Origin of the sequence: Bacillus sp. bc15 (assembly GCF_900142585.1) — a bacterium.
Classification (GTDB): Bacteria; Bacillota; Bacilli; order Bacillales; family Bacillaceae_G; genus Bacillus_A; species Bacillus_A cereus.
In genome coordinates, this window is sequence record NZ_FRBJ01000005.1 from 91,650 (window position 1) to 189,251 (window position 97,602).

The window sequence follows — 97,602 nt, forward strand, 5'->3', positions numbered from 1 at the left end:
GAACAAATCAAAAACGCTTTGGAGAAGGCGAAGGGGTTAGTTGGAGAGTTTGTTAGAAGTTGATTGATTTTATAGGGAAGAAGGTACGCTAATCTTGATGGAGAGAAGCTTACCTTCTTTTTTTTATAGCCCAAAATTAATCATACTTATGTCGATCTTCTGTAATTCGAATATACTCAATATCCATCAAATCACGAAGCAATGCACCATTACTTAGTTCAACGCCATGTTTCTCTTTAAAATGAGTGCGAATTGTATCTAGCATTTCAATTTCTTTTCCGTTCACGTCTAAAATAATGCGTTCAGAATCATCCATATAGCATCCTCCTTTTTTACACATATATATTTTGTCCGTCTATTTCTAAAAAATGTATGTTAACGTAATGTTAGGAAATAAGAAAGGGATGAAAAATGAGACGTATTTATTTTATAGGGCTAATCTTGTACACGCTAATTGTATTGCATGTTGCATTCCCAAATATCTTTTCATTTGAGGATTTAGAAACAGTACACGTTGCGATATTTATTTTTGCTCTATTTGTAGTAGATTGCTTTATTTCTATATGGCTTTCGAAAAGAAAAGATATACAAGGCAAAAAAGAAATGGAACGGAAAAAGAGAAAACGTTCATTTTGGATGATGACATACTGTTTGTCTGTAGTGCTTACTGCTGCTTTTTTTAGTGAACATATTCCATTAGAAAGAGTAAATATTGGATTTGGAGCATTCGTATTCGCATACTATTTTTTTATGCACTTTCTTCCTTATATGAAAGAAAAGCGAGGCGAAGGGGAAAATCCGCTTGTAGAAGAAGCGAAAGAACAAGAGCATAAGAGAATAGAAGAAGATATAAAGAAACTTGGAGAACAAAAGTGGTATTTAAAATCAAAAATCATATACGTTCTTTGCTTTATTACGCCACCAATTGGTTATTTGTACGTTTTCTTATTTCGTAAAAAAATGACAGAAGGTGCAAGACGAACGTACTTAACGGTTGCGACGATTATGATGGCATTATGGTCTTTGAAGTTTCTTCCGCCCTATGTGTTGGCAATTACCGTTGTTGTCGTAGCATGTCTTGTGTTTATAGTGAAGTTGATAAAATGAAAAACACCAAGCCTATGTGGACTTGGTGTTTTATCTATAAATTAAAGATCACCTTGCTCCTCATCACCACGAACAACAAGGACATCGCATTTCGCATAGCGAATAATATGTTCAGAGACGCTACCAATTAGGAAACGCTCAACAGCATTTAAACCAGTCGCGCCACACATAATTAAATCTACTTTATGGTTTGGAGCGATTTCTTTTGAAATTTTAGATTTAGGATTACCAAATTCTAATACAGTTTCAATTTTTTCAAGACCAGCTTCAAGAGCAGTTTTTTTGTAGTCTTCTAATAAGTCTTCTGCAAATAGATTTGCACGTTCAGCAATTGCACGGCTATAAGCCTCTACAGCTGAGTACGCTTTTACATCAACGATATGAGCAATTGTTAATGTTGCATTGTTGCGCTTTGCGACTTGGATTGCTTTTTTAAAGGCTTTTTCTGCTTCTTTAGAACCATCCACCGCGATTAAAATATTTGTATATGTATTATTCATAGTAAATTCCTCCCAATCTGTTTTATAACTGTTTACAACTTAATTATAAAACAAATTTTGGTAACGTGCTTGCCAGAAACGTTACAGAATTTTGAAAACTCTGTTTCAATTCATTTTAGTTGTAATTGGAGCGAGAACTTGTTACATATGAAGTATAGCAATTTAAAAGGGGGCAGTTTTGTGAGACATGCGCTCATTACAGCCGGTACGAAAGGTTTAGGAAAGCAAGTAACAGAAAAGTTATTGGCTAAAGGCTATTCAGTAACAGTAACGTATCATAGCGATATCACGGCTATGGAAACGATGAAAGAAACATATAAAGATGTGGAAGAGCGTCTACAATTCGTGCAAGCAGATGTCACGAAAAAGGAAGATTTACATAAAATAGTAGAAGAAGCGATGAGCCGTTTTGGCAAAATTGACTTTTTAATTAATAATGCTGGTCCATATGTATTTGAACGAAAAAAGTTAGTTGATTATGAAGAAAATGAATGGAATGAAATGATTCAGGGAAATTTAACAGCGGTATTTCATTTATTAAAACTTGTTGTTCCGGTCATGAGAAAACAGAACTTTGGCCGTATTATTAATTACGGATTTCAAGGGGCGGATAGTGCACCGGGATGGATTTATCGTTCAGCTTTTGCCGCAGCGAAAGTAGGACTTGTTTCATTAACGAAAACAGTTGCTTATGAAGAAGCGGAGTATGGTATCACTGCGAACATGGTATGTCCTGGTGATATTATTGGCGATATGAAAGAGGCAACTATTCAAGAAGCACGTCAGCTGAAAGAGCATAACACACCGATTGGTAGATCTGGAACAGGTGAAGATATTGCAAGAACCATTTCGTTTTTATGTGAGGACGATTCCGATATGATTACTGGTACAATTATTGAAGTGACTGGTGCAGTGGATGTTATTCATAGACATCGATAGAATAAAATAAGATGAAGTTTCGAATAATTGGACAGTTTATCCATTGTGCTGAGAGGTGCGGATAATACTGTCCTTTAATATAAAATTAAATCTATCGGAAAACTTGTATTATTTTTTGTCAAATATTGAGATATTATGTTAAAATATAAGAGCGTAGAAAGCGCTTTAAAAAATGATTCAGGGGTCATTTCATAACTCAAGGGGGAACTAATCATGCGTATCGGTATTCCAACAGAAATTAAGAACAATGAAAACCGTGTGGCAATGACGCCAGCGGGAGCAGTACATTTAGTACAAAATGGTCACGAAGTTTTTGTTCAAAAAGGAGCAGGTTTAGGATCTGGCTTTACAGATGAAGAATACGTACAAGCTGGTGCGAAACTTGTAGAAACTGCTGAAGAAGCATGGAATCAAGATATGGTTATGAAGGTAAAAGAGCCAGTAGCAAGTGAATACGGCTATTTCCGTGAAGGTTTAATTTTATTCACATACTTACACTTAGCTCCAGAACCAGAATTAACGAAAGCATTAATCGATAACAAAGTTGCATCAATCGCATACGAAACAGTACAATTAGACAATCGTTCTTTACCATTACTTGCACCTATGAGTGAAGTAGCTGGTCGTATGTCTGCACAAATCGGTGCACAATTCCTTGAGAAAAACAAAGGCGGTAAAGGTATTTTACTTGCAGGCGTTCCAGGGGTAAAACGCGGCAAAGTAACAATCATCGGCGGTGGTCAAGCTGGTACAAACGCAGCTAAGATTGCAGTAGGTTTAGGTGCAGATGTAACAATCATTGACTTAAGTGCAGAACGTCTTCGTCAATTAGATGATATTTTCGGTAACCAAGTAAAAACATTAATGTCTAATCCATACAACATTGCAGAAGCTGTTAAAGAATCTGACCTTGTTATTGGAGCAGTATTAATTCCAGGTGCAAAAGCGCCAAAACTTGTAACTGAAGAAATGATTCAATCAATGGAACCAGGTTCTGTCGTTGTAGATATTGCGATTGACCAAGGTGGTATTTTCGAAACAACTGATCGTATTACAACTCATGACAACCCAACTTACGAAAAACATGGCGTTGTTCATTATGCAGTTGCTAATATGCCAGGTGCGGTTCCACGTACGTCAACTCTTGCATTAACAAACGTAACAGTACCATATGCAGTACAAATTGCGAACAAAGGCTATAAAGATGCTTGCCTAGGCAACTCTGCATTATTAAAAGGTATTAACACATTAGATGGATATGTAACATTCGAAGCAGTTGCAGAAGCTCACGGCTTACAATACGCTGATGCGAAAGAGCTACTTGAAAAAGCTCCTGCTTTATCATAATAGAAATACATTTGAGACCTTCCTTTTCATAAGGAGGGTCTTTTTTATATGGGGAAATAACATGTGAATAATTGTTATTTATTGGTGTAAATCGATTTTTATTATGATAATTTAGAATTATATAATAAAAGAGGGGATTCAATGGGGAGTAAAAAAAGGAAGCAAAAGCAAGCTAAAAGACAAAAGTACATAAAGAAAAAACAGGAACAGAACATACCTTTTTCACAAAAAAGTAGTCATTATGATAGAAAAAACATTCCGGTATATTTGTATGGCTCTGTATGTAATTTTGTGTATGTATTCATTTGGAGTGTTTTACAGTTTTGGGATAACTCCCAATATTATTGAGAGCATTCTAGAATTTATACTTGTTGTAATAGAATTAGCCTTATTCGTTATACTCTTTGCTACAGTATGGCCTAGTCATGAAAGTAAAAAAGATAGAAAAAGAAGCAAAAGATCTTCATACACTTCAAGCTCATCAAGTGGATTCGGTCACTACAGTAGTAGTGATTGTAGTAGCTCAAGTGATGGTGGAGGTTAAGTTAATTTTTCAGAAGAACGACTAACGAAAGGATGGGATGAAATATGGAAACTGTGAACTTAATAGAATTAACAAAGGACATTCAAGATCAACATAAAAACTTCGTCGTTTCAAATATAAACAGTCATTGTTTACGAATCGCTGTATTTACTGGTGAATATGATTGGCACTATCATTCTAATTCGGATGAATTATTTATTGTGCTAGAGGGAGAATTACTTATTGATTTTGAAGATGGAGAAACAGCGGTTTTAAAGCCAAATGATTCTATTTTAATTCCAGCATGTACGATTCATAGAACGAGAGCATTAAAGAGAACCGTAAATCTTTGTTTTGAACATATAGAGGCTGATACGATTAAAGTGGAGCAATTATGAAAAAATTATCTATAGCCGATTATAGAAAAGTTCTTCCGGTTTTAGAAGGTAATACAAGAACGACGACGTTTGCTTATGCGGTATGTGATCAAATGATAGATGGTGAGGTTTTTATAAACGGGCAATTAACAGCAGGATTAATTATTACAGCTAACGGTATCTATTATTTATTTGGTGATACGGATGATCAAAATTATAACGAAGAGTTATTTTCATATTTAAAAACGGCTATTGAAAAAACAGAGAAGAGATTTACACTGTTCACTTCGAGTGAAGAGTGGGAAATGATGATAGAAGAGCGTTTTAGTAATGTACTTCGGAACATCCCGCGAATGAAATTTCAAAGCGTAACCTTTGAAGAGAGTCAACGAGATTTTAACAAAAATACATATGAAGTGAAGCGTATTGATAGAAGAGATATAGAGCGCAGCAGTGAATTTAAAGAGGAGTACTACAAAGAATATTGGGGATCAAAAGAAACGTTTTTGAACAGTGGTTTTGGATTTTGTATAGAACAAGATGGGATAATTGTAGCTGAATGTGTCTCAATATTTAGCGGGAATGGTTTTGCTGAAATAGATATTGCAACACATGAAGCGCATCAAGGGAAAGGATTAGCTCAAGCTGTTGCAACAAGGTTCATTGAACATTGCATGCAAAATGACATTATACCGAGCTGGGATTGTTATGTAGACAATATTCCTTCGCGAAAATTAGCTAGTAAATTAAGTTTTTATCATCCAATAGAATATAGTTTGTTTGTACGTAAGAAAACGGGGGAATAAAAATGAATGTAGAATTAACAAGATTTAAAGTTAAGCCTGGTAAGAGTCATCGAGTAGATGAATGGATGCAGCTTCTTAATGACAATTTGAAAGAAGTGCTTTTGACATTAAACGACGAAAAAATGTACGTTGAGACAATTTTCCGGGAAATAAGAGATGGAGAAGAGTACTTATATTGGTATTCTGTGCAAGGAGAAGGTGGTATTTTTGTCGAAAATTCGCATCATGAAATTGATAAAAAGCACTTAGCATTTTGGTATGAATGTATCGATGAAGAAGCACCGTCTATTGATATGAAAACAGAAGTTGTTATGATTCAAGATGTTGTGAAGGAAGCGATGAAATAATAGATTGTTATTTTATAACCGTAAAATGATCTTTTTTTTTTGTTGGAATATATATTATTGGAGATGCTGTAGGATGAAAATTAGTAATAAATATATCACTCTCGGTGAAATAGAAATAATAAGAGAACCTTTAAATAAATTACATGAATATCATAATAATAAATCAAAACATTTTTCTGGTGATTATCCAAGAATGACATTTGAGGAACGTATTGAAAATTATAAACAGAATTCAAATTACGGAGAATATAGAATTGAATTATTAGTTGAGGCGGAAACAGATGATATATTAGGGTTTTGTATAGCGTATAGTAAAAGTGTAAGTGGAAAGATTGAAGTTTTATTCGTTGATGAAAAATACCGAAGAAACGGATTTGGCTTAAAATTAATGAATAGTGCAGTGGAATGGTTTAAAGCGAAGAAGATAGATGAAATTGAATTAACAGTAGTGTATGGAAATGAAGCTGTATCGTTTTATGAAAAGTTGGAGTTCTATCCTCGTTCAATTATTATGGCAACTAAGTCATAACGATAGTATGGGGAGAGAGGAGTGGGAGTTTTTGCTTCAAAAAAATGATTCATATTTTACTAAAATATATGTGAAAAGCGCATCAAAATGGATGTGCTTTTTATTATGAAAAAATTTATAAAAGCTGCATTTGAATATCTTTAAGTGAAAATAAAGAGGGATATCGAGAATATTTTAGGATAAACTATAAAGTGAAACTTTAATCAGTGGAGTGGTTCATCCCCCACTGATTATCAGCCCTCACCAATCGGGCTTTTACGGGCAGTCCGCCCCCCACCTAATTTCTTTGCTTCCGCTGAATTTTGATGTGGGGTCTTACTGCCCGTTAATGCGGGATAAAGAAATAAAAAACACAAAACCAAAAGATTTACCAATATACGGTGTAGTCGTAACAGGGAAAACAGAGGATTTACAAAGTTTACAAGGGTCACCGTATATTAAGGCTGCTGTAAGAGGTGTAACAGTTGAGAAATATTGATTACAAGTAATTAATGTGAATAATCAGAAAATTTATGTTATAATATGGGAAAAGGAGGTTTATATGAGGAAAATACATGGAGCAATTTATATTTACATAACAATGTTTTTCGTGGCGATATCCTATGGGTTGGGGCACGTGTATTCGCATCCTATACTAACTTTTTTAAGTGGAGCATGTATGGCGTTTGCGCTTCTTGTCCACCTTTTCTCAGTTTGGATCGTGAAATTTCAATTAAATATTAGTGAAATAGAAGAAGGCACTTTTTGAGTGGCCTTCTTTTTTAATAATATTTAAAGGAAGAAATAGACAATAAATAAGTGCATTTGAATGGAGGGGGCATTATGAAGAGAGCATTATTCTTTTTTATTAGTATTTTCTTTTTAGGAAGCTGTTCCATTTCGTATGTTAATTTTTCTAGCGAGAGCAAAAGTTGGACTGGACAATATAAAGGGCATATTAAGGATGACAGTGAAGATGGAATGTTTACGTTTCAATATAAGGGTGGGGATGGAAAGACAGAATTTAAAAACTTAGAGATTGCTATTAATGGAGCCTTTAGTACAATGACACAAACGTCAGAAGTTCATAAAGGAGCAAGGGTTGAAATAAAATCTTCTTGTGTAAGTTGTGCACCTCTATCTAAAGATGAACCGATAGAAGTTGTAATTAAATGGGATGATAAGTATGAGGAGAAGATGGTGTTAAATTTGAAATAGCCTAAAGTAAGGAGCTAAAAATGAATAGGCATGTGAAAATTGTTATGTTTTTAAGTGTATTTCTAGTCATATTATCAGCTTGTACTACAAAACAAGTAGAGCAGGTAACGGTAAAAGAAGTCCCTAAAGAAGGGTATATCATATTAAGAAATGACACGGTATTTTTTGTCGATGATAAAACGTTTAACACAAAAGTAGAGTTGCAAAATTATATAGAACAACAAATGAATAAAGAGCATCCATCACATATAGTCTTGAGCTTTAAGGACAAAGACGCATATAAACAGTTAAAAACAGGGGATAAAATAAAAGTATGGTTTTCTCAAATACTTGAAAGCTATCCAGCAAGAATGATTGTAGAGAAATTTGAAATAGTAGAGGAATAAAAAAAGGCAGCATTCACGCTGCCTTTTTATTATTTTACAAATTGTAATTCTTTCGGGAATTTCGTTAAAATTTCTGATCCGTCTTTTGTAATGTAAATATCATCTTCAATACGAACGCCACCTACGTTTGGTACGTAAATACCAGGTTCGATTGTGAAGACCATACCTTCTTTTAATGGAGACTCGTTACCAGCTTTTACATCTGGATATTCGTGTACGCTAATTCCAAGTCCATGACCAAGTCGGTGCGGGAAGAAGTCTCCGTAACCTGCATCTGCGATAACAGAACGAGCAGCGTTATCGATTGCGCCAAGTGTAACACCTGGTTTACATGCTTCAACTGCTTGTAGTTGTCCAGCAAGTACAGTGTTGTAAATGCGAGTTTGCTCTTCAGAAATCTCACCGAATGCTACTGTACGTGTAATATCAGAGCAATAACCTTCAATGATTACACCTAAATCAAATAGTACGAAATCACCGCGCTTCATTTTGTTTGCGCCAGGAATACCGTGTGGAAGAGCAGAGTTTGCACCCGCTAATACCATCGTATCAAATGACATCTTATGTATGCCTTTTGTTTTTAATTCGTGTTCAATAATTGCTAATACTTCTAGCTCGCTACGGTTTTCTTTAATTGCATTTACACCAACTTCAACAGCGTAGTCCGCCATTTTAGCTGCTTCGCGTAAAATAGAAAGTTCTTTTTCATCTTTAATTAAACGAAGTTCGCGAACTTTCTCCTCAGCTGATTTGAAAGCTGCATTTGGGAATAATTTCGTTAATTCTTCGTAGCGCTCTACGTTTAAATGTTCTTTTTCAATTGCAACTGCATTTGCATTGATGCCGCGGTCTTTAATTGCTTTTGCAATCATATCCCATGGTCTGTCAGTATCAGTAAATCCGATAATTTCATGTGCCCAGCCAGCGTTACGTGCTTGACCTTCTTCCATTTTAGGACAAATTAAAATAGGTTCTTTTTCTTGGAATACAAACATACCAAGTAATCTTTCATGCGGTTCACAGTGGAAGTTCGTCATGTAGAAGACGTTCGGTGTAGAAGTTAAGAACGCAGCTTCTACGTTTTTTTCTTTTAGCCATTGCATTAAATTTTCTAATCTAGCATTCATCGATTGGCACCCCCGAGATATTTAATTACAAATATAACTTTAACTCGGAAGAAAGCGTTATGACAAGTAAATAGATGTTAGAAAAGACAGGGAATTGAAAAATCATGTAGAATAAAAAGTGAGAATGTGAATAGGGGAGGAATGTAATAATGAAAGTATCTTATCATGGGCATTCAGTTGTGAAAATTGAGGCGAATGGAAAAGTTATTTTAATTGACCCGTTTTTAACAGGTAATCCGAAAACAGATTTAAAAGCTGAAGATGTAAAAGTAGATGCAATCCTTTTATCGCATGGACACGGTGATCATGTTGGAGATACAGTAGAACTTGCGAAGAAAAATAATGCAGTTGTTGTAGCGCCATTTGAACTAGCAACATTTTTAAGTTGGCAAGGTGTAAATACACATCCGATGCATATTGGTGGTTCACATGAATTTGACTTCGGAAAAGTGAAGTTTACACAAGCATTCCACGGCTCTAGTTATATTGATGAAGCAAATAAGACGATTACATATACAGGTATGCCAGCAGGTATTTTATTTACAGCAGAAGAGAAAACAGTGTACCACGCAGGAGATACTGCACTATTCTCTGATATGAAGTTAATTGGGGAATTAAATAAAGTTGATCTAGCATTTTTACCAATTGGTGATAATTTCACAATGGGACCAGAAGATGCTGTACTAGCGGCAAAATGGATTAATGCGAAAACTGTTGTACCGATGCATTACAATACGTTCCCAGTTATTGAACAAGATCCATATCAATTTGTAGAAAAGCTACAAAATTGTACAGGGAAAGTATTAGAAGCTGGAGAAAGTATTACACTATAGAAAAGAAACCCTTCATTTGAAAAGAAAAGTGAAGGGTTTTTTACGTGTGTAGGACAGCTTTTAATGCTTGTATTTGTTTTGGTGATTCTTTTCTTTTGGTACGTGGTTGTTCAGGTGTTTCATTCAATTCCATTGCAACTTTTTTCCCATCTACGAAAGCTAAAAATACAGCACCTACAACCTCTAAAAAATTTTTCATCATGTGTACGCTCCTTTGTTTTATTTCTTGTCTTCATTGTATAGGGAATCAAGTGGGCGAACTATCGAATGAGATGACAATAGCATTACATTGTTGTAATAGAATGACTGGTGAAATGTAAGAGTCATTTTGTTATAAAAAAAATAGTACAGGTATGCAAAGAGAGAGTGTAACAGTTTTGAAAATATAGTATACTGAAAGTACAACACATGAAGAATTTAGGGAAAAGAAAGTATGGTGAAACCATTTGGCTACCAAGCATAACCAAATTTTAGAACATATTAATAGCCTGCCAGTAGGCCATAAAATTTCTGTAAGACAAATTGCGAAAGATTTGAGTGTAAGTGAAGGGACAGCTTACCGTGCAATTAAAGATGCAGAAAATAAAGGGTATGTTAGTACAATTGAACGTGTCGGAACAATTCGAATTGAACAAAAGAAGAAAGAAAATATCGAAAAACTGACATATGCAGAAGTCGTTAACATTGTCGACGGTCAAGTACTTGGGGGCAGAGAAGGACTACATAAAACATTAAATAAATTCGTAATCGGAGCTATGAAATTAGAAGCGATGATGCGCTATACAGAAGCTGGGAATTTACTCATTATTGGTAACCGTACGAATGCACATCAATTAGCGCTAGAAACTGGAGCTGCTGTATTAATTACGGGTGGATTTGATACGGAAGATCATGTGAAGAAATTAGCAGACGAATTAAAGCTGCCGATTATTTCAAGTAGCTACGATACATTTACGGTCGCAACGTTAATTAACCGTGCAATTTATGATCAACTGATTAAGAAAGAAATTGTACTTGTTGAGGATATTTTAACACCAATTGAAGAAACGTTATATTTAAAGCCACATGATACAGTACAGCAATGGCATGCATATAATGAAGAGACAATGCACGGAAGATATCCAATTGTCGATGAAAGTAAAAAAGTGCTAGGAATCGTAACTTCAAAAGACATGATCGGTGTAGCGAAAGAAACGCCAATTGATAAAGTAATGACAAAACACCCAATTACAGTGAATGGTAAAATGTCTGTCGCAGCTGCGGCACGTATGATGGTGTGGGAAGGAATTGAATTACTTCCTGTCGTTGAGGAAGGAAATAAACTGCAAGGTATCATTAGCCGTCAAGATGTACTTCAGGCACTGCAAATGATTCAACGTCAGCCACAAGTTGGAGAAACAATTGATGATATTGTAACGAATCAATTTATGACGCCAAAAGAAGCGAAAAATGAGCATCTATATCAATTTTCAGTGACGCCGCAAATGACAAATTCAATCGGAACGTTATCGTACGGTGTATTTGCAACAATTGTGACAGAAGCGACAAATCGCGTCATTCGTGCGCAAAAGAAAAGCGATTTAATTGTTGAAAACTTAACAATTTATTTCGTAAAGCCGGTTCAAATTGATAATGTTGTATCCGTTCATCCGAAAGTATTAGAAATTGGGCGTAAATTTGGTAAGGTTGATGTAGAGGTGCATCATGAGGGCAATGTCGTTGGAAAAGCATTACTTATGGTTCAGTTAATTGATAAATAAAAAGATGGAACAAATCGTTTTGATTTGTTCCATCTTTTTTGTTGTTTTAAATTTGAAAGGCATGATTTTAGATGAGAGTTTTAGTGAAATATGTATGGGGTGGAGTGGAAAAGTAACGCAATAAAAGACAGAATAGTAATTTAATTTGGTGGTATATTGTGTTATGATTATATTGTAAGAAAATGGATTTGTGAAAGGTGGTATACATTATGTCGTCAGCCGTACTCTTTTTTGGTAGTATCGCACTATTTTACTTTCTTGTAATGATACCGATCCAATATTTATATTTACAAGGTTTACATGAAAAAAAGGAAAAGACAGGATTATCTCAGCGAGAGCTATATGAAAAAATGTCTTTTGGAGAAGAACAATTACATTTTCACGTACAAGGTAACCCATTTAATATACCATCTGCGTTTGTCGCATATATGATTTTAAAAGTTAGAGGACGTAAAAAAGCATCACAATTTTGATGCTTTTTTACGTTGTTTCATAGACTTCTGCTTCTTTAACTGCTAATGGTAAGAAATGTTTGTATTGGCGAAATCCATTAAATACACTTGCACTACCAAATAGAACGAATAAGATACCAACGATAATACGAGCGGTTGAAAGTTCTAAAAAGAATTGGTTTATCCCGAAGAATAAGACGAATGAACCGAGTGCCATTGCGGATTTTCCAGAGAGCCAACCTTTCTCCATTGGGCGGTTTGTACGAAAGTATTTTGTTTTGTAGAAGAGATACAACATAAATGAGACGATAATACAGAAGACTAATACTGGCATAATGAACACTCCCATCGTTTTATGAAAAAAATAGTGGAGAAAAAAGAAATATCTAAACTTTCTAACTTTTATTATAAAGCAATTGTTCGCATGTATGAAATACTTTCCGTTATAATGAGAGATAAAGTGAAGAAGTTGATTAAAAAGGAGATTATACATATGCATGAGCAAATTTTAGGAGCAATTAAAGAGTTTGATACAATTATTATTCATCGCCACGTGCGTCCGGATCCAGATGCATTAGGTTCACAGGGTGGCTTTGGTACAATTCTAAAAGAATCGTTTCCAGAGAAAAATATTTATACGGTTGGGTACAATGAACCGTCGTTAGCATACTTACGAGTAATGGATGATATTGAAGATAGTATATACGAAAATGCGCTTGTTATTGTTTGTGATACTGCGAATCAAGAACGTGTTGACGATCAACGCTATACAAAAGGGAAGATGTTAATTAAAATTGATCATCACCCAAATGAAGATCCATATGGAGATATTACGTGGGTAGATACGACAGCGAGTTCGACAAGTGAAATGATTTATGAGTTTTATAACTATGGAAAAGATAAAGGATTAAAAATAACAAAAGAAGCAGCCCGCCTTATTTTAGCAGGAATTGTTGGAGATACAGGTCGTTTCTTATTCCCAAATACGACAGCAAAAACACTTCGTTACGTAAGTGAGCTTGTTGACATGGGTGTGAAATTCACAGATTTATACAATGAAATGTATAAGACAAAAGAAAAAATTGCTCGTTTAAACGGTTATATTTTACAAAACTTTACGATGGTAGAAGAAGGAGCAGCTTACATTAAATTAACGAAAGAAGTATTAGAAGAATTTGATGTACTTCCTTCTGAAGCATCTGGTGTTGTTGGAGCGCTTGGCAATATTGATGGATTAAAGGCGTGGGTTCTATTTTTAGAGGAAGACGCCGTAATTCGTGTTCGTCTTCGTTCAAAAGGACCAGTTATAAACAAATTGGCAATGCAATATAACGGCGGAGGACATCCGATGGCTTCTGGTGCCAAGGCATCTTCTTGGGAAGAAGTGGATCGTCTTTTTGCTGATTTACGTGAGATTTGTAAATAAGGGACTATATGTTAGAACGAAAAGAAGGAGCGGCGCTAAAGCCCTCCTTCTTTATTTTTCCTTTTCTATAGTAATGCTAATTTCAAGCACTGTATCAAAAGATATTGTATCGACTTTAAAACGGTATAGTCGATCGTAATGTTTGTACGTTTTGTTTTCGATTACCTTTTTGAGTAGGTCTTTATTTTTTGCGATACTTTGAATGTTTTTCGTTAAAAGATGCTGGAGATCATTATGGATAGATGTAGTCATATTTTCGAGTGTAAGATTGTCTAAATCGTATTTTTCTCGATTGATAAGTTTTATTTTAATCTCTTGAATGGTTAAGAGCCGTTTATTTTCAGTGTTCAATTTTTCTTGATCTTCGAGAAGGACGTGGAGTTTTGCTTCTTGTTTTTCTATAATTTCTCTTTGTTCTGCTATTTTACTAGCTTGTTCTTCTTGAAAAACACCGTATATGTACAAAAAAATAAACCAGCTCAACACGCCTCCAACAGCAGCACCAGCTAATACTAAGTACCATCTTTTTGCTGTATTGGCACTTGGTACTCTCATACATGTTCCTGCGTTAGCCATTTAATAATAATGAGACCTGTTTGCATACCACCAGTTGCGAAAAAAATAAGGAGAATTTGTTTTACGATATCTTTCATATCTCCGCCAAAGAAACTTCTTTCAAAGCTATAAAAGGTATCGAATGTTCCACCAATTGCTGCAACGAGTGCCCAAATTCTTAAATTTTGGGCGAATTGATTAATGTAAGTTAGAGCTGGTTTTCCGATAAGAAACGCACCAAATCCACCAATTAATGAACCGCCAAGTATAACCCCAAAGGCAATAAAATAACTAATAATAAGCAGAGAGAAAAAAGTATGTTCTCTTACATCCATCGTCATTCCCCTTTCTTCTTCATATATATGGACAAAGTATAAGAAGTATGTTTTGATTTCCGCTTTCCTCATCACCTATAATAAAAGTAGTCAAATAGGTAAAGAGAGGGTACAACAGTGAAGTTTGTGCATTTACAATGTCAAACCGTTTTTAGTTTATTAAAAAGTGCTTGTAAAATTGATGAGCTTGTAGTCAGGGCGAAAGAACTTGGTTTTTCATCGCTGGCTATTACGGATGAAAATGTTATGTATGGCGTTATTCCGTTTTATAAAGCATGTAAGAAACATGGTATACAGCCTGTTATTGGATTAACCGCTTCTATTTTTAGTGAAGAAGAAGAAAGGTCTTATCCACTTGTATTACTTGCTGAGAATGAAATAGGCTACCAAAATTTATTAAAGATTTCTAGCAGTATTATGACAAAATCCAAAGAAGGTATTCCTAAGAAGTGGCTTGCGCATTATGCGAAAGGATTAATTGCTATTTCACCAGGTAAAGATGGCGAAATTGAGCAATTATTACTAGAAGACAATGAGAGTCAGGCTGAAGAAGTAGCTCGCACATATCAAAATATGTTCGGCCATTTTTATATGAGTTTGCAGCATCATGCGATTCAAGATGAGTTGCTTTTACAAGAGAAAATACCTGAATTTATTAGTAGGGTTAATATTCCAGTCGTTGCAACAAACGATGTGCGCTATATCAATCAAAGTGACGCACTTGTTCACGAATGTTTACTATCTGTTGAAAGTGGAACGAAAATGACTGATCCAGATAGGCCGAGGCTGAAAACAGATCAATATTATTTAAAGTCATCGGTTGAAATGGAAGCACTATTTTCCCATGCGCCGGAAGCAATCCAAAATACAATGAAAATTGCAGAGCGTTGCCAAGTAGAAATACCGTTCCATGTAAATCAACTTCCGAAGTTTCCTGTTTCGTCTAATGAAACGAGTGATATATACTTGCGTCGTGTTTGTGAAGAAGGTTTACGGAAACGATATGGTGCGCCGAAAGAAGTGCATATAAAGCGTTTAAATCATGAATTAAATGTTATTTCTCGTATGGGATTTAGTGATTATTTCCTCATCGTATGGGATTTTATGAAGTATGCACATGAAAATCATATTTTAACAGGACCAGGTCGTGGATCGGCAGCTGGTTCACTCGTCTCATACGTATTAGAAATTACAGATATTGATCCGATTGAATACGATCTATTATTTGAAAGGTTTTTAAATCCTGAACGTGTGACGCTTCCCGATATTGATATTGATTTTCCAGACGTAAGACGTGATGAGATGATTCGCTATGTGAAAGATAAATACGGTCAGCTCCGTGTTGCGCAAATTGTAACGTTTGGTACGCTTGCAGCAAAAGCGGCAATTAGAGACATTGCCCGCGTAATGGGGCTTCCGCCGCGAGATATTGATATATTTTCAAAACTTATCCCATCAAAGCTTGGTATAACGTTAAAAGATGCATATGAAGAATCACAATCACTTCGTGAGTTTATACAAGGGAATCTTCTGCATGAGCGTGTGTTTGAAATCGCAAAACGTGTAGAAGGTTTACCACGTCATACGTCTATTCATGCGGCTGGCGTTATTATGAGTCAAGAACCGCTAACAGGCAGTGTAGCAATTCAAGAAGGACATAACGATGTTTATGTTACGCAATATCCAGCCGATGCGCTAGAAGAACTTGGGTTGCTTAAGATGGACTTTTTAGGATTACGTAATTTAACGTTACTTGAAAATATTATAAAATTTATCGCGAACAAAACAGGGAAAGAAATCGATATAAGAAACTTACCTCTTCAAGATGAAAAGACGTTCCAATTATTAGGGAGAGGGGATACAACAGGTGTATTCCAGCTTGAGTCAGGTGGTATGCGAAATGTACTTCGCGGGTTAAAACCGAATGAGTTTGAAGATATCGTAGCTGTTAACTCATTATACAGACCGGGACCGATGGAACAGATACCGACCTTTATTGAATCGAAACATGGAAAAAGAAAAATTGAATATTTACATCCGGATTTAAAGCCAATTTTAGAAAGAACATACGGCGTCATTGTATACCAAGAACAAATTATGCAAATTGCATCGAAGTTAGCAGGGTTTTCGCTTGGTGAAGCAGATTTACTGCGCCGTGCAGTGAGTAAAAAGAATCGTGATATTTTAGATCAGGAACGTAAGCATTTTGTCCAAGGTTGTTTGCAAAATGGTTACGATGAGACGTCTGCTGAGAAAATTTATGATTTAATTGTAAGATTTGCGAATTACGGTTTTAACCGAAGTCACGCTGTAGCTTACAGTATGATCGGATATCAACTTGCCTACTTAAAAGCGAACTATACGCTGGAATTTATGACGGCACTATTATCAAGTGCAATTGGAAATGAAGATAAAATTGTACAGTATATACGAGAAACGAAGCGAAAAGGTTTTCATGTTTTGCCGCCGTCTCTTCAAAAAAGTGGTTACAACTTCCAAATAGAGGAGAATGCGATACGTTACAGTTTACTTTCGATTCGAAATATTGGAATGGCTACAGTGACGGCATTATTAGAAGAACGAGAGAAAAAAATGTTCGAAGATTTGTTTGAATTTTGTCTCCGTTTGCCGTCAAAGTTTGTAACGGAGCGCAATTTAGAAGCTTTCGTCTGGTCGGGATGTTTTGATGATTTTGGTGTTTCGAGAACGAATTTATGGAAAAGTATTAAAGGGGCATTAGAGTACGCGAATCTCGCACGTGATTTAGGAGATGCTGTTCCAAAATCAAAATACGTACAAGGAGAAGAGCTATCTTTTATTGAACAACTAAATAAAGAGAAAGAAGCACTTGGCTTTTATTTATCAAGTTATCCGACAGCGCAGTATGTAAAGTTAGCAAAAGAATTAGAAATTCCATCTCTCGCTCAGGCGATGCGACACAAGAAAAAAGTACAAAGAGCTATTGTGTATATAACAAGTGTGAGAGTGATTCGTACGAAAAAGTTTCAAAAGATGGCATTTATTACATTCTGTGATCAAAATGATGAAATGGAAGCAGTCCTCTTCCCGGAAACGTATATACATTTCTCGGACAAGTTACAAGAAGGAGCAATTGTTTTAGTTGACGGCATGATTGAGCTAAGAAATCATAAGCTGCAATGGATTGTAAATGGGCTATATCCGCTAGAGGAAATGGATGTTTATGAAGAAAAGAAAGACGCATCTGTTTACGTGAAATTGCCGTCTCAGTATGAGAAAAAGCTTTTAAATCAGGTTACGAAAATATTGTTCGACTATTCAGGTTTTGCGAAAGTACTAATTTATTATGAAAAGGAACATAAAATGGTACAATTATCTCGGAGTTTATCGATTCATCCAAGTGAAGAATGTTTAGGAGCACTTCGTGAAATTGTCGGGGAAGAAAATGTAGTTGTGAAAATATAATGGACAATTTCCCTACACTTCGATTATTATAGTAGTAGTGTTCGTGGTCAGACCACTTGGAGAAATTGATATCAGCAAGAATAATTTGAGGAGAGTGGATAGTTTGTCAACACTTCGTGAAGAAGCACTTCACATGCATAAAGTGCATCAAGGAAAATTAGAAACTGTATCAAAAGTAAAAGTAGAAAATGCAAAAGATTTAAGTCTTGCATATTCTCCAGGGGTTGCAGAACCTTGTAAAGAAATTTATGACGATAAAAGTAAGGTATATGAATATACGATGAAGGGAAATATGGTAGCAGTTGTGACAGACGGAACGGCTGTACTTGGTCTTGGTAACATTGGACCTGAAGCATCTCTTCCAGTAATGGAAGGTAAAGCTGTATTATTCAAGAGCTTTGCTGGTGTAGATGCATTCCCGATTGCCTTAAATACAAACGATGTAGATAAAATTGTTGAAACTGTAAAATTAATGGAGCCAACTTTTGGCGGCGTTAACTTAGAAGATATCGCAGCACCAAACTGCTTCATTATTGAAGAGCGTTTGAAAAAAGAAACAAATATTCCTATCTTCCATGATGATCAACACGGAACAGCTATCGTAACAGTAGCAGGTCTTGTAAATGCACTGAAATTAGTTGGAAAGAAAATGTCTGACATTAAAGTTGTCGCAAATGGCGCAGGTGCAGCAGGTATTGCAATTATTAAACTTTTATATCGCTATGGTGTACGCGACATTATTATGTGTGACCGTAAAGGGGCAATCTATGATGGTCGTCCTACAGGTATGAATCCGGTGAAGGATGAAGTTGCAAAATATACAAATAAGAATCGTATAGAAGGTTCTTTAGCTGATGTTGTACAAGGTGCGGACGTATTTATTGGTGTATCTGCAGAAGGTGCATTAACAGAAGAGATGGTTCGTACAATGAATGACAATGCGATTATTTTTGCAATGGCAAATCCAGTTCCAGAAATTATGCCAGAATTGGCAAAAGCAGCGGGCGCAGCTGTGGTTGGAACAGGTCGTTCTGACTTCCCGAACCAAGTAAATAATGTACTGGCGTTCCCTGGTATTTTCCGCGGTGCACTTGACGTACATGCGACACAAATTAACGAAGAAATGAAGATGGCAGCTGTACAGGCTATTGCTGAGCTTGTAGCAGAAGATGAGTTAAATGCAGACTATATCATTCCAGCACCATTTGACGCGCGTGTAGCGCCTCAAGTAGCGGCTTACGTTGCAAAAGCAGCAATGGAGACAGGAGTAGCTCGCCGTCAAGTAGATCCAAATGAGATCGCTGAAAAAACAAAACAATTAGCGCTGATTGGTAAAGAATAAGCGAGGAATTTCCATTGACATCATCAAATACAAAAGTATATCTCGAAATTGTAAAAAAAATCCGTTCCATTATGGAAGAGGATGGATTGGTAGCGGGGGATCGTTTGCCGTCTGAGCGTGAGTTAAGTTCACGCTTAAACGTAGGACGTTCCTCTGTAAGAGAAGCATTGCGTGCTTTAGAACTGGTAGGATTGATTGAAACGAGACGTGGTGAAGGGACGTTTATTCGAAACTTTTATGATAACGGTCTTGTACAATTAATTGCTCCGTTCTTACTGCAAGATGAGAAAACGATTCGTGATTTATTACAAACAAAACGATTGCTTGAGAAAGATATGATTCGAATTGTATGTAATTTACCGAAAGAAACGTTTTCTAAAGTACTAAGTAGATTACACCAAGTACTTGAAGAAAATGAAAGCTCAATCCCAACGCTTCATCAAACGTTCTTTAAAACACTTATTGAACAAGTTGATAATTATTTACTATATCGCATTTGGATGATCGTAAATGATTACGTAGCAACTCTTTCTTGTAAAGTTTCAAGAGATTCTATCGATATGTATAGAAAGCTTTATGCTACTTTGGAAGAAAAACAAGAAAATGATGCACTAAAAATTTACGATGAATTAGTAGAGAATATACAGTTTCACTCGTAATGTATAAAATTTGTCGAAATGACCATGACACGTTATGACAAACATTCTACCGCGTAGCGGTTAAAGTTAAACGTAAAGAGTGAGGTTATTAGACAGATTGAGAAGATAAGGCTAACATCAAACTTTGGTGTTAGCCCCATTTTCTTCTTACGCTAACCTTAGCTCTCAACGAAGGGGGTCAAATTGTGCTAAGAGATTTATTCGTGAAAAAGAAAAAGTACGCTGCAATACCTTCAGAACAAGTACGAAAAGATGTGCCAGATGGCGTTATGACAAAATGTCCGGAATGTAAAAAAATCATGTATACGAAAGAACTTCTAAAAAATTTAAAAGTATGTGTGAATTGTGGATATCATCATCCTATGAATGCATGGGAACGTCTTGATAGTATATTGGACGAAGGGTCATTCCGTGAGTATGACAAAGAAATGGTTTCATTAAATCCACTCGAGTTTCCAGGTTATGAAGAGAAACTAGAGAGCGATCGTAAGAAGACTGAATTGAACGAAGCGGTTGTAACTGGTGAAGGAACAATTGATGACATGCTTGTTGTTGTTGCAGTAATGGATTCTCGTTTTCGAATGGGGAGCATGGGCTCTGTAGTAGGAGAAAAAATCGCCCGTGCGGTTGAAAAGGCGTACGACTTACAAGTTCCATTTATTATCTTTACTGCTTCGGGTGGTGCCCGTATGCAAGAAGGGATATTAAGTTTAATGCAAATGGCAAAAACAAGCGTAGCTTTGAAAAAGCATAGTAATGCAGGAGGGTTATTTATTTCTGTTATGACTCACCCAACGACGGGCGGGGTTTCAGCGAGTTTCGCTTCACTTGGTGATTATAATCTTGCAGAACCAGGTGCACTTATCGGATTTGCTGGTAGACGTGTAATTGAACAAACGGTGCGTGAGAAACTACCGGAAGATTTCCAAACGGCAGAATTCTTACTAGATCATGGTCAATTAGATGCGGTGGTGCATCGTGATGATATGAGAGAATCGCTTCGCAAGATTTTAGAAGTTCATCAAGGAGGGGAAATGGCTGTATGGCAGAGCTAGAATTTGAAAAACCAGTTGTTGAGCTAAGAAATAAGATTCGTGAACTGAAAGACTATACGAAAAACAGCCAGATGGACTTCAGTGAGGAGATTCGTATTTTGGAAGAAAAGCTAGAAAATTTAGAGGAAGATATATACGGCAATCTAAAAGTATGGGACCGTGTTCAAATTGCTCGTCATGCAGAACGACCGACAACGCTCGATTATATTGAGCACTTATTTACTGATTTTTTCGAATGTCATGGAGATCGTCTATTTGGCGATGATGCAGCGATTGTCGGCGGCATTGCGAAATATAAAGGGATGCCTGTAACTGTAATTGGGCATCAGCGCGGAAAAGATACGAAAGAAAATATTCGACGTAACTTTGGAATGCCTCATCCAGAAGGATATCGAAAAGCACTGCGTCTCATGAAACAAGCGGAAAAGTTTAATCGTCCTATTATTTGTTTCATCGATACGAAGGGAGCTTATCCTGGTAAAGCAGCTGAAGAACGTGGACAAAGTGAAGCTATTGCCCGCAACCTATTTGAGATGGCAGGTTTAACGGTACCAGTTATTTGTATCGTTATCGGTGAAGGCGGTAGTGGTGGTGCGCTAGGTCTTGGAGTAGGAGATTACATTCATATGCTAGAAAATTCCACTTATTCTGTTATTACACCAGAGGGTGCAGCGGCAATTCTTTGGAAAGATGCAGGAAAAGCAAAGGAAGCTGCAGAGGCAATGAAAATTACAGCAGCAGATTTGAAAGAATTAGGTGTAATTGATGAAATTATTCCAGAGACAAAAGGTGGAGCTCACCGTAATATTTTGAAACAGTCAGAAAATATAGACTTAATGATTAGAAAAACTTTTGAACAATTAAACGGAATTTCGAAAGATGAATTAATCGAAAAACGTTATGAAAAATATATGAAAATTGGGCAAGTTTCGTTTTCAAACGCTTCCATTGGGATAAAATAAGAAAAGCGTGCGTTCCTCTTCGCGAATGCACGTTTTTATTATGAAAAGACACATCTTCTCCATTGTGTTTTTATATTTTTTCGTGTTATTTTATTATAAGGCAAATAATCTTTATGAGGTGAGTACAAATGAAACGTATTGGTGTATTAACAAGTGGTGGAGATTCACCTGGTATGAATGCTGCCATTCGTGCAGTTGTTCGTAAAGCGATTTTCCATGATATTGAAGTATATGGTATTTACCATGGATACGCTGGATTAATTTCTGGTCACATTGAAAAATTAGAACTTGGTTCTGTTGGCGATATTATCCACCGCGGTGGTACGAAATTATATACAGCAAGATGTCCTGAGTTTAAAGACCCAGAAGTACGACTAAAAGGTATCGAGCAATTAAAGAAACATGGTATCGAAGGACTTGTTGTTATTGGTGGAGATGGTTCTTACCAAGGCGCTAAAAAATTAACTGAACAAGGATTCCCATGTGTTGGTGTACCAGGTACAATCGACAATGATATTCCTGGAACAGACTTCACAATTGGTTTCGATACAGCTTTAAACACTGTTATTGATGCAATTGATAAAATCCGTGACACAGCTACATCTCATGAACGTACATATGTTATCGAAGTAATGGGACGTCACGCTGGTGATATCGCATTATGGGCTGGTTTAGCTGATGGTGCAGAAACAATCTTAATTCCAGAAGAAGAGTATGACATGGATGATGTTATCGCTCGTCTGAAGCGTGGTAGTGAACGTGGTAAAAAACACAGTATTATCGTTGTAGCTGAAGGTGTTGGAAGTGCAATTGACATCGGTAAGCACATTGAAGAAGCAACAAACTTTGATACTCGTGTAACTGTATTAGGTCACGTACAACGTGGTGGATCACCAAGTGCACAAGACCGTGTATTAGCAAGTCGTCTTGGCGCAAGAGCAGTTGAATTATTAATTGCTGGTAGAGGTGGACGTTGTGTAGGTATTCAAGATAACAAACTTGTTGATCATGATATTATCGAAGCGTTAGCTCAAAAGCATACAATCGATAAAGATATGTATCAATTATCTAAAGAATTATCCATCTAATCGGCGTAATGTCAGATATTTGGGAACGGTTTCATAATTTTCGGAGGTGCAATATGCGTAAAACTAAAATTGTATGTACTATAGGTCCTGCTAGTGAAAGTATTGAAAAATTAGAGCAATTAATCGAAGCAGGTATGAACGTTGCTCGTTTAAACTTCTCTCATGGTAGCCATGAAGAGCACGGAGCTCGTATTAAAAACATTCGTGAAGCTTCAAAGAAAACTGGTAAAACAGTTGGTATCTTACTTGATACAAAAGGTCCAGAAATCCGTACTCACGACTTCGTAGACGGACAAGCTGAGCTTGTAACAGGTGCAGAAGTAGTTCTTTCTACTGAGCAAGTATTAGGTACTGCAGAGAAGTTCTCTGTATCTTATGCTGGTCTTTATGACGATGTAGACCCAGGTTCTCGCATTCTAATCGATGACGGTCTTATCGAACTAGAAGTAATCGAAAAAGCTGATGGAAACATCCGTACAAAAGTTCTTAACAGCGGAACTGTAAAAAATAAAAAAGGTGTTAACGTACCAAACGTAAGCATTAAGCTTCCTGGTATCACTGAAAAAGACGTAAAAGATATCATCTTCGGTATCGAGCAAAAAGTTGATTTCATCGCAGCTTCATTCGTACGTAAAGCGTCTGACGTATTAGAAATCCGTGAATTATTAGAAGAGCATGGCGCTCAATACATCCAAATCGTACCGAAAATCGAAAACCAAGAAGGTATCGACAACATCGATTCAATCTTAGAAGTTTCTGACGGTTTAATGGTAGCTCGTGGTGATATGGGTGTAGAAATTCCACCAGAAGAAGTACCATTAGTACAAAAACGTCTAATCAAAAAATGTAACGTGTTAGGTAAACCAGTTATTACTGCGACACAAATGTTAGACTCTATGCAACGTAACCCACGTCCAACTCGTGCGGAAGCAAGTGACGTAGCTAACGCAATCTTCGATGGTACAGATGCAATCATGCTTTCAGGTGAAACAGCTGCTGGTCAATATCCGGTAGAAGCAGTAACAATGATGGCTAACATTGCAGTACGTGTTGAAAAATCATTACAATACGAAGATATGTTCAAAAAACGTATTAAAGAGTTCACTCCAACAATTACAGATGCAATTAGCCAATCTGTTGCGCATACAGCACTTGCTCTTGATGTAGCTGCAATCGTAGCTCCAACAGAAAGTGGACATACTGCGAAAATGATCTCTAAATACCGTCCAAAATCTCCAATCGTAGCTGTAACATCTGACGAGCAAGTAGGACGTCGTCTTGCACTAGTTTGGGGTGTACAAGCATTTATGGCTGAGAAGCGCGCAGCTTCAACTGACGAAATGTTAGATACAGCAATTCAAACAGGTATGGATGCAGGTCTAATCGGCCTTGGAGATACTGTAGTAATTACTGCTGGTGTTCCAGTTGCTGAAACTGGTACAACAAACTTAATGAAAATCCACGTTGTTGGTGAAGAAGTTGCTAAAGGACAAGGGATCGGTCGTAAAGCTGCAAAAGGTAAAGTAGTTGTAGCAAAAACAGCTGCTGAAGCTGTAGCGAACGTAAACGAAGGTGATATCCTTGTTACAACAAGCACTGATAAAGATATGATTCCTGCAATCGAAAAAGCTGCTGCTTTAGTTGTAGAAGAAGGTGGCTTAACAAGCCATGCAGCTGTTGTAGGCGTATCAATCGGTATTCCTGTTATCGTTGGTGTAAACGGCGTAACAGCAACTTTAAAAAATGGCCAAGAAGTAACAGTTGATGCAGCACGCGGAATTGTTTATAATGGACATGCGGAAGTGCTATAAGTAATACGGAGAGAAGGATCGGAGTCCTTCTCTTTTTTTTACACAAAAACGAGATAGAATTAGCTTAAAACGCCTAGAATTGCTTTTAAAAGCTGTTTGTTATGGGTTTTAATATGAAAGGGTATTATATTTCATATGATGTATATAGGCTTTGTGAGGGCGTTAAAAGTGAGTTGTGAGAGAGGTGTAGAACTATGAAGTGGTTACTATTCTTGTTTATTTTAATACCGGCGATTGAGATTACGGTCTTAATCGGATCAAGTCATGTAATAGGTTTATGGTCTACGTTCGCTATGATAGTATTTACAGGTGTAGTAGGTGTGTATTTGGCGAAAAGACAAGGATTTAAAGTGCTTGGAGAGATTCAATCTAAGTTGAATAGAGGGGAAATGCCAGGTGAGGCAGTACTAGATGGTATTTTTGTATTTGTAGGAGGTATTCTCTTAGTGCTTCCTGGTTATGTGACAGATGTGCTAGGGTTTATCTGCGTGATCCCTATTACGAGAGCTTTATTGAAGCCGCTTGTTATGAAGTGGATGGAATGGAAGTTTAGAAAGAACTCTACTATTATCATTCAGAAGTAGCGCTTAGATTATAACGATCTAAGTGCTATTTTTTTGTCTTGTAAGAGGGGAGGAACTTTCTGATTGAAGCTTTGTTTTACCGCGTTATTTGTGGGGTGTGGAATTTCTATCTCAAAGCTGGGATGCTCGTAAGTGTTTGATGTGGGGGGATGAACGAAACGTCCGCTTATTATATTTGCTATATAATTTTCGTTTGAACTCTTGTTGTGCTTCGATTAAACGTGTGATTTTTAGTGCTATTAATTTGGATGAATAAGATGGTGTGAAATGCAGCCAAATTAAAGTTTTGCTTTCGTATATAAAGGAGCGATTGGTGTAAAGAATTAATATAAAAGGTGGGGATTGTTAGTTGAAGCCCTATTTTATGCTATTTTGTATATTTATTCATTTACATAAAAAGTAATAAATGTAAGTAATAATTATAGGTAAAATAGAATAAAAATGTATTTTTAGCTAGAATATGTGTTTTTTTATGCAAAAAAACAAGAGGATTATCCTGTTTCTGGGTAATTCTCTTGTTGCGTGTGAGTAGTGTGGGAAATAGGTAAAAGGAATAATCAGTGGGAATTTCCCACTGATTATAGCTTGATTTTTTGTATGAATTAGAAACTGTTATTTTGAAGGTGAACCTTTAATATATTTCCACAAGTCATGGAAGACATTAGCTTTGTGTAATGTATTAAGTAGTACCAAGGTGACTGGACCGATGATTAATCCTAAAAAGCCAAAAAGCTTAAAGCCGACAAATAGAGCGACGAGTGTTGCTAATGGATCGAGACCGATGTTAGATGAAAGTACTTTCGGCTCCATAATTTGTCTTTGGACAATCACGACGATGTATAAAATGAGAAGGCCAATGGCGAATCCGGTATCGCCAGTGAAAAATACGTATATAACCCACGGAACGAAGACCGCGCCTGTTCCTAAATAGGGTAGTAAATCTACAACTCCTGTAATAATCGCAATAGTAATGGCGTATGGTACGCGTAATATTAAAAGTCCGATCAGTACAATGACGGTTGTCATAGATACGAGTGTAAGTTGTGCTTTCACAAAACCAAACAAAGCTTTTCTTAAATCGACAAAAATAGTTTTTCCGTATCCATGTACACGATTCGGTAGCAAATTTCTTGCTTTCTGAGCAAGACGGTGCCAATCGTAACTAATGAAGAAAGTGGCTAATAAAATGAATACAAGGACAGTTAACGTTGTTGGCAGTGCACTAATGAAATTCGTTAACCCGCTTATAATGGCGGTTAAAAGTTCTTTCATTTGTGTTGTTGCTTCTGTTCCTAAGTTTTGGATGTTTTGTGTAATTGTATAGCGCTGTGGTTCTCCAAGATGATTAAATTTAGAGATTAAATCATCGTAGAGAGGCATAATATGATTAAGTGCAAATTGCTGAGCGAATGTAACGATATCTGGAAACTTTACTGTAACAAGTTGTAGTAAGTATGTTGTGGCAGATATTGCTTCAGTCACAAGATATGTAACAAGTCCGACGATAGCTCCAAATACGAGAATTAAGCTAACGAGTACTGCTAGTGCGCGAGGAAATTGTAGTTTTTGATTAAGGAAATTGACGACAGGATTAATCAAATAAGCAAATGCAAAAGCGATAATAAAAGGATAGATAAGCCCTGACATGTATAGTAATACATAGAACCCAGCTACCGTTGCTACAATGACAAATATGAGTCGCAATATCATATATAGTAAGTTTCGGTTCAAAGATGTATACCTCCCATTCCAATTTGGATTATCCTAATTCGTTCAACTTATAACGAGTGTGCCCCACTGATTAAAGTTTCACTTTATGTTATAGTGGAATGATGGATTTTTCCTGCTTTTTCAGTATGTGAGTGACTGTGAAAGCTTGGTGTTGATGCTTCTACTATATGGTAAAAACTTCATTTTCTCTTCTTTTTATTTTACCTGTTTCTAATTAGAAAAGAAAGAAGAGACGCCCGTTTTTAAAATGTATACATGCTTAAATTTTGATGGTGAAAGTCTCAGATTCATGTTGAATAGGCATCGATATAGCATGTATAACGATAGGTTTAAAGGTATTTTTGTTTGGAAATGAGTTCATTATTTTCAGAAAGGAAGTGCAAACATGATTAGTCAGTCAACGTTATTTTTATTCATACTACTTATTATAGGACTTATTGCTAAAAACCAATCGCTTACTGTAGCTATTGGTGTGTTATTTCTATTGAAGTTTACGTTTTTAGGAGATAAGGTCTTTCCTTATTTACAAACGAAAGGAATTAACCTAGGTGTAACGGTCATTACAATAGCGGTGCTCGTACCGATTGCGACGGGGGAAATAGGTTTTAAACAACTTGGAGAAGCGGCGAAATCGTATTATGCGTGGATTGCTTTAGCTTCAGGTGTAGCGGTCGCTTTGTTAGCGAAAGGCGGCGTACAATTGTTGACAACGGATCCTCATATTACAACTGCGCTTGTTTTTGGGACAATTATAGCGGTTGCGTTATTTAATGGGGTTGCTGTTGGTCCGTTAATTGGGGCTGGAATTGCCTATGCGGTTATGAGTATTATACAAATGTTTAAATAAGGAATTTTATAGTAATATAAAATTTTTGAATTCTTTCTGTTCACAAAAGTCAGATAATTGTTTATAATAGGATTAGAAACTTTGAAAAGTTACATAACAGCAGAGACTTTACACCAGATAAAATAAAAACAACATAAAACAATTTTATAATGATATTGTTTTATGTTGTTTTTATCATAAAACTCTTCGGAATGTATTTTCCTCACTAACTTGTTGTTTTGAGCGTGAGGATTCGGGGAGACATTCACGCTCATGCTTTCCATGTAAACAATGGACAATAAGAGGGGAACATCGCAACAAATTTGCATGATCGTGCATTTTGCTTGCCTAAAGAGTGAACGGGCGTTCATAATTCATAAGGGGAGCAAATAGATATAAGGAGCAAGGTTGGGAGAATTTTCAGGAAAAGGAGAGAATGTCATGACTGTTATTCGAGGTTTAGAAGGGGTAGTAGCAACAACATCATCTGTGAGCTCTATTATTGATGATACATTAACTTATGTTGGGTATAATATTGATGATTTAGCTGAGAATGCTACGTTTGAAGAAGTAGTGTACTTATTATGGCACCGCAAGCTTCCTAATGAAAAAGAACTAGCGGAATTTAATGAAATTGTATCTGAATACTATAAAGTTCCAGGTGAGATTTTAACATATTTGAAACAAGTAGATTTAAAAATTGCACATCCGATGTCTGTTTTACGAACTGCAATTTCCATGCTATCATTATACGATGAGAGCGCTGAAATTATGGATGAAAAGTCTAATTATTTGAAAGCGGTTAAATTACAGGCTCAAGTGGGAACTTTAGTTGCTGCTTACGCGAGAATCCGTAAAGGTTTAGATATTGTTGAGCCAAGAAAAGATTTATCATTAGCTGCAAACTTCTTGTACATGTTAAATGATCGCGAGCCAAATGAAGTTGAAATTGAAGCTTTTGATAAGGCACTTGTACTTCATGCAGATCATGAGTTAAACGCTTCTACATTTACTGCACGTGTTTGCGTAGCTACACTGTCAGATGTATATTCTGGTATTACAGCAGCAATCGGTGCATTAAAAGGTCCTCTTCACGGTGGGGCAAATGAAAATGTAATGAAGATGTTAACTGAAATTGGCGAAGAAGAAAATGTAGAGTCATATATTCATAATGCTCTTCAAAATAAAGTGAAAATCATGGGCTTTGGCCACCGTGTGTATGAGCAAGGTGATCCACGTGCAAAACACTTACGTGAAATGTCTAAGAGATTATGCGTGCTTTTAGGAGAAGACAAATGGTATAATATGTCTATCAAAATTGAAGACATTGTAACAAAAGAAAAAGGTCTTCCACCAAATGTCGATTTCTATTCAGCTTCTGTATACCATTGTTTAGGAATTGACCATGACTTATTTACACCTATTTTTGCAATTAGCCGTATGTCAGGCTGGTTAGCTCATATTCTAGAACAATATGAAAACAACCGTTTAATCCGTCCGCGTGCTGATTATAATGGACCAACGCATCAAGTGTATGTTCCAATCGCACAAAGATAAGCGAAAAACACTATTTCGATAGTGAAAATACGCTTTCAAAAGTCTGATTTTTTCGGAAAGATGTAATGATTAGAATATTTTAATTTGACTAACGGTTTGAACTGAGGGGTTATTCCCTCAGTTTCATACATATGAAATTTCAAACATGGGGGTTATCACATTGACGACAGGTGAAAAAATTACTGTAACTAATGGTGTTATGAATGTACCAAACAATCCGATTATTCCATTTATTGAAGGAGATGGAATTGGTCCTGATATTTGGGCAGCTGCATCTCGCGTAATAGAAGCAGCAGTTGAAAAAGCTTATGATGGTGAGAAGAAAATCGTTTGGAAAGAAGTGCTTGCAGGGGAAAAAGCATTCAACCAAACAGGCGAGTGGTTACCAGAAGAAACTTTAAATTTAATTCGCGAATATTTAATCGCAATTAAAGGTCCACTTACAACTCCAGTTGGCGGTGGTATTCGTTCTCTAAACGTAGCACTTCGTCAAGAATTAGATCTATATGTATGTCTACGTCCAGTTCGTTATTTTGAAGGTGTTCCTTCACCTGTAAAACGTCCGGAAGATACTGATATGGTTATTTTCCGTGAAAATACAGAAGACATTTATGCTGGAATTGAATATGCACAAGGATCTCCAGAAGCAGAAAAAGTTCTTGCTTTCTTAAAAGAAGCAATGGGTGTTAATAAAATCCGCTTCCCAGAAACATCTGGTATTGGTATTAAACCAATCTCAGAAGAAGGGACAAAGCGTCTTGTTCGTGCTGCAATTCAATATGCAATTAATGAAAAACGCTCTTCTGTTACATTAGTTCATAAAGGAAACATTATGAAATTTACAGAAGGTGCTTTCAAAAACTGGGGTTACGAAGTAGCGGAACAAGAATTCGGCGACAAAGTATTTACTTGGGCTGAATATGATCGCATTGTTGAAAAAGATGGTAAAGATGCAGCAAATAAAGCGATGGCAGACGCTGAAGTGGCTGGAAAAATCATCGTAAAAGATTCTATTGCAGACATCTTCTTACAACAAATTTTAACTCGTCCACGTGAGTTCGATGTTGTTGCAACAATGAACTTAAATGGTGACTATATCTCTGATGCACTTGCTGCACAAGTAGGTGGAATTGGTATTGCACCTGGTGCAAACATTAACTATGTGACTGGACATGCTATCTTTGAAGCTACACACGGTACAGCTCCAAAATATGCAGGTTTAGATAAAGTAAACCCATCTTCAGTTCTTCTTTCAGGTGTATTATTATTAGAACACTTAGGATGGAATGAAGCAGCGAAATTAGTAACAGATTCAGTTGAGAAAACAATTGCATCAAAAGTAGTAACATATGACTTCGCTCGCCTAATGGAAGGCGCAACAGAAGTGAAGTGTTCTGAGTTTGCTAATGAGCTTATTAAAAACATGGATGTAGCGATAATCAAAAACGCATAATTAAAACGGGGGGTAAATTATGACAATCAAACGCAAGAAAGTTTCAGTCATCGGTGCAGGATTTACAGGAGCAACAACGGCATTCTTATTAGCACAAAAAGAACTTGCAGATGTTGTATTAGTGGACATTCCACAACTGGAAAATCCAACAAAAGGGAAAGCGTTAGATATGTTAGAAGCGAGCCCAGTACAAGGTTTTGATGCTAACATTATTGGAACATCTGATTACGCAGATACTGCTGATTCTGACGTTGTCGTTATTACAGCAGGTATTGCACGTAAGCCTGGTATGAGCCGTGATGACTTAGTAGCAACGAACTCTAAAATTATGAAAAGTATTACGCGCGACATTGCAAAACATTCACCAAATGCAATTATTGTTGTGTTAACAAATCCAGTTGATGCAATGACATATTCTGTATTTAAAGAAGCAGGATTCCCGAAAGAGCGTGTAATTGGCCAATCGGGCGTATTAGATACAGCTCGTTTCCGTACATTCATCGCACAAGAATTAAATCTTTCTGTGAAAGACATTACAGGATTTGTTCTTGGTGGACACGGTGACGACATGGTACCTCTTGTGCGTTATTCTTATGCAGGCGGTATTCCGTTAGAAACGTTAATTCCGAAAGAGCGTTTAGAAGCAATCGTAGAACGTACACGTAAAGGTGGCGGTGAGATTGTAGGCTTATTAGGAAACGGTAGTGCATATTACGCACCAGCAGCTTCTTTAGTTGAAATGACAGAAGCAATCTTAAAAGATCAACGCCGTGTATTACCAGCTATTGCGTACCTTGAAGGTGAGTATGGTTATAGTGACCTTTACTTAGGGGTACCAGTAATTCTAGGTGGTAACGGAATTGAAAAAATTATTGAATTAGAACTTCTTGCAGATGAAAAAGAAGCGTTAGATCGCTCTGTAGAATCTGTACGTAACGTAATGAAAGTTCTTGTTTAATAATTGAATAGTAGTGAAAAAGATTCGGGATTCCGAATCTTTTTCTACTATTTACCGAATTGTTTTTTTGAAATAATATGAAAACGCTATCATTTGTAATATCCTATAATGAAACTATAGATTTATACTATATATTGCCCTCATCATAGTAAAGTTCGGATAAGGTATCGCTTTTAGTAGGATAATAAGGTGAAAAAATCGGAGGGGGTTGTAACATGTTAAAGAAAAAAGTTCAAATTGGTCGTAAAATGGATGAAATTACAGTAGGAGAGAAATTATCTATCACTGAAAAAATTGAGGATAAAGATTTGTTATTGTACTTAGGGTTAACGAATGATGCCAATCCATTATATATTCAGCATGATTACGCATCCCAAACTCCGTATGAAAAGCCGATTGTACCAAGCATTATGCTAACGGGAATGATTACAACGGCGGTTACGAAATATTTACCGGGTCCAGGAAGTCATATTACGAGAAAGGACCTTACGTTCGTGAAGCATGTTCACCATTATGAAACGTTACAAATCCACTTTGAAGTTGTGGCTGTTTCTGAGGAGGAACATACAATTGATATGCTTGTATCTGCTCATGATGAAAAAGGAGAAACTGTTGTAAAAGGTTCATTAACAGTCACGCCGCCTTTTAAATCTGTTTCCATTATGGAAAAAGCATTAGATAATTTTTAAAAGATGAAAATATGAATAGCGCTAGCATACCTTGAATAAGGATGCTAGCGCTATTTTTAGTTGAAAAATCCTTCTTTGAACCCTTCAGCAAATTCTGAGCACCCCGTTTTAATCGTATCCCAGCTCGGTACGTTAAAAGTAAGGAAGCATGTTACTACTAAAGTTAAAATAGGTAGTAATAGTCGCATAATAGACCTCGGCATCTAATTTATTTGTATATTTAAATTAATAATATAATCATCGGTAATTGAAGTCAATGAAAGGAGTGGTTTTTTTAGGTGAGGTGGAAAAAAGAAGATGTTATCTTTGAAACAATAAGAGAAGCTGAAGTGTGGGCAGACGGGGTCGCAAATGAAATGTACGGAAGAGTATTGGATGGATATGCAACGCGAGATTATAAAGTCGCGTATGCTCTTTCGTTTTTCCTAGCACAAAATCAAGATTTTATAGTTCATACGGAAGTGAGCTTTAAAGAAGAGAGAGTAATCTATAAAGTTTGGCAAAATCCTGTGTAGTTGCAGGTGAATCGTAATTACTTCTATTTTCTCAATTCTACACAAACGATCTCCATGAATAGACAATTATATTGAGAGGGACCTTGTTTTCTAGTATGATGAGAATAACGGGGAAAATACTAGGATGAAGAAGGTTTCAAGTCTATAACTTGGAGGAAAAGAATGAACAATCGTATTTTAGTAGTTGATGATGAGGAATTTATCTTAACTTTAATCGAATTTAATTTACAACAAGCTGGGTTTGAAGTTATAACAGCGATGGATGGAGAAATGGCGCTTCAAAAAGCGACAACAGAACGCCCAGATTTAATTATATTAGATTTAATGCTTCCGAAAATGGATGGTATGGAAGTGTGTAAAGAATTACGATTGCAGCGCGTTATGACGCCGATTTTAATGTTAACGGCAAAAGATGATGAGTTTGATAAGGTGCTAGGCCTTGAACTTGGGGCAGATGATTATATGACGAAGCCATTTAGTCCAAGGGAAGTTGTTGCTCGTGTGAAGGCGATTTTGCGCCGCACGAAATTACAACAAGAAGAACAAGTTGCAGAAGCGCCAGATGAAGATAGCATCACAATTGCAGAACTTAAAATTTTACCGGAGTTTTATGAGGCTTATTTCCAAGGAAGAAAGCTTGAATTAACACCAAAAGAATTTGAACTACTTGTGTATCTTGCGAAAAATAAAAGTCGCGTGTTGACTCGTGATCAATTATTAAGTGCTGTATGGAATTATGATTTTGCTGGTGATACGCGAATTGTTGATGTTCATATTAGCCATTTGCGCGATAAAATTGAACAAAATACGAAAAAACCGACGTACATTAAAACGATACGTGGTTTAGGATATAAATTAGAGGAGCCAAAAGGGAATGAATAAATTTCGTTCCAGGCTTCTTTTTACATTTGTTTCTCTTATTGTATTTATTTTAGTTGGACTAGGTTTATTGCTAGAAACTGTGTTTGAAAACTACTATATAGATCATGCTAAAGAGAGAATGGTAAAAGAGACAGAGTATGTTGCGGCGTTAGCAGAAGAGCAAGGTTTTGATAATGTCTTAAAAAATCCATACGTATTTGAAAAGTTAGAAGAAAAAATACCAGCTTCTATCGTATTTGTGGATGAAAAAAAGAAAGTTCAATATAGAAAAGGACAAGAATTGGCATTTAGTCCAGAAACGATTAAAGAACTTTCTTCGGAAGTGGCAAAACAACGAAGTAAAGTGATTACGAAAGAGACAGATCGAAAGAATGAATTTTATCATGCGGTGTTCGTTCAAGATGTAGAAGGAAAACAAGGATACGTTTTGGTGAAAAGTACAATCGATCCTTTAAGAGACGTACATCAAAAAACGTGGGGATTATTAATTATCGGATTTGTTATTGCTTGTCTCGTAGTTGTATTTTTAGGTATGAAAATTACAGGGCAATATATTAGGCCGATTGAATCGGTTACAAAAGTTGCAATTGAATTGGCAAAGGGTAATTATAAAGCACGTGCATACGAAAGTCATTCGGATGAAACAGGAATGCTGAGTAAAGCAATTAATATTTTAGCTCGTAACTTACAAGAGATGACACTTGAACAAGAAATGCAGCAAGATCGTCTGCATACGTTAATTGAAAATATGGGAAGCGGAATGATTTTAATTGATAGCCGCGGGTATATAAACCTTGTAAACCGCTCTTATAAGGAAACTTTCCACGTAACAGATGAAGAATATTTAGATCGCTTATATTATGAATCGTTTCATCATACAGAAATTACTGAGCTTGTAGAAGAAATCTTTATGACAGAAGTGAAAGTGCGTAAACAAATGTTATTGCCACTTGGAATTGAGCGGAAGCATTTCGAAGTATATGGAGCGCCGATTATCGGGACAAACCATGAATGGAAAGGGATTGTTCTCGTATTCCATGACATAACAGAGTTAAAGAAATTAGAACAAATGAGAAAAGACTTTTTAGCGAATGTTTCTCATGAATTAAAGACACCGATTACTTCTATTAAAGGTTTTTCAGAAACACTCTTAGACGGAGCGATGGATAATAAAAAATTCTGCGAACATTTCTTGCGCATTATTTTAAAAGAAAGTGAGCGCATGCAAGGATTAATTGAAGATTTATTAGATTTGTCGAAGATCGAACAACAAGGATTTAAATTAAATATGGGAACCGTTGACATGAAGGGGCTGCTTGAAGATATTCATATGGTGCTTGATAATAAAGCAGGAGAAAAAGAAATCTCTTTACAAGTGAATGTATTAAAACGTGCTTCTGTTATTGGAGATCCAAGTCGTTTGAAACAAATCTTTATTAATTTAATAAATAACGCGATCGTATATACACCGGCTGGAGGCGTTGTTTCAGTAGAGTTAGCGGAAGATAAGTATAATGCTTATATAAAAGTATCGGATACTGGAATTGGTATTAGTAAAGAGGAAATTCCGCGTATTTTTGAACGCTTTTACCGAGTGGATAAAGCGAGAAGTAGAAATACTGGTGGTACAGGCCTCGGATTATCAATTGTAAAGCATTTAGTAGAGGCGCATCACGGTACAATTACAGTGGATAGTGAAGTTGGGGAAGGGACAACATTTACAGTTGTTTTACCAAAATCAGCAACTGAAAAATAGGATGAAGGATGTTTACAATATATTAACAATGGCTTAATTAAATATTAATAAAGCTCTGTTAATATAATACATGAAAACCCCTTCATCCAAGGAGTAATTTTGGACGAGAATAGTTAAGCTGTTCTCGTCACTTCCCTTTATGCCAATATAAGTCTGTTTTATATATGAAAGAAAATAACCGTTATTTTTCTTCTCTCTATTAGTCATGTTAATATAGAGAGAGGAAAGGAACGGTTTTTTTCTGTGAAAAAAATCATTTCAAATTTGTATGGGGAGGTTTCAATTTTGGAAAAAAAGGTCGTATTAGTAGATGGTAATAATATCGCGTATCGTGCTTTCTTTGCACTACCGCTTTTAAATAACGACAAAGGTATACATACGAACGCAATTTACGGTTTTACAATGATGTTAATGAGAATATTAGAGGAAGAAAAGCCAACTCATATGTTAGTGGCGTTTGATGCAGGCAAAACAACCTTCCGTCATAAAACGTATAGTGAGTATAAAGGAGGACGTCAAAAGACTCCACCTGAATTATCAGAGCAGTTCCCGTTTATTCGTGAGATGCTGGATGCGTTCAATGTACCGCGTTATGAATTAGAAAATTATGAAGCGGATGATATTATGGGAACGCTAGCAAAAGAAGCGAGTGAACAAGGAGCAAGTGTAAAAGTTATTTCAGGAGATAAAGATTTACTTCAACTTGTTTCTGATAACACGCTTGTATGTATTCCGCGAAAAGGGATTACGGAAGTAGATGAATATACGAAAGAATCTTTATTTGAAAAATATAGCTTATCACCAAAGCAAATTATCGATATGAAAGGTTTAATGGGAGACCAATCAGATAATATTCCGGGTGTACCAGGAGTTGGTGAAAAAACGGCGATTAAATTGTTAACACAGTTTGGAACGGTTGAAGAAGTGTATGAAAATCTAGATCAAGTAAGCGGGAAGAAATTAAAAGAAAAACTGGAAGAAAATAAAGAACAAGCTCTTATGAGTAAAGATCTAGCGACTATTATTACAGATGCGCCGATTACAGTTCATGTGGATGATATGGCGTATAAAGGATATGAAGCAAGTGATGTGATTCCAATGTTCGAGAGTTTAGGATTTACATCTCTTTTAAATAAATTAGGCGTTACGCCAGAAGAAACAGCTCCAGCTGAATTAGATGATATTACATTTGATATTGTGGAAGAAGTTACAGAAGAAATGCTTCAGCAAGATAGTGCACTTATTGTTGAAGTGCAAGAAGATAATTATCATAAGGCGGACATTCAAGGCTTTGGTATTCAAAATGAAAATGGTTGCTACTTTATTCAGAAGGATATTGCTCTTGCATCGGATGCATTTAAAGCATGGCTTGCAAATGGAGAAATGAGAAAGCATACATTTGATGCGAAGCGAGCAATCGTTGCACTGAAATGGAATGGGATAGATATGCAAGGGATTGACTTTGATCTATTAATCGCTGCTTATTTACTTGACCCGGCTGATACAGATAAAGATTTCCGTACTGTAGCGAAAATGAAAGAAACGCATGCTGTGAAATCAGATGAAGAAGTTTACGGAAAAGGTGCGAAGCGTGCTGTTCCAGAGTTAGAAGTAGTAGCGGAGCATGTGGCTCGTAAAGTGCATGTATTATATGATGTAAAGCAAACATTCGTTGAAGAGTTAAAGAAGAATGAGCAATATGAACTGTTTACAGAGTTAGAATTGCCACTTGCGCGTGTATTAGCTGATATGGAAGTAAAAGGTGTAAAAGTTGATACGGAGCGTCTTCGTAATATGGGAGAAGAACTCGCAGGTAGATTAAAGGAAATGGAACAGGAAATTTATAAGCTTGCGGGAACAGAATTTAATATTAATTCACCGAAGCAGCTTGGTGTAATTCTGTTTGAGAACTTAAACTTACCGGTTATTAAAAAGACGAAAACAGGTTATTCTACGTCAGCTGATGTATTAGACAAGCTTATGGATCGCCATGAAATTATTCCAAACATTTTACATTATCGTCAATTAGGGAAGCTAAATTCAACTTATATTGAAGGTTTACTGAAAGTTGTACATGAAGATTCATCTAAAATTCATACTCGCTTTAATCAAGTGTTAACGCAAACAGGTCGATTAAGTTCAACGGATCCGAACTTGCAAAATATCCCGATTCGATTAGAAGAAGGAAGAAAGATTCGTCAGGCATTTGTTCCATCAGAAGAAGGTTGGATTATGTATGCGGCTGATTATTCACAAATCGAATTGCGTGTATTAGCTCATATTGCAAATGATAAAGGGCTAGTTGAAGCATTCCAGCATGACATGGATATTCATACGAAAACAGCTATGGATGTATTTGGCGTTGAAAAAGATGAAGTAACTTCAAATATGAGAAGACAAGCGAAAGCTGTTAACTTCGGAATTGTGTATGGTATTAGTGATTATGGTCTTTCACAAAACTTAGGAATTACAAGAAAAGCAGCAGCGGAATTTATTGAAAAGTATTTAGAAAGTTTCCCTGGTGTACAAGAATACATGGAGGACATCGTAAAAGATGCGAAACAAAAAGGATATGTGGCTACATTATTAAATCGTCGTCGTTATATTCCAGAAATTACGAGTCGTAATTTCAATTTACGTAGCTTTGCTGAGCGTACAGCGATGAATACACCAATTCAAGGTACTGCAGCAGATATTATTAAAAAAGCTATGATTATTATGGCGGATCGTTTAGAAGAAGAAGGATTACAAGCACGTCTTCTTCTGCAAGTACACGATGAATTGATATTTGAAGCGCCAAAAGAAGAAATTGAAAAATTAGAGAAGCTTGTACCTGAAGTAATGGAGCATGCAATTGAACTCGCAGTTCCGCTGAAAGTTGATTATTCTTACGGTCCAACTTGGTACGACGCAAAATAAGGAAGTGATGAAATGCCTGAATTACCAGAGGTTGAAAACGTCAGACGGACACTTGAAAATCTTGTAACAGGAAAAACGATTGAAGATGTTATTGTTACTTATCCAAAAATAGTGAAACGACCAGATGATGCAGAAATCTTTAAAGAAATGCTAAAAGGCGAGAAGATTGAAAATATAAAGCGAAGAGGAAAGTTTTTGCTTCTATATGTAACAAATTATGTTATTGTTTCACATTTGCGTATGGAAGGTAAGTTTTTACTACATCAAGAGGATGAGCCGATTGATAAACATACGCACGTCCGTTTCTTATTTACAGATGGAACTGAATTACATTATAAAGATGTGAGAAAGTTTGGTACGATGCATCTCTTTAAGAAAGGTGAAGAGATGAACCAAATGCCTCTTGCTGACTTAGGTCCGGAGCCGTTTGATGCTGAATTGACACCACGGTATTTACAAGAAAGATTGCAAAAGACAAATCGTAAAATAAAAGTTGTGCTATTGGACCAGCGTCTTTTAGTAGGGCTTGGAAATATATATGTAGATGAAGTTTTATTCCGTTCTCAAATTCATCCGGAACGAGAAGCTTCGTCTTTGACAATAGAAGAAATTGAGCGAATTTATGAGGCTACCGTTACAACGCTAGGCGAAGCAGTGAAGCGTGGCGGAAGTACAATTCGAACGTATATCAACTCACAAGGGCAAATTGGTTCGTTCCAAGAACTCCTAAATGTATACGGAAAAAAAGGAGAACCGTGTGTAACTTGCGGTACGATATTAGAAAAAACAGTTGTTGGCGGAAGAGGAACGCATTACTGCCCAATTTGTCAGCCAAGAATATAGAAAAGAGATAACATCGGATAGGCATTTGTCATATACATACAGCAGAGCTATGTATAAGGGAGGAGCTTACCGATGTACCTTTATTTATCTCTTATTTTATTAGCTTTTACATTAAGCTTAGATAGCTGTAGTGTAGGGCTAACATATGGTTTAAGAAGCGTAAGAATTCCACTAAGATCAATTATAATTATCGGAATGTGTTCAGCGGCTGTTATGCTTGTTTCAATGGGAATTGGACATATGATCGCGAAAGTATTTTCACCTGTTATCGCAACGCGTATCGGTGGGCTTGTTCTTATTGGAATAGGGATTTGGGTATTGTATCAATTTTTTCGAAGTGAGAAAAAAGAAGAACCGAAGCAAGAGGAGAAGGTCTGGAAATTAGAGATTGCCTCGCTAGGGCTAGTGATTCAAATTTTACGGAAACCGACTGTAGCAGATTTTGATAAATCAGGCACCATTTCTGCAGGAGAGGCATTGCTTCTTGGTATCGCTCTTTCTGTAGACTCATTTGGTGCCGGAATTGGTGCATCTTTATTAGGGTATGCACCTGCTATGATGGCGATATTAGTTGCAATTATGAGTTCTTTGTTTTTATTTATTGGAATGAAACTTGGAACGGTTTTATCGAATATGAAGTGGTTACAAAAATTTACATTCCTGCCTGGGGTATTACTCATTATAATTGGAATTTGGAAAATGTAAGTATGGGCGTGGAACATTGGTTTCGCGCCTTTTATTATGAGGAGGATTATTATGACAGTAGTAATTGGATTAACGGGAGGCATTGCAAGCGGAAAAAGTACGGTATCAGAAATGTTTCGTGAGCTAAGTATACCAGTTATTGATGCAGATGTTATTGCAAGAGAAGTTGTAGAACAAGGAAAACCAGCATATAACAAAATAGTAGAAGTGTTTGGAGCGGAAGTGTTACAACAAGATGGGGAACTAGATCGTCCAAGATTGGGAAGCATCGTTTTCTATAATGAAGAAAAACGATTGCAGTTAAATAAAATTGTGCATCCTGCAGTGCGTGAGGAAATGAATAGGCAAAAGGAAATGTACATAAAAGAAGGTGTGCAAGCGGTTGTGTTAGATATTCCTCTCTTATTTGAAAGCAAATTAACAAGTCTCGTTGACCGCATTTTAGTTGTAGCGGTTAAGCCGCATACGCAATTAGAACGTTTAATGAAACGAAATAACTTTTCAGAAGAAGAAGCAACAGCTCGTATTCAATCTCAAATGCCGTTAGAAGAAAAAGTGAAAAATGCAGATGAAGTGATAAATAATGATGGCACAATTATGGGAACGAAAACACAATTGCAGGTAATTTTAAAGAAGTGGAACATTATTGACTAAAAAATTGTGAAATTAATGAAAATGCTTAGTGACATATCTCCTTTTTGTGTTATACTATTATTGGGATTGGAGATAAATAGTATAACGCATTCAAGGGGGATAACATATTATGACTCGTGTGGCAATTAATGGATTTGGACGTATTGGGAGAATGGTATTTCGTCAAGCAATAAAAGAAAGCGCATTCGAAATTGTAGCAATCAATGCAAGCTATCCATCTGAAACGTTAGCACACTTAATTAAATATGATACAGTTCATGGCAAGTTTGACGGAACAGTAGAAGCATTTGAAGATCACTTATTAGTTGATGGAAAAATGATTCGCCTTTTAAACAACCGCGATCCAAAGGAATTGCCTTGGACAGATTTAGGTGTTGAAGTTGTAATTGAAGCAACTGGTAAATTTAATTCAAAAGAAAAAGCAATTCTTCACGTTGAAGCTGGAGCGAAAAAAGTTATTTTAACAGCGCCTGGTAAAAATGAAGATGTAACAATTGTAGTTGGTGTGAACGAAGACCAATTAGATATTACAAAACATACTGTTATTTCAAATGCATCTTGTACAACAAACTGTTTAGCGCCTGTTGTGAAGGTGTTAGATGAGCAGTTTGGAATTGAAAACGGTTTAATGACGACAGTTCACGCTTATACAAATGACCAAAAAAATATTGATAACCCACATAAAGATTTAAGAAGAGCACGTGCTTGCGGACAATCAATCATTCCGACAACGACAGGTGCTGCGAAAGCGCTAGCAAAAGTTCTTCCGCACTTAAACGGAAAACTTCATGGTATGGCACTTCGTGTACCAACACCAAACGTGTCTCTTGTTGACTTAGTAGTAGATGTAAAACGCGATGTGACAGTTGAAGCTATTAATGATGCATTCAAAACTGTTGCAAACGGTGCGTTAAAAGGTATTGTAGAATTCAGCGAAGAGCCTTTAGTATCTATCGACTTTAATACAAATACACATTCAGCTATTATCGATGGTTTATCTACAATGGTAATGGGTGATCGTAAAGTGAAAGTACTTGCTTGGTATGATAACGAGTGGGGCTACTCTCGTCGTGTTGTAGATCTTGTAACGTTAGTTGTTGAAGAGTTAGCGAAACAAGAAAATGTGCAACACATTTAAGTGAATAAGGGAGGAGAGGGCAAGGCAATATTTGCCCTCTTTTTTTATTTTTTTCTGAAAAGGAAAAAAATTATATAAGTATATTTTAAAAAGTGGACATACCACGAAACGTTGTGATTACTGCATTTGTGAATCGTTTATTTTTTTTAGGGAAAAGTAAAGAGGAAAATATGACAGAAAATCGAAAAAACTGTTGTTGCAAAATGAAAATAAACAAAGTATACTAACACTCGTAAACTTAAGAGCTGAGGTACGTAGTCACTACTTAAAGGGTTAGGACCTCTCTGGACTAACTTTCCCCCGTGGTAGTGGAGCAAGCCAAATTGCAAATTAGTTTTCAATTCGAACAGTTAGAATAAATTTACAAGGGGGAACTGTAGAATGGATACTATGGATACGATGGGTCGTCACGTGATCGCTGAACTTTGGGATTGCGATTTCGACAAGCTTAATGACATGCCGTATATTGAACAATTATTTGTGGATGCAGCACTAAGAGCTGGTGCTGAAGTGCGTGAGGTTGCTTTCCATAAATTTGCACCACAAGGTGTAAGTGGAGTAGTAATTATCTCAGAATCACATTTAACAATTCATAGCTTTCCGGAGCACGGTTACGCAAGTATTGATGTTTATACTTGTGGGGATCGTATTGATCCAAATGTTGCTGCAGAATATATTGCAGAAGGTTTAAACGCGAAAACGCGTGAGAGCATCGAGCTTCCTCGAGGCACTGGTAGCTTCGAAATTAAGCAGAGAGAAACAAAAGCTCTTTAAAAAAGAACATAATTGATTTAAAATGTAAAGAGGTGTATAATGCACCTCTTTTTTAGTTTATAAAAAAGGAAAAATATAACGTACTCGTTAGTTGAATACATTGGACTCTTGCAAATGAGGTAGTGCCCTATATACCATCTTATTTTTAAGTATGAGATGATAAAGTGATGCGCTGAAACTTAAAGTGGTAAGAGAGTTAGAATGAGTTATATAATATTGTATATATATTTTAGGTGAATTGAGTAGAGAAAAATAAAGAGTATAGTGTAAAGGAGTGAATGAATTGCGTTGTCCATCCTGTTCTCATAATGGTACAAGAGTGTTAGATTCGCGTCCGGTAGACGAGGGGCGCTCTATTCGAAGAAGAAGAGAGTGTGAAAGTTGTTTAAGTCGCTTTACGACCTTTGAAAGGGTAGAAGAGTCACCTCTTATCGTTGTTAAAAAAGAAGGCACACGAGAAGAGTTTAATAAAGAAAAGATTTTACGTGGTTTAATTAAAGCGTGTGAAAAAAGACCAGTATCTTTAAGACAATTAGAAGAAGTAACACAAAGCGTGGAACGTGAACTGCGTAATTTAGGTATATCAGAAGTGAAAAGTGATATGATTGGTGAAATTGTTATGGAAGAACTTCGCGATATTGATGATGTTGCTTATGTACGTTTTGCTTCTGTATATCGTCAATTTAAAGATTTAAATGTATTTATTGAAGAATTAAAAGATATACTGCAAAAAGAAAGAGAGTAGAAGTTGTATTTTATTCTCTTTACATACCGTAAGTAATAGGATAAGAGAGCTAGAAGCGAAAGCTAATAGCTCTTTTTCACTAAGAATTTATATAATGAAGATAGAAGGAATGAAGTAGAGGATAGATTGGATGAGAGAAAGGAAAAGCAAGAATGGAAAAACAGTCATGGATGGAGCTATTGCCGATTGATCGTTATAAAGTAAGTGCGAAAGGGCTACTGCATAATTACGACCGAAAAGTATTAACGATGTTGTATCAGCCGTTAATAGGTAGTAGAGCTTTTAGCTTATACATGACACTATGGGGGGAGCTAGAGCAAGATCGTGTATTTGGAAAAGAAAATACACATCATTCCCTTATGGTGACTATGCAAATGCAACTTCCTGAAATATATGAGGAACGAGTAAAGTTAGAGGCAATTGGGCTTTTGAAGGTATATATTAAGAAAGAAAAAGATATTCGAATGTTCATATATGAGTTGCAACCACCTTTATCTCCGAAGCAGTTTTTTGATGATATTGTTTTAAGTATCTTTTTATACAATCGATTGAGTCGGACAAAATATAATCAAGTAAAGCAATATTTCTTAGAAGAAGAATTTGATTTTGCTTCTTATGAAAATGTTACGCGCTCTTTCAATGATGTGTTTGGTTCGTTTAATCCAGGACAGCTTGAGCATGCGCAAGAAGACCTTCGTATTCCAAAAACGACAACTATGCCAAGTAACGAGAAGGGAGACGCTCCGAAAGTTTGGAATGATTTCTTTGATTTCTCTTTATTTGTAGATGGATTGTCCGCTCTTGTTCCTAAAAAGGCGATTACAGATCAAGTAAGAGACTGCGTTATAACACTTGCTTACGTGTATGGTGTAGATGTGTTATCGATGCAAAATATCGTTCTTGGTGCGGTGACAGAGATGCAAACAATTGATATGGAAAGGCTTAGAAAAGGAGCGCGCGATTGGTATCAATTTGAAAATGGTCAAGCATTACCGGTACTAAGTGAAAGAGTACAGCCTCATGCTGCACGTACGATGAAAGAGAAAGAGCCTTCATCACAAGAGGAGATGTTAATAAAGCAGCTAGAGGAAATCTCGCCAAAACAACTATTGAAAGAGATTTCTGGTGGTGCAGAGGCAACGAAAGCGGACTTGCAAATCGTTGAAGATGTCATGATTAATCAAAAATTGACACCAGGAGTTGTGAATGTACTTATTTATTACGTTATGCTACGCTCAGATATGAAACTTGCGAAAACGTATGTCGAGAAGATTGCTGGGCATTGGGCACGTAAAAAGGTCGGTACAGTAGCGGACGCGATGGCGTTAGCGAAAGAAGAGAACCGTCAATATCAAGAGTGGGCTGAGACGAAGAAAAAAGGCCGTACGGCGAAGAAAACGGTACGAAAAGAAATGGTGCCAGATTGGCTTAAGGAAGAAGAGCCGAAAGAACAAGAGAAAGAAACGGCGAAGAAAGATGTAAGTGTAGAAAAAGATGCAAGTACGCTAGAAGATGAACGAAAACGATTAGAAGAAGTGTTAAAAAAATATAAGCGTGATTAATAGAAGAGAATGAACGCTCTTTGAGGTGAGAAAATGGAGCATATTCAAAATTCATTTACAAAATTAATGGAAAATGAAAACTTTAAAAATAGATATGAAGTATTAAAGGCAGAAGTAATGGCGCACCCGCGTGTAAAAGAATTTATTGACGAACATAAAGGTGAAGTAACGACTTCTATGATTGAGCGCAGTCTTGTGAAGTTATATGAATATATTGGACAAAGTGTAGGTTGCGTGGATTGTCCGGATTTAGGTGCATGTAAAAATATGCTACAAGGATACGAGCCAAAGCTTGTTATTCAAGGGAAGATGATTGATATTCAATACGATCGTTGCGTTAGAAAAGTAGCATATGACGAGAGAAAGAAATATGAAAAACTCGTTCAAAGTGTATATATGCCAACGGATATTTTACAGGCAACTATGGAAAACTTAGACCCTTCTGACTTAAATGCACGTATCGATGCAATTGGCGCAGCGAATGAATTTTTAAGTACATATGAACCAGGTAAAAAAGCACAAGGTTTATATTTGTACGGTAAATTTGGTGTAGGAAAAACGTACCTTTTAGGAGCAATTGCGAACGAGCTTGCTCGAAAGAAAATAAGTTCGATGCTCGTATACTTCCCGGAATTTTTACGTGAAATTAAAAGTTCGATTCAAGATAATTCGATTGGCGAAAAGATTGATGCGGTTAAACGCGTACAAGTTTTAATGTTAGATGATATCGGGGCAGAAGCGATGTCGAGCTTTGTGCGTGACGATGTACTTGGTGCAATCTTGCAATTCCGTATGTTAGAAAACTTACCGACGTTCTTTACGTCTAATTTTGATTTTAAACAATTGGAACATCATTTAACGTATACACAACGTGGTGAGGCTGAAGAAATGAAGGCAGCACGTATTATGGAACGAATTAAATATTTAGCGAAACCAATTCCAATTGGTGGGAAAAACCGTCGTCATAAGTAAAAGAGCAAGCTGAGAAGCTTGCTCTTTTGTATTATAGTGATATTTTCTTTTCAAATATGAGGTCGAAATATTCAGGTTGTCCAGAACTGCCAATCGTAGGGGCAACAATCTGTACGAACCTACAGTCATCTCTAGCGTGTTCTTGAATAATTTCTTGGTAGTCTTCAGCTAGTTTTGAGCGAGTGAGCCCCCAATGCAATTCGACTTTTACGAATTTATATTCAAACATTCAGATGCCCCCCTTTACTAATAAGTAAAGTATACAATAAAAAAATTCATAGTAGCTTGTATCATTTTTTTCTCCCTCCCTTAATATATATAAAATTAGCAAGCCATATTGAGTGGATTTTCTAACGATAGGAAATGTAATTCTACTAAGAGTGAAATTCACGCGGGACGGACTCTTATAGGATTTGTAACGTATAGATACAGTCCTTTAGAGCTGGGATAAAAGGGGGGACAAAAGTGATTGAAATTTGCTTCGAAGAAAAAAATGATGCTATGCACGTATATAGACAATTGCTGAAAAGAGCGGAAGTATTATATAAGGAAACGAGTGTGTATTTACAGGAACAAAAAGTGGTAATTCACATACCAGTACGTGAATCGAATTATATTGAAAAGATCTTATTGCCAGTAATGGTGTATTTCATTGTGAATGTGAAACAAAATGAGTGGATTTATACGATTTTAAAAGAAAAGTTTTTTTATGAAGAACAAGAAGAGTGTCATCAAATATTGCACATGGCACATGAGATTTTAAAGGGAAGAAGAAAAGGTGTAGCTCAGGATTTAACGCGTAACGCATTTGAGTCATATATTAAGTCTTCTTTAAATAATTGGCTTTGTGATCCGCTCTCATTCTCGTTTTCATCATATATCCGTTTTCGTCTTCGTACATATAGGGAAATGGTGGCTAAACTTGCGGAAGTGGCAATTGATGAATATAAGATGGAGCAAGAATACCAAATGTTCATTGAGACGCTTCGGCAACAAGTAAGTAGCCGTAAATCACGCTTGTCCTGCGTGCATCTTATTTTTGATGAAAGCTTTATCTTTTATGATGATAAAGGTAGACGTTTAAAACAGGAGAAGTTGGTCCAATATATAGATGAGGAATTATTAAAGCAAAATGATGTATATATTGATACGAAAGTAATTGCGCCGCTTCTTTCTATTTCGCCCAAAAAGATTTATTTATATACGAAAGAACAAGACCATAATATGATTATTACTTTGCGAAATGTGTTTCAAGAACGGGTCCAATTACATGGATTACATGATTTTGAGCGCAATGTGAAAAATTTAAAAAATAAAGGTAACGCCCTTGATTTTCTAAGTTTTTGAGCATATAATTACCTACATAAATGAAATATATCGAAATGTCATGATGAGGACATGAGTAGTTTTCTACGATTTTCAGAGAGGGAAGCCTTAGGGTGTGAGCTTCCTAGTACGGGATTATTACTTACCACCTCTAAACTTTAGCAGTGAACGGTTTTTCTAGTAATTGCTAACGGACAACACCGTTATGTTGAACTTGAGCAATTAACAATTATGTTAATTGGAACAAGGGTGGAACCACGAATTCAACACTCGTCCCTTTTTACGGGATGAGTGTTTTTTATTTTGAGAAAAAGAGGAGTGACCAGTGATGGCAGATGTAGTTAAAATTACTTTCCCTGATGGAGCTGTGAAGGAGTTTCCAAAAGGCGTAACAACTGAAGAAATCGCAGCTTCTATTAGCCCAGGCTTAAAGAAAAAAGCTGTAGCTGGAAAATTAAACGATGAGATGATCGATCTTGTTACACCAATCGAAGAAGATGGTGCAGTTTCTATTATTACATTAGATTCTGAAGATGGCTTATATATTTTACGCCATTCAACAGCCCACCTTTTAGCACAAGCGTTAAAACGTTTATATAAAGATGTTAAGCTTGAGCTTGGCATTGGTCCAGTAATTGAAAATGGCTTCTATTACGATATCGATATGGAAGAAGCAATTACAGTTGAAGACTTCAAGAAAATCGAAAAAGAAATGCAAAAAATCGTGAACGAAAACTTAGAAATCGTTCGTCATGAAGTACCACGTGCAGAAGCACTTCGTCGCTTTGAAGAAATTGGTGATGAGTTAAAATTAGATTTAATTAACGATCTTCCAGAGGATGCAGTTATTTCAATCTATGAGCAAGGCGAATTCTTCGACCTTTGCCGTGGTGTTCACCTTCCATCTACAGGGAAAATTAAAGTGTTTAAATTATTAAGCGTTGCAGGTGCTTACTGGCGCGGCGATAGCAATAATAAAATGTTACAACGTATTTACGGTACTGCATTCGTTAAGAAAGCAGAATTAGATGAGCACTTACGTATGCTTGAAGAAGCGAAAGAGCGCGATCACCGTAAATTAGGTAAAGAATTAAAACTATTTACTAATAGCCAAAAAGTAGGACAAGGTTTACCACTTTGGTTACCAAAGGGTGCAACAATTCGTCGTATTATCGAGCGTTACATCGTTGATAAAGAAGCAAGCTTAGGCTATGATCACGTATACACTCCAGTATTAGGAAGTAGAGAGTTATATGAAACTTCTGGTCACTGGAATCACTACCGTGATGGCATGTTCCCATCAATGGAAATGGATAATGAAGAATTAGTTCTTCGTCCAATGAACTGTCCTCACCATATGATGGTTTATAAAAATGATATTCACAGCTACCGTGAATTACCAATCCGTATTGCGGAACTTGGAACAATGCACCGTTATGAAATGTCAGGTGCGTTATCTGGATTACAACGTGTACGCGGAATGACTTTAAACGATGCGCACATTTTCGTTCGTCCAGATCAAATTAAAGAAGAGTTAAAACGTGTTGTAAACTTAACTCTAGAAGTGTACAAAGATTTCGGTTTAGAGAACTACTCATTCCGTCTATCTTATCGTGATCCAGCAGATACTAAAAAGTATTATGCGGATGATGAGATGTGGGAAAAAGCACAAGGTATGTTAAAAGAAGCTATGGATGAAATGGGTCTTGATTACTATGAAGCTGAAGGTGAAGCAGCATTCTACGGTCCAAAACTTGATGTTCAAGTTCGTACTGCTCTTGGAAAAGACGAAACACTTTCAACTGTACAATTAGACTTCTTACTTCCAGAACGCTTTGAATTAACTTATGTTGGCGAAGACGGTAAGCAACATCGTCCAGTTGTAATTCACCGTGGTGTTGTATCAACTATGGAACGCTTCGTAGCCTTCTTAATTGAAGAATACAAAGGTGCATTCCCAACTTGGTTAGCTCCAGTTCAAGTACAAGTAATTCCAGTTTCTCCGCAAGTACATTTAGACTATGCGAAGAAAGTACAAGACGAATTGCGTCGTGCTGGTATCCGTGTTGAATTAGACACTCGTGAAGAGAAGATCGGTTACAAAATCCGTGAAGCACAAATGCAAAAAATTCCGTACATGCTTGTAGTAGGTGACAATGAAGTAACTGAAAACGGCGTAAACGTACGTAAATATGGTGAACAAAAATCAGAAACAATCGCATTAGATGCTTTTGTTGATATGATTAAAGTAGAAGGAAAACGATAAGAAAAAGCCGCGGTATACCGCGGCTTTTCTTTGTAATATAAAAGAGAAAAACTAGAAAAAATAACCATGTAACACTTATCATAAAAAAGTATTGCAAGTATGTTAGTTGTTTGTTACAATATTTCTTGTTGTTAGTAAAACACATCGCGTCTTCTTGACAGACGTCATGTCCTATGATAAACTCATCAAGGATAATAGAATATTGTTTTGTGGAACAAGTAGAAGCACCCGCTTCTCACCTGATGGACGCATTCGCAGTTAGCAGGTAAATGTATTTCTTACTTAAGATTTTACAAGTGTGGGTGTCGTATGCCCGCACTTTTTTTGTCGGGTTCTATGACTACAAAATATGTTCTGAGAAAACCTTGGAGGTGGCTTACTATTAGCAAGGATATGATGATTAACGAGCAAATTCGTGCACGTGAAGTACGTTTAGTTGGCGCAAATGGCGATCAACTTGGAATCAAGTCTCGTAATGACGCTTTAGACTTAGCTGCAAATCTTAATCTTGATTTAGTATTAGTTGCTCCAAATGCGAAACCGCCAGTATGCCGCATTATGGACTACGGTAAATTCCGCTTTGAGCAACAGAAGAAAGAAAAAGAGCAGCGCAAAAATCAAAAAGTAATTAGCATGAAAGAAGTTCGTTTAAGTCCAACAATTGATGAACACGACTTTAACACAAAACTTCGTAATGCTATCAAGTTTTTAGAGAAAGGCGACAAGGTTAAAGCGTCAATTCGCTTTAAAGGACGTGCCATTACTCATAAAGAAATCGGTCAACGTGTTTTAGATCGCTTCTCAGAAGCTTGTGCTGAAGTTAGTACAGTTGAATCTAAGCCTAAAATGGAAGGACGCAGTATGTTCTTAGTTTTAGCACCGAAAAACGATAAGTAATAGATAGAGGAGGAAATACCTATGCCTAAACAAAAAACTCATCGCGGCGCTGCAAAGCGTTTCAAAAAGACTGGATCAGGTAAACTGAAACGTTCTCACGCTTACACAAGCCATTTATTCGCTAACAAATCTACAAAAGCTAAACGTAAACTACGTAAAGCTGGTGTAGTAAGCGCTGGTGACTTCAAACGCATTCGTCAAATGCTTGACAACTTAAAATAAGTTCGGCTGATATATAGAACAATTAGGAGGTAATATTATGCCAAGAGTAAAAGGTGGTACAGTTACTCGTCAACGTCGTAAAAAAGTAATTAAATTAGCAAAAGGTTACTACGGTTCAAAAAATACATTATTCAAGGTTGCTAACCAACAGGTTATGAAATCTCTAATGTATGCATTCCGTGACCGCCGTCAAAAGAAACGTGACTTCCGTAAATTATGGATTACACGTATCAACGCAGCAGCTCGTATGAATGGTCTTTCTTACAGCCGCTTAATGCACGGTCTTAAAAATGCTGGCATCGAAGTTAACCGTAAGATGCTTGCTGACTTAGCTGTTCATGACGAAAAAGCTTTCGCTGAATTAGCAACAGTTGCAAAAAACAACATTAACTAATTAATTAGTTGAAACCTTAGAAGAATTTTCTTCTAAGGTTTTTTGTTTGTGTTCAGAGAGAAGTTTGAAGTTCTAAAGATTAACGGATGTGTTGTTATCGATATGACAAAATCAACGTAAAAACTATAGCGATATAGAAGAATATACATATGAAGTCAGGAGAATCCTCCTGGCTTTTTTTAATTATGCACGTTTGGAAAGAAGAGTATCTTTCCTAGCCGAAACGACACTGCTATAATGGAAAGGTGATATGGAACTTTCATCAGATGAACAATTTAAGAGTGATGACTGAAACGTATTTGCAAATTAAGGACAAGCTATTTTATAAAGAGGTAGATAGCTGACTTATTCATAAGAACTGAAACATAATAATGAACTTTGAGATGAAACAACATTGTTGCGTAAAATGCGATGTTGGAGGAGGACAATAGAATGGACTTACTACAACTATTTAAATTACAAAAAGAATTAGATGACCGTATTGCAAAAGAACATGACTTACAACCGAAAAAATTGTTAAAAGAAAAAATGTTAGCTCTTCTTGTAGAAATTGGTGAACTTGCAAATGAAACACGTTGTTTTAAATATTGGAGCAACAAACCAGCTTCGGAACGTGAAGTAATATTAGAAGAATACGTAGATGGTTTGCATTTTATTTTATCAATCGGAATTGATTTAGGTATTGATAAAAACTTCTTATTCTATAAATGTGCACAAACGAATAAAACACAAGTGGAAATTTTCTTAGACACATATGCGAAAGTAATTCGTTTTACAGATCAACCATCTATTACAAACTATATTGAATTATTTACGAGCTATCTTCGACTTGGACAAGCACTTGAATTTGAGCAAGAAGAGATTGAAAAAGCATATTTAGATAAAAATGAGGTAAATCATCAGCGTCAAACACAAGGATACTAATTTAATTTTTGAATATTTCAATTTAATTATTGTATAATGAATTGACTGAAGAAAAAGGAGGGTGTTGGCAATGACAAAATTAGACGCGACATTGACAATGCTAAAAGAATTAACGGATGCACGTGGTATTGCTGGTAACGAACGTGAACCACGTGAAGTAATGAAGAAATATATCGAGCCGTTTGCGGACGAACTTTCTACTGATAATTTAGGGAGTTTAGTTGCGAAAAAAGTAGGGGAAGAAAACGGCCCGAAAATTATGGTTGCAGGTCATTTAGATGAAGTTGGATTTATGATTACACAAATCGATGACAAAGGTTTCCTTCGCTTCCAAACGGTTGGTGGCTGGTGGTCACAAGTTATGCTTGCACAGCGCGTGACGATTGTAACGCGTAAAGGAGATGTAACAGGTGTAATTGGTTCAAAACCACCGCACATTTTACCTCCAGAAGCTCGTAAAAAGCCAGTTGAAATTAAAGACATGTTCATCGATATCGGTGCTTCTAGCCAAGAAGAAGCGATGGAGTGGGGCGTACGACCAGGAGATCAAGTTGTACCGTACTTTGAATTCCAAGTGATGAAGAACGAAAAAATGTTACTTGCAAAAGCGTGGGATAACCGAATCGGTTGTGCAATTGCAATTGACGTATTAAAACAACTAAAAGATGAAAAGCATCCAAACGTTGTATACGGCGTTGGAACTGTACAAGAAGAAGTTGGTCTTCGTGGCGCAAAAACATCTGCGAATTATATTAAACCAGATATCGCGTTCGCAGTAGATGTTGGTATCGCTGGAGATACACCGGGTGTAACGTCAAAAGAAGCGCAAAGTAAAATGGGCGATGGACCACAAATCATTTTATATGATGCTTCTGTTATTGGACATACAGGTTTACGTGATTTCGTAGTTGATGTTGCTGATGAATTACAAATCCCGTATCAATATGATTCAGTAGCGGGCGGAGGAACGGATGCGGGTGCGATTCACATTGCTGTAAATGGTATTCCTTCTATGGCAATTACAATTGCAACGCGCTATATCCATTCTCATGCGGCAATGTTACATCGTGATGATTATGAAAATGCAGTGAAGTTAATTGTAGAAGTTATTAAACGTCTTGATAAAGAGGCTGTACATAACATTACATTTAATTAATAGAAAAAGCGAAGGAGATTCTCCTTCGCTTTTTTATGTTTTAAAAAGGCCGTTCTAATCCCGCTGCAGTATGAGCGCCTAAAATAATTAAACGAGTTAATTGCATCGCCATAAAATGCGGGGTATATATCATTCCTCTTTTAAGCCATGACATAATCATCCCTAGATGGGCACCAGTAACATAACTAATGAGAATATCGCGTGGAACCATTAGTTTTTCATCGTTAGGTTGTGAAATAGAGAGGCTTAATGTTAAATGCGTTTGAATTGCTTTCATCATCTTATACGTATAGTTTCCGGCAGCTTTATCACCAAGCATGACGTTATAGAAGTTAGTGTTTTCTGCAATATGTTCGAACAAGGCCAAAAAACTTGGATGTGGCGAATCAAATGTTAATTGGAAATCTTCTTTATTTCTATTTCTCGGTTTAATTACTTCAGTTAGCTTTTCTAACATTTCTTCAATGCTTTTGTCTAGTAAGTCATATTTATCGTGGTAATGGCTATAAAATGTAGCGCGGTTTACAGGAGCGCGTTCTGCAATATGTTGAACAGTAACATTTTCAAAACCTTTTTCGCCTACTAAAGCGACAAAAGCATCCTGTATGAGTTGTCTCGTCCGTTTTACACGTGGATCATTTGTATTTTTAATAGACATTTTTATTTCCCCTCGTTTAATTTTCTGTACTTAAACAACATATTGGTATTATATTGTTGTTTAAACGACATTTCATACGTAAATTGTCGGTTGTAGATTCAAAATAATTATTTATAATTATAAACGATAGTCCTTCAGAAATCAGCACCGCTCGCAGGTAGATAAATTTCGATTTACGCTGCAGATGGTGTGATTTTTTTGTTAAAAGGTTAATATAATTAACAATTAAACAATCTAAACAATAAGGACATAAATAGTTTAGAAAAAAATTATATGCGATATAAGGAGAGGAATGCAATGAATCAGTTTCGAAGAATGGTAATTATCAACATTATCACATTAATTGTACTAGTTGGCGGCGGTATTGGCGGTTATTACTATTACAATCAAACGGAAAATTACTTAAAAACAGACAATGCAAAGATTGATGGAAAGGTAATTCCGGTTGCTTCACCAGTAGCAGGTAAACTAACTGACTGGAAAGCTGAAGTAGGAAAAAATTATAATGAGAACGATAAATTAGGTACTGTTACTGTAGCGGCAGCTAATGGAGAACAAACAGTAGATGTAACAATTCCACAAAATGCAACAGTTGTACAATCAAACGCAACAACAAATGCTTTCGTTGGAGCAGGTAGCCCGATTGCTTATGCATTTGATATGAACAATTTATGGGTAACAGCAAACATTGAAGAAACAGATGTTGATGATGTTCAAAAAGGTCAAGATGTAGATGTGTATGTAGATGCATACCCAGATACAACGTTAACAGGAAAAGTAGAACAAGTTGGCTTAACAACAGCGAATACATTCTCTATGTTGCCATCAAGCAACGCAACAGCGAACTATACGAAAGTAACACAAGTAGTACCAGTTAAAGTTTCTTTAGATCATAGCAAATCAGTAAATATTGTTCCTGGCATGAATGTGACAGTTCGTATTCATAAGTAAGGGGGAGATGAGATGTCCTCAATTGTAATTGCAGGATATGCACTATTTTGTATAATCGTCTTCTTCCTTGTAAATCGTCTTTTACGAAAGAAAAAAACGAAAATGGGAGAAGAACAAGTCCCAGCCGTAAGTAAAATAGAAGTAAGTAAAGTTGAAACAGAAGAGAAAGAAATTGAACGAAAGCAAGAATCGGAAATTTCTAATGTAGTTGAGTTAGAAACAGGAAAGCAAGAAGAAGTAAAACAAGAAAAAGAAGTGCCGAAAAAACAAATGTCTATGCCTGTAGAGAATGTGAACGTAAAAGCAGTTGTAGCTGTATTAATTCTCGGCATGTTCGTTTCTATTTTAAACCAAACAATCATTAACGTTGCATTACCTCCGTTAATGAATGAATTTAATGTATCAACTTCAACAGCACAATGGTTAATTACAGGCTTCATGCTTGTAAATGGTATTTTAGTACCGATTAGTGCCTTTTTAGTTTCACGATTTACGTATCGTAAATTATTCGTAGCAGCAATGTTATTCTTCACGGTAGGATCTATCATTTGTGCTACTTCAGGAAACTTTACAATGATGATGACAGGTCGCGTAATTCAAGCAGTTGGTGCGGGTATTTTAATGCCGGTTGGTATGAATATCTTTATGACGTTATTCCCGCCTCATAAACGCGGAGCGGCGATGGGATTACTAGGTGTAGCGATGATTTTAGCGCCAGCTATCGGACCAACTGTAACAGGTTGGGTGATTGAAAACTATAGCTGGAACTTAATGTTCTATGCGATGTTTATTATTGGTTTAATTATTACGTTCCTATCTTTAAAATTCTTTACACTAGCTCAGCCAGTGTCTAAAACGAAATTAGATATATTCGGTGTGGTTAGTTCAAGTATTGGACTAGGAAGCTTATTGTACGGATTTAGTGAAGCTGGAAATAATAGTTGGACTAGTGCAGAAGTCATTATTTCACTTGTTATCGGTGTAATTGGTTTAGCGTTATTTATTTGGAGAGAGTTAACAACGGACAATAAAATGCTTGATTTACAAGTATTTAAATATCCAGTATTTACTTTTACTTTAGTAATTAACGCAATCGTTACGATGGCATTATTCGGAGGTATGTTATTGCTTCCAGTATATCTGCAAAACATTCGTGGCTTTACGCCAATTGAATCTGGTTTACTACTTCTTCCAGGATCATTAATTATGGGGATCATGGGACCAGTGGCGGGTAAATTATTCGATAAATATGGCATTCGTCCATTAGCGATAATTGGATTGGCAATTACGACGTATGCGACATATGAATTTACAAAATTATCGATGGATACACCGTATAGCGTTATTATGACGGATTATATTATACGTTCAATTGGTATGTCATTCATTATGATGCCAATTATGACAGCTGGTATGAACGCGCTGCCGATGAAATTAATTTCTCACGGTACAGCAACGCAAAATACGTCAAGACAAGTAGCGGGTTCAATCGGAACAGCGATTTTAATTACACTTATGACGCAACAAACGACTGCTCACGTAGCAGATTACGGCAACATGTTAACAACATCAAACCCAATTTTAGTTGATAAAGTACACGGCATGGGTCAAAGCTTAGCGGCCTTAGCTGGATCAGCTCAAGCAGGAGACGCGATGAGCACACAACTATTATATGGACAAATTTCAAAGCTATCTGCAATTAACGGTATTAACGATGCCTTCTTAATTGCAACGATACTTGCAGGGATTGCTTGGGTGTTATCGTTCTTCTTACCATCAGGCAATAAACAAAATAGAAAAGCAGGGAATTAATTTCCCTGCTTTTTTGTCTTTTTATAGAGTGAGATATAAAAAATGATAACCAGTTACGGAGCACAGCCCTGCTAGAAACAAAATTATCCCCATAGAACGAATACTTGACATGTGTCTGCCGCTTATAATAGCTAATAGTCCAGCTAAAGAGAAGAAGCACCAATATAAATTTCCATAAATTGGAATCATCCCCTCTAAATCTATTCCAGAACCTATACAAACGATAAGAACAACGATAAATAATATGCTAATTAAACCAGCTATAATAGTGAGTGATTTATGATATTTAATACCATAAATAATTAAAAAAATACCAACGATAAATACGCATAACATTAAAGTAAGAGCTAAAATCATCCAAGTTAATATTCCAAACACTTCTGTATTACCTCCGATTTGTAGGTTGCTAAAAAATATTATATATAGAATGAATCACCTACAGACATGAGCTCCCAGAAGATAACACCTAATATTCCAATGGTAAAAATAATGAATCCCATATTACGTATACTTTTAATTTTGGCTTGTACTCCACTTACCCCTGCTAATAATCCAGTTAAAGAAAATAGGGTCCAGTAAAGAGCAGTTGGAATCGGGAAAATTGTATCGATATGAATCCCTACACTTAAAAGAACAAAAGGTAGTGTGACAAAGGATAGGCTAAGTAGCCCCATTAAACCAACGAGTAATTTCCGATATTTAATCCCTGTTACTATTAAAAAAATACCACCAGCAATCCCGCATAGTAAGAGAAGTGGCGTGAAAAGCATCCAAATAATACTGAACATATGTAAACTCCTTTATGTGAATTAAGTTATATTTTACTACATGAGGTTTATTTTGGATATTATTAATGAGTATATATAAATTGAAGGAAATGGGTAATAACGATACGGATTATCAAAAACGTAACCGTAGAAGGGTTTGAAGTTATGATAAAAGAGTAAAGAGAGGTATCGCGATGATACCCCTTTTTAACTCAAGAATGCCAACATGTTATTTATAATATGAAATAACATAGCTGGAATAATGGACTTTGTTTTTTTACATAAAATGGCCATTAATAATCCCATAAAGAAAGTAATTACCATTACCCCAAGTGAGTATGTATGAGCGATACCGAAGAAGAAACTTGTTACGATGGCTGCAATCCAAAATGGAAAGCGTTCTGAGAAGAAGCGAAGTATAAAACCACGGAAAATAAGTTCTTCAAAAATGGGTGTGAGTATTGCAAAGCTGAGAAGTAATAATATTTGATATTGCTTAAAGACGTCTAAGCTTAGTGCGGAAGATTGCTGCTTTGTTGCGTCTTGGAACACATAATTTAACAAGATGTAATTGAGTATGATGTTGATAACGAAGAAAAGAAGTAAGTATACGTATGTGCGCCATTCTTTCAGTGTTTTAAAGTTAAAAGATTTTAGTAGTAATTTTTTTGCGGGTTCGAATTTAAAAATGAAGAATAACAATACAGCTAGTTGTAATACGGTACTTGCAGTATTTGCAATAGATTCATACAGGGCAACTTGTTTTTTATCTGTAAGACCTGCTGTATAAATTGTTAATGGCATTGCGAGGAACACAGTAATAAGTCCAGTTCCAAAAAAGGCGAATAAAACAGAGCTAATAAATTGTCCCCATGACATCGAGTGTTTTTGTTCATTAGGAAGCTGTGTAGCGGGTTGCATTTGTAAAATCACCTCTTTTATATTTGTATATTTAATTATAAAGTAAAATATTTTTGAATGTAACATTTAAATATTACATATAAAGTGAAACTTTAATCATTGGGGAGGTTCATCCCCCACTGATTATCAGCCCTCACCAATCGGGCTTTTACGGGCAGTTGATTCCCCACCTAACTTCCTCGTCTTTGCTGAATTTCGAGGTGGGGGTCTTACTGCCCGTTAATGCGGGATAAAGGTTTATTTTCCATAAAATAATAAAAGAGGTATCACCCTGTAGTGATGCCTCTTTCTCATTGATAACTATGTTCTGTCTTGTTATTCAATTTGGCTTGCTCTATTTGCAATTCACGCTCTACCAATCGATCTAATTGCTGAATAGCTTTAAGTGCTTTTTCATAAGAAATCGTTCTATAATGATGAGCTCCGCCTGGTTCTTCATCTGCTTCGTCTGCCCATTTAATAATGTTTTGAAGAGATGTTCTTTCAATTTCTTGTTCCACTAAGAAAGAATCTGTATGCAGAAGAATTGCGATAGAAATTTCTTTTGCTAGTTTTGGATGTTCTCCTAATCTAATAAGCAATTTATGTGCTCTTTCAGCACCTTTAATTGCATGGATATCATTCTTTTTATATAAGTCATAGTCCCATTCGCCGCCTGTGTACCACGTATGATGTCCGATATCATGAAGGAAACCGGCTTTTGTTGCAGCATCGACTGAGGCGTGATGCTTTTTGGCTAGGTGAAACGCATGGTAAGCGACAGCGATCGCGTGGACCATTCCAGAACGGTTTACGTATTTTTGTGTAATGTGATGTTTAAAAACTTGTTCAAGCGTAATACGGTGCATAAAACATTCACTCCTTTTATCTAATGATGTATACGTAGAAAAATCGATCGGTTTAAATGTATTTTGAACATTGTACTCCATCATAGTTCGTTAGTAAAGTAGAAATGTTTAGGAGAAGAAAAATTTTTTTCGTAAAAAAATCACCTTAGCTTATGCGAAGGTGATTTTCAAATTGCTTATTTTTTTAATCCTTGCTCTAGTGTTTCTAACATTTCGTGCTTTTCATTTTCATCAGCGTTTTTCCAAATGACTTCAAATAAAACGCCAAGACCTGGAAGCATTTTTTCTTCACCGCTTTGAATTGCATCGACAATTGTTTCTTGTAATTGATCTTGTGAATTACCAGATACATTCGCTAATACGGCACCGCGTAAATTAAAACTCATTGCTTTCACCTCTTCTTCAGAATTGAAACTGACGTTAGTTTTTGTTCTTTTTTATGTAAATATGTATGAAAAATAGGCTATAATGATAAGACAAGAAGAGAGGGAAATACATATTATGAAAAACATTGATTCAGTACAAAATCCGCGTGTAAAGCAGTGGAAAAAGCTGCAAACGAAAAAAGAACGCGATAAAAAAGGTTTATTTTTTGTAGAAGGATTTCACTTAGTCGAGGAAGCTCTGAAGGCAGGAATTGTAACAGAACTTATCGTTTCAGATCAGACAGACCTTCCGAAGGATTGGACAGTTAATGATGTGGAAATGTATATCGTGCCTGAGGCGATTGTAAAAATACTTCGTGAAACAGAAACGACGCAAGGTGTATTTGCTGTTTGTGAGAAGCATGAGAAAGAAGTAGCTCTTACTGATGGTAAATTCCTTTTATTAGATGGCCTGCAAGACCCAGGTAATTTAGGAACAATTATTCGTACAGCTGATGCAGCTGGTATTCACGCCGTTGTGCTTGGAGAAGGTTGTGTTGATGTTTACAATAGTAAAGTACTCCGCTCTACACAAGGTTCTATTTTCCACTTGCCAATTGTAAAAGGGAACTTAGAAGAATGGGTAGACAAGTTAAAAGAAAATAACGTTCCTGTATATGGAACAGCTCTTGAAAATGGAGTTCCGTATGGTGAAGTAACTCCGGCTGGAAGTTTTGCATTAATTGTTGGAAATGAAGGAAATGGCGTACGCCAAGAAATTCTTGCAAAAACGGATCAAAACTTGTATATTCCGATTTACGGTGGGGCAGAATCATTAAATGTTGCGGTTGCAGCAGGGATTTTAACGTATTATTTGCAAAGCCCGGTTGCGAACAAATAAAAAACTTCTTATAATAAGTTGAAGTACATTATATTAAAAGTTAAATAACGAAAAACGTTGATAGAGAAGAGTAGCTTACAAAATCGCCATATAGGGAGAGAATGCCGTAGACTGAAAGCATTCTTATGGTAGACGGAAGTGAATTCACCTCTGGAGTTGACGCCAGGACCATATATATGTAAAGGCGTTCCGGTCAGAATTGATCGTTATAACTAATGAGTGGGCAGACTTGTTCTGTCAATTTAGGGTGGTACCGCGAATTTACCTCGTCCCTTTTTGGGAGCGAGGTTTTTTTATTTTTAAAATTAGGAGGGTTCCAAAATGGAAGCACGTTTAAAAGAGCTAAAGCAAAAAGCGTTAGAGCTTATTGAAGAAGCGAAAGAGCTAAAGGGCTTAAACGACGTACGCGTAGCGTATTTAGGAAAAAAAGGTCCAATTACAGAAGTGTTACGCGGCATGGGAAAATTATCAGCAGAAGAGCGTCCACGTATGGGAGCATTAGTGAATGAAGTACGTGAAGCGATTCAAACGCGTCTAGAAGACAAAATTAGCAACTTAGAAAAAGCAGTAATTGAAGCGAAATTAGCTACGGAAACAATTGATGTTACATTACCAGGTCGTCCTGTTGAAACAGGTTGTCACCATCCGTTAACAGCTGTTGTTGAACAAATTGAAGATGTATTCATCGGTATGGGTTATGAAGTAGCTGAAGGAACAGAAGTAGAAAAAGACTACTACAACTTCGAAGCACTAAACTTACCGAAAGATCACCCAGCACGTGACATGCAAGATACATTCTACATTACAGAAGAAACGTTACTACGTACACATACATCTTCTGTGCAAGCACGTACGATGGAAAATAATAAAGAAAAAGGCCCAATCAAAATTATCTGTCCTGGTAAAGTGTATCGCCGCGATGATGATGATGCGACGCATTCACATCAGTTCATGCAAATTGAAGGTCTTGTAATTGATAAAAACATTCGTATGAGTGACTTAAAAGGTACACTGCAAGTATTCGTGAAAAAGATGTTCGGTGAAGATCGTGAAATCCGTCTTCGTCCAAGTTTCTTCCCATTCACAGAGCCATCTGTAGAGATGGATATTTCTTGTATGATGTGTCATGGCAAAGGTTGCGGCACTTGTAAAGGAACTGGCTGGATTGAAATTTTAGGCGCAGGTATGGTTCACCCGAACGTACTTGAAATGGCTGGTTATGATTCAAAAGAATATCAAGGTTTCGCATTCGGTATGGGCGCAGAGCGTATCGCAATGTTGAAATACGGCGTAGATGACATTCGTCATTTCTATACAAATGATGTACGTTTCCTACAACAATTCAAACGAGCGTAAGGGAAGGAGAGGATAAATATGTTCGTATCATATCGTTGGTTACAAGAGTATGTAGATATTAAAGATGTAACAGCACAAGAACTAGCAGACAAAATCACGAAAAGTGGTATTGAAGTAGAAGGCGTTGAAGTATTAAATAAAGGTGTAAAAGGTGTTGTAGTTGGTCACGTATTAGAATGTGAAAAACACCCAGAAGCTGATAAATTAAGCAAATGCTTAATCGATATCGGTGAAGAAGAGCCAGTTCAAATTATTTGTGGAGCTGCTAACATTGCAAAAGGTTTAAAAGTACCAGTTGCAAAAGTTGGTGCTGTACTTCCTGGTAACTTCAAAATTAAAAAAGCAAAACTACGTGGTGAAGCTTCTCACGGTATGGTTTGTGCTCTTCAAGAGCTTGGCATTGATGGAAAGTTAGTTTCAAAAGAATATGCAGATGGTATCTTCATCTTCCCAAGTGACGCTGAAGTTGGTGCAGATGCACTTGAAATTTTAAACTTACACGATGAAGTACTTGAGCTTGGTTTAACACCAAACCGTGCAGATTGCTTAAACATGTTAGGTGTTGCATATGAAGTGGCTGCTATTTACGGCCGCGAAGTAAAACTTCCAGCTATCGAATTACAAGAAACAGCAGAAAAAACTTCTGATTATATTTCTGTAAGTGTAGAAGCGAAAGAAGAAAACCCATTATACATTGCAAAAATGGTTAAAAACGTAAAGATTGGTCCATCACCAATGTGGATGCAAACTCGTCTTATGGCAGCTGGCATTCGTCCAATTAGCAACGTAGTTGATATTACAAACTACATTTTGATGGAATACGGTCAACCGTTACATGCATTCGATTACGATAAATTAGGTTCAAAGGAAATCGTTGTTCGTCTTGCAAAAGAAGGCGAAAAAATTGAAACGTTAGATGATCAAGAGCGTACATTACAAAGCCACCACCTTGTAATTACAAACGGAACAAAAGCCTTAGCTGTTGCTGGTGTAATGGGCGGAGCGGATTCTGAAGTTACAAATGAGACAGTAAACGTTCTAATTGAGTCTGCATACTTTGCAGGTCAAACAGTGCGTCGTACATCAAAAGACTTAGGTCTTCGTAGTGAATCAAGTGCACGTTTCGAAAAAGGAATCGACCCAACACGTACATTTGAAGCAATTCAACACGCAGCTGCTTTAATGGCGAAATATGCTGGCGGTGAAGCGCTTGAAGGTGTAGTAGAAGCTGACAACTTACAAGTACAAGAGCGTACAGTATCTGTTACTGCTGAAAAAGTAAACCGTGTATTAGGTACAAATATTTCTGCGAGTGAAATGGGTACAATGTTTACAAACTTGAAATTCCCATTCACAGAAGTAGAAGGAACATTCCATGTAAATGTACCAGCACGTCGTCCTGATATTACAATTTCAGAAGACTTAGTAGAAGAAGTGGGCCGTCTATACGGTTATGACCACATTCCAGTTACATTACCTTTTGGAACAATGACTCGTGGTAAATTAACATCAGCACAAACGAAACGTCGTAAAGTACGTCGCTTCTTAGAGGGTGCTGGTTTATATGAAGCAATCACGTATTCATTAACAAGCGCTGACAAAGCGAAACAATATATGGTTGAGCCAAACGAAAAAGCACCTGTAAACCTTGCGCTTCCAATGAGCGAAGAGCGCAGCCAACTTCGTTTAAGCTTAGTGCCACAATTGCTAGAAGCAGTTTCATACAATGTTGCTCGTAAAAACGACAGCGTTGCTTTGTACGAAGTAGGTTCTATCTTCTTACCAACAGAAGCAGGAGAACTTCCGAAAGAAGAACAACACCTTGCAGGTGTTATGACAGGTCTTGCTCTTCACCATGCATGGCAAGGTGAGAAGAAAGTAGTAGACTTCTTCGTTGTGAAAGGTGTACTAGAAGGACTATTCGACGTACTTGGCGTTTCAAACCAAATCACATATGCACCAGCAAAACGTGAAGGTATGCACCCAGGCCGTACAGCTGACATCGTATTAGATGGCGAAGTAATTGGCTTCATCGGTCAATTGCACCCAGAAGCAGAAAAACAATTAGATGTGAAAAATACATTCGTATTTGAATTATCTCTTGTAAAAGTATTCGGTGCAGACGCTGAAGAAACTTACTACTCAGCAATTCCACGTTTCCCATCTATGACACGCGACATGGCTGTTGTAGTAACAAAAGAAACAAAAGCTGGTGAAATGAAGCAAGTTATTGCTGAAGCTGGCGGAGAACTTCTGAAAGATGTAACATTATTCGACTTATACGAAGGTGAAAAAATGGAAGAAGGCAAGAAATCACTTGCATTCTCTATGACTTACTTCGATGCAGAACGTACGTTAACAGATGAAGAAGTAACAGAAGCGCATAACCGTGTATTAACAACGGTAGAAGAGAAATTTGGTGCGGAGTTACGTAAGTAATTAGAAAATTGCCGGATTCATTCCGGCAATTTTTTTTATTGCACAATCGTCGACAGATGTCGGTAAGTCGATATATTACAAAAATCGCTTATATATTTTCTGGCATCTTGCATCTTTCTCTCGAATGTAGTACATTAATTTTAGTTTAACAAAATGAAAGACGATGATAAGGAAAAGTAGTATATACTATAATCCAAAGCGAGTCAGGGGCGGTGAGAGCCTGATGAGGCGGTATATGTGAAGAACACCTTGGAGTTGCTAACCGAAATTGAATCTTGTATTCAAGAGTAGACTTAGACGGGAATCCGGCCTGTTACAAACCGGGAAGTATGTATTACATACGAGTTAAAGTTGGTCTTTATGACAAATTGGGTGGTACCGCGAAGTTTAACCTTTCGTCCCTTTATGGATGAAAGGTTTTTTTGTATTTAAATATATCAGCAAAGGAGAATTTCACTATGGAAAACACATTAGTAAAAAGTCTGTATAGAGATACAGAAAAGTATGCAGGTCAAACAGTACAAGTATCAGGGTGGATTCGTAACTTACGTGATTCAAAAGCATTTGGTTTCATCGAATTAAACGACGGTAGCTTCTTCAAAAGCGTTCAAATCGTTTTCGATACAGAATTAGAGAACTTTAAAGAAATTGCAAAGCTTCCACTTAGCTCTTCGGTGAAAGTAGAAGGTAAAGTAATTGCAACGCCTGGAGCGAAGCAACCATTTGAAATTAAAGCAGAAAAAATTGATATCGAGGGCTTATCAGATTCTGATTACCCACTTCAAAAGAAGCGTCATACGTTTGAATACTTACGTACAATCGCTCACTTACGTCCAAGAACAAATGCATTCTCTGCAACGTTCCGCGTACGTTCTATCGCAGCATTTGCGATTCACCAGTTCTTCCAAGAGCGTGGATTTGTACATGTTCACACACCAATCATCACTGGTAGTGATACAGAAGGTGCTGGCGAAATGTTCCGCGTAACAACGCAAGATTTAAATAACCTACCAAAAGGTGAAGACGGAAAAGTTGATGAATCAAAAGACTTCTTCGGTAAAGAAACAAACTTAACAGTAAGTGGACAGCTGAACGCTGAAGCTTATGCATTAGCATTCCGTGATGTATATACATTCGGACCTACATTCCGTGCGGAAAACTCAAACACAACTCGCCACGCTGCTGAGTTCTGGATGGTTGAGCCTGAGATTGCATTCGCTGAGTTAGGCGATGTAATGGATCTTACAGAAGATATGCTGAAATATGCAATGAAATATGTATTAGAGCATGCACCAGAAGAGATGGACTTCTTCAACAGCTTCGTTGATAAAACAGTTCTAGAGCGTATGAACAACGTGATTAACTCTGACTTCGGTCGCATCACATATACAGAAGCAATTAAAGTACTTCAAGAATCAGGTGCTGACTTCAAATACCCAGTAGAATGGGGTATTGACTTACAAACAGAGCATGAAAGATACTTATCAGAAGAGATCTTCAAACGCCCTGTATTCGTAACTGACTACCCGAAAGACATTAAAGCGTTCTACATGCGTATGAATGAAGATGGAAAAACAGTAGCTGCTACTGACCTTCTAGTTCCTGGCATCGGCGAATTAATCGGCGGAAGTCAACGTGAAGAAAGAATGGACGTTTTAGTAGACAGAATTAAAGAATTAGGTATGAACGAAGAGGACTACTGGTGGTACTTAGAACTTAGAAAATACGGCGGTACAAAACACGCTGGATTCGGTCTAGGTTTCGAGCGCTTCCTAATGTACATCACTGGTATGGCTAACATCCGTGACGTAATTCCATTCCCAAGAACTCCAGGTTCTTCTGAGTTCTAAAATATGAAAAAAGCGAGAGGATTTCCTCTCGCTTTTTTGTTTGCATAGTTTATGACCCCGTAGCAAAAAGTAACGCGAAGGGGTGAATATAAATGAGTAAAAAAGTGAAAAAAGATCATTCAAGGTCAAGCCTTGGTTCTCCAGAAGTAGAAGGACAAGGAACGACGACACATGAAACAGGTTCACATAAAGTACCTTCATCAAATAAGAAGCAGAAACGAAGCTAACATAAAAAAGGAGAGTCTTGGCGACTCTCCTTTTTTCATGTATTACATCTTCTTATCGTTAATTTCTTTTGTAATGTTATCGACATCTTTGTCTAATCGATCGAAATAGAAAAACCACAGTAAACTCATGAACACGTAATAGATGGCCATCACGCCAAGATTATCAGATATATTTTCGAATGTGGATTTAGTAGTGAAAAAAGCTCCCCAAATGGTAGAAATAGTGAAGTAAGAAAGTGGGCCTACGAGGTGTACGAAAACATATAATATCTTTTTAACTTTTACAGCGTTCGTATGAAAAACCTCCTCTTTCTAATCATACATTCAAGTTCCTCACAGAAGTGTTGTAGTTTTGCTGGATTATGTATTAACGAGCGAGCATCGTGTTTCCCGATAAATTTTCGAATCCGAAAGTTTAATAAGAAAGATCGGCCATAGCGCTCTATTAAATCGTTGAACGCTCGTTGTTCACTTAATAGCTGAATGTTTTCCCTAATTTCAAACTGTCTTTCGTGTGGATCGCCTAGTAAAATATTTAGAATCATTTGTATAAGTAGCAATGGGGATCTCCTCCTTTGTTAGAATAATCTGTATATTATAATTATAACAAAACTATAAGGACAATAGTAGGGTGAAACAAAAAACAGGAGTTTGTAGGCTCCTGTTTTTGTCGATACTATTTTAATAAGCGAAGCGCCTTCTCCGTATTAGCGAAATGCAGTTTCACAAACTCAGGTAATCGTTCTTTACCAAGCTTTTGAATTAATTTAGCAGCAGCGATATCAACTTGTTTACCAGCACCTTTTGGAAGTGGCATACCAGCTTTTTTACTTAGTTCGTCAAACTGTTTTACGAATGAGTAGCGAGCTAAAATAGAAGCAGCGGCTACTGCTAAATGGACGCTTTCACCTTTCGTAGCGAAATAAACATTTTCACGCTGTACCTGTTTTTGTTTTGCTAAATATTTATAGTATGTATCAGGTTGTGTGAATTGATCGATTAAGACGCCTTCAGGTTTTGTAGGTGCCATTTTAGCTAATAAGTTTGTAATAGCTTTATTGTGTAGTAAAGCTTTTAACTTACCTTGGTTGTTTCCTTTATCAAATAGCTCGTTATATTTTTCATTATGAAGGACAAGGGAGCTGTAAGGAACAACGTGTAGAAGTTGTTTCGCAATGGCAGTAATTTGATCGTCATTTAAGTTTTTAGAGTCTTTTACACCAAGTTCTTTTAGTAGTGGAATTTGCTTTGCATCCACATATACAGCAACGACTGTCATCGGTCCAAAGAAATCTCCCGTACCAACTTCATCAGACCCTACAATAGACATTGTACCGATGGAAGCGGGCGGCGCATAACGATGGGAATCGACAGATTTTTTTACAGCTGTTTTCGGTGTTTGAGAGACAGTTTGCCAACGAGAAGCTTCTGCTTCAGCGCGGCCTCCTTGGAACATTACTTTTCCAGATTTATACGCTGTAATTGTGCAAGATGGTACCTTGGCCATGAAGATTCCGCCTTGTGGAATTTTTGGGCTAAGCGAATGTTTATATTGTTGTTTCATGTCTTCAATTACTGTAGAATTTGTTTGAATTACGATAGAATTTGACATAATGGTCGCCCCTTTTTTTATATTGTTATTTTTATCATATCGGATTGTTCTTTCTGTTTCCATATTATGAAGGTTCATGGTATGATAAACTTTAGGATTCTGTACGTGATTGGAGGCCGGTGAGTTGTCACAACAAAAGGGAAAGAAAAGTCGAATTAATGTAGAAATCTATGGTCAGCAATATTCAGTTGTTGGCGATGAAAGTACAAGTCATATCCGCATGGTAGCAGCGATTGTGGATGATAAAATGCGCGAACTCAATGCCAAGAATCCTTCGCTTGACACGAGTAGACTAGCGGTATTGACGGCGGTAAACGTCATACACGATTACATAAAATTAAAAGAAGAACATGAGAAATTGAAAGAAAGTATGACAAAAAAAGGAATGGAATAACATGATTGATATTATTATCATTTTACTGCTTGTTATGGGATTTTTCCTCGGTTTACGCAGAGGGTTTATTCTGCAACTTGTAAAGTTAACAAGCTTTATTATCGCATACCTTGTTGCATACTGGTACTGTAAAGATTTAGCGCCAGCACTTGCGAAATTTATTCCGTATCCATTTGATAAAAACGTATCTGTTCCAGAATGGATTGATGCAAATAATATTGAGACAGTATTTTATCAAGCGCTTGCGTTTATCATATTGTTTATTATCACTAAAATTGCACTTTCATTACTTGGTAATTTGTTAAATATGTTTGCAGAAATACCGGTTTTAAAGCAAGTAAATGCGTTTGCGGGGGCAATCCTCGGATTTTTAGAAGTATATATTATTTTGTTTGTCTTAATTATCATTGGAAATATTCTTCCGATTGAACAAGTACAAACACCATTACAAAAATCATCAATTAGCAAAATAATTGTAGACGATACACCGATTCTATCTGAAAAGGTGAAGGAACTATGGCAGACAGGTAGCAGAGTATAACTTCTCTTTTTTCGGAAAGAGAAGTTTTTTTCTATGAAAGAAAGGCGGGGCAATGATGAAAGTAAATAAAAAACAAGTTATCAAATTATTAGAGACAATCGGGCTTTTTATGGAACTAAAGGGTGCGAATCCATTTAAAATATCTGCATTTCGTAAAGCGGCAGCAGCATTAGAAAGTGACGATCGTAGTCTTTCTGAAATTGAAGATTTCACAAAGATTCCAGGAATCGGAAAAGGAACAGCAGCCGTTATTCAAGAATATATAGAATCGGGAACATCTGAAGTATTACAAGAACTTGAGAAAGAAGTACCAAGTAGCTTATTGCCGTTATTAAAACTACCAGGACTTGGTGGTAAAAAGGTGGCTAAGTTATATAAAGAACTTGGTGTTGTTGACATGGAATCGCTAAAAGCTGTTTGTGAGGAAAATAAAGTACAGGCTTTAGCAGGTTTCGGTAAGAAGACAGAAGAGAAAATATTAGAAGCAATCGATCAAGTAGGCTCTCGTCCAGAGCGTTTACCAATTGCGATGGTATTACCTATTGCCGGGGAAATAGAGGAGAAATTGTCGAATATTGCTGAAGTCATTCGTTTCTCTCGCGCTGGTAGCTTACGCCGTGTTCGTGAGACAGTGAAAGATTTAGATTTTATCATTGCAACGACAGAACCAGCAGCGGTACGTGAGCATTTACTACAATTCGATAATATGATTGAAGTAATCGCAAGTGGAGATACAAAAGTTTCTGTCCGTCTTCAATATGAATATGATATTTCAATCGATTTTCGTTTAGTAAAACCAGAAGAGTTTATTACAACTCTTCACCATTTCACAGGATCAAAGGACCATAACGTAAAAATGCGTCAAATCGCAAAAGATAAAGGCGAGAAAATTAGTGAGTACGGTGTAGAGAACTTGGAAACAGGTGAAGTGAAAACATTTGAGACTGAAGAAGACTTCTTCGCTCATTTCGGTCTGCCATTTATTCCGCCAGAAGTGCGTGAAGATGGAAAAGAAATTGAATTAATTAAAGAGTATCCGAACTTAATTCAGTTTTCCGATATACAAGGTGATTTACATATGCATACAACTTGGAGTGACGGTGCTTTTTCTATTGAAGAAATGGTACAAGCGTGCCGTGCTCGTGGATACAAGTTTATGGCGATTACTGATCACTCGCAATATTTGAAAGTAGCGAATGGTTTAACGAAAGAGCGTCTTCGTGAGCAAGCGAAAGAAATTGAACGTATGAATGAAAAGTATCCAGACATTACAATTTTACGCGGAATTGAAATGGACATTTTACCAGATGCCTCTCTTGATTTTGATGATGAAGTATTAGAAGAATTAGACTATGTCATTGGAGCGATTCACTCTAGCTTCTCACAAGACCGTGAAACGATTATGAAGCGTCTGCGTACTGCACTTGAGAATAAACATGTCACAATGATTGCCCATCCGACAGGACGTCTTCTCGGGCGCCGTGAGGGTTATGATGTAGATACAGATTTATTAATTGAACTCGCAAAAGAGACAAATACAGTTTTAGAATTAAATGCGAATCCGAACCGTCTAGATTTAAGCGCGAAATTATTAAAACAAGCACAAGATGCTGGTGTAAAAGTAGCGATTAATACGGATGCTCATACACTTGAAATGTTAGAAGATATGGAAACAGGTGTAGCTGCAGCACGTAAAGGTTGGATTCAAAAAGATAACGTGATTAACACATGGGATATTGAACGTTTATTAGACTATATTAAACGTAATAAGTAACACAAGGGGGACCTGCAACATGTTAGAAAGAACGTTGCGTGTATTAGAATACAATAAAGTAAAAGAACAATTACTTGAACATACAGCCTCTTCACTTGGCCGTGATAAAGTGAAGAATTTAGTGCCGAGCACTGATTTTGAAGAAATTGTAGAAATGCAAGATACAACGGATGAAGCAGCGAAAGTCATTCGTTTAAAAGGTAGTGCACCATTAGGTGGCATTACGGATATTCGCTCGAATGTGAAGCGTGCAAAGATTGGAAGTATGTTAAGCCCAAATGAACTACTTGATATTGCGAATACGATGTATGGTAGCCGTAATATGAAACGTTTCATTGAAGATATGGCTGATAACGGTGTCGAGCTTCCGATTTTAGAAACTCATGTCGCTCAAATTGTATCTTTATATGAGTTAGAAAAGAAAATTACAAATTGCATCGGTGATGGCGGTGAAGTAGTCGATAGTGCGAGTGATAAACTGCGTGGTATTCGTACTCAAATTCGTACTGCGGAAAGCCGTATTCGTGAAAAGTTAGAAAATATGACGCGTTCTTCAAACGCGCAAAAGATGCTGTCTGACTCGATTGTAACAATTCGTAATGAACGTTACGTAATCCCAGTAAAACAAGAATACCGCGGCGTATATGGCGGTATTGTTCACGACCAATCTGCTTCTGGACAAACATTATTTATTGAACCACAAGTAATTGTAGAATTAAATAATGCACTACAAGAAGCACGAGTGAAAGAAAAACAAGAAATTGAACGCATCTTATTAATGTTAACAGAAGAAGTGGCAGTAGAAGCCGATATCGTTTTATCAAACGTAGAAGTAGTTGCAAATCTTGATTTCATCTTTGCGAAAGCTTTTTATGCGAAACGAATTAAAGCAACGAAACCAATTGTAAATAACGAGCGTTATATGGATTTAAGACAAGCTCGTCATCCGCTAATCGATCCAGAAATTATTGTGCCAAATAACATTATGCTAGGTAAAGATTTCACAACAATTGTTATTACAGGACCGAATACAGGTGGTAAAACAGTTACGCTGAAAACAGTTGGTATTTGTGTATTAATGGCGCAATCTGGTCTTCACATTCCAGTAATGGATGAGTCAGAGATTTGTGTATTTAAAAATATCTTTGCTGATATCGGTGATGAGCAGTCGATTGAACAAAGCTTAAGTACGTTCTCCTCACATATGGTGAACATTGTAGATATTTTAGAAAAAGCTGATTTTGAAAGCTTAGTTTTATTTGATGAATTAGGTGCTGGAACAGACCCGCAAGAAGGTGCTGCACTAGCAATTTCGATTTTAGATGAAGTATGTAACCGCGGTGCTCGCGTTGTTGCTACGACGCATTACCCAGAATTAAAAGCGTACGGATATAACCGTGAGCAAGTTATTAATGCGAGTGTTGAGTTCGATGTGAACACATTAAGCCCAACGTATAAATTATTAATCGGTGTACCAGGTCGTAGTAACGCCTTTGAAATTTCGAAGCGCCTTGGATTATCTGATCGCGTTATTGACCAAGCACGTAACCACATTAGTACAGATACAAACAAAATTGAGAATATGATTGCGAAGTTAGAAGAAAGTCAAAAGAATGCAGAGCGTGACTGGAACGAAGCAGAGGCACTTCGCAAACAATCTGAGAAACTTCATCGTGAGTTGCAACGTCAAATTATTGAGTTTAACGATGAGCGTGATGAAAAACTATTAAAAGCGCAAAAAGAAGGGGAAGAAAAAGTCGAAGCTGCGAAGAAAGAAGCAGAAGGTATTATTCAAGAACTTCGTCAATTGCGTAAAGCACAGCTTGTAAATGTGAAAGACCATGAGCTTATTGAAGCGAAGAGCCGTCTAGAAGGAACAGCGCCAGAGCTTGTGAAGAAACAAAAAGTAAACGTGAAAAACACTGCGCCGAAACAACAGTTACGCGCAGGTGATGAAGTAAAAGTATTAACGTTCGGTCAAAAGGGTCAATTACTTGAAAAAGTAAGTGATACAGAGTGGAGCGTACAAATCGGTATTCTGAAGATGAAAGTAAAAGAATCTAACATGGAATACATTAACACACCGAAGCAAACAGAGAAAAAAGCAGTCGCAAGTGTGAAGGGTAGAGATTACCACGTTTCATTGGAACTTGATCTTCGCGGTGAACGTTATGAAGATGCAATGATGCGCGTTGAAAAATATTTAGACGATGCCCAGCTTGCAAGTTATCCTCGTGTATCAATCATTCACGGTAAAGGAACAGGAGCGCTTCGCCAAGGTGTACAAGATTACTTGAAGAAGCATCGCGGCGTGAAGAATTACCGTTACGGTGACATGGGCGAGGGAGGCCTAGGCGTAACAGTTGTCGAATTAAAATAGCAAACAACGAAACAAAGGGGAAACCATTATATGTTTATGGACAAACTTGCAAAAGTATTGTTAGCTTGTTGTGGAATATTTTTGGTGATTGGGGTTATTTATTTAGTTGTTTTTGCGAAGTGAAAAAGCGTCAATCGTGGCATAATGATATTGCCATAGATTGACGTTTTTATTATATATGAAAAGGAATAAAACATGAAAATCAACCAATACATAAGCGAAGCAAAATCATGCTCAAGACGTGAAACAGACCGCCTTATTAAAGCTGGACGCGTGGCTATTAATGGCGAAATATGTACGCACGGTGCACTTGTGAGCGATGGTGATGTTGTAACGATTGATGGACAGGTTATTGCGAAAGAAGAGAAAGAAAAGGTGTATATCGCATTTCATAAACCAGTCGGAATTACTTGTACAGCAGCTGATCATATTGAAGATAATATTATTGATTATATCAATTACCCAGAGCGAATCTTTCCAGTTGGGCGATTAGATAAAGCATCAGAAGGACTTATTTTATTAACGAATGATGGCGCGATTGCCAATCAAATTTTACACGGTGATCACGAACACGAGAAAGAATATGTTGTCACAGTCGATAAACCTTTTACGGACTGGTTTATTGATGAGATGTCCAGCGGTGTAAAGATTAAAGATGGTATGACGAAGCCGTGCAAAGTGACGAGAGTCGATCAATCAACATTTCGTATCGTTTTAACGCAAGGAATGAACAGGCAAATTCGTAGAATGAGTCGTGCTTTCGGATTTACTGTAATAAAGCTAAAGCGAGTGCGCATTATGAATATAGAGCTAAATGAGCTTGGAGTAGGAAAATGGCGGAACATTGCAACTGAGGAATTAGAGATATTAAAAGGGCAGTTATAGGGAGGAAAAATTTTCTCCCTATATTTTTTTGTCAGAAAAAATAAAACTATTGATTTTTTAAAAAATAGCCCATATAATAAAAAACAACAAGTTTCGACAAGATATTTTATAAAAGTAATGATGAGGACATGAGTTGTATTTTACGATTCTCAGAGAGGGGAGCCTTAGGCTGTGAGCTTCCTAATACGAAAAGACAAGCTTACCACCTCTAAACTTCAAGAGTGAACTGCATACATGATGCATTGTAATTCTTGACGGATAAAACCGTTATCAATTTACACGAGCTATAAAATGAGCTTATTTTGCTATAAATTCATTTTATTAGAATAAGGGTGGAACCACGATTTCAACACTCGTCCCTTTGTTAGGGACGGGTGTTTTTTGCGTTCTTTTACGGGGAAGTATGCTTGAAAGAGGATATGTGACGGATTTTAATTCAGAATATTTTGTCAATTAATTATTTTAGGAGGTTAGTAGAAATGAAATCATCTTTAAAGTTTTCAGAGATGTTTGCAATAAGTTTAATGTTATTTGCACTGTTTTTTGGTGCAGGCAATATGATTTTTCCACCAGCGTTAGGGCAAGGTGCTGGAACGGACGTATGGATCGCGCTGTTTGGTTTTATCGTAACAGGGGTTGGACTACCTTTATTAGGAGTAATTGTTATAGCTTTAAAGGGAGATATTAATGAGCTAGCAGGACGTGTACATCCTATATTCGCACTTGTTTTTATCACTGCAATTTATTTATGTTTAGGCGTATTCGTAAGTGTGCCGCGTACAGGAACAGTAGCTTATGAGATGAGTGTTGCACCGTTTTTACCAAGTGAGATAGCTGGTCAGTCATATCCACTTGTTATCTTTACACTTATTTTCTTTGCAGTCACTTTCTATTTAGCTTTAAATCCTTCGAAATTAGTGGGGCGTATTGGTAAAGTGCTAACTCCAATACTATTAGCTGTTATTGCAATTATCGTAGGTAAAGCACTTATTACACCAATTGGAGAATTTGGTGCACCGACAGAAGCGTATAGTGCTCCTCTCTTTAAAGGATTTATTGATGGATATTTAACTTTAGATGGACTTGCAGCACTGGTATTCGGAAATGTTGTAATTCATGCGTTAAAAGAAAAAGGCATTACAAATAAAAATAGTATTGCAAAAGTAACAATCTTTGCAGGATTTATTGCAGCGCTTGGTTTACTACTTGTGTATTTAGCGCTTGCGTATCTTGGAGCTTCTAGTGTATCGCTTGGAATGGGCGCAAACGGAGGAATTATTTTAACAAATGTCGTGAATCATTTATTTGGTAGCTACGGAACTTTATTACTAGGGATCGCAATTACAGCAGCATGTTTAACAACTTCTGTAGGTATTGTTGCAGCTTGTGGTGATTACTTCTCTTCCTTATTACCAAAGCTTTCTTATCAAAAAGTCGTTTTTATTTTCTGTGTATTAGCATTTATGGTAGCAAACCTTGGGTTAACTCAGTTAAATGCATTAGCATTACCAATCTTAATCGCCATTTATCCAATTGGAATCGTACTTATCGTATTATCACTTGTTGAAAACTACGTTCGTCTTCCATTAGCGATGTATGTGGGCGGGATTGTAGGAGCATTTGCAATAAGTTTCTTTGATGGGTTACACAATGCAAACCTTCAAATTGCAGCGCTAGCACCTATTTTAGATAAGATTCCATTATATAGTGTAGGAATTGGTTGGTTAGTTCCAGGCATAATCGGTATAGGATTTGGTTATATAGTTTCTAAGTTTCAAAAGCAGGAAATTGCTGTAGAAAAATAGAGAAAAGAGGCTTTCTATAATAGAAAGTCTCTTTTTTTGTAGAAAAAGCCATATATAGAGAAATTCAGATATTAAAAATTTTATACGTAATATAGTTGACAAAAAATTTATGAGTAGGCTAAGATTGACTTAGTTGTGGAAATATTGGAAGGGAAGTGAGGGAAAAGGGGTTTCTATAACTAAAGTGTTGTTAGGGGGAAGAGGTGAAAGAAGAGGAGAAGAGATAGTTTATTTTTTTGATTTATATTGAGAATGATAATCAATAAATGAGTTTTGTAATTTTTTCTCAGTTTCTATGCCTTCATATAAGGAATAGGGTGAGATATTATTTTTAACATTCAATGAGAATGATAATCAATAATGCTTATGTTACATAAAAGAATGCTAATTAAATAATAGGTAGAAGAGATTATTTTTTTTCTTATAAATTGAGAATAATTATCATTTTCAAAAAGTGAAGTGAAAGATAACAAAGGAGGAAACAAGAAAAATGAAAAAGGTTTCTGTATTACCCGCTTTTATTATAACGTTCGTATGTATGCTAGCTTTTCTTGTAATGCCATACGGGAATGCATCAGCAAAACTAGCTGATGGTACTTACGATATTAATTACGTAATTCAAAAAGCGGAAAATGATTCAGCTTCAATGGCAAATGACTATTTTGAAAAGCCAGCAAAATTAATAGTGAAAAACGGTGAGATGAGAGTACAAGTTCCGATGAATCATAGTGCTTGGATTACAGAATTTAAAGCACCAGAGAACGGGAATTTTGTTGATGCGAAAGTTGTTAGTAAAGATGAATCGGCAGATAAAAGAACAGTAGAGTTTAAAGTAGATGATTTATCCAAACCAGCAGCTGTAAAAATTCATGTTGTTGTACCAAATGCAAACTATGACCACCACTACACAATTCGTTTTGCTTTTGATGCAAATGTAAAAGCTGTAGGTGGCGATAACGGCGTAGCTGCTACAACAAAAAATAATGATCAAGCGAAAACAGATACACAAGTAAAAGAAGAGAAAACAAAAGTAGAGAGTAAGGAAACAGCTAAAGAAGCGAACAAAGAAACAAAAAATGAAAATGGAAAAGCTGAAAAAACAGATAACCCAAAAACAGGCGATGAAGCACGTATTGGATTGTTTGCAGCGTTAATTCTTATTTCAGGTGCTTTCTTAATTCGTAAAGTGAAATTGAGTAAATAAATCTTTTGAAGGGTGATGAATATATGTTTAAACAATTTAAAATGATTATTGCCGTATTTGCTGTTTTATTTACATTTATCGCAACACTAGGTTTACAAGATGCAAAGGCTGCTACAAAACTAGCTGATGGAAAATATAATATTGCTTTTACTGTATGGAAAGGCGATAAAGATGAATCGTCTAGAATGAATAGTTATTTTGAAAGCCCAGCAACATTAACAGTTAAAAATGGAAAACAATATGTTTCATTTAAAGTGAAAGATAGTGCTTCTATTAAAAGTTTCCAAGTAGAAAAAGATGGTCAATTTGTAGAAACAACCGTGTTAAGTGAAAACAAAAAAGATAATACTAGAGTTGTAGAATTTGAAGTTGCTGACTTGTCAAAAAAACTAAATGGCAAGGTGAAAATTAATATTCCAATTATTAATTATAATGCTTCGTATGATATTCGCTTTGTATTTGATGGGAACAGTATTAAATAATTTTCAAAAGGGAGAGTCGTTCCATTGAACAGGTATACAAAAATTATTGTTGCTATGTTTTTAATGATATTTACATTCGTATCAACATTACAACCACTTGCAGTTCAAGCAGCTACCAAGTTGGCTGACGGTGAATATTCAATTGGCTTCAAAGTTTTAAAAGATACATCAGATGAAGAATCGATGATGAATCAATATTCAGTAAGCCCGGGAACTTTAAAAGTGAAAGATGGGAAAAAGAAAGTATCCTTTACATTAACGAATAGTTCATGGATTACGAAGTTTGAAACAGAAAAAGCAGGTAAGCTAGTTGCGACAAATGTAATTAGTGAAGATAAAGAAAAAGATACAAGAGTAGTAGAATTTGATGTAGAAGATGTAGCGAAGGTATTAAACGCAAAAGTAAAAGTAGATATTGATTTTTTAAATTATCATCATGAGTACGACGTTCGTATTGCATTTGATCAAAATAGCATTACACCAATTCATGTAGAAAAACCAAATGAAAAAGAGGACCCAGCTAATAAGCCAGATCCAAATGAAACTACCGATCCAGGTCAGAAGCCCGACCAAAAGCCTGACCCAGATCAACAACCAAATTCTAACACAATTAAAGATGGTGCGTACAGCATTCCATTTAAAGTATTAAAAGATCAAACAGATGAAGAATCTAAGATGAATACTTACATGGTAAATCCAGGAGTATTAAAAGTAGAAAACGGTAAGAAAAAAGCAATTGTAACACTAAAAAGTAGCTCATTAATTAAAAATTTCCAAACGGAAAAAGATGGCGCATTTGTTGATGCAAAAGTAGTGAGTGAGGATAAGGAAAAAGATACAAGAGTAGTAGAGTTTGAAGTAAACGATTTATCTAAAAAACTAAATACAAAAGTATTTATCGAAATGGCATCAAGAAATTATAAGCAAACGCATGATGTACAACTTTTATTTGAACAAGATAAACTTGAACAAATTAAAAATGAAGAGAAACAACCAGAAGTAGAAAAACCGGAAGCAGAAAAACCAGAAGTAGAAAAACCGGAAGCAGAAAAACCAGAAGTAGAAAAACCAGAAGTAGAAAAACCAGAAGTAGAAAAACCAGAAGTAGAAAAACCGGAAGTAGAAAAACCAGAAGCAGAAAAACCAGATGAAAATAAAAAACCAGATGCTGAAACAATTAAAGATGGTGAATACAGCATCAACTTTAAAGCATTAAAAGATCAAACAGACGAAATTTCAATGATGAACACATATACAAAAAGTCCAGGTGTGCTAAAAGTAAAAGATGGTAAGAAGTATGTATCATTTACGTTAACGAACAGTTCTTGGATTACAAAATTTGAATTTGAGAAAAATGGTTCGTTTGTTGATGCAAAAGTAATAAGTGAAGATAAAAAAGCTGATACACGCGTAGTGGAAGTAGAAGTACCAGATTTATCGAAAAAGTTAAATGCAAAAGTAAAAGTAGATATCGATTCAATGAATTATCACCATTTTTACGATATTCAATTTGCATTTGATAAAGGTAGCATTAAGCCGTTAGATAACCAAGGAGGAAACGACAACCAAGGAGGAAATAACAACCAAGGAGGAAACGACAACCAAGGAGGAAATAACAACCAAGGAGGAAACGACAACCAAGATAATAACACAACAATTGATCCAAAAGCTCTTAAAGATGGTGAATACAGCATTGGCTTTAAAGTGTTAAAAGATCAAACAGATGAAATCTCAATGATGAACACATACACAAAAAGCCCAGGTGTATTAAAAGTAAAAGATGGTAAGAAATACGTATCGTTTACATTAACAAATAGTACATGGATTACGAAATTTGAATTTGAGAAGAATGGTTCTTTCGTTAATGCAAAAGTGATAAGTGAAAATAAAGAACAAAATACAAGAGTAGTAGAAGTAGAAGTAAACGATTTGTCTAAAAAATTAAATGCAAAAGTAAAAGTAGATATTGATTCAATGAATTATCACCATTTCTACGATGTTCAATTTGTATTTGATCAAGACAGTATTAAAGCTTTAGGGAACCAAGGAGGAAACGACAACCAAGGAGGAAACGACAACCAAGGCGGGAATGACAACCAAGGTGGAAATGACAACCAAGGAGGAAACGACAACCAAGGCGGGAATGACAACCAAGATGGGAATGGAAACCAAGGTGGAAATAATAACCCGAAAGTAATAGTTGATCCGAAAAATTTAGTAGATGGCCAATATGATATTACATTTAAAGTATTAAAAGATAAAACAGATGAGATTTCAAAGATGAATTACTATGTTGTAAATCCAGCGAAATTAATCGTAAAAGATGGTAAAAAATACATTGAGATGACGCTGAAAAATAGTGCGTGGATTACGAAATTCCAAACGGAAAACAAGGAACTATTCGCTGATGCGAAAGTAGTAAGCGAAGATAAAAATGCAAATACGCGAGTAGTACAGTTTGAAGTAGAAGATCTATTTAAAAAATTAAACGCAAAAGTAAAGGTAGACATCGATGAGATGAACTACCATCATTTCTACGATGTACAAATTCAATTTGATACAAATAATATCGGCGCGTTAGGAACTATTAAAGAGGAACCGAAAAATGAACCGAAAAATCCAGTGACTACACCGAAAGTAGATAATGTAAAAACAGTAGGTACTCCTGATTTTAACCGAAATGCAGATGGTCAGAAGAAAAAAGAAGATACAAAAAATGATTCGAAAAAAGAGAAAAACTCAAAAACTGCAGATACAGCACAACTTGGTTTATACATGGTGTTACTGCTAGGTTCACTTGCTTTACTAGTTCGTAAATATAGAGCAGGTAGATTGTAATTTTTGGAGTCTTGATGCATGTTCGCGTGCATCAAGACTTGTTTCATATTGTATGGAAGGGAGTGGTGATTGAGAGTGAAGAAAATCGTAAGTGTACTAATGGCTATCATTTTGTTAATGAGTATAGCCGGGTGCTCATCACCAAAAAAAGAAACAGCAAAGCAGGTAAAGAGTGAGAGTAAGGAGCGCGTTGTTGCAACAACAGTGGCTGTTACTGAAATTATGGATGCGTTAGAAGTAGATTTAGTCGGCGTTCCAACAAGTTCTAAAACTTTACCGAAGCGATATAAAGGTTTACCTGAAGTTGGGAATCCAATGAGTCCAGATATGGAAAAGGTAAAGTCATTAAAGCCTTCAGAAGTGTTATCTGTGACAACACTTGAATATGAATTAAAGCCAGTTTTTGATGATGTGGGTATGAAAGCAAACTTTTTAGATTTAACGAGTTTAAAAAATATGCAAAGTTCTATTAGCGATTTAGGTAAGAAATATGGACGTGAAAAGCAGGCTGAAGCAGTAGTAACTAAGTTAGATAAAAAGGTTGCTAGCATTCAAAAGGAAGTAAAAGGAAAGAAAGAACCGACAGTGCTTATTTTATTAGGTGTGCCGGGCAGTTATTTAGTAGCAACAGAGCATTCTTATATTGGAGATTTAGTGAAACAACTAGGTGGTAAAAATATTGTGCAAGGTGAACAAGTAGAATATTTAGCTTCTAATACAGAGTATTTAAAGAAAGCTGATCCAGATATTATTTTACGAGCAGCTCATGGTATGCCTGATGAAGTTGTAAAAATGTTTGATAAAGAATTTAAAACAAATGACATTTGGAAACACTTTGCTGCGGTTAAAAATAACCGTGTTTACGATTTAGAAGAGCGTTTATTTGGAACGACAGGCAATTTAGCAGCAATTGAAGCGTTAGATGAATTGAAAAATATGATGTATCCGTGATGCATTTTAATATAAAGGAAGAGCAGAATGAATAAAAAAACTTGGAGTTTCCTCATTGTTACTGCATTGCTCATTGTTATGACATCATTGTCAGCGATGAAAGGGAGTTTAGAAGTAGGTATTGTTGAACTTGTGCAAGGGATATTTACAGGTGGGAATGAAGATGTTGAAGTCATTAAAGATTTACGTTTCCCGCGTATTATTATTGCGCTGTTCACTGGAGCGGCTCTTGCTGTTTCAGGGGTGCTTTTTCAAGCTGTTATGAAGAATCCACTCGCTGATGCTGGGGTAATCGGTATATCTTCAGGAGCTAGTTTTATGACACTCGTTATTATTACATTGTTCCCGCAATTCTTTTTCTGGACACCCGTATTCGCCTTTTTAGGTGGTGCGTTTGCGTGTTATCTCGTTTATTCGTTTTCATGGAAGTCAGGGTTAAGCCCGCTTCGCATTATTTTAATTGGTATTGCCATTAATGCGATGTTTACTGGATTAAATGAATCATTCGTTACGATTTGTGGGTATTTTATTAAGAGTATTAAGCAAACGACGACTTCTAACATAACAATGAAGACGTGGGGCGATGTAGAAATAATGGTGACTTATGGAACGATTGGTCTTATTCTTGCTCTGTTCGTAGGAGCTTGGTGTAACTTATTATCGCTACAAGATAAGACTGCGAAAAACTTAGGCTTGCACGTGACGAGAGTTCGTCTTATTATTTCTGCCATTGCAGTACTCTTAGCGGCAGTATCAACAGCGATTGCAGGTGTTATTGCTTTTGTAGGATTACTAGTTCCGCATATTTCAAGACAATTAGTCGGTTCAGACCATAAAGTATTAATTCCATTTTCTGCTCTTGCAGGCGCGTTATTAATTTTGACGGCGGATACGATTGGAAGGTTAATTGTGCCACCTAACGAAATTCCAGCAGCAACAATTATGGCGGTTATTGGTGGTCCATTCTTAATATTCTTGCTTAGAAAGAGTGATAAAGTTCATGGAAATTAAAAATGTAACCTTTTCATACGATAACGTAACAAATCGTTTAAAGTCTGTTAGTAGTGAAATAGAAATTGGGAAAATTACAACAATCATTGGCCCGAATGGATGCGGGAAATCAACATTACTTAGTGTCATGTCTAGAAATCACGTTCCTAGCAGTGGAGAAGTAATACTTGATGGGAAAGCGATTAGTGAATATAAACCGAAAGAGTTTGCTAGAAAGCTAGCAGTTGTCCATCAACAAAATGAGGCTCCAGCAGATATTACAGTGGAAAAGCTAATAAGCTTTGGGCGTATGCCATATAAAAATATTTTCTCTCCGCAAACAGATGAAGATAGAGAAGCGATAGAGCGCGCACTAGTATGTACGAATTTACAAAGTAAGCGTGATAAGCCAATCTATGCTTTATCTGGTGGAGAGAGGCAGCGAGTTTGGATCGCAATGACATTAGCTCAAAATACACCAATGCTTTTCTTAGATGAACCGACAACATATTTAGATATTTACTATCAGCTAGAAATATTAGAGTTAGTGAAAGAGTTAAATGAAGTGTATGGGCTAACGATTGTAATGGTATTACATGATATTAATCAAGCCATTCGTTATAGCGACCATATTATCGTTATGAAAGATGGAGAGATCATTACGAAAGGTAATCCTAATGATGTAATAACAGAAGAAATGGTTAAAGCAATATATGGTGTAGATGTCATTGTAAAGCAGGATGAAGATACCGGATTGTACATGGTACCTATGGGAATCTAAAGGCTGAGCATAATCCGTTTTGAGGTGATAATTTGAATAGCAAGAAAGGACGGAAAAAGAATTCTTTTTTTCAACGCATACTTACAATTGCGTTTTTAGGAATCTTTTTCTATTCAATGTATGAGTTGGGCGGGATTTTCATGGATTATTATGAAAATCGTAAAGTAATGGCTGAGGCACAACATATTTATAAAAGAAGTCCAATGGAAGAAAAATCGGAAGACGGAGAGGTACGTAAACAGTTTCAGGATCTCCAGAAAATTAATCCAGAGATAGTCGGATGGATTACGATGGATGATACACAAATTAATTATCCAATCGTTCAAGCAAAAGATAATGAGTACTATTTATTTCGTAATTATAAAGGTGAAGATATGAGAGCGGGCAGCATTTTTATGGACCATCGTAATGATGTGAAATCTCGAAATCGCAATACGATTTTATATGGTCATCGTATGAAAGACGGTTCTATGTTTGGTAGTTTAAAAAAGATGTTGGACGAAGACTTTTTCATGTCCCATCGTAAATTATATTACGATACATTATTTGAAGGATACGACGTTGAAGTTTTTTCAGTATACACGACAACAACGGACTTTTATTACATTGAAACGGATTTTGAAAATGATGCAGCATATACATCGTTCTTAAAGGAAATTCAAGAAAAATCACTGTACAAAACGGATACGGAATTGACGGCTAATGATGAAGTTGTAACACTTTCTACTTGTGACTATGCGCTTGATCCAGAGGCTGGAAGGCTAGTTGTACACGCGAAATTAGTAAAAAGAAATTAAAGAAAAAAGTATAGAATATGAGAAGTGATAGATAACGCTTCTCATATTCTATACTTAAAAAAAGAACTGTTTTTACTGTGCTGCAGCCATTGGCATACGTACAACTTTTACATCATAGTAAGCAATTTTATTATCAAGAATATATTCTGGCATCCCGCCTTGATGTGAGTGAGCATCTTTAAATGCGGCGCTCTTTGTCCAACCTTGGAAATCTTCTTTTGCATTCCAGCGAGTGCTAATTGTTACTTCATCATAATCAACTGTATTTTGCGTTAAAAGAACTTCTAGACCTAAAAAGCCTGGCATCGTTTCAACTTTACCTACTTTATTAAAACGCTCAATTAATTTATGTCCATTTCCCTTTGTAATTTTAGCTGTATTTGTAACAATAATCATGTTTATTCCTCCTATAAATGTAGCTATATTTTCAAGAACTCATATACATTAAATGATAATGAAAATCATTATCAATGTCAATGGTAAATGTGAAATATATAATTTTTTTCTATTATTTTGGACAGTGAGAGTTCCATTTCAAAACGTAGTAAATATGTGGCGGTTAAGTGCGAGAATGAGCGAGTTGTACTAGCAAAGCAATAATATGGTATAGTGAAACGAGGCTGTTTTTTCAGGCTCGTTTTTTAAATGCTTCCTATAGAGAAAGCATGCAAATGGAAAGGAAGTTATTATATGCGATCAGAAGTAACTATAAAAATAAAAACGAAATTTATAAAAGAAATTAAAAGTGGATACCCACTTATTTTAAAAGATGCAATTCAAAATTTAAACGATGTTCGTGAAGAAGGGACAATCATCAAAGTAGTAGATGAGAAGAACAACTTTGTCGGAAAAGGTTATTATGGAAAACAAAATAAAGGATACGGCTGGATTTTAACGAGAAAAGAGAGTGAACAAATTAATCAATCTTTCTTTGAAAGTAAAATCAAATCTGCCTTACATAAACGAAAACAATTTTATAAATCAAGTGATACGACAGCATTCCGTGTGGTGAATGGTGAAGGTGATGGTCTTGGCGGATTAATTATTGATTACTATGACGGCTACTACGTAGTAAGTTGGTATAGTGAAGGGATTTACACTTTCAGAGATGAGATTATAGCAGCTCTTCAAAAAGTAGCAAACTTTAAAGGCATTTATGAGAAAAAGCGTTTTGATACGAAAGGGAAATACATTGAAGGTGATGATTTCGTAGCAGGAGAGCGCGGTGAGTTTCCACTTATCGTAAAAGAGAACGGTGTGAACTTCGCTGTTTATTTAAATGACGGGGCAATGGTTGGTGTATTTTTAGATCAACGTAACGTTCGAAAACAAATTCGTGATAAATATGCAAAGGGAAGAACAGTGTTAAATATGTTCTCTTATACAGGTGCTTTCTCTGTATTTGCAGCGCTGGGCGGAGCGAGTAAAACGACGAGTGTTGACCTTGCAAATCGTAGTTTAAGTAAAACAATTGAGCAGTTTAGTGTCAATGAAGTTGATTATGAAGCACAAGATATTATTGTAGAAGATGTATTTCTTTACTTCAAATATGCAGCGAAGAAAAAGATGAAATTTGATATGGTCGTACTTGATCCTCCAAGCTTCGCCCGATCAAAAAAATATACATTTAGTGCAGCAAAAGATTATAAAAATTTATTAAAAGAAACAATTGCTATTACAGAAAATAACGGTATTATCGTTGCTTCTACAAATTGTAGCGCATTCGATATGAAAAAGTTTAAAGGCTTTATCGATACAGCCTTTAAAGAAATGAATGGCAAATATAAAATATTAGAAGAACATTCTTTACCAGAAGATTTCCGTACCATTGATCAGTTTAAAGAAGGAGACTACTTAAAAGTAGTTTTCATCGAGAAAATTAAAGGTTAATAAAGAAAAGGAGCTCGAGTTTACTTGAGCTCCTTTTCTTATTGAACGATATTTTGTACTCTACCGACTTGCCCGTCCTGCAATCGTACTTTAATGCCATGCGGATGGGAAGGGGATTTTGTTAAAATATCTTTTACAATTCCACGTGTTAATTTGCCTGTTCGTTGATCTTGTTTTAATACAATATCAACTTCAAGACCGGGCGCGATATTAGAACGTTTTTGTCCGTTCATTTACACACCTGTACGTCTACGTTGGTTGTTTGCTTTCTTCGTTTGTTGGTTTTGTAATTTTTTCGTTTCTTGGCTTTGGTTTTTGGCATTCTGACCATTACCGTTACCTTGCTTTTTCTTTGCAAGTTGTTCGCGCATTAAATCAGCTAAGCTTACTTTTTTATTTTCTGACATGATAAGTCTCCTTTATATAAAGTTAATTATGAACAATCGTAGTGAATTTCATCATATCATTGTTAAGGAAGGAAGGGAAGTTGGTTTGAAAATTCATATAATTGTTTCCAGTCTGTAGTAGTTACGATACAATTGGATTGTTAACGTTTGTAAAAAGGGGATAGACATATGTCACATCATATTTTATTAGTTGAAGATGATATCTCAATTCAAGAGATGGTGGAAAAGTATTTAATAAAAGAGGGCTTTCAAGTAACAATTGCGTCTGATGGAGAAGAAGGTGTGAACACATATTTAAAAGGTTCATTTGATTTGATTATCCTTGACATTATGATGCCAAAGCTAGATGGCTTAGAGGTTGTACGAATCATTCGTGAAAAAAGTGCAGTTCCGATTTTAATGATGTCGGCAAAAGATACAGATGTTGATAAAGCTGTTGGATTAGGACTTGGAGCAGATGATTACATTTGTAAGCCGTTTTCTATGATTGAATTGGCTGCACGTGTAAAAGCAGGTATTCGGAGGTCTACGAAATACTCGGCTACAGAAACAATAGAAAAAATGATTCAAATTGGTGATTTAACAATTGATCCAATTAATTTTACAGTTGAAAAAAACGGGAAGCCTCTCAAACTTACTTTAAAAGAATTTGAGATTTTAAAGCTATTCGTAAAGAACCAAAATCGTGTATTTACAAAAGCGCAAATATATACGTTAGTTTGGAATGAAGAGTATTACGGTGATGATAACGTTATTAATGTTCATATGAGAAGATTGCGTGAGAAAATCGAAAGTGATCCATCTAATCCAGAATATATTAAAACGTTATGGGGCATCGGCTATAAGTTGGAAGTGATGTAATATGGTCAATTTGTTAATAGGTATTATTTTTATATTGTTATGTGTTATTTATATGCGATATAGAATGAGAAAAAATAGTAGTAAAAATTTACGATACACATATGAAAAGTTAGAAAGTATTGTAAATGACAAAACAGGCGAGACGTTACTCGTTATGACAGATGATCTAGAATTGCAAAAATTATTAGTGGCAATTAATCAATTATTAGATGCAAAACAGAAAACGAATGCAGATCATGCAAAAGTAGAAATTTCGATGAGAAAAATGCTTTCAAATATTTCGCATGACTTGAAAACACCACTAACAGTTATTCTTGGATATACAGAAATGTTAAATAAGGATAAAACGATAAATAAAGAAGAACAACAAATATTACTTGAAAAAGTGCATATGAAAACACTAGAAGTGATGGAGTTAATTCATAAGTTTTTTGACTTGGCAAAATTAGAATCTGGTGACAAAGCAATTGAAATGACAAAAGTAAATATGAATGAAGTTTGCCGCGAGAAGATTTTATCTTTTTATGATTTAGTGACGACGAAAGGTTTTCAGGTTCATATTGATATACCAGAAAGAAATATATACGCACTTGGAAATGTAGAAGTATTAGGTAGGGTATTGAATAATTTAATATCAAATGCGATTACATATGGAGACGATGGAAAGGCACTTGGTATGACGTTAAGAGATGATGAAACGAGTGTGTATATAGACGTATGGGATAAAGGAAAAGGGATTGATGAATCTCATATTGATAAAGTATTTGAGCGTATGTACACACTTGAAGATTCAAGAAATAGATTGTACCAAGGAAGCGGTCTAGGATTAACGATTACGAAACGGCTTGTGGAAGCGATGGACGGAAAAATTCACCTTTCTAGTAAACCGCATGAAAAAACAATTTTTACAATTGTATTAACAAAGATGCAGTTTTAGCTTGTAGAGCAGTAGATTCTACAAGCTTTTTTTCAGCGTAAGGAATTTGTAAGAAACGGGTAAGAAAAAAGAGATTTTCGTTGTCTATTATAGAAATATAGAGTATTGCGAAAGGGGAAAGTAACATGACATATATATTAAAAACAAACCAGTTAACGAAAGTGTTTAAAGGGAAAGAAGTTATTTCCGGTGTTAACATGCATGTGAAAAAAGGAGAAATTTACGGTTTTTTAGGACCAAACGGTGCTGGTAAAACAACGATTATGAAAATGATTACAAATTTAATAAAACCGACGAGTGGTGATATTGAAATCTTCGGTGAGAAATTAACAGATACATCTTATGAAGTATTAAAAAGAATGGGGACAATTATTGAATACCCAATCTTTTATGATAAATTAACGGCGAAAGAAAACTTAGACCTGCATTGTGAATATATGGGCTACTACGATAAAAATGCAATTGACCATGCTTTACATTTAGTGAAACTACAAGGGATAGATAATAAAAAAGTAAAAGATTTTTCATTAGGAATGAAACAACGACTCGGTATTGCAAGGGCGATCGTGACAAAGCCAGAATTGCTCATTTTAGATGAACCAATTAACGGTTTAGATCCAATTGGTATTAAAGAGTTACGAGAATTATTTAAAATGCTCTGCAAAGAATACGGTATTACATTATTAGTTTCTAGTCATATTTTAGGTGAGATGGAACTAATGGCCGATACAATTGGTGTGATTCAAAATGGAAAACTAATAAAAGAAGTTTCAATGAAGAGTATTAACGGAAAGCAAACAGAGTACATTGAAATCACTGTTCCTGATGTGAAACGTGCAGCTTATATTTTAGAAGATAAACTTGGTATAAAAAACTACAAAATAATGAGTGGAACCATGATTCGTGTGTATGATACGTCAGCGTCTCAGCAGGCCATTTCAAAAGCACTTATTATGAACGATGTGGAAATTGAAAGTATTAATAAGAAACATAGTTCCTTAGAAGAATATTTCTTAAATGTAATGGATGGAGAAGGTATTCATGCTTAATGGACTGTGGCTGAACCTGGTAAGTGGATTTATCGTAATGCTAATAAGTGGAATTTTATATTATAGAAAACCAGAGCGGAAATGGTTGTTAATTCTACTAGTGATAGGAATGTTAAGCTTCGTTACTGCTGGAATTAGAATGTTAGCTGCATAAAGACAGTTATATAAAGAATGGAGGAGTGGTTTGTATGCTTAGATTAATGAAGCTCGAATGGAAGAAACATAAATTATCTAGTTACTTTAAAGGGGTAGCAATTTGTATTATAGCAATTTTCGCTGCAGTAAGCCTTATGGCATTGGGAATGAAAGCCGAGGAAGACATGCTCTTCTCTGACTTCACACAGAATATGGCTTTAGTAAATATTTTTATTAGGATAACATTCATTATTTTTAGTTCGGTCATTTTATCACGTTTAGTAATTGATGAGTATAAGAATAAAACGATACAACTATCATTTATGTATCCGCTTCAAAGGAAAATGCTAATGAGTGCAAAATTAACAATTGTTTTTTGTTTTTGTTTTGTGAGTACCATTATCGCGACTTTCATTATTAGTTTGCTTGTTTATTTTGTGAGTCCAATGATGGGACTGATTGAAACACCAGCTACGATAGGTGAAATAATAGCTATCGTTCCAGGTACTATTATAAGTGCATTTATGATATCTGGTATAAGTTTAATTCCTTTGTTTTTTGGAATGAGAAAGAAATCGACACCGACAACGATTACTTCGGCAGTAATAATTGGTATGCTGATTAGTGGTAACTTTGGACCTGGAAACGGTCAAGTAAGTATGTTTGATTTTATAGCTATCCCAATCGTGCTCTGTTTATTAGGAATTTTCATTAGTTATCTATCGTTTCGTAAAATCGACAAGATCGATGTGGCGTGAAGCAAGCTTAAAACAAAAAACGAACTGGGGTATGAATGGTGAAAAAAATAATAGTAATTGCAATATTATTCATTACAATTGCTAGTGCGGTTTTTGGTTTTAAGGTGTTTCAGGGGAAAGATTTTAAGAAAGAAAAGTCTTTTGAAATCAATAATATAAAAGAAATAGAAGTAGACAATGAAAATTGGAATCTTGAATTTAAAAGTAAAGACGCTAATAAAATAGTAATTTCCGCTCAAGGTGAACAAGTAGATAAAGAGATAGATCCTGTCAAAATAGAAAATGATGAAAATAAAATTATGATTAAACAAAAACAAAAGATGAACAGATTTTTTAATGGTTTCACGTTTAGGAAGAAAAATAGTATATCTATAGCTATTCCGAAGAAAGAAATAGATAAAATTGTAGTAAATAATAAATCGGGTGATGTGAAAATAAGAGATATAGTAGTAAAAAGCATCGTGAAAAAAGGAAAATCTGGAGATGGAATGATTACAGGGTTATCGGCAGAGAAGGGTGAATTTACATCCGAAAGCGGAGATTTAATGTTAAAAGATAGTTCATTACAAGAAGTAAATATAACTTCCACTACTGGAGATAATTATGTAAAAATGTAAAAAATGTAAAAAATGAAAATATGAACATCAATTCAACATCTGGGGAAGTATTACTGAAAGATATGACAGAAGGAAAATCATTATTTGTAGAAACAGAATCAGGGGATATTGGCGTACGGTATAAAGGTGTCCCTACATCATTGAAGCTTATGGCTAAAAGTAATTCGGCTGACGTAATAGTGGATTTAAAAGGACTTAAGAAAGATAAAAATACAGACAAAATAAAAGTAGGAACGATTGGTGATGCAAAAAATGAAGCGAAGATTTTAAGTGAAACAGGAGTCATTTATATTGATTAAGTCCAAGGAGGAAGGAGGAATATCATGCTACGTCTTATGAAGTTAGAATTGAAGAAATTTAAGTTTGGATGGTATGTGAGGGGAGCAGTTATTGCAAATATTATTATACTGGCATTATTAATCTTTGTTAGTTTCATTGCACAAATAGAAGGAGATCCAGAAATAAGAGATCCGCAGATGATTTTGTTAATGGCTAGTACAGTAGTAAGAGCAACATTTATTATTTTTGGTAGTGTATTAATAGCAAGGTTAATAATTGGCGAATATAAAAATAAAACAATACTACTCATGTTTTCTTATCCCATTAACCGAAAGAAAATGATGGCTAGTAAGTTGGCTATTACAGCGATAGTAACATTTATAACAGTTATTGTATCTAACATTTTAGTAGTAGGAATCTTCTTTGGGATAGATAGTTGTTTTTCAATTCTTCCTAATTCATTCACAGTAGATCAATTGGTGCAAGAAGGAATAAAACTAGTTCCTTTAGCCATTGCAACTGCGGGGATGAGTTTAATCCCATTATATTTCGGAATGCGTAAACGTTCAGTACCAACTACAATTGTTTCATCTCTTATCGTTGTCTCAATTGCAATGAATACCAACCCAGAGTTTCCTACAGCAACTTTACTTCCCCTTCAACTAGCATTGGCGGCAATTGGAGTTGTGATTGCGTATTACGGCATTAAAAATATAGAGAAGGAAGATATAACTGTATGATAAGAATATGTGAAAAAGAGTTGGCGTTACACCAACTCTTTTTTGTATATGTACGCTTCGTTACTACTCTGTAAATTTAGAGTGTGTGCTTAAATACTTTTGCACGTCTGGAGAAATGTTAAAGTTATTAGGACTTTTATATTCGATAGTAAACTCGCCGTCGGTACTTGTTTCAAAGGAGATTGCATAGCTATTCATTTTAGCATCGTAAGAAGTATTTTTGACTTCTGCATCTAGATTAAAATATTTTGTAATATACTCTTTTGAGTCCGTAATTGCTGCTTGTTTTCCCCAAGGGGTACCATAATAGGTGAAATAAAGAGATACACTAATAACTCCAATAAGAGAAGTTAGTAAAATAGTTCCCATAGCTATTTTTTTATTTTTTGTATTCAATTTGGTTACTCCTCTTCGTAATATGTATTCATTTTAACCTATATATTCCATAAAACAACCATTTTAAAAAATAGTTTCACATGAAACAAGTTACAGAAAAAGACAAGATATGTAAACATCTTGTCTTTTTTGTCGTTACATTTTAGGAGCTTCCATTCCAGCCGCAGCCCATTCTTCTTTTGCGGGGCCATATACGCCAGGAACTGTTAAGCCAGCTTGTCGCATTAAAACCGTCATTTGTCCGCGGTGGTGATTTTGATGATTAATGAGTGTCATTAGAAATATAGAATTCGGCATAGGGCGACCAAAGAAGTCATTAATAGTAGCTAAGTCTTTATCAGTCCATTTACTTTGAAGTGTTTCAACAAAAGCCGCGTTTACTTTACGGTATTCATCTGCAATTGTTTTTGCAGAAGTTGGAACAGGATAATCTTTCAATTCTCCTTCAAACTTTAGCCCTGTGCCAGATAGTATAACAGGAATTGCCGTCACGATGTGCCAAGCAACTCTACCTAACGTCCAGTGCCCAGGTGCAATTTCTTGTGATAAAGATGCATCGGTTAATGAATCAAGCATTTTCTGAGTAGACTCTGCTTCGTATGTCCATGATTGTAAAAAGCCTTCAATTGTTTGGTACATTATTGTTATCCCCCTCTACTTATGTTCATAGATTAAGTTCGAGAAGAAATGACAAGTTCCCTTTATGTTTTAATGATGGTATTTAAAATTTTATATATAAATTTTATGATACTATTGAGTGTATATAGAATTATATTAATTTAGGGGGATATTATGAAAAGATTGATTTTAGGAATCATAATTTTATTTTTAATGGTAGGATGTAGCAATGAAACCTATAAAAAAGCAATGGATCAAGGGAAATTGGCGTTAGCGAGTAAAGAGTATGACACGGCAGTAGCATCATTTGAGCTAGCATTAGAAGAGAAAAAGGATGATAAAGAAGCAAAGGTATTAAAAGACCAAACTACTAAGATGATAAGTTCGATAAAAGAGAAATCGAGTGGAAATATAGAACAAGCAATAGGTTTGTTTCAAGAAGTAGAAAAAATGAAAGATGGTTCCGCAATCCTTCAAAGTCAAGCGAAAGAACAAAAAGATTCGCTCATAGAGCATAAAGAGTTAAAAGGTCAATATATAGGTCAATTGGAAAAGGCAGAGAAGTTAAAGAATGATAAAAAGTATGAAGAGGCTAAAGGGATAGTAAATAAAATTTTTAACGATACTGGTCAAAATCAACAATTTATTTCGGAAAATCACCGGGCCCAAGAGCTGAATAAGCAAATCGATGGCTTACTAACTCAACAAGCAGAAGTCAAGAAAAAAGAGGAAGAGTTAAAAAATGAAAAGAAAAAAGAGGCTAATATTGGAAAGTTAAAGGGGTCTTGGATGTCATCAGAAAGTACAGACAGGCCAGTTGGGTTGGAAATAGAATCTATTAATAGTGAGAAAACAGGCGGAGAATTTATGGAACATAATATTTTTGGGAAAGGGACTACTATAGGAGACTTTCGAATATTAAGTGTGGACCAAGGGATTATTTCCATAGAGCTTGTATTTTTAATGGGAGAAAGAAAACAGAAGGTTGATTTGAAACTTGAGGAGAACACATTAACTGTACATCATGAGTTTATGGGAGGGACTAAATCTGTGAAATTAGTGAGATCAGAGTAATTTATCCCGCTATTCACCTGCAGTAAAATTCCCACTTCAAGATTCGGCTGGAGCAAAGAAGTTAGGTGGGAGATCCACTGCTCATAAAAGCCCGATTGGTGTGGGTTAATAATCAGTGGGGATGAAGAAAACTCCACTGATTAAAGTTTCACTTTATTTAGTATATAAAAAGGAGGCTTCTAAAACGAAGCCTCCTTTTTAATTAACCTTCTTCCCACTCTTCCTCATCAACCATAAGAAATAAGGTGCTCCAAGTACAGCAACGACAAGGCCAGAAGGAATTTCTTTCGGATATGCGATTGTACGTCCAAGTAAGTCAGCAACAGAAAGAAGGATTGCTCCAAATAGTGCTGAACAAACAAATAGTCTTTGATGGTTCATACCAACAACAATTCTTGCTAAGTGAGGTGCGACAAGGCCTAAAAAGGCAATTGTACCGACGGCAGCGATATTTACTGATGCAAGTAGTGTCGCTAGCACAATTAGAGCAAGACGTGTTTTATTTACTGGTTGCCCAAGTCCAGTTGCTAAATCGTCTCCCAGTACGAGAACGTCAAGTTGTTTTATTAAGAAAAAGATAATGAATATAAGAATTAGAGATGGATATAGAATGATATTTTCTAAGTGATTCCACCCTCTTGCATACGTACTGCCAGATAACCATGTTAAAGCAGCGGCAACATTCAAATTGGCTCTAACGATAAAGATTTGAATAATTGCTGAGCCAAGTGCAGAAATACCAATCCCTATTAAAGCAAGAGCTGTGGGGCTAAACCCTGATTTCCATGAGAAGAAGAGGACAATTCCTACTGCAAGTAGTCCACCAATAAATGCACCAATTGGTAGGAAGAAACCAGGAAGTGCAGGAAAGACATACATAACAGTTAAAGCACCGACACCAGCTCCCGATGAAATACCAATAATAGAAGGATCGGCAAGTGGGTTTCGTAATATACCTTGGAAAACAAGCCCACTTATTGCAAGGCATGCACCAGCAATAGCGGCAACGAGCATTCTTGGTAAACGAAGATTCATCATCATATTTTTGTCAAATTGTGTTAATTGACCTGATATAACATTAGTAATGCTTTCGATATAAGCGTTACTACCGATTGTAATACCAAGAGCAATCGTCACAATACAAAGTGTGATAGATATAATGATTACCTTTTTATAAGAGTAATAGCGGGAGCTAGCTCCAGCTGCATTCGCACCGTTATCATTCATATATTGTTTCGATTTCATCATTCGGTACACTAAGTAAATAAGCCAAGGAGATCCAATCATTGCTGTGACTGCCCCAACAGGAAGTTCTGCACCGGTTGGATCTATTAATCTACCGACAACATCTGCTCCAAGCAATAATACTGCCCCCCATAAGAAAGAAGAGAGAAGAAGAGTAAAGTGTTGACGGTATCCGATAAGGCGCATTAAATGAGGTGCAACTAAGCCGACAAATCCAATTGGTCCAACAACAGTAACAATTACTGCTGTTAAAAAGATTGCAGCAATGAAGGCGATAAGACGTGTTACTGCTGTTTTTTCACCAAGAGAAACAGCAACATCATCACCAAGTAAGAGAATGTTGAGTTTACGAGATATAAATAGTAAAACTAGGAAAGAAATAATGATAAATGGAAAAGCAAATTGAACGCCATCCCAGTTATTTTGAATAAGAGATCCAGCTCCCCATAAAAATAAACCAGCTGTTTCATTTTCATAGAAAAGCTGCATCGTTCCGGTAAAGGCAGAGAGCATTAATGTAACCACCATACCAGCTAATGCCATTCTGAGTGGGGTTCCCTTTTTTCCACCAGAAATACGGTATACAAATAAAGCAGTAATAGCACCGCCGATAAATGTGAACAGAAGAGAATTAATTTGTAAACCTTTCGGTAAGAAAATTGTAGCCGTTACTAGAAAGAAATATGCGCCAGAGTGAATACCCATTGTACTGGATTCAGCAAGTGGATTTTTCGTTAATGTTTGTAAAATAACCCCAGATGCAGCAAGGGCACCTCCAGCTAAAATGGCAATTACGGCTCTAGGCAATCGAAGCATGATTAAAGTTTGATGTTCTAGCGATTGGTTCGGTGAGATAAGAGCATCAATAATCATACTATAGGAAATGTTTGCTTGACCTTGTCCGATATGAATAAAGAAAAGGAGGAGCAAGAGAGCTGCTCCTCCTCCGAATACAAGACTTGCTCGAAGTGTATGTTGTAGGCTATTCATCGCGTAATCACTTCTTCGCTGTCATTACATCTGCTACTTGTGTTGCTAAAGATGTTGCAGACTCAGGACCACCGAAAATCCAAGTGTCGCCTTTTAATTTATACATTTTGTTTTCTTTTTTGAACTTTAATTCTTCCCAAGCGGGGTTGCCCTTTAGTTGCGTGTCAAAAATGTTATCTTCATCCGCTACAATGTAAATGAAGTTTGAATCTTGTACACTTTGTAATGATTCTACAGTTGTTTGTTTGAAACCATCTGGCTCAGATTTTCCTGCTTCAAAAGTATTTGTTAAACCTAATTTTTTTGTAACTTGTAAAGCTAAAGAATTGTCAGTTAAGATACGGAATGTTGGTACGTTTTTAGCAGTAAATGCTTGTGCCATTGCGATGTTTTTATCTTTTAAGTCTGCTTTTTCAATTTTTTCTTTTGCATCAGCGAATGCTTTATCCATATCAGCTAATACTTTTTTACCTTCTTCTTCTTTTCCAACTGCTTTTGCAATTTGTTTAAATGTTTCTGTCATTTCAGCAAAGTGATCGTTATTGCTTGTTGATGGATCAAACATAACTGTTGGTGCAATTTGCTCTAATTCATTTTTAATTGCTTTACCACGGAATGAAGCTGTGATAATTAAGTCTGGTTTTAAACGGCTAATTTCTTCTAAGTTTGGTTGTTGACGTGTCCCTACATCTACAACATCTTTACTCGGTTTTGTTTTTGTATTTACCCATTTATTATAATTCTTAATGTCTGCCATCCCTACTGGCTGAACACCAAGTGCTAATAAGTCTTCTGAATATACCCACTCAAGTACAACTACTTTTTTCGCTGGTTTATCTAACTTCGTTTCCCCTTCAGCGTGTTTAATCGTTATAGCTTGACTTTTATTGTCCGCTTTTGTTTCTTTTTTCTCCTCTTTTTGCTGTCCACATCCAACAGCGAATAGAAGAATTACTATGAAAATACTGATAATTCTTTTCATCTTCTGCCCCCAAATTAAGTGTTTTTTGTAACTGGCACCGTAAGTGAAAATGGTTATCAATTACAACAACCAAATCATACTATGAGGATAATTTAAGTGTCAATATTTTTTTAAAATTTTGACTAAAAACAATAAATTATACGGATTTTTATATGTTATAGTCGCTATTTATGAAGAATAAGCTTCTTTACTAAAAAGATTGGCGAATGTGGAAAGTTTAAATGGGAACTTGGCTGTGTACGAAAGTGTAATGTGTATGGTTAATAATCTGTGGAGATGGGGCGAAAGTACAAGCAAAAAGAGTGAGAATCGCATGTAATAATTACTAGAATGTATGGAATAAATCTGTGTTTATCCCTAATAGGTAAAGTATTTCTTTGTTATTTAGATAGATGTTTTCTAACTCGGTGATTGTACTTAAAAGATTGCATGTAAAGGAAGTGATCAACATGTCTTCATGGAGCAATAACGTAAATGGATATTGTGGGTGTAATAATCAAAATGGTGTACATGTTGATTCATGCTGTTTTAGTTGCGATGGGACAGTTCCTAAGGTTGGTCCAACCGGTCCGACGGGGGCAACAGGTGGCACAGGCCCAACGGGGGCGACAGGAGTAACAGGCGACACAGGTCCAACGGGAGCGACGGGAGCAACAGGCCCAACGGGAGCGACGGGAGTAACAGGCGATACAGGGGCAACGGGTCCAACGGGAGCGACAGGAGTAACAGGAGCGACGGGT

The 97,602-nt window shown here is 36.2% G+C and carries 102 protein-coding genes, 3 pseudogenes and 5 other annotated features (1 of these 110 cut by a window edge); of the genes and pseudogenes, 79 read left to right on the plus strand and 26 right to left on the minus strand.

Going from position 1 to position 97,602, the window contains the following annotated elements; all coding sequences use genetic code 11:
* Positions 1-63: the final stretch of an argininosuccinate lyase gene (gene argH, locus BUA87_RS17970; RefSeq protein WP_065229430.1), read on the plus strand. The gene continues 1,326 nt to the left of window position 1, outside the view; only the last 63 of its 1,389 coding nucleotides appear in the window; the start codon falls outside the window, past its left edge; its stop codon occupies positions 61-63.
* 73 nt (positions 64-136) lie between these two features.
* Here argH and BUA87_RS17975 read toward each other — a convergent pair whose 3' ends face one another.
* Positions 137-316, minus strand: a complete 180-nt coding sequence (locus BUA87_RS17975; RefSeq protein ID WP_000342760.1) for a hypothetical protein — start codon at positions 314-316, stop codon at positions 137-139.
* Between the two features lie 95 nt (positions 317-411).
* Between BUA87_RS17975 and BUA87_RS17980 the strand changes: the two genes are divergently transcribed.
* Positions 412-1,107, plus strand: coding sequence for a hypothetical protein (locus BUA87_RS17980; protein WP_001252888.1), 696 nt, complete (start codon positions 412-414; stop codon positions 1,105-1,107).
* A gap of 41 nt (positions 1,108-1,148) precedes the next feature.
* Here the strand turns inward: BUA87_RS17980 and BUA87_RS17985 are convergent, their stop codons facing one another.
* Positions 1,149-1,607, minus strand: a complete 459-nt coding sequence (locus BUA87_RS17985; RefSeq protein WP_001066672.1) for a universal stress protein — start codon at positions 1,605-1,607, stop codon at positions 1,149-1,151.
* 147 nt (positions 1,608-1,754) lie between these two features.
* Between BUA87_RS17985 and BUA87_RS17990 the strand changes: the two genes are divergently transcribed.
* The 11 genes and pseudogenes from BUA87_RS17990 to BUA87_RS18040 all read left to right on the plus strand — a co-directional run bounded on the left by BUA87_RS17990 (position 1,755) and on the right by BUA87_RS18040 (position 8,058).
* Positions 1,755-2,546 carry an SDR family oxidoreductase gene (locus BUA87_RS17990; protein ID WP_072940483.1) on the plus strand — a complete coding sequence of 264 codons (792 nt, stop codon included), beginning with the start codon at positions 1,755-1,757 and terminating at the stop codon, positions 2,544-2,546.
* A 213-nt stretch (positions 2,547-2,759) separates the two neighbouring features.
* Entirely contained in the window at positions 2,760-3,893 is a 1,134-nt protein-coding gene (gene ald, locus BUA87_RS17995; RefSeq protein WP_001219401.1) for an alanine dehydrogenase, read from the plus strand.
* 425 nt (positions 3,894-4,318) lie between these two features.
* Positions 4,319-4,462, plus strand: a complete 144-nt coding sequence (locus tag BUA87_RS32175) for a hypothetical protein (RefSeq protein ID WP_338141397.1) — start codon at positions 4,319-4,321, stop codon at positions 4,460-4,462.
* Positions 4,463-4,481: 19 nt separating this feature from the next.
* Positions 4,482-4,814, plus strand: a complete 333-nt coding sequence (locus tag BUA87_RS18005; protein WP_000450933.1) for a cupin domain-containing protein — start codon at positions 4,482-4,484, stop codon at positions 4,812-4,814.
* On the plus strand, positions 4,811-5,599 hold the full coding sequence (locus BUA87_RS18010; RefSeq protein WP_072940407.1) for a GNAT family N-acetyltransferase: 789 nt from the start codon (positions 4,811-4,813) through the stop codon (positions 5,597-5,599). Before BUA87_RS18005 ends, BUA87_RS18010 begins: the two co-directional genes overlap by 4 nt.
* 2 nt (positions 5,600-5,601) lie before the next feature.
* Complete coding sequence (locus BUA87_RS18015; protein WP_001100204.1) at positions 5,602-5,946, plus strand: DUF6176 family protein; 345 nt, start codon at positions 5,602-5,604, stop codon at positions 5,944-5,946.
* Positions 5,947-6,019: 73 nt separating this feature from the next.
* On the plus strand, positions 6,020-6,475 hold the full coding sequence (locus BUA87_RS18020; protein WP_000703677.1) for a GNAT family N-acetyltransferase: 456 nt from the start codon (positions 6,020-6,022) through the stop codon (positions 6,473-6,475).
* 337 nt (positions 6,476-6,812) lie between these two features.
* Positions 6,813-6,953, plus strand: a pseudogene (locus BUA87_RS30985) (anti sigma factor C-terminal domain-containing protein); the annotation flags it as partial.
* Between the two features lie 63 nt (positions 6,954-7,016).
* On the plus strand, positions 7,017-7,223 hold the full coding sequence (locus BUA87_RS18030; protein ID WP_072940414.1) for a hypothetical protein: 207 nt from the start codon (positions 7,017-7,019) through the stop codon (positions 7,221-7,223).
* A gap of 74 nt (positions 7,224-7,297) precedes the next feature.
* Positions 7,298-7,672 (plus strand): hypothetical protein, encoded by a 375-nt coding sequence (locus tag BUA87_RS18035; RefSeq protein WP_000816700.1) that lies wholly within the window; start codon positions 7,298-7,300, stop codon positions 7,670-7,672.
* A gap of 20 nt (positions 7,673-7,692) precedes the next feature.
* Entirely contained in the window at positions 7,693-8,058 is a 366-nt protein-coding gene (locus tag BUA87_RS18040; protein ID WP_071731423.1) for a DUF3221 domain-containing protein, read from the plus strand.
* 29 nt (positions 8,059-8,087) lie between these two features.
* Here BUA87_RS18040 and pepQ read toward each other — a convergent pair whose 3' ends face one another.
* A complete protein-coding gene (gene pepQ / locus BUA87_RS18045; RefSeq protein ID WP_000994037.1) occupies positions 8,088-9,185 on the minus strand; it encodes a Xaa-Pro dipeptidase in 1,098 nt (365 codons plus the stop codon).
* Between the two features lie 149 nt (positions 9,186-9,334).
* On the opposite strand from pepQ, the gene BUA87_RS18050 reads away from it, so the two are divergent.
* Entirely contained in the window at positions 9,335-10,018 is a 684-nt protein-coding gene (locus BUA87_RS18050) for a metal-dependent hydrolase (protein ID WP_000868922.1), read from the plus strand.
* 40 nt (positions 10,019-10,058) lie between these two features.
* Here BUA87_RS18050 and BUA87_RS31385 read toward each other — a convergent pair whose 3' ends face one another.
* Positions 10,059-10,220, minus strand: a complete 162-nt coding sequence (locus tag BUA87_RS31385; RefSeq protein WP_078439429.1) for a hypothetical protein — start codon at positions 10,218-10,220, stop codon at positions 10,059-10,061.
* A gap of 244 nt (positions 10,221-10,464) precedes the next feature.
* Here BUA87_RS31385 and BUA87_RS18055 point away from each other — a divergent pair, with 244 nt between their 5' ends.
* On the plus strand, positions 10,465-11,778 hold the full coding sequence (locus BUA87_RS18055; protein ID WP_016512253.1) for a CBS domain-containing protein: 1,314 nt from the start codon (positions 10,465-10,467) through the stop codon (positions 11,776-11,778).
* Positions 11,779-11,987: 209 nt separating this feature from the next.
* Positions 11,988-12,251 carry a DUF3949 domain-containing protein gene (locus BUA87_RS18060; protein WP_000093046.1) on the plus strand — a complete coding sequence of 88 codons (264 nt, stop codon included), beginning with the start codon at positions 11,988-11,990 and terminating at the stop codon, positions 12,249-12,251.
* A 7-nt stretch (positions 12,252-12,258) separates the two neighbouring features.
* Here BUA87_RS18060 and BUA87_RS18065 read toward each other — a convergent pair whose 3' ends face one another.
* Positions 12,259-12,564: a YtpI family protein gene (locus BUA87_RS18065; protein ID WP_001144766.1), complete on the minus strand. Its 306-nt coding sequence runs from the start codon at positions 12,562-12,564 to the stop codon at positions 12,259-12,261.
* Positions 12,565-12,723: 159 nt separating this feature from the next.
* Between BUA87_RS18065 and BUA87_RS18070 the strand changes: the two genes are divergently transcribed.
* Positions 12,724-13,656 carry a DHH family phosphoesterase gene (locus tag BUA87_RS18070; protein WP_072940417.1) on the plus strand — a complete coding sequence of 311 codons (933 nt, stop codon included), beginning with the start codon at positions 12,724-12,726 and terminating at the stop codon, positions 13,654-13,656.
* A gap of 51 nt (positions 13,657-13,707) precedes the next feature.
* Here the strand turns inward: BUA87_RS18070 and ytrI are convergent, their stop codons facing one another.
* Both ytrI and BUA87_RS18080 read right to left on the minus strand, forming a co-directional pair.
* On the minus strand, positions 13,708-14,211 hold the full coding sequence (gene ytrI / locus BUA87_RS18075; RefSeq protein ID WP_001265736.1) for a sporulation membrane protein YtrI: 504 nt from the start codon (positions 14,209-14,211) through the stop codon (positions 13,708-13,710).
* Positions 14,208-14,621, minus strand: coding sequence for a YtrH family sporulation protein (locus BUA87_RS18080; protein ID WP_002005839.1), 414 nt, complete (start codon positions 14,619-14,621; stop codon positions 14,208-14,210). The genes ytrI and BUA87_RS18080 overlap by 4 nt, the downstream gene beginning before the upstream one ends.
* Positions 14,622-14,663: 42 nt before the next feature.
* Here BUA87_RS18080 and dnaE point away from each other — a divergent pair, with 42 nt between their 5' ends.
* The 8 genes from dnaE to BUA87_RS18120 all read left to right on the plus strand — a co-directional run bounded on the left by dnaE (position 14,664) and on the right by BUA87_RS18120 (position 25,491).
* Positions 14,664-17,990: a DNA polymerase III subunit alpha gene (dnaE, locus tag BUA87_RS18085; RefSeq protein ID WP_071713956.1), complete on the plus strand. Its 3,327-nt coding sequence runs from the start codon at positions 14,664-14,666 to the stop codon at positions 17,988-17,990.
* Between the two features lie 133 nt (positions 17,991-18,123).
* A complete protein-coding gene (locus tag BUA87_RS18090; protein ID WP_161114790.1) occupies positions 18,124-19,332 on the plus strand; it encodes an NADP-dependent malic enzyme in 1,209 nt (402 codons plus the stop codon).
* 14 nt (positions 19,333-19,346) lie between these two features.
* Positions 19,347-19,991 carry a FadR/GntR family transcriptional regulator gene (locus tag BUA87_RS18095; protein ID WP_000204444.1) on the plus strand — a complete coding sequence of 215 codons (645 nt, stop codon included), beginning with the start codon at positions 19,347-19,349 and terminating at the stop codon, positions 19,989-19,991.
* A 185-nt stretch (positions 19,992-20,176) separates the two neighbouring features.
* Positions 20,177-21,046 carry an acetyl-CoA carboxylase, carboxyltransferase subunit beta gene (accD, locus tag BUA87_RS18100; protein ID WP_000942856.1) on the plus strand — a complete coding sequence of 290 codons (870 nt, stop codon included), beginning with the start codon at positions 20,177-20,179 and terminating at the stop codon, positions 21,044-21,046.
* On the plus strand, positions 21,034-22,008 hold the full coding sequence (gene accA / locus BUA87_RS18105; RefSeq protein ID WP_061660088.1) for an acetyl-CoA carboxylase carboxyl transferase subunit alpha: 975 nt from the start codon (positions 21,034-21,036) through the stop codon (positions 22,006-22,008). Before accD ends, accA begins: the two co-directional genes overlap by 13 nt.
* Positions 22,009-22,136: 128 nt before the next feature.
* Complete coding sequence (pfkA, locus tag BUA87_RS18110; protein WP_000821158.1) at positions 22,137-23,096, plus strand: 6-phosphofructokinase; 960 nt, start codon at positions 22,137-22,139, stop codon at positions 23,094-23,096.
* Positions 23,097-23,149: 53 nt separating this feature from the next.
* Complete coding sequence (gene pyk, locus BUA87_RS18115) at positions 23,150-24,907, plus strand: pyruvate kinase (RefSeq protein WP_001232667.1); 1,758 nt, start codon at positions 23,150-23,152, stop codon at positions 24,905-24,907.
* A 194-nt stretch (positions 24,908-25,101) separates the two neighbouring features.
* Positions 25,102-25,491 carry an FxsA family protein gene (locus BUA87_RS18120; protein ID WP_000871631.1) on the plus strand — a complete coding sequence of 130 codons (390 nt, stop codon included), beginning with the start codon at positions 25,102-25,104 and terminating at the stop codon, positions 25,489-25,491.
* 612 nt (positions 25,492-26,103) lie between these two features.
* Here BUA87_RS18120 and ytvI read toward each other — a convergent pair.
* Positions 26,104-27,222, minus strand: coding sequence for a sporulation integral membrane protein YtvI (gene ytvI / locus BUA87_RS18125; protein WP_001081389.1), 1,119 nt, complete (start codon positions 27,220-27,222; stop codon positions 26,104-26,106).
* Positions 27,223-27,607: 385 nt separating this feature from the next.
* On the opposite strand from ytvI, the gene BUA87_RS18130 reads away from it, so the two are divergent.
* From BUA87_RS18130 to BUA87_RS18155, 5 genes are all read left to right on the plus strand, one after another.
* Complete coding sequence (locus tag BUA87_RS18130) at positions 27,608-28,069, plus strand: DUF441 domain-containing protein (RefSeq protein WP_000625507.1); 462 nt, start codon at positions 27,608-27,610, stop codon at positions 28,067-28,069.
* 387 nt (positions 28,070-28,456) lie between these two features.
* Positions 28,457-29,605 (plus strand): citrate synthase, encoded by a 1,149-nt coding sequence (gene citZ / locus BUA87_RS18140; RefSeq protein ID WP_000503651.1) that lies wholly within the window; start codon positions 28,457-28,459, stop codon positions 29,603-29,605.
* 160 nt (positions 29,606-29,765) lie between these two features.
* Entirely contained in the window at positions 29,766-31,058 is a 1,293-nt protein-coding gene (gene icd / locus BUA87_RS18145) for an NADP-dependent isocitrate dehydrogenase (RefSeq protein ID WP_000206893.1), read from the plus strand.
* 19 nt (positions 31,059-31,077) lie between these two features.
* On the plus strand, positions 31,078-32,016 hold the full coding sequence (mdh, locus tag BUA87_RS18150) for a malate dehydrogenase (protein ID WP_000153232.1): 939 nt from the start codon (positions 31,078-31,080) through the stop codon (positions 32,014-32,016).
* 215 nt (positions 32,017-32,231) lie between these two features.
* Positions 32,232-32,705, plus strand: coding sequence for a MaoC family dehydratase (locus BUA87_RS18155; RefSeq protein ID WP_000914180.1), 474 nt, complete (start codon positions 32,232-32,234; stop codon positions 32,703-32,705).
* A gap of 56 nt (positions 32,706-32,761) precedes the next feature.
* Here BUA87_RS18155 and BUA87_RS31880 read toward each other — a convergent pair whose 3' ends face one another.
* Positions 32,762-32,893, minus strand: coding sequence for a hypothetical protein (locus BUA87_RS31880; protein WP_001238014.1), 132 nt, complete (start codon positions 32,891-32,893; stop codon positions 32,762-32,764).
* A 90-nt stretch (positions 32,894-32,983) separates the two neighbouring features.
* On the opposite strand from BUA87_RS31880, the gene BUA87_RS18160 reads away from it, so the two are divergent.
* From BUA87_RS18160 to dnaI, 12 genes are all read left to right on the plus strand, one after another.
* A complete protein-coding gene (locus BUA87_RS18160) occupies positions 32,984-33,220 on the plus strand; it encodes a hypothetical protein (protein WP_001267356.1) in 237 nt (78 codons plus the stop codon).
* 162 nt (positions 33,221-33,382) lie between these two features.
* Positions 33,383-34,102 (plus strand): two-component system response regulator PhoP, encoded by a 720-nt coding sequence (phoP, locus tag BUA87_RS18165; protein ID WP_001065220.1) that lies wholly within the window; start codon positions 33,383-33,385, stop codon positions 34,100-34,102.
* The gene (phoR, locus tag BUA87_RS18170) at positions 34,095-35,858 is read left to right on the plus strand and encodes a sensory box histidine kinase PhoR (protein ID WP_072940422.1); all 1,764 of its coding nucleotides are present in this window, start codon (positions 34,095-34,097) and stop codon (positions 35,856-35,858) included. Before phoP ends, phoR begins: the two co-directional genes overlap by 8 nt.
* A 285-nt stretch (positions 35,859-36,143) precedes the next feature.
* Positions 36,144-38,777 carry a DNA polymerase I gene (gene polA / locus BUA87_RS18175; RefSeq protein WP_000412829.1) on the plus strand — a complete coding sequence of 878 codons (2,634 nt, stop codon included), beginning with the start codon at positions 36,144-36,146 and terminating at the stop codon, positions 38,775-38,777.
* Positions 38,778-38,789: 12 nt separating this feature from the next.
* A complete protein-coding gene (gene mutM / locus BUA87_RS18180; RefSeq protein WP_001114476.1) occupies positions 38,790-39,620 on the plus strand; it encodes a DNA-formamidopyrimidine glycosylase in 831 nt (276 codons plus the stop codon).
* 72 nt (positions 39,621-39,692) lie between these two features.
* Positions 39,693-40,325 (plus strand): sporulation membrane protein YtaF, encoded by a 633-nt coding sequence (ytaF, locus tag BUA87_RS18185; protein ID WP_000281743.1) that lies wholly within the window; start codon positions 39,693-39,695, stop codon positions 40,323-40,325.
* A 51-nt stretch (positions 40,326-40,376) separates the two neighbouring features.
* Complete coding sequence (coaE, locus tag BUA87_RS18190) at positions 40,377-40,979, plus strand: dephospho-CoA kinase (protein ID WP_000219287.1); 603 nt, start codon at positions 40,377-40,379, stop codon at positions 40,977-40,979.
* Positions 40,980-41,088: 109 nt separating this feature from the next.
* A complete protein-coding gene (locus BUA87_RS18195; RefSeq protein ID WP_000198974.1) occupies positions 41,089-42,117 on the plus strand; it encodes a glyceraldehyde-3-phosphate dehydrogenase in 1,029 nt (342 codons plus the stop codon).
* A 390-nt stretch (positions 42,118-42,507) separates the two neighbouring features.
* Positions 42,508-42,891 carry an adenosylmethionine decarboxylase gene (gene speD / locus BUA87_RS18200; protein ID WP_002003660.1) on the plus strand — a complete coding sequence of 128 codons (384 nt, stop codon included), beginning with the start codon at positions 42,508-42,510 and terminating at the stop codon, positions 42,889-42,891.
* Positions 42,892-43,174: 283 nt separating this feature from the next.
* Entirely contained in the window at positions 43,175-43,636 is a 462-nt protein-coding gene (nrdR, locus tag BUA87_RS18205; RefSeq protein ID WP_001203687.1) for a transcriptional regulator NrdR, read from the plus strand.
* Between the two features lie 152 nt (positions 43,637-43,788).
* Positions 43,789-45,198 (plus strand): replication initiation and membrane attachment family protein, encoded by a 1,410-nt coding sequence (locus BUA87_RS18210; protein WP_000415025.1) that lies wholly within the window; start codon positions 43,789-43,791, stop codon positions 45,196-45,198.
* Positions 45,199-45,231: 33 nt separating this feature from the next.
* Entirely contained in the window at positions 45,232-46,170 is a 939-nt protein-coding gene (dnaI, locus tag BUA87_RS18215) for a primosomal protein DnaI (protein WP_000400120.1), read from the plus strand.
* Positions 46,171-46,201: 31 nt separating this feature from the next.
* On the opposite strand, the gene BUA87_RS18220 is transcribed toward dnaI, so the two are convergent.
* Positions 46,202-46,399, minus strand: a complete 198-nt coding sequence (locus tag BUA87_RS18220) for a DUF4177 domain-containing protein (RefSeq protein WP_072940425.1) — start codon at positions 46,397-46,399, stop codon at positions 46,202-46,204.
* A gap of 236 nt (positions 46,400-46,635) precedes the next feature.
* On the opposite strand from BUA87_RS18220, the gene ytxC reads away from it, so the two are divergent.
* The 7 genes from ytxC to BUA87_RS18255 all read left to right on the plus strand — a co-directional run bounded on the left by ytxC (position 46,636) and on the right by BUA87_RS18255 (position 53,355).
* Positions 46,636-47,517, plus strand: a complete 882-nt coding sequence (gene ytxC, locus BUA87_RS18225) for a putative sporulation protein YtxC (RefSeq protein WP_000569629.1) — start codon at positions 46,636-46,638, stop codon at positions 47,515-47,517.
* 31 nt (positions 47,518-47,548) lie between these two features.
* Positions 47,549-47,777: a binding site (T-box leader), on the plus strand.
* Between the two features lie 47 nt (positions 47,778-47,824).
* Positions 47,825-49,762, plus strand: a complete 1,938-nt coding sequence (gene thrS, locus BUA87_RS18230; protein ID WP_000786077.1) for a threonine--tRNA ligase — start codon at positions 47,825-47,827, stop codon at positions 49,760-49,762.
* Between the two features lie 210 nt (positions 49,763-49,972).
* Positions 49,973-50,093, plus strand: a sequence feature (ribosomal protein L20 leader region).
* Between the two features lie 62 nt (positions 50,094-50,155).
* Positions 50,156-50,659, plus strand: coding sequence for a translation initiation factor IF-3 (gene infC / locus BUA87_RS18235; protein ID WP_000973215.1), 504 nt, complete (start codon positions 50,156-50,158; stop codon positions 50,657-50,659).
* A 21-nt stretch (positions 50,660-50,680) separates the two neighbouring features.
* Positions 50,681-50,881, plus strand: a complete 201-nt coding sequence (gene rpmI, locus BUA87_RS18240) for a 50S ribosomal protein L35 (RefSeq protein ID WP_001125945.1) — start codon at positions 50,681-50,683, stop codon at positions 50,879-50,881.
* Between the two features lie 37 nt (positions 50,882-50,918).
* Entirely contained in the window at positions 50,919-51,275 is a 357-nt protein-coding gene (gene rplT / locus BUA87_RS18245; protein ID WP_001138362.1) for a 50S ribosomal protein L20, read from the plus strand.
* A 432-nt stretch (positions 51,276-51,707) separates the two neighbouring features.
* Entirely contained in the window at positions 51,708-52,199 is a 492-nt protein-coding gene (locus tag BUA87_RS18250; protein ID WP_000365050.1) for a dUTP diphosphatase, read from the plus strand.
* A gap of 70 nt (positions 52,200-52,269) precedes the next feature.
* Positions 52,270-53,355 (plus strand): M42 family metallopeptidase, encoded by a 1,086-nt coding sequence (locus tag BUA87_RS18255; protein WP_000163555.1) that lies wholly within the window; start codon positions 52,270-52,272, stop codon positions 53,353-53,355.
* A 40-nt stretch (positions 53,356-53,395) separates the two neighbouring features.
* Here the strand turns inward: BUA87_RS18255 and BUA87_RS18260 are convergent, their stop codons facing one another.
* Entirely contained in the window at positions 53,396-54,013 is a 618-nt protein-coding gene (locus tag BUA87_RS18260; RefSeq protein ID WP_000023672.1) for a TetR/AcrR family transcriptional regulator, read from the minus strand.
* A gap of 297 nt (positions 54,014-54,310) precedes the next feature.
* Here BUA87_RS18260 and BUA87_RS18265 point away from each other — a divergent pair, with 297 nt between their 5' ends.
* Both BUA87_RS18265 and BUA87_RS18270 read left to right on the plus strand, forming a co-directional pair.
* Positions 54,311-54,964 carry an HlyD family secretion protein gene (locus tag BUA87_RS18265; RefSeq protein ID WP_001071420.1) on the plus strand — a complete coding sequence of 218 codons (654 nt, stop codon included), beginning with the start codon at positions 54,311-54,313 and terminating at the stop codon, positions 54,962-54,964.
* Positions 54,965-54,976: 12 nt separating this feature from the next.
* Positions 54,977-56,776, plus strand: coding sequence for a DHA2 family efflux MFS transporter permease subunit (locus BUA87_RS18270; protein WP_000095294.1), 1,800 nt, complete (start codon positions 54,977-54,979; stop codon positions 56,774-56,776).
* A 21-nt stretch (positions 56,777-56,797) separates the two neighbouring features.
* Here the strand turns inward: BUA87_RS18270 and BUA87_RS18275 are convergent, their stop codons facing one another.
* The 5 genes from BUA87_RS18275 to sspI form a co-directional block, all read right to left on the minus strand.
* The gene (locus BUA87_RS18275; RefSeq protein ID WP_072940430.1) at positions 56,798-57,154 is read right to left on the minus strand and encodes an ammonia permease; all 357 of its coding nucleotides are present in this window, start codon (positions 57,152-57,154) and stop codon (positions 56,798-56,800) included.
* A gap of 38 nt (positions 57,155-57,192) precedes the next feature.
* Positions 57,193-57,564: a hypothetical protein gene (locus BUA87_RS18280; RefSeq protein WP_000491395.1), complete on the minus strand. Its 372-nt coding sequence runs from the start codon at positions 57,562-57,564 to the stop codon at positions 57,193-57,195.
* Positions 57,565-57,750: 186 nt separating this feature from the next.
* The gene (locus tag BUA87_RS18285; protein ID WP_072940433.1) at positions 57,751-58,464 is read right to left on the minus strand and encodes a CPBP family intramembrane glutamic endopeptidase; all 714 of its coding nucleotides are present in this window, start codon (positions 58,462-58,464) and stop codon (positions 57,751-57,753) included.
* A gap of 290 nt (positions 58,465-58,754) precedes the next feature.
* The gene (locus BUA87_RS18290) at positions 58,755-59,312 is read right to left on the minus strand and encodes an HD domain-containing protein (RefSeq protein WP_072940436.1); all 558 of its coding nucleotides are present in this window, start codon (positions 59,310-59,312) and stop codon (positions 58,755-58,757) included.
* Between the two features lie 176 nt (positions 59,313-59,488).
* Positions 59,489-59,698 carry a small acid-soluble spore protein SspI gene (sspI, locus tag BUA87_RS18295; RefSeq protein WP_000009509.1) on the minus strand — a complete coding sequence of 70 codons (210 nt, stop codon included), beginning with the start codon at positions 59,696-59,698 and terminating at the stop codon, positions 59,489-59,491.
* A gap of 82 nt (positions 59,699-59,780) precedes the next feature.
* Between sspI and BUA87_RS18300 the strand changes: the two genes are divergently transcribed.
* The 5 genes from BUA87_RS18300 (at position 59,781) to BUA87_RS18320 (ending at position 66,450) form a co-directional block, all read left to right on the plus strand.
* Positions 59,781-60,578 (plus strand): TrmH family RNA methyltransferase, encoded by a 798-nt coding sequence (locus tag BUA87_RS18300; RefSeq protein WP_001986644.1) that lies wholly within the window; start codon positions 59,781-59,783, stop codon positions 60,576-60,578.
* A gap of 48 nt (positions 60,579-60,626) precedes the next feature.
* Positions 60,627-60,855: a binding site (T-box leader), on the plus strand.
* Positions 60,856-60,899: 44 nt separating this feature from the next.
* On the plus strand, positions 60,900-61,934 hold the full coding sequence (gene pheS / locus BUA87_RS18305; protein WP_000388222.1) for a phenylalanine--tRNA ligase subunit alpha: 1,035 nt from the start codon (positions 60,900-60,902) through the stop codon (positions 61,932-61,934).
* Positions 61,935-61,952: 18 nt separating this feature from the next.
* Complete coding sequence (gene pheT, locus BUA87_RS18310; protein WP_000498194.1) at positions 61,953-64,373, plus strand: phenylalanine--tRNA ligase subunit beta; 2,421 nt, start codon at positions 61,953-61,955, stop codon at positions 64,371-64,373.
* 154 nt (positions 64,374-64,527) lie between these two features.
* Positions 64,528-64,779: a binding site (T-box leader), on the plus strand.
* Positions 64,780-64,831: 52 nt separating this feature from the next.
* Complete coding sequence (gene asnS / locus BUA87_RS18315; protein ID WP_000432187.1) at positions 64,832-66,223, plus strand: asparagine--tRNA ligase; 1,392 nt, start codon at positions 64,832-64,834, stop codon at positions 66,221-66,223.
* 92 nt (positions 66,224-66,315) lie between these two features.
* Positions 66,316-66,450, plus strand: a complete 135-nt coding sequence (locus BUA87_RS18320) for a YuzL family protein (RefSeq protein WP_000039592.1) — start codon at positions 66,316-66,318, stop codon at positions 66,448-66,450.
* A gap of 42 nt (positions 66,451-66,492) precedes the next feature.
* On the opposite strand, the gene BUA87_RS18325 is transcribed toward BUA87_RS18320, so the two are convergent.
* The 3 genes from BUA87_RS18325 to rnhC all read right to left on the minus strand — a co-directional run bounded on the left by BUA87_RS18325 (position 66,493) and on the right by rnhC (position 68,062).
* Entirely contained in the window at positions 66,493-66,720 is a 228-nt protein-coding gene (locus BUA87_RS18325) for a hypothetical protein (protein WP_071713960.1), read from the minus strand.
* Between the two features lie 11 nt (positions 66,721-66,731).
* On the minus strand, positions 66,732-67,010 hold the full coding sequence (locus BUA87_RS18330; RefSeq protein WP_000924589.1) for a hypothetical protein: 279 nt from the start codon (positions 67,008-67,010) through the stop codon (positions 66,732-66,734).
* 116 nt (positions 67,011-67,126) lie between these two features.
* A complete protein-coding gene (rnhC, locus tag BUA87_RS18335; RefSeq protein WP_000071572.1) occupies positions 67,127-68,062 on the minus strand; it encodes a ribonuclease HIII in 936 nt (311 codons plus the stop codon).
* Between the two features lie 124 nt (positions 68,063-68,186).
* Here rnhC and zapA point away from each other — a divergent pair, with 124 nt between their 5' ends.
* The 13 genes from zapA to srtB all read left to right on the plus strand — a co-directional run bounded on the left by zapA (position 68,187) and on the right by srtB (position 83,884).
* Positions 68,187-68,456 (plus strand): cell division protein ZapA, encoded by a 270-nt coding sequence (gene zapA / locus BUA87_RS18340; protein ID WP_000082701.1) that lies wholly within the window; start codon positions 68,187-68,189, stop codon positions 68,454-68,456.
* Between the two features lies 1 nt (position 68,457).
* Positions 68,458-68,997: a CvpA family protein gene (locus tag BUA87_RS18345; RefSeq protein WP_000565409.1), complete on the plus strand. Its 540-nt coding sequence runs from the start codon at positions 68,458-68,460 to the stop codon at positions 68,995-68,997.
* Between the two features lie 55 nt (positions 68,998-69,052).
* On the plus strand, positions 69,053-70,771 hold the full coding sequence (gene polX / locus BUA87_RS18350) for a DNA polymerase/3'-5' exonuclease PolX (RefSeq protein WP_000867533.1): 1,719 nt from the start codon (positions 69,053-69,055) through the stop codon (positions 70,769-70,771).
* Positions 70,772-70,790: 19 nt separating this feature from the next.
* Entirely contained in the window at positions 70,791-73,151 is a 2,361-nt protein-coding gene (locus tag BUA87_RS18355; protein WP_000893743.1) for an endonuclease MutS2, read from the plus strand.
* Positions 73,152-73,346: 195 nt separating this feature from the next.
* A complete protein-coding gene (locus tag BUA87_RS18360; RefSeq protein WP_000700737.1) occupies positions 73,347-74,036 on the plus strand; it encodes a 23S rRNA pseudouridine(2604) synthase RluF in 690 nt (229 codons plus the stop codon).
* Positions 74,037-74,144: 108 nt separating this feature from the next.
* Positions 74,145-74,400 (plus strand) — a binding site (T-box leader).
* A 115-nt stretch (positions 74,401-74,515) separates the two neighbouring features.
* A complete protein-coding gene (gene brnQ / locus BUA87_RS18365; RefSeq protein WP_000842650.1) occupies positions 74,516-75,841 on the plus strand; it encodes a branched-chain amino acid transport system II carrier protein BrnQ6 in 1,326 nt (441 codons plus the stop codon).
* Positions 75,842-76,331: 490 nt separating this feature from the next.
* A complete protein-coding gene (gene isdC, locus BUA87_RS18370) occupies positions 76,332-77,045 on the plus strand; it encodes a heme uptake protein IsdC (protein WP_023523143.1) in 714 nt (237 codons plus the stop codon).
* A 23-nt stretch (positions 77,046-77,068) separates the two neighbouring features.
* Positions 77,069-77,527, plus strand: coding sequence for an NEAT domain-containing protein (locus tag BUA87_RS18375; protein ID WP_000476164.1), 459 nt, complete (start codon positions 77,069-77,071; stop codon positions 77,525-77,527).
* 24 nt (positions 77,528-77,551) lie between these two features.
* Complete coding sequence (locus BUA87_RS18380; protein WP_072940438.1) at positions 77,552-80,365, plus strand: NEAT domain-containing protein; 2,814 nt, start codon at positions 77,552-77,554, stop codon at positions 80,363-80,365.
* Positions 80,366-80,434: 69 nt separating this feature from the next.
* On the plus strand, positions 80,435-81,316 hold the full coding sequence (gene isdE / locus BUA87_RS18385) for a heme ABC transporter substrate-binding protein IsdE (protein ID WP_002094153.1): 882 nt from the start codon (positions 80,435-80,437) through the stop codon (positions 81,314-81,316).
* Between the two features lie 27 nt (positions 81,317-81,343).
* Positions 81,344-82,327, plus strand: a complete 984-nt coding sequence (locus BUA87_RS18390) for a FecCD family ABC transporter permease (protein WP_001036841.1) — start codon at positions 81,344-81,346, stop codon at positions 82,325-82,327.
* Positions 82,317-83,087 (plus strand): ABC transporter ATP-binding protein, encoded by a 771-nt coding sequence (locus BUA87_RS18395; protein ID WP_000403765.1) that lies wholly within the window; start codon positions 82,317-82,319, stop codon positions 83,085-83,087. The genes BUA87_RS18390 and BUA87_RS18395 overlap by 11 nt, the downstream gene beginning before the upstream one ends.
* A 32-nt stretch (positions 83,088-83,119) precedes the next feature.
* Positions 83,120-83,884, plus strand: a complete 765-nt coding sequence (srtB, locus tag BUA87_RS18400) for a class B sortase (RefSeq protein WP_001086119.1) — start codon at positions 83,120-83,122, stop codon at positions 83,882-83,884.
* 72 nt (positions 83,885-83,956) lie between these two features.
* Here the strand turns inward: srtB and isdG are convergent, their stop codons facing one another.
* Positions 83,957-84,280, minus strand: coding sequence for a heme oxygenase (gene isdG / locus BUA87_RS18405; RefSeq protein WP_000587818.1), 324 nt, complete (start codon positions 84,278-84,280; stop codon positions 83,957-83,959).
* A gap of 294 nt (positions 84,281-84,574) precedes the next feature.
* On the opposite strand from isdG, the gene BUA87_RS18410 reads away from it, so the two are divergent.
* Positions 84,575-85,774, plus strand: coding sequence for a class I SAM-dependent rRNA methyltransferase (locus tag BUA87_RS18410; RefSeq protein ID WP_001255950.1), 1,200 nt, complete (start codon positions 84,575-84,577; stop codon positions 85,772-85,774).
* A 38-nt stretch (positions 85,775-85,812) separates the two neighbouring features.
* On the opposite strand, the gene BUA87_RS18415 is transcribed toward BUA87_RS18410, so the two are convergent.
* Together BUA87_RS18415 and BUA87_RS31390 are read right to left on the minus strand one after the other, a co-directional pair.
* Positions 85,813-86,007 (minus strand): YwbE family protein, encoded by a 195-nt coding sequence (locus tag BUA87_RS18415; RefSeq protein ID WP_001014307.1) that lies wholly within the window; start codon positions 86,005-86,007, stop codon positions 85,813-85,815.
* Positions 86,008-86,181 (minus strand): hypothetical protein, encoded by a 174-nt coding sequence (locus tag BUA87_RS31390; RefSeq protein WP_001293577.1) that lies wholly within the window; start codon positions 86,179-86,181, stop codon positions 86,008-86,010.
* A gap of 168 nt (positions 86,182-86,349) precedes the next feature.
* On the opposite strand from BUA87_RS31390, the gene BUA87_RS18420 reads away from it, so the two are divergent.
* The 7 genes and pseudogenes from BUA87_RS18420 (at position 86,350) to BUA87_RS18445 (ending at position 91,557) form a co-directional block, all read left to right on the plus strand.
* A complete protein-coding gene (locus BUA87_RS18420) occupies positions 86,350-87,042 on the plus strand; it encodes a response regulator transcription factor (protein WP_000018029.1) in 693 nt (230 codons plus the stop codon).
* 1 nt (position 87,043) lies between these two features.
* Positions 87,044-87,979, plus strand: coding sequence for a HAMP domain-containing histidine kinase (locus BUA87_RS18425; RefSeq protein WP_072940440.1), 936 nt, complete (start codon positions 87,044-87,046; stop codon positions 87,977-87,979).
* Positions 87,980-88,104: 125 nt separating this feature from the next.
* Positions 88,105-89,028, plus strand: coding sequence for an ABC transporter ATP-binding protein (locus BUA87_RS18430; protein WP_000221065.1), 924 nt, complete (start codon positions 88,105-88,107; stop codon positions 89,026-89,028).
* Entirely contained in the window at positions 89,021-89,182 is a 162-nt protein-coding gene (locus BUA87_RS31395) for a hypothetical protein (protein WP_000931814.1), read from the plus strand. The genes BUA87_RS18430 and BUA87_RS31395 overlap by 8 nt, the downstream gene beginning before the upstream one ends.
* Positions 89,183-89,216: 34 nt before the next feature.
* The gene (locus tag BUA87_RS18435) at positions 89,217-89,921 is read left to right on the plus strand and encodes an ABC transporter permease (protein ID WP_000945210.1); all 705 of its coding nucleotides are present in this window, start codon (positions 89,217-89,219) and stop codon (positions 89,919-89,921) included.
* Between the two features lie 35 nt (positions 89,922-89,956).
* Positions 89,957-90,837 (plus strand): annotated as a pseudogene (locus BUA87_RS18440) (DUF4097 family beta strand repeat-containing protein).
* 24 nt (positions 90,838-90,861) lie between these two features.
* Positions 90,862-91,557, plus strand: a complete 696-nt coding sequence (locus tag BUA87_RS18445; protein WP_000945180.1) for an ABC transporter permease — start codon at positions 90,862-90,864, stop codon at positions 91,555-91,557.
* Positions 91,558-91,620: 63 nt separating this feature from the next.
* Here BUA87_RS18445 and BUA87_RS18450 read toward each other — a convergent pair whose 3' ends face one another.
* Entirely contained in the window at positions 91,621-91,953 is a 333-nt protein-coding gene (locus BUA87_RS18450; protein ID WP_001093300.1) for a YfjL-like protein, read from the minus strand.
* Between the two features lie 135 nt (positions 91,954-92,088).
* Positions 92,089-92,592: a DinB family protein gene (locus BUA87_RS18455; RefSeq protein ID WP_000284979.1), complete on the minus strand. Its 504-nt coding sequence runs from the start codon at positions 92,590-92,592 to the stop codon at positions 92,089-92,091.
* A gap of 153 nt (positions 92,593-92,745) precedes the next feature.
* On the opposite strand from BUA87_RS18455, the gene BUA87_RS18460 reads away from it, so the two are divergent.
* A complete protein-coding gene (locus BUA87_RS18460; RefSeq protein ID WP_072940443.1) occupies positions 92,746-93,645 on the plus strand; it encodes a hypothetical protein in 900 nt (299 codons plus the stop codon).
* 198 nt (positions 93,646-93,843) lie between these two features.
* Here the strand turns inward: BUA87_RS18460 and fhuB are convergent, their stop codons facing one another.
* Positions 93,844-95,880: a Fe(3+)-hydroxamate ABC transporter permease FhuB gene (fhuB, locus tag BUA87_RS18465; protein WP_072940445.1), complete on the minus strand. Its 2,037-nt coding sequence runs from the start codon at positions 95,878-95,880 to the stop codon at positions 93,844-93,846.
* 7 nt (positions 95,881-95,887) lie between these two features.
* Positions 95,888-96,862, minus strand: coding sequence for an ABC transporter substrate-binding protein (locus BUA87_RS18470; protein WP_072940447.1), 975 nt, complete (start codon positions 96,860-96,862; stop codon positions 95,888-95,890).
* 449 nt (positions 96,863-97,311) lie between these two features.
* On the opposite strand from BUA87_RS18470, the pseudogene BUA87_RS18475 reads away from it, so the two are divergent.
* Positions 97,312-97,602, plus strand: a pseudogene (locus BUA87_RS18475) (collagen-like protein); the annotation flags it as partial.

Coding starts and splice junctions, on each gene's coding strand:
- BUA87_RS18270 (WP_000095294.1), top strand. CDS start 54,977: ATGTCCTCAATTGTAATTGCAGGATATGCACTATTTTGTATAATCGTC.
- accA (WP_061660088.1), top strand. CDS start 21,034: ATGGCAGAGCTAGAATTTGAAAAACCAGTTGTTGAGCTAAGAAATAAG.
- isdG (WP_000587818.1), bottom strand. CDS start 84,280: ATGATTATTGTTACAAATACAGCTAAAATTACAAAGGGAAATGGACAT.
- infC (WP_000973215.1), top strand. CDS start 50,156: ATGATGATTAACGAGCAAATTCGTGCACGTGAAGTACGTTTAGTTGGC.
- BUA87_RS31390 (WP_001293577.1), bottom strand. CDS start 86,181: ATGTCAGAAAATAAAAAAGTAAGCTTAGCTGATTTAATGCGCGAACAA.
- BUA87_RS18260 (WP_000023672.1), bottom strand. CDS start 54,013: ATGTCTATTAAAAATACAAATGATCCACGTGTAAAACGGACGAGACAA.
- mdh (WP_000153232.1), top strand. CDS start 31,078: ATGACAATCAAACGCAAGAAAGTTTCAGTCATCGGTGCAGGATTTACA.
- BUA87_RS18015 (WP_001100204.1), top strand. CDS start 5,602: ATGAATGTAGAATTAACAAGATTTAAAGTTAAGCCTGGTAAGAGTCAT.
- BUA87_RS18395 (WP_000403765.1), top strand. CDS start 82,317: ATGGAAATTAAAAATGTAACCTTTTCATACGATAACGTAACAAATCGT.
- mutM (WP_001114476.1), top strand. CDS start 38,790: ATGCCTGAATTACCAGAGGTTGAAAACGTCAGACGGACACTTGAAAAT.
- BUA87_RS18090 (WP_161114790.1), top strand. CDS start 18,124: ATGCATAAAGTGCATCAAGGAAAATTAGAAACTGTATCAAAAGTAAAA.
- thrS (WP_000786077.1), top strand. CDS start 47,825: ATGGCAGATGTAGTTAAAATTACTTTCCCTGATGGAGCTGTGAAGGAG.
- BUA87_RS18425 (WP_072940440.1), top strand. CDS start 87,044: ATGGTCAATTTGTTAATAGGTATTATTTTTATATTGTTATGTGTTATT.
- speD (WP_002003660.1), top strand. CDS start 42,508: ATGGATACGATGGGTCGTCACGTGATCGCTGAACTTTGGGATTGCGAT.
- BUA87_RS17975 (WP_000342760.1), bottom strand. CDS start 316: ATGGATGATTCTGAACGCATTATTTTAGACGTGAACGGAAAAGAAATT.
- BUA87_RS18390 (WP_001036841.1), top strand. CDS start 81,344: ATGAATAAAAAAACTTGGAGTTTCCTCATTGTTACTGCATTGCTCATT.
- fhuB (WP_072940445.1), bottom strand. CDS start 95,880: ATGAATAGCCTACAACATACACTTCGAGCAAGTCTTGTATTCGGAGGA.
- BUA87_RS18420 (WP_000018029.1), top strand. CDS start 86,350: ATGTCACATCATATTTTATTAGTTGAAGATGATATCTCAATTCAAGAG.
- BUA87_RS18030 (WP_072940414.1), top strand. CDS start 7,017: ATGAGGAAAATACATGGAGCAATTTATATTTACATAACAATGTTTTTC.
- BUA87_RS18155 (WP_000914180.1), top strand. CDS start 32,232: ATGTTAAAGAAAAAAGTTCAAATTGGTCGTAAAATGGATGAAATTACA.
- BUA87_RS18010 (WP_072940407.1), top strand. CDS start 4,811: ATGAAAAAATTATCTATAGCCGATTATAGAAAAGTTCTTCCGGTTTTA.
- rpmI (WP_001125945.1), top strand. CDS start 50,681: ATGCCTAAACAAAAAACTCATCGCGGCGCTGCAAAGCGTTTCAAAAAG.
- BUA87_RS18285 (WP_072940433.1), bottom strand. CDS start 58,464: ATGCAACCCGCTACACAGCTTCCTAATGAACAAAAACACTCGATGTCA.
- ytrI (WP_001265736.1), bottom strand. CDS start 14,211: ATGAGAGTACCAAGTGCCAATACAGCAAAAAGATGGTACTTAGTATTA.
- phoR (WP_072940422.1), top strand. CDS start 34,095: ATGAATAAATTTCGTTCCAGGCTTCTTTTTACATTTGTTTCTCTTATT.
- BUA87_RS18375 (WP_000476164.1), top strand. CDS start 77,069: ATGTTTAAACAATTTAAAATGATTATTGCCGTATTTGCTGTTTTATTT.
- ald (WP_001219401.1), top strand. CDS start 2,760: ATGCGTATCGGTATTCCAACAGAAATTAAGAACAATGAAAACCGTGTG.
- phoP (WP_001065220.1), top strand. CDS start 33,383: ATGAACAATCGTATTTTAGTAGTTGATGATGAGGAATTTATCTTAACT.
- BUA87_RS18445 (WP_000945180.1), top strand. CDS start 90,862: ATGCTACGTCTTATGAAGTTAGAATTGAAGAAATTTAAGTTTGGATGG.
- BUA87_RS18210 (WP_000415025.1), top strand. CDS start 43,789: ATGGAAAAACAGTCATGGATGGAGCTATTGCCGATTGATCGTTATAAA.
- BUA87_RS17980 (WP_001252888.1), top strand. CDS start 412: ATGAGACGTATTTATTTTATAGGGCTAATCTTGTACACGCTAATTGTA.
- brnQ (WP_000842650.1), top strand. CDS start 74,516: ATGAAATCATCTTTAAAGTTTTCAGAGATGTTTGCAATAAGTTTAATG.
- BUA87_RS31385 (WP_078439429.1), bottom strand. CDS start 10,220: ATGATGAAAAATTTTTTAGAGGTTGTAGGTGCTGTATTTTTAGCTTTC.
- BUA87_RS18435 (WP_000945210.1), top strand. CDS start 89,217: ATGCTTAGATTAATGAAGCTCGAATGGAAGAAACATAAATTATCTAGT.
- pyk (WP_001232667.1), top strand. CDS start 23,150: ATGCGTAAAACTAAAATTGTATGTACTATAGGTCCTGCTAGTGAAAGT.
- BUA87_RS18290 (WP_072940436.1), bottom strand. CDS start 59,312: ATGCACCGTATTACGCTTGAACAAGTTTTTAAACATCACATTACACAA.
- BUA87_RS18065 (WP_001144766.1), bottom strand. CDS start 12,564: ATGCCAGTATTAGTCTTCTGTATTATCGTCTCATTTATGTTGTATCTC.
- BUA87_RS18415 (WP_001014307.1), bottom strand. CDS start 86,007: ATGAACGGACAAAAACGTTCTAATATCGCGCCCGGTCTTGAAGTTGAT.
- BUA87_RS18265 (WP_001071420.1), top strand. CDS start 54,311: ATGAATCAGTTTCGAAGAATGGTAATTATCAACATTATCACATTAATT.
- BUA87_RS18320 (WP_000039592.1), top strand. CDS start 66,316: ATGAGTAAAAAAGTGAAAAAAGATCATTCAAGGTCAAGCCTTGGTTCT.
- BUA87_RS18050 (WP_000868922.1), top strand. CDS start 9,335: ATGAAAGTATCTTATCATGGGCATTCAGTTGTGAAAATTGAGGCGAAT.
- pfkA (WP_000821158.1), top strand. CDS start 22,137: ATGAAACGTATTGGTGTATTAACAAGTGGTGGAGATTCACCTGGTATG.
- BUA87_RS31880 (WP_001238014.1), bottom strand. CDS start 32,893: ATGCGACTATTACTACCTATTTTAACTTTAGTAGTAACATGCTTCCTT.
- BUA87_RS18070 (WP_072940417.1), top strand. CDS start 12,724: ATGCATGAGCAAATTTTAGGAGCAATTAAAGAGTTTGATACAATTATT.
- BUA87_RS18255 (WP_000163555.1), top strand. CDS start 52,270: ATGACAAAATTAGACGCGACATTGACAATGCTAAAAGAATTAACGGAT.
- pheS (WP_000388222.1), top strand. CDS start 60,900: ATGGAAGCACGTTTAAAAGAGCTAAAGCAAAAAGCGTTAGAGCTTATT.
- BUA87_RS18430 (WP_000221065.1), top strand. CDS start 88,105: ATGACATATATATTAAAAACAAACCAGTTAACGAAAGTGTTTAAAGGG.
- BUA87_RS18020 (WP_000703677.1), top strand. CDS start 6,020: ATGAAAATTAGTAATAAATATATCACTCTCGGTGAAATAGAAATAATA.
- pepQ (WP_000994037.1), bottom strand. CDS start 9,185: ATGAATGCTAGATTAGAAAATTTAATGCAATGGCTAAAAGAAAAAAAC.
- BUA87_RS18195 (WP_000198974.1), top strand. CDS start 41,089: ATGACTCGTGTGGCAATTAATGGATTTGGACGTATTGGGAGAATGGTA.
- BUA87_RS17985 (WP_001066672.1), bottom strand. CDS start 1,607: ATGAATAATACATATACAAATATTTTAATCGCGGTGGATGGTTCTAAA.
- BUA87_RS18345 (WP_000565409.1), top strand. CDS start 68,458: ATGATTGATATTATTATCATTTTACTGCTTGTTATGGGATTTTTCCTC.
- BUA87_RS32175 (WP_338141397.1), top strand. CDS start 4,319: ATGAAAGTAAAAAAGATAGAAAAAGAAGCAAAAGATCTTCATACACTT.
- BUA87_RS18410 (WP_001255950.1), top strand. CDS start 84,575: ATGCGATCAGAAGTAACTATAAAAATAAAAACGAAATTTATAAAAGAA.
- BUA87_RS18035 (WP_000816700.1), top strand. CDS start 7,298: ATGAAGAGAGCATTATTCTTTTTTATTAGTATTTTCTTTTTAGGAAGC.
- rnhC (WP_000071572.1), bottom strand. CDS start 68,062: ATGTCAAATTCTATCGTAATTCAAACAAATTCTACAGTAATTGAAGAC.
- rplT (WP_001138362.1), top strand. CDS start 50,919: ATGCCAAGAGTAAAAGGTGGTACAGTTACTCGTCAACGTCGTAAAAAA.
- dnaI (WP_000400120.1), top strand. CDS start 45,232: ATGGAGCATATTCAAAATTCATTTACAAAATTAATGGAAAATGAAAAC.
- asnS (WP_000432187.1), top strand. CDS start 64,832: ATGGAAAACACATTAGTAAAAAGTCTGTATAGAGATACAGAAAAGTAT.
- BUA87_RS18005 (WP_000450933.1), top strand. CDS start 4,482: ATGGAAACTGTGAACTTAATAGAATTAACAAAGGACATTCAAGATCAA.
- BUA87_RS18470 (WP_072940447.1), bottom strand. CDS start 96,862: ATGAAAAGAATTATCAGTATTTTCATAGTAATTCTTCTATTCGCTGTT.
- ytaF (WP_000281743.1), top strand. CDS start 39,693: ATGTACCTTTATTTATCTCTTATTTTATTAGCTTTTACATTAAGCTTA.
- coaE (WP_000219287.1), top strand. CDS start 40,377: ATGACAGTAGTAATTGGATTAACGGGAGGCATTGCAAGCGGAAAAAGT.
- BUA87_RS18280 (WP_000491395.1), bottom strand. CDS start 57,564: ATGTTCAGTATTATTTGGATGCTTTTCACGCCACTTCTCTTACTATGC.
- BUA87_RS18355 (WP_000893743.1), top strand. CDS start 70,791: ATGTTAGAAAGAACGTTGCGTGTATTAGAATACAATAAAGTAAAAGAA.
- BUA87_RS18455 (WP_000284979.1), bottom strand. CDS start 92,592: ATGTACCAAACAATTGAAGGCTTTTTACAATCATGGACATACGAAGCA.
- BUA87_RS18460 (WP_072940443.1), top strand. CDS start 92,746: ATGAAAAGATTGATTTTAGGAATCATAATTTTATTTTTAATGGTAGGA.
- BUA87_RS31395 (WP_000931814.1), top strand. CDS start 89,021: ATGCTTAATGGACTGTGGCTGAACCTGGTAAGTGGATTTATCGTAATG.
- polX (WP_000867533.1), top strand. CDS start 69,053: ATGAAAGTAAATAAAAAACAAGTTATCAAATTATTAGAGACAATCGGG.
- BUA87_RS18130 (WP_000625507.1), top strand. CDS start 27,608: ATGATTAGTCAGTCAACGTTATTTTTATTCATACTACTTATTATAGGA.
- BUA87_RS17990 (WP_072940483.1), top strand. CDS start 1,755: ATGAAGTATAGCAATTTAAAAGGGGGCAGTTTTGTGAGACATGCGCTC.
- BUA87_RS18360 (WP_000700737.1), top strand. CDS start 73,347: ATGAAAATCAACCAATACATAAGCGAAGCAAAATCATGCTCAAGACGT.
- isdC (WP_023523143.1), top strand. CDS start 76,332: ATGAAAAAGGTTTCTGTATTACCCGCTTTTATTATAACGTTCGTATGT.
- sspI (WP_000009509.1), bottom strand. CDS start 59,698: ATGAGTTTTAATTTACGCGGTGCCGTATTAGCGAATGTATCTGGTAAT.
- BUA87_RS18060 (WP_000093046.1), top strand. CDS start 11,988: ATGTCGTCAGCCGTACTCTTTTTTGGTAGTATCGCACTATTTTACTTT.
- BUA87_RS18300 (WP_001986644.1), top strand. CDS start 59,781: ATGATAAGACAAGAAGAGAGGGAAATACATATTATGAAAAACATTGAT.
- BUA87_RS18220 (WP_072940425.1), bottom strand. CDS start 46,399: ATGTTTGAATATAAATTCGTAAAAGTCGAATTGCATTGGGGGCTCACT.
- BUA87_RS18250 (WP_000365050.1), top strand. CDS start 51,708: ATGGACTTACTACAACTATTTAAATTACAAAAAGAATTAGATGACCGT.
- BUA87_RS18120 (WP_000871631.1), top strand. CDS start 25,102: ATGAAGTGGTTACTATTCTTGTTTATTTTAATACCGGCGATTGAGATT.
- pheT (WP_000498194.1), top strand. CDS start 61,953: ATGTTCGTATCATATCGTTGGTTACAAGAGTATGTAGATATTAAAGAT.
- BUA87_RS18040 (WP_071731423.1), top strand. CDS start 7,693: ATGAATAGGCATGTGAAAATTGTTATGTTTTTAAGTGTATTTCTAGTC.